Here is a 97644-nt window from a genome sequence, read left to right on the forward strand (position 1 = left end):
GGAATCTGATGGGTTTAGCACCATTTTAAGCGACAATATTTCTTCTGTAGATAATGATTCAGAAATCATTTTTTCAAGTCACAATCCAGCTCTTAAATTGAATCCTCTTGCTGTAAGTGATGAACTTTCACAGAGCGTACTAAAATTCAAGATTGTAGATTCAGGTTCTAATGATGACCTACCAACTATTTTAAATACGCTTAAATTCCATAAGGAAATTACTACGAATGATCTGAATTGGAACAAACACATTGCTGGTGCTATTCTCAAACAGAATAATATTGTCTTTGCTAAAACAAGCGATATAAATTCGAATTATATTCGATTCAATTCATCAAATGGACTTATTGAAATTCCCAATTCTACTGAATTAGAGTATGAATTGGCAATTTATTTCAGAAAAAGCCAATTGCCAGATAATGCAACGGTTCAAATAAGTATTCCAAAAGAGAATTTTGCTTGGAAAACAGGAAATCATAGTTCAGAACTGGTTGATGTATTAGATCAAAACATTATATCAGCTATTCATGAAGTAGATGTACTTGCGGATAGGTTGAGTATTATAAAAGTTCCTTTTTATATTACAGATAGTTTGGAAATTTTTGATCTTCAGGTTGCTACCTGCGATAAACATCAGAATATTGATTTAGATAAAAATATCTCTTTCGAATTGAAAGCGAATAGTAACGATTTGATTTTTGATGATTCAAATACGGAAACGATAAATGGAATTGCGACTATAGGAGGTATAAATTATTCAGGATCTTCAAATTTTTCCATTACAACTAAATCAGATCTAATACCTGATACTTGTAAGATTTTTGTTGGTACTCCAAGTGTTGATATTCAGGATAATTTTGAGGAATCCTCACTTGAAAATTGGCAAAACACAATGGATTGGAAAATTTCTACTTTCGATCCAATTTTCGGTAATTCATCTTTAAAGCACAACCTAATTAATCAGAGTGGAGAGAGTTATATTGGTGGAGAAGTAAGCAATTGGAATCCGCATTCAGGTACATTACAATGGAGTTTTGTTCTAAGAAATGGAGATTGGGACCCATCATCGGGGAATTATTTTGGATTTAATTTGTTGATGGATAATCAGAATCCAGAGCTATCAGAAATTCGTTATGTCGTTGGTATCAATTATAAAGGTTCCGATGATTTAATTGGTTTATGGAAAATTGTAAAGGATGAATCTCCAGAGTTATTATTTTCTTCAGATTTTAATTGGAACGATTCAGAGGCAGTTGCAATAGCTGTTGATTATGATGCTAGTGGGGAATGGACTTTAAAATACAATCGCATAGGAGAGAATTACAATTGGCTACTTGCAGGTTCGGAAAAATCTTTGATTAATTTGAATTCTCAAAGTTGGTTTTATGCTTTGCAATTTAATTTTGAAACAGCTTCAAGAGCAGGAGAACTTTGGTTCGACGATTTAATTATACAATCTGCAAATACGGAGCCATATGTTCGCGACTATGAAATTATTGGTCAGGATTCTATTTTAATTATATTTTCTGAAGATTTAAATACAGAATTGACTTTACTACCTAACAAGTATAAAATCTTTCGTAATGATAAGGAGTTAGATGATTATTCAATTTCAGTTGGAAAAGATGCTTCTGAGATTGTTATAGTGATGGATGATGAATTTCAAACTGGTAATTACCTTGTTGAATTATTTGATATCACTGATCAGAATGGTTTGGAATGCAAATACGATAGTATAGAATTTGAATATTTCGCTCCTGCTAAATCCTATGATATTGTGATCAATGAAATCATGGCAGATGAAACACCAAGCAATGGTTTGCCAGAATATGAGTACATAGAATTATACAATACAAAAGAACATGCAATATCGGTACAAGATTGGGTTTTGACAATTGGTGAGAAAGAGCTAAAATTAAATTCAGATACGATAAAAGCAAATTCATATCTGATTCTTTGTTCGAATTCTGCAAAGGACGATTTTACAGTGTATGGAAATGCTTTGGGCGTTAGCAGTTTTTCAGGTTTAACCAATGCAGGAACTAGTATTAGCCTAAGATCTACTGAAGGCATATTACTCGATTCAATTTCGTATTCAATTGATTGGTACAAATCTGATGAAAAGAATAATGGTGGCTGGTCACTGGAACGAATTGATCCAATGAATACTTGCAGTAGTTTTGGAAACTGGTCAGCCTCCGATTTAGAAATAGGAGGAACGCCAGGTACGCAAAATTCGATATTGTCTGAAAATTTAGATCAGAAACTTCCACAGGTATTATCATTTAATTTGATTTCCAAGAATCAAATTTCAATTGAATTTGATGAGTTCATGGATTCAAAATCATTAATTAAATCAGAAAACTATTCAGTTGCAGACAATGAATTAAAACAATTGGAGAAATTATCTTCAAAAAAAGTAGCATTGAGTTTCGAGAAGGATTTTCAAGATGGAATTGAACAGCAGCTTGTATTAAATAACTTGTTGGATGAATGTGGAAATGTATTGGATACTACTTTAAGCTTTATTAGATATGATGTACATGAGTATGATGTTGTAATAAATGAAATCATGGCAGATGAGAATCCGACGAATGGTTTGCCGGAACATGAGTACATAGAACTATACAATACAAAAGAATATGCAATATCGGTACAAGATTGGTTTTTAACTATTGGTGATAAAGAGCTAAAATTAAATTCAGATACGATAAAAGCTAATTCATATTTGATTCTTTGTTCTAGTTCAGCGACAGAGGATTTTACAGTGTATGGAAATTCTTTGGGCGTTAGTAGTTTTTCAGGCTTAACCAATGCTGGCACAAGCGTAAGTATTTTATCGAGAGAAGGAGTTACAATTGATTCTATTACCTATTCAATTGATTGGTACAAATCTGATGAAAAGAAAGATGGAGGCTGGTCATTGGAGAGAATTGATCCGGTGAACACCTGCAGCAGTTTTGGAAATTGGTCAGCATCTATAGCAGAAAAAGGTGGAACACCAGGAACACAGAATTCGATTTGGTCAGAAAATTTAGATTATAAATCTCCACGAGTAGAATCATTTAATCTGATTTCCAAAAATCAAATCTCAATTGAATTTGATGAGTATATGGATTCAAAATCAGTAGTTACATTAGAAAATTATTTAGTTGCAGATAATGGATTAACTCAAATAGAGAAATTATCTCCACAAAAAGTAGCATTGAGTTTCGAGATGGATATTCAAGATGGAATTGAGCAGCAGCTTGTATTAAGCAACTTGTTGGATGAATGTGGAAATGTATTGGATACTACTTTAAGCTTTATTAGATATGATGTACATGAGTATGATGTTGTGATAAATGAGATCATGGCAGATGAGAATCCGACGAATGGTTTACCAGAATACGAATATTTAGAGCTATACAATACGCAAACTCACGATCTTTCAGTAAAGGATTGGATCGTAAAAATTGGAGAGAAAGAGCTCAACTTGGAAGCAGATACCATAAAGGCAAATTCATATCTCATTCTATGTTCAAACACGGCGATAGAGGATTTTTCCAACTATGGAGATGTACTTGGCGTAAGCAGTTTTTCAGGATTAACCAATGCGGGCACAACTATTAGTCTTAAATCTGCTAATGACATATTGCTTGATGCAATTTCTTATTCAAATGATTGGTATAAAGATGATAATAAAGATGAAGGAGGTTGGTCACTGGAGAGAATTGATCCAATGAATACAACTTGGCAGACCCCAAATTGGGCTGCATCTATTAATATTATTGGAGGAACACCAGGTTCTATCAATTCAATTTTTAAAGAAAATAAAGATGTAAATTCACCAGTTCTTGAAAAATTAATTGTGAGTTCTGCAAATTCGATTCAATTAAATTTTTCGGAACCAATGTTTCTGAATGAAATTAAGAATTTACAAAATTTCACTTTGTCAGAATCTGGGCAGCATCCAATAAGTGTTGTAAATGTTGAGAATTTAGGAATTTTGTTCGAGCTAATATTTCAAGATAATTTTGTTCCAAATTTAAAATATGAACTCAGTATTGATCAAAAAGTGACAGATTTGGCACAGAACCCACTTTCAAAGGATGTTTACGAGTTTTGGATCCCATCAAAAATTCAAGCAGGTGATGTGGTCATCAATGAGGTGCTTTTTAATCCGCTTTCGGGAGGTGCAGATTACGTTGAATTGTACAATACTTCAGATAATATTCTGGATTTATCTAAATCATATCTTGCTAAAAGAGATGAGAATTATTTACTAATCGATAGTGTGAAAATTTCGGATGAGCAATTAATTCTTAGACCTCAAAATTATATTTTATTGACTGCAGATACTCTGAATGTTCGCGAGAACTATTACACAAATGATTGGAATGTATTTAAGAAATGTAATCTTCCAAGTTATGGTGATAAATCGGGTAGAGTGGTTTTATTATCAGAAACTGATCTTATTGATGATTTTGCTTACGATGAAAAAATGCACTTTAGTTTATTGGCATCAGTGGAAGGAGTAGCATTGGAGCGTATTAATCCAAAGAATAAAACAAATAGTACTTCCAATTGGCAGTCGGCTGCACAGAGCATAGGTTACGGAACTCCTGGAGTGGAGAATTCTGTTTTTAGTGATGAAAAAATGCTTGATAATGAAGTTAGTTTGTCCAATAAAATTTTTTCTCCTGATAGTGATGGACAAAACGATCGACTCTATATCAATTTTAATTTGAAGGATGATGGATTTGTAGTTAACGTTAGAATTTATAATTCGATAGGTAAAGAAGTGCGGAAATTGGCTAACAAGTATTATTTGGCAATGGAGGATAAGATTTATTGGGATGGACTAAATTCAAGCAAAGAAAGACTTCCAATAGGTATTTACCTTGTATATATCGAGCTGTTTAATTCAAAAGGAGATGTGAAAACTTTTAAAAAGACATGTGTTTTAGGAGGGAAATTTAACTAGTATATATAGAATTTAAAAAAATGAAAAAACTATTGATCATTCATCTTGAATTTTGTAACTTGATGATGCATAGCGTATTTAAGTAATAAAATTTAAATATTGGCTATAAGCCAAATTGCTTTAGCAATAGCTGTTAATTAATGTAGTGGTTAATTAAATGGTAGAGTAAAAGGGGAATGTGAATTCCCCTTTTTTATATTGAATCAGTTTCTATGTTATGCAAATTACTTGAGCGTTTATTTTTTCGGACATAGTTCAAAATTTGATTGTCGAATAGGGCTTTATCCTCATTTAAGAATTTAATTCGCAGAGGCACGTAAAAAAGATGCTTTTTAAGTGTTTCATGTTTAATATTCATATCAAAAATTCGCGTTGCATCTTTTTCGGTAGTAATAATAATTTTATTTTCCCCTTCTAACTCTTCAAATCGCTTTTCAATTTGAGCAATATCTTTATGGTTGAAATCATGATGATCTGGAAAGTGTATTTCATCAATTACATCTGAAAAATTATCCAAATATTCCTTTAATGGTTTCGGATTGGCAATACCGGTAACCAATAAAATTGAGAAGTTTTCTTTTCCCCAATCCTGGTTGATTATATTTATTGCATTTTTACTAAAAACTGGTTGTAAACTAGAATAGTCCAAGCAAGTGAAATACAATTTTTGATACGGTAGAATATTTAACTCTTTTACAAAAATTCGTCTTTCTATGGGAGTCATATTTGCGGGAGCTTTGCTCACTATAATAATATTGGCTCTCGACCTCTCATCAGAACTTTCCCGTAATCTGCCATAAGGTAAGATATAATCTCGCGTTATTGGACGATTGTAATCGATAAGAAGAATAGACAGACCGGGTTTGATATATCTGTGTTGAAATGCATCATCCAGAAGTATTGCACTTAAATCGTTACCATGTTCAGTTTGTAATAGACTTTTGACACCATTCACTCTATTTTTATCAACGGATACAAAAATATCTGGGAATTTTCGTTTGATTTGCATGGGTTCATCGCCAATTTGCGATGCTGTTGCATTTTCATCAGCCAAAATAAAACCTTTCGATTTTCTTTTGTATCCCCGGCTTAAAGTTGCCAATTTGTAATCATCATTTAAAAGAGTGATCAGATATTCGATATGTGGAGTTTTACCAGTGCCACCAACTGTTATATTTCCTACTGAAATTATAGGAATTTTAAATTCTGTGCTTGATAAAATATTAATATCGAAGAGAAAATTGCGAAAAGCAACAATTAATCCGTAAAGTAAACTAAACGGTAATAGTAAGCCTTTTAAAAAACGGGATAGTGCTTTCATTCGATCCTTAAGTTTAGCCGTAAAATCAATTTTTCAGTTGATTTTAGATGTCTTTGTGGTAATTTATACATTAATAAATGTACAGAAATATTTGTTAGGATTTAAATCGAATTAAATATGACAATAATTTTTTATTAAGGAACTAAGCAATCAGACTTAATTGCATAAAAAAATCCTCAATTGCTTGAGGATTTTTTTATTTGATTTGAAAGATTTTTAGTTTAATTCTATTTCATAAGGGATACGTGCCTGAATACCACCTAAATCGATTAAATTTTGTGCTTTATCATAGAATCTGTAAGAGTCACCTAACTCATTTTTTAGAATTCTAATTTTTGCTTCTCCTGTAAGATCTTTAATCATTTTTTGAACAGGATCTTCTTGCTTAGGAAGGGAAACTAATCTGTATTCTTCCAAACCAGCTTTTTCTTTTGCAATTTCTATAGCAGTTTCCAATCCACCTAAAACATCAACTAGACCTTTTTCTTTTGCATCAATAGCATTCCAAACTCTACCTTGAGCAACTTCATGAATAGCTTCTCTTGTACTATTTCTTCCTTCAACTACTCTTGATAGGAATGTTTCGTAACCATCGTTAATGATTTCCTGTAAAATTGCTTTCTCTGTAGGAGTAAAGTTTCTTGAAGAAACAGGTAACATTAATGGGTATCCACCACCAAAAGCAGAGTGTTTATTAGTTCCATATGCATCCGTAGTAAATCCAATCTTATTTTTAATTAACTCTTCACCAGAAAAGAACAATCCATAAATTCCAATAGATCCCGTAATGGTATTTTTATCAGCTACAATTGTATCGGCAGGACAAGCAATGTAATATCCGCCCGAAGCAGCAACATTACCCATTGATGCAATTACCGGTTTTTCTTGAGAAGCCAATTCTACTTCTCTCCAGATAATATCAGATACCAGTGCACTTCCACCAGGAGAATTTACACGTAATACAATCGCTTTAATTGTTGAGTCTCGGCGTGCTTTACGAATTGTTTTTGCCAGATCAGGACCAATTGAAGTTTCACTTTGTTCCATTCCAATTCCACCAGTAGCATAAACAATGGCAATTTTATTTTTAGAGAATTTTTTCTCAGCATCAGGAGATTTTGAATAATCAGAAACACTAATAAATCTTAGTTTTTTATCCTCTTTGATATCTGTCAGTTGACGCAATTTAGCATTCATCTCATCCTGATAAATTACTCCATCAATTAAATTATTAGCTTTTGCATCAACTGCTTTACGGATTGCGAAATCATCGATAAGCTGATTTAATTTTTTAACAGATATGTTTCTTTCCTCTGAAATACCAGTAAGAATTTGATTCCAAATTGCTCCAACGTAAGCCATGGTTTGTTCACGACTCTCATCGCTCATATCATCTCTAAAAAATTGCTCGGTTGCTGATTTGTATTTTCCAACACGAATAACTTGCGCTTCAACACCTATATTTTTTAGAAATTTCTTGTAAAAAGTTCTTTCTCCTCCCATACCAACAATAAACAAGCTAGCTTCAGGATTTAAGAAAATACTATCGGATACAGAAGTTAGATAATAAGTTTTTTGAGAGTAACCATAGTTGTTATAACTCACAATGAACTTCCCTGTTTCTTTAAAATCCTTTAATTTATTACGTACCTCTTCAATAGAAGCCATTCCGCCAAAATTGGCTGAAATTCCACTGATATTTAGATAAATTCCTTTGATGTTATCATCGGTTTTTGCTTTTTCGATGCTTTCTAGAATGGTATTTAAACCAATGCTTGATTTATCGCTCATGCCAGGAATATCAAATCCATCAAAAGGATTGTCAGTACCTCTATCTGCAAGTTGTTTGTTTAGTTTAATTTCAAGAATACTCTTGTTTTTAACAACAACAGGTTTATCTGCGCTTGAAGCAATACCTACTAACATCATTATTCCTAAAAAAAGAAGGAGAATTCCACCAAGAATAACTCCTAGGATAGAAGCAAATGTAAATTTGAAGAAACTTTTCATGAATCTATGTATTTGAAATGAATATTCGATACCAAGTCATTCTATTTAATAAATGACATAATATTTATGTAAATTTTGTTTAAAACAAATATATCTAATTAAGATGATATTGTTTTTATGGCATCACGATTTTTCGATGTATATTTTGTTTGAACAGATTTCTTTGTTTCTTTTACCGATCAAATGAAAAATAATGGCAAAAGTATATTTCTTAATTGGTGGTAACCTTGGTAATAGAGAACAAATTCTTAAAGATACTGCAGAACACTTGAATGAAAAGGTTGGAGAAATCTATTTAATTTCATCCATTTATGAAACTGAACCATGGGGATTTGAACATGAATTGAGTTTTTTGAATCAGGTTGTTGTATGTGAAACAACTTTATTACCCATTGAGGTTTTAAATAGTACACAGGAAATTGAACTGAATCTGGGACGTGTTCGTAAAAAAAATCGGTACAGTGAACGAACAATAGATATTGACCTGTTATTCTACGATGATTTAATCATGGATACGGAGAGATTAGAATTACCACATCCTAGAATGGGAGAGAGGATGTTTGCTCTGGCACCATTATCGGAAATTATTCCGGAATTCATTCATCCGATTAGCTTCAAAACAGTTCAAACAATGAAAACTGAATGTGAAGATACTTCAGTAGTTACCATATTTAACTCATAAAAAAAGACTGCCATTTGGCAGTCTTTAATATATAATTTGGATTATTTTCTATCCTAATTTTGGTCCGAAAGCTAAATCTCCAGCATCTCCACAACCAGGAACGATATATGATTTAGAATTTAATTCTGCATCAACAACACCATTCCAAATGGTAATATTTTCTTCAGGAAGATTGTTTTTGATGAAATCGACACCTTGTTGGCTTGCAATAACAGATACAATATGTACATGTTTCGGAGTTCCTTTTGTTAGCATCGCTTTATAGGCTAGCTCCATCGAAGAACCAGTTGCTAACATAGGATCAGCTAGGATTACAATTTTTCCATCGATAGAAGGAGATGAGATGTATTCAAAATTAATTGTGAATTTTCCATCTTCGGTATGCTTACGATATGCTGAGATAAAAGCATTTTCCGACTTGTCGAAATAATTTAATAAACCATTGTGCAAAGGAAGACCAGCTCTTAAAATAGAAGCGACTACCACTTCATCTTTAGGAAGAGAAGTTTTTGCAGTTCCCAGTGGAGTTTCTACTGACTGCTCTGCGAAATCTAAAGTTTTACTGATTTCATAGGCATAAATTTCTCCAACTCTTTCAAGATTTCTCCTAAAACGAAGAGGATCATTTTGAACGTTAACGTCTCGGATTTCAGCTATAAATTGGTTAAAAAGGGAGTTGTTTTCTCCTAAAGTATGGATCACCATGTTATTGTATCATTTAAAAATTAGCTGAGCGCAAATATAGCCATATTTCAAGAATATTAAAGCAGTAAATAAGGAAAAAAATAAAAAGCTAATTGATTCTAAATTAGACCTTCATCGGCAAAACTGTAATATTGATTATCGCCAATAATTATGTGATCTAAAATGTCTATATTCATCAGTTTAGCAGCCTCTTTCGCTTTGTTCGTGATATCTTTATCGGCAGCAGAAGGTGATAGATTTCCGGATGGATGGTTGTGGCATAAAATTAGATTTACAGCTTCAAGTTGTAGAGCATCTTTTAAGATTAAACGAATATCGAAAACTGTACCAGTAATTCCGCCTGATGACACGTTTTTAATTTCGACAATTTTGTTGGCTCTATTCATAAACAGAACCCAAAATTCCTCGTGTCCGATATTTTCTACATAAGGAAGGAATAATTCGAAGGCATCCTGACTACAGCTTACTTTTTGTTTTTGTTTGCTTTGAAAAGCTCTCTGTCTTCTTCCTAATTCAAGTGCAGAAATAATAGCAATGGCTTTGGCTTCCCCAATTCCACGAATTTTCATTAAATCGTGAATGGATTTTTTTGCCAAATTATTAAGATCATTATTGCAAGAGGAAAGTATGGATTTGGAAAGTTCTACTGCAGATTGGTTTCGATTACCACTGCCTATAATTATTGCCAGAAGTTCGGCTGAAGATAAACTTTTAACACCATTGTACATTAATTTTTCTCGCGGGCGATCTTCAAGTGCCCAGTCTTTAATGCTTAGTTTATTATACTCTTCCATAGTTATTTGTGCAAATACTTAATTAAAGTTATGAATTTGCTCAAACAATACAAATATGAAATAGGTACATGCCAAAAAAGGGTCCTCAAATGAGAACCCTTTATAACAGAGTTATAGTGTCTTAAAGCTTGTTAACGTGTGAAGCTAATTTAGATTTCAAGTTAGCAGCTTTGTTCTTATGAATCACATTGATTTTTGCAAGCTTATCTAACATTGCAGTAACCTCTGGAAGTAATTCATTAGCAGCTTCCTTATCTGAAGTAGCACGTAACTTTCTTACAGCATTTCTAGCAGTCTTAGCAAAATACTTATTGTGTACTCTTTTCTTTTCAGACTGTCTAATTCTTTTAATTGCAGATTGATGATTTGCCATCTCTTAAAGTTATCTAAATTATTATCTTGGTAGTCCGTACGGGAATCGAACCCGTGTTACCAGAATGAAAATCTGGCGTCCTAACCCCTAGACGAACGGACCATTGGTTTATTAATACACAACAAATATAATTTAACATTTAATTTGCTGCGAAATCTTAGTAGTCCGTACGGGAATCGAACCCGTGTTACCAGAATGAAAATCTGGCGTCCTAACCCCTAGACGAACGGACCATCTAATTTTTCAGAGCTGCAAAGATAATTCTTTTTTTTGTTTCCACAAATACTTTGCAATATTTCTCTTTTGTTTTTGCTAGCGAATGTTTGAGTTTTTAAGGCTCATCTTTTTTTCTTTAGCGATGCAAAGTAAATTATAATTCTTTAAACCCACAATACTTTTTTTGAAAAAAAACAGACATTTTTTTCATTCTTAAACTAAGTGCTTCAATTTAAGCGAGAAAAAAATTAGCGCCATTCTACAATTGTTCCTCTATCACTATTCAAAAGGCTGTTTGGGATTGTTTTTTGTATGTGTTCGCCCAGTAATTCTAACAATTTATTTTTTGAATAATGTCTGGAATAAACCAAACTTACTTCACGAAGAGGGTGTAAGTTTGAAAATTTCTTTACCTGTTTTAATTTTTCTTCAGGTAAATATTGGGTAGCTAGTTCAGGAATTAAAGTAAAACCACCTTCTCGATCTACAATTTTCATTAATGTCTCTAAAGAGTTACTTTCAAATTCAAATGGCAATTCCTGATGTTGCAAGTCATGCATCTCACATAAATTGATCACCTGATTTCTGAAACAGTGTCCATCTCCAAGCATCCATATTTCAGGAGTAGCAATATCTTTTACTTCTATATGTGATTGTTGCAATAAATTGTGATCCTTGTGTGCGTAAATCATCATTTCTTCGAAAAAGAGAGGACGCTCCAGAATTTTTTCATCTTTGGCAGGTGTAACAAATATACCAACATCAATTTGATCCTTTTTTAAGCTCTTCATGATATCTTCCGAAACCATTTCTTCTACTTCAACCTTAATTGCCGGATATTTTCGAATGTAATCACCTATAAACATAGGAAGTAGAAAAGGAGCGAGAGTTGGAATAATACCAATTTTTAAATTACCTTCAACTGTATTTTTGTGATCTTTAATAATCTCATCAACCTTTTTGGTTTCACCCAGGATAATTCTGGCTTGCTCAATAATACGCTCACCAACATCGGTGGGAATAATTGGTTGCTTAGTTCTATCGAATAATGTTACATCAAGAAATTCTTCTAACTTCTTGATTTGCATACTTAAGGTTGGTTGAGTGATAAAACATTTTTCGGCAGCAGTTGCAAAATGGCGAAAGGTGTCAACAGCAACAATGTATTCGAGTTGAGTAATTGTGATCATGAGATATTTCGTTTGTTTGATTTCAAGCCAAATATAAAAAATATCTATAATATTATAAACAATATTGATTTGATTGATACGAATAAGCTTAGTATATTTGATATAGAAAACAAATAGTAAGTTGGTTTTCACAAAATTACTTACAACACAATTAAAAAATTACCTTTTACTAGGGTTAGTAAAAATAATAGTTTGATAGTTTTTGTTATTTAAGTTTTATTAGATGTTTGGGTTTTGCAGCCGGGGTTTGGGTCCCCGGCTTCTTTATTTTATATTTCTTCCTAAGTCATTTCATCATTATTTATCTACTTTTGCCATTCGGCTAAAAAAACTGAGTAGTTAGTATCTTTTTATCTTTCAAATTAATTTAAGTTATTTCTGGGAGTAAATTTGCAAAGTCTTAATTATGAATTGATAATGAAGATATGTTTTGTAGCACTCATGCTGAATAGCAGAAACTGCACCTAAAAAATGTACTACTTTAGTCGGCGATTTAGAATAATATAAACATCAATATAAAAACCGATTAGAGATGCGTAAGGAGATTAAGACAGTTTCTTTTGAAGAAGCAGCGAAGGTGATTAAGTCTGGCGATAGAGTACATTTACACTCTGTTGCATTGACACCTCATAAATTTATTAATGCAATGTGCGATCGCGGTCGTAACGGCGAAATTTACGATGTAACAATTCAGCACATTCACACCGAGGGTCCAGCACCTTATGCTGATCCGGAATTTGAAGGAATTTTTAATCTTGAATCTTTGTTTGTAGGAGCAAACGTTAGAAAGCAAACTCAAGCTGGATACGCAGATTATATTCCTGTTTTCTTGGGAGAAACTCAACAGTTGATTCGCGAAGGTATTTTGAATGTAAATGTTGCGGTTGTACAAGTAAGTACTCCTGATAAGCATGGATATGTATCTTTAGGAACTTCAGTAGAGGCTAGTAAAGCTGCAGTTGAAGAAGCTGATACAGTTGTTGCAATTATCAACCCAAATGTACCTCGTGCTTTTGGTGATGCAATGATGCCATTAAGTATGTTCGATGTTTTCTGTGAAGATAATTCTCCACTAATAGAGCATCACAACGCACCTTTATCTGATCTTGATATTCAAATTGGTAAAAATGTTGCTGGTTTAATTCCTGATGGAGCTTGTCTTCAAATGGGTATTGGTGGTATTCCTAATGCTGTATTGGCACAGTTAGGAAATCACAAAGATCTTGGAGTACATACTGAAATGTTTGCTGACGGTCTTCTTCCTTTGGTAGAAAGCGGTGTTGTAAACGGTAGAAACAAGAAATTAGATCCAGGTAAAATTGTTGCTGGTTTCTTGATGGGAACAAAAGAGCTTTACGATTTCGTTGATGATAACCCAGGAGTATTAATGATGGATGTATCATATACTAATGGTGTTGGTATTATCAAGCAAAATCCTAAGGTTTGTGCAATTAACTCTGCATTATCAATTGATATTACAGGTCAGGTTTGTGCTGATTCTATCGGAACTAAGCATTATTCTGGAGTAGGTGGTCAAATTGACTTTACTCGTGGAGCAGCGGCTTCTGAAGGTGGTGTACCAATTATTGCAATGCCATCGGTAACAGGAAAAGGTGTTTCGAAAATTACTCCAACATTGTTGACTGGTTCGGGTGTTGTAACTACTCGTAACAACATGAGATGGTTTGTAACAGAACACGGAGCTGTAAACTTATTTGGTAAATCTCTTCAACAAAGAGCTAAAGCAATTATTTCTGTTGCTCACCCAGATTTTAGAGAAGAGTTGGATAGAGCTGCATTCGAAAGATTCGGAAGCCACTATCACTTTGTAAAGAAATAGTAAATAAGTTATTTTAGATATATCAAAAAGGCATCCAACAGGATGCCTTTTTTTATGCGTTTGATTTTGGAACTGATTCCATCAGTTTTTCTGATTTTGGAATAGTTATGTAGAAACTACTTCCTTTTCCTTCTTCACTTTCAGCCCAAATTTTACCTCCATTTTTTTCTACGTACTCTTTGCAAAGTAATAATCCAATTCCGGCACCCTTCTCCTGAGCAGTTCCCAAAGCTAGATAATTGCTATCCAAACGGAATATTTTATTCAAATTCCGCTTGCTCATACCTACACCTTCATCCGAAATTTCCAATTCAACTAAATATTTTTTCTCTCTTGCTGATAACGTAATTTTGCCTTCTGGAAAGGAAAATTTAACTGCATTTGAAATTAAATTTTTAAAGACTTCGGTGATTGCTGCCGGATCGGCATAAACCATTGAGGTGTTATCCATATTAAAAATCACCTTAATGTTCTTTTCAATAATAGGACCTGATAATTTTTGCAAAGTATTGTTTAAATACTCCTTAATATTAAAATATCGTGGAACAAAATTTGTTTTTCCAGCCTGCGAAGCCGACCAAAGTAAAATATTTTCAACAAGGTTGTTGGTATGTGTTGAGACATCTCGAATTTCTCTCGCCAGAGTTTTTTGAACTTCAATATCGTTCTCTTCTAAGCTGTCAATTAAATTTGAACTGATGTTTTTTAAATCGATAAAAGGTTCTCTTAGGTCGCTCGATATGATATTGAAAATTTTATCTTTAGTAAGATTCAGATCTCTTAGGATCAATTCCGATTCTTTTAAACGTGAATTGATATCCTCAAGTTCATTGTTTTTTTCACTTAGTGCAGTTGTAGCTTCTTTCCTGATTTTAATGTTCTTTTTAACGAAGTAGCCTATTATACCTGCGGAAATAATCAGAGTAATAAAAAGATAAATAAGAATGGTTTGCATTCTATTGTATTCTTTCAAACTTTTGATCTCATCTTTATTTTTAGAAATTTCATAATTGGCTTCAAATTCCGATATTTTTCCTTTATCTAGCTGATCAACAATGCTATCGTATTGTGTATTGGAATAGTTGCGGTAATATTTTAGAGCCTTCTGATAATCACCTTTATTGGAAAAATATTCGAATAAATTCTCTGAAGTTTTCTTCTGAAGATTTCTGTCGTTGGATAAGTTTGCATTTTCAAAAGCGGTTTTTAAAAATTGCAAAGCTTCATCACTCTTGTAAAAATTCATTAGAATTTCACCAATGCTATTCGAAGAATAGGCTATGCCTTTTACATTCCCTATTTTCTCATGAAGATTCAAAGCAATTTTATGGAATTCCTGACTTTTATCGAAATTATTAAAACTACGATACAGGTTTCCAATCAAAGAAAATACATTGGCTTGTTCTTTTAGATCTCCGATCTCATCGTAAATTTTTAAAGATTCGTTGTAATGTTTTAGTGAAAAATCAAGTTCGTTTAAATCTTTGTATACAGTTCCGATATTTTTAAGAGTGGCAGCGGTAAATCTTTTATTGCCTTGATTTCTTCTTAATTCAAGTGCTCTATTATAGAAAATTAAAGATTCGTTGTAGTTATTTAATCGCCAGTAAATTCCTCCAATATCATTTAAAGTATAGGCAATTAATGATTTGTTACCTGCCTCTTCTCTAAGTACCAATGCTTTTTTGTAATAATCTAGGGCTTTATTGTATTTGTTGAGGTTCTTGTATACATTTCCCAGATTATTTAAGGAAGCAGCAATGTCTGATTTATCACCAAGTTTAGATCGAATTTCCAGAGATTTTAGATAGTATTCCAGAGAGTTGGCGTAATCTTTTTTTAGCCAATAAACACTACCAATATTATTTAAGGTGTAGGCAACTTCTTTTTCGGTTCCTTCTTTTGCTCTAATATCAAGCGATTTATTGAAATACTCAAGAGCTTTTTCGTATTTCTGAAGTATTTTATAAATCTCACCTATATTATTGTATGACGCGGAAATAGATAAATATTCGGTAGTTGTTTTTCTAATTGCGAGAGCTTGTTCATGACAATCCAATGCCCTTCTTAAATTGTTTATTTTTCGGTACAGATTGCCAAGCTCATATAAGGCATCTGATTTTTCGATTGGTTTTTCCGCTAATAAAACAACAATTTCCTTAGAGTAATTTATGCTTTTATTGAGGTTTACTTCCTGGTATAATTTTGAGAGTTCCTCCAGTAAGGCAATTCTTTCGTTACCTTGAGTTTTTAGAAGCATCTCTTCCGCCTTCTGAATTTGATCCTGTGAAATTGCATTCATACCAGGTATGAAAGCAAGAAGAAGAATCAAAGAAAAAATTCTGGAGTAATGAGAAATGGCGTAGCACATTTTAGAATCAGTTTAATTCTAAAAATAGCATTATTTTACTACCGATCAAAACATTACTACCAGAACCTTTAAGGCAAAAAACACTATTTTTTGATAATGTTTTCAGCCAATTCGTTAAGGTTTACTCCTGAGAAATTTCCTGAACTCATCAGTAAGACATTGGTATGCTTAAAATCTTTCGATAAAAGATCAGAAATTACCTTATCTGAATCTGTGTAAACCGTAATGTTCTTACCACCAAAAGCATCAGCAACCTGTTCTTTGCTTATTTGTTCCAGTTTTTTGTGTTCTATGGTTTTTGGATTAAAATAGACGATTGCCTCATCAGCCATTATCATAGAGTTTTTGTATTGTGGCAAAAATTCTTTCTTTAAGCTACTGAATGTATGTAACTCCATGCATGCAATTAATTTTCTAGAATTGAATTGTTTTTTGACAGCTTCAGTTGTAGCTTTTAATTTTGAAGGAGAGTGTGCAAAATCCTGGAAAACAGTACAGGATTCATTCTCTGATAATTTTTGTAAACGCTTTGCGGCACCAGAAAAGCTATTGATTGTTGAGTAGAATTGCTCATCGCTTAATCCGGCTTGCTTGCAAATGTAATAGGCACCCATCAAATTTTGAAGGTTGTGCTCTCCAAAAATCTCCAATTCAACATCACCATTATCCGTCTTTAATATGGTTTTATTGTTCACCACTTCAAATTTTGGTGTATTGTATGGCAAATACTCAACATCAGACCTTTTGTTATCAACAATTTTATTGATGTGTTCATCGCCATCAAAATAAATCAGGCTGCCATTGGGTTGAATTTTATTGGTGAAAATTTTAAATTGCTCAATGTAACCTTCAAAAGTTGGAAATACATTAATGTGATCCCAAGCAATTCCGGTTAGTAGTGCAATATTGGGATGATACAAATGAAATTTTGGTCGTCGATCTATTGGAGAAGATAAATATTCATCACCTTCGAAAATGGCAATTTTGGCTTCTTTACTTAGTTTAACCATGGTTTCGAAACCTTCAATTTGGGCTCCAACCATATAATCAAAATCAAAATTGTTCTCTTTAAAAACATGCATCACCATCGATGTGGTTGTTGTTTTTCCATGACTTCCACCAATTACAATTCTGATTTTGTCTTTAGTCTGTTCATAAATATATTCTGGATAGGAATAAATTTTGACTCCTAATTCTTGAGCTTTTAGCAATTCAGGATTATCAATTCTGGCATGCATTCCCAGAATAACAGCATTTAAATTGGTATTTATTTTCTCAGGAAACCATCCCCATTTTTCTGGTAAGATTCCATATTTTTCTAATCTTGATTTAGAAGGATCAAAAATTTCATCATCCGAACCTGTTATTTCAAATCCTTTTTTGTGTAATGCGATTGCTAAATTGTGCATGGCACTTCCGCCAATTGCTATAAAATGAACCTTCATTGATAATCGTTTATAAAGTTGTATTTTTGATCTCTGTGTAAATACGCAAGACTTCTGATTTTAGGTGTTTGCGAAGTTTAAAGATACTAGAATAAAACAAAATAATCATGGAAATATTCAATATAGAAACCGGAAATTTTATGTGCGATGGGGGAGCAATGTTTAGTGTTGTTCCAAAAGTAATGTGGAGTAGAAAGTATCCGAGTAACGAAGACAACTATTGTAATTGCGCAATGAGATGTATGTTGGTAGTTGATGGCGATAGGAAAATATTGATTGATAATGGAACTGGTGATAAGCAAAGTGAAGAATTTTTTAAACATCAACATTTAAATGGGGATGCACGTTTGCTTGATTCTTTAAGAAATGTTGGATATTCTGCTGATGATATCACAGATGTTGTGTTTTCCCATTTGCATTTTGACCATTGTGGAGGAGCTGTAAAATGGAATAAGGATAGAAGCGCTTATGAATTGGTGTTTAAAAATGCCGAGCATTGGGTAAGCAAACAACAATGGGAAAACTATTTGAATCCTAACATTCGTGAAAAAGATGCTTTTTTCGATGAAAATATTATGCCAGTGAAGGAATCGGGTAAGCTCCATTTTGTTGAGGAAGAAGGCGAGTTGTTCCCAAATATTGAAGTGCGAATTTTCGAAGGACATACTCCTGGATTGATGATTCCAATAATCAATTACAATGGAACTAAAGTAGTATTTGCAGGAGATTTTATTCCAACCGCTGCCAATGTTCCGGTTAAATGGTTGGCGAGTTACGATTTGAATCCAACAGCTTCATTAAACGAAAAAGACAACTTCCTAAAGGAAGCTGTCCTTGAAAATTGTATTCTTTTCTTACAGCATGACATTACCACTGAATGTTGTAGTCTTATTCAAACAGAGCGAGGAGTAAAAGCAAATAAATTTTTCCCGCTATCGGATCTTAAGTAAGACTTAGTTCTTGATTTAATCCATAAGAATCGGTTAGTACAGCTTCGATATTTGCGATGCGTTGGAAAACCGATTTTTTTGTACCAAAATCTTTATAGTTTGAATCAAGATAATTCAGATAATATTCAATAACTCTTATTTGAGTTGTGAGAGTTGAGGTTTCAAATTTCTTGTCAAAATCAATATGATTTATTCCATTTTGATCTAATAACTGTTGCACAATAATTCCTGCCTTCAATATTCTTTTGGAAAGACTATTTTCATTATAAATGTGCATTGCCATTAGACTTGTTAGTAGTGTTAGGCATAAAATTACAAGTACAACTGACATATCGTAAATTTTTGTTTAACAAATATTAATCTACAATCAATTTACGATAAATTTTTTGAAAAGTTCAAATGTGAATTTTATCAATGGGCTGAAAACCAGTAAAAAACCTATTGTCGACAATGTAATGTCGGATAAAATATAGGCTTTAATCAAAGTAAATCTTTCTTTTATCAGGAAAAAGCTACCAATTCTAAAAACGAGCTGTATTAGGAAAAAAATAAATATCTGTAAGCCAATGGGATTGAAGTTTATGGCTGATTTAACATCACAGCGTATCAGTGAGGAAAAACTTCTGGATAACCCTGTAGAAGGACTAATTTCACCTGTTAATTGGGTAAAAACAGATGGAATTGGATGATTTATTTTATTAGGGGAGTAAATTGCAGAGTAACTGAAAATGGCAAACAGAATGCTTGCCAAAATCAGATTTATAATTCTGTAATTTGAAAACAGAAGCGAGTTATTCAATTTTTGTTTCAACTTCAACTTTTACTTTCAGTTCAATACTATCAGCTTTTATTTGAATAGAGTCAATATGGATTTCCTCCAGTTGATCTTCAAGTTCTTCCAAAGCTTCTTGCAAATCAGGATTGTGTATAGATTCTTCAATTACTTCCTCAATTACATCCTCAACAAATCCCTCAATATCTTCATCATCTATACTAGCTAATCCAGCAAGGAAAAATAACCAAACTGAAGCTACGAGTAATCCAACAACTGACACAATAAGAGCACCAATGTTAAGACCACGTGCGCCATTATCTTTATTGGCTTGACTTAACCCTATAATACTAATGATAATTGCAATGATTCCTGGAATGAATGCTATAAAGCCAATACAAGGTATAAATCCAATGAATAGTGTAAGAATACCCAGAATTAATCCTATAATTCCTAAAGTCTGTCCTGCATTTGAGCGTACTTGTTCCATGATTTAATTTATTGATCAGTGCTTAAAGTTAGTAATTTTAGTTTAAGATTTTTAAAAGATCTTTCTCCAAACTTTTATTTGGTGTTTCTATAATACGACCAATTTCTTTTCCATTGCAATAAATAATTGCGGTAGGTACTCTGCTGACATTATTAACTTTTGCATCGTAATCTGGAGAATTCTTTTTTGTATCGAGAGCGTTCATTGTTAGTTTTTGAAAAGGGAAACGAATCTCATCTAGTATTTTTATAAAACGTGGTACTTCACGATGGGAGTCGTGACACCAGGAACCTAAAATGAGAGTAATACTTATATCCTCAAAAGATTTTTTTCTCAATTTCTTAATGATTCCTTTTTTAGGATGATAAGATTTATACTCAGGACCATACCAATCTTTGCAAATATCTCCTTCAAAAGCTTCCAAAGTAACTCGTCCATGCAAGACATTTCTATTGATTCTTTGATCGAATTTGCTTTTGTTTTGAGAAAATCCGGAAATACCGATGGATATAAGTAATACGAGAAAAAGAAATCTTATCATGATATTGATTTTAGTGCATAAAAAAAGACAGGAAGTAAACTCCCTGTCTTTAAATATAATGATAATATCAATATTAGTCTTGATACTGCTCAATTAGGATATCAAGCATTTGCATTGCACATTTTGATACTTTGGTACCAGGACCAAATACACCAACAACACCAGCTTCGTATAAGAAATCGTAATCCTGAGCTGGAATAACACCACCTGCAGTAACCATGATATCTTCACGACCTAATTTCTTTAATTCCTCGATAATTGCAGGAACCAAAGTTTTGTGACCAGCAGCCAATGAAGAAACACCAACGATGTGTACATCATTCTCTACAGCTTGCTTAGCAGACTCTTCCGGAGTTTGGAACAATGGTCCCATATCCACGTCGAATCCTATATCAGCAAAACCAGTAGCAACAACTTTACCACCACGGTCGTGACCATCCTGACCCATTTTTGCAACCATGATACGAGGACGACGTCCTGACATTTCTGCAAATTGATCTGCTTTTGCTTTCGCGTTAGCGAAGTCAGCATCTTGTGCTGATTCTGATGAATATACTCCTGACACGGTTCTAATTACAGCTTTATATCTACCACAAATTTTCTCACATGCATCTGAAATCTCACCAAGAGAAGCACGCAATTGTGCAGCCTTAACAGCAAGATCCAATAAGTTACCTTCACCTCCGTTTGCACAAGCAGTGATGGCTTCAAGAGCAGCTTGAACAGCTTTCTCGTCACGGTTAGCACGTAGTTTGTTCAATCTTTCGATCTGAGCAGTACGTACAGCAGTGTTATCTACCTCCAAGATATCCAAAGGATCTTCTTTCTCCAAACGATATTTGTTAGTACCAACAATAGTTTGAGTGTTCGCGTCAATCTTAGCTTGAGTACGAGCAGCAGCTTCTTCGATACGAAGTTTTGGAATACCAGACTCAATCGCCTTAGCCATACCACCTAATTTCTCAACCTCTTCGATATGAGCCCAAGCTTTGTCTACCAACTCCTGAGTTAATGACTCAACGTAGTATGAACCAGCCCAAGGATCTACCGCCTTACAGATTGTAGTCTCATCCTGAATATAAATCTGAGTATTACGAGCAATACGTGCAGAGAAGTCAGTTGGCAATGCAATCGCCTCATCCAATGCATTTGTATGCAACGACTGAGTGTGACCCAATGCAGCAGCCATAGCCTCTATACAAGTACGTCCAACGTTGTTGAAAGGATCTTGCTCAGTTAATGACCAACCTGAAGTCTGTGAGTGAGTACGCAATGCCATAGACTTAGGGTTCTTAGGATTGAATTGTTTTACAATCTTAGACCATAGTAAACGACCAGCACGCATCTTAGCAATCTCCATGAAGTGATTCATTCCGATAGCCCAGAAGAAAGACAAACGAGGAGCAAAAGCATCAACGTCCATACCTGCAGCAACACCTTTCTTCAAGTACTCCAAACCATCAGCAAGTGTGTAAGCTAACTCGATATCTGCTGTAGCACCTGCTTCTTGCATGTGGTAACCAGAGATAGAAATAGAGTTAAACTTAGGCATCTTCTGCGAAGTAAATTCGAAGATATCAGCAATAATTTTCATAGAAAACTCTGGTGGGTAAATATAAGTGTTACGCACCATGAATTCCTTAAGGATATCATTCTGGATAGTACCTGAAAGTTCATCCAACTTAGCTCCTTGCTCCAAACCTGCAACAATATAGAAAGCCAATACTGGAAGTACAGCACCATTCATAGTCATAGAAACAGACATCTTATTCAGTGGAATCTGATCGAAAAGGATCTCCATATCAAGAATAGAGTCGATAGCAACCCCAGCCTTACCTACATCACCAATTACACGAGGATGATCTGAATCATATCCACGGTGAGTAGCCAAGTCAAATGCTACAGAAAGACCTTTCTGACCAGCAGCTAGGTTACGACGGTAGAATGCATTTGATTCTTCAGCAGTAGAGAAACCTGCGTACTGACGAACTGTCCAAGGACGCAAAGGATACATTGCTGAATAAGGTCCACGTAGGAATGGTGGTAAACCTGAAACATAGTTCAAGTGCTCCATACCTTCTAAATCTTCCTTGTTAAAAGCTGTTTTAACCGGAATTTGCTCTGGTGTCATCCAAGATTTTTCAATGCCGTTTTCCTTTTCCCATTCCTGAGAAGTAGCAGCAGCTCTTTGTGATGACTTGATATTTATATCTTTAAAATTTGGTTTCATTTTTTCTGTTTTTATCCTGTAGAGACGTAGCATGCTACGTCTTTACCGTGCAACATCTCTAATTAAATTCCAAGATTAGCTTGGTAAGCTTTTAAAGTTTCAAGAACGTTAGATTTCACGTTAACGAAGTTCTCGATACCCTTAGCTTTTAACTCGTCAGCACATGCAGGAGCACCTGCTACAACAAGAGTTGCGCTTCCTTTAAGTGCTTCGAAAAGCTCAGGAGCGATAGTTGCGTACTCATCATCTGATGAACAAAGTACAACGATCTTAGCATTTTTCTCTGTTACGAATTTCACACCTTCTTCAACTGAAGTAAAACCATTGTGGTCTTCAACATCGAATCCGGCACAAGCGAAGAAGTTACATGCAAACTGTGCACGAGCCTTACGCATATTCAAGTTACCGATAGGGAACATCATCACTTTAGGGCGACCATTTTCCTTAGCATAAATATCAGTCTTATTACGAAGAGCTTCGAAAGCTTGAGCACCACGGTATGGCTTCAATGTTTCGCAAACTGCATTGTCAGCAGTTTTATCTTCTGGAGAAAGTACTGACTCAGGAATGGTTTCAAGAACCTCACCGAAGTTAGGGAATTGATTTGTTCCTAAGAAGTTCTCTTTACGAGTCGCAATAGCTAAATCTCTCTTCTGAGCAGTAGCCTTAATTGTTTCCTGAATGAATCCAGCTTTGAAAGCAGCAAGGTATCCACCTTTTTCTTCAACAGCTAAGAATAATTTCCAAGCCTCATCAGCGATTGATTCAGTTAATGACTCAATATAGTATGAACCAGCAGCAGGGTCAGCAATCTTACCCAAGTGCGATTCTTCTTTTAATAATAATTGTTGGTTACGAGCAATTCTTTCGGAGAATACTGAAGATTCAGCATAAACAGAATCGAAAGGTTTCACTGTGAATGAATCCAAACCACCTAAAACAGCAGACATAGATTCAGTTTGAGTACGCAACATGTTCACATAAGGATCATAAACAGATTTGTTCCACTCTGAAGTCTCACCGTGTACAAACATTTTACAAACAGTTTCGTTTGAAGCACCAAATGCTTTAACGATGTTCGCCCATAGCATACGACCAGCTCTTAACTTAGCAATCTCCATGAAATACTTAGAGCTTGTTGCAAAGTTGAAACGCATTTTAGGAGCAACTTCGTCAACTGAAAGTCCAGCTTCGATCATTTTTCCTAAATACTCAGCACCTGATGCTAAAGAGAAACCTAATTCTTCAACAATTGAAGATCCAGAGTTGTTGAATAAGCTTCCACCTACTGCAATAACTTTGTAGTTAGGAAGAACTTTTGCAGCTTCAATAGCACCTTTCACGTATGCGAAAGCGCTCTCTTCAGATTGACAATAGTTACCTACTGTACTGAATCCCTTAATAACATCGATAGAAACACCACCACGAACTTTATCTAAAGCAATGCCTTTTTCAGTAGCTAATGCTTGTAGGTTTTGAAGAAGTTCAACAGAAGAATGTGCTTTCTCGAAGTTAATCTCAACACAATCCATATAGATACCATCTAATAAGGTAGCTAATTCTTCTTTGCTGATTGATTTCCAATCTAATACAAATCCAATTGAGTCAACACCTTTGTTCATGATGTCAAGAGCAGTTGCATTAGCTTCTTTTACATCCTTTACAATGATATCCTGACGAACTAACCAATTATTGTTATCCTTCTTGTTTCCACGAACATATGGGAAATCTCCAGGATAAGTGTTCATGAAGGCTTTGTCATCCATGTTCTCCAGTCTGTAGAAAGGCTGTACATTGAATCCTTCATTTGTTCTCCAAACTAACTTTCTATCAAAGTCAGCCCCTTTAAGATCTTTAGCGATTTTGTCAATCCACTCTTGAGTCGATTGAGGAGCAAAGTCACTAAAAAGTTTATTATCTGCCATAACTGTAACTGTTAATGTAACTGTTTAAAAATTAGAGCCTAAAAATAAGCTCTTTTTATCATTTACGGAAAGTTTAAATAATGTTCTAAATCATACTTTTAGAACATGAAAAACTTTATTGTTTTGTGTTGTATTCTACTATAATTGGAGCATGATCAGATACTTGCATCCAATCTTGCATCGTTTTTCCACTTTCGTTAATAAAACTTCCATTGGTAAAAATGAAATCTACTTTACGATTCCAAAAGCCATTCTTGTCGGTTGTGTGAGTAAAATGGTTTTTGTTATTCGTTTTATAGTTTTCTAATGGAATAGCTGCCATATAATTTTCATAAAATGGCATCATCCATTGTTTTTCGACACTGTAATCATCTGCTTCAAAATCACCATCGGTACAAACCGAATCGTCAAACTTACTGGTTTGTTTGGAATAAGGTGGTAAAGAATTAAAATCACCAGCAAGGATCAATTGCTGCCCTGCGTTTGAGATTGAATCAGCATAAGCTTTAATAATTTCCAATTGTTTTTTCTTGGTATCATCTTGTGCATAGGCTGATGCGTGAGTATTTAACAGATGTATAGATTTTCCACTATGTTCCAATTTGGCTTCCAAAATATTTCTCTTGAGATAAAAATATTTTACAATGAAATTTTGTGATTTAATAAGAGGCAATGCAATTCGGTTGGCATCGGTAAATTTCCATTTTGATAGAATTGCATTTCCTGAATCCATTTTTCCAATCCCATCGCTTGGAATATGACTTGCTTTCCACTGCGAAGCATAAACGGCATAATTAAAATCGGTGCTGTCAAGCAGATATTGAACCTGATCGACAAAAGCACTTCTTTTGGCATTTACATCTGCTTCCTGAATCATTAAAATATCAGGATTAAGCTGTTTGATTTTTTCAGCAAGAACTTTCATATTATCAAGTACTTCCGATTTTCCCATAATGACTCTATCACCATGGCAATCGAAAAAGAAATCGATTCTTCCACCTCCAAATTTAATGTTCCAAGTCATCACTTTCAAAGAGTCTGGAAAGGGAACATCGTTCATTTCATCGCTTACATATAGCGAAACTTCACTACCGATTTTCGTTTGAAAAGGATCGCAAGCAGCCGCTAAAATCGATAACATGATCAAAGATATCTTCCTTAATTTGTTCATAAACAGATTCTGTTAGAATTCTCGATTGTGCATTATCATATTGGTACAAATCAATGAAATGTACCTTGAGCCGTGTAAATATTTATAAATAAGAAGTTGAGGATTTATAAAATCTCGTCAACATTTTCAGTAGGGTGAGCAAAAATTGCCTTGTGATCTTTTACAACAATTGGGCGTTGAATTAAATTAGGGTATTCAATTAAAATCTTGATCCACTCATCACGATTAAAATTCTTTCCTTTAAAATCGGTTTTGTAGATTTTTTCGTGAGTACGAACAATATCCTGAGGCTCTTTGTTCATTCTCATTAAAACGTCAGCAAGCTCAGCTTCGGTAAATTCTTCTTTTAAATAAAGTCTGATTTCCGGTTCTAAACCTTTGTCTTGTAAATATTTTAATCCTGCTCTACTTTTACTACAACGAGGATTGTGATATATCTTTAACATCTTGTTGGTCTGAGTTTTTGGTTTTGTGTGTACAAATATACGCCTTTCCATAAGATTTGAAGAACAGCTTTAGGATAAATTTCACTTGAAATTTAAAAGCTAAATGTCAAGTTTTCGACACTATATTTAAAATATCTTTGTTAGGTTTAAGTAGTGAAAAATTGAAAGGGGATGATGAAGAACTTTATAAAGAATAGAAAATTTGAAATAATAGGAGGTTTGGTAGGACTGCTGGGAGGATTTCTTTACTGGAAATATGTTGGTTGTATTAGTGGCACTTGCCCGATACAAGCAAATTGGTACAGCATGGTTCCTTATGGAGGATTATTTGGTGTATTGTTGGGTGGCATGTTTAAGCCTAAAACAAAAAAGAAAGATGAAGTAGAGGTTTAATCTGTAATGCCTCTGGATATTTCGCAAGCATTAGCCATGTTGTGCAATATCCTGTAAGCGTGCAAAATTTATTATTGAGAATAGTTTTCCATTGCTTTCTATGATTCCTTCTTTACGAAAATCAGCAAGATTTTTTAAGACACTTTCTTTCGAAAAACCTATGATTCTTGCTATATCTTGCCTAGTTAAAGGAATGTTGAATGTGCTTTTACCTGTGTTTTTTTCGAATTCGCATATTAAAAAAGCAAGTGCTCCAGCTGAATTTTTTTCCTTCAGATTCATATGCCAGTTAAGAAAATTCTCATTCACCATGGAGATATATTTAATAAATGCCATTGCAAATTCTTTATTTGTCTGCAGTAGTTTAGAGAATAAATCCTTACTAAAAATTTCAATGGTACAATTGGTTAATGCTTTAGCTGAGAATCGGTAACTAGTTCCTGAGTAAACACAATTAATTCCGATAAATTCTCCCTGAAATAGCAAGTTGAGAGCTTGATTTTTAGAATCTTGTTTCAATGAAAGTTCGACTAATCCCGATTTTAAAAAGTAGAGATTGTGTACTGGTGTTCCCTTTTTTACAACAAGCTCTCCTTCTTCAAATCTTAAACTACTACTAGAATTGAATAGTTCATTTTTTTCCTCTTGACTAAGAGTCGATAAACAGTTTTTTCCTGAGAGATGTGTTAATTCCATAATTCCTAATTTGATGCTGGGGTGTAAAATTACACTCTGATAGCTTTCTAACTACATCTTGCATTACAATAATACAATCAAACAAGGGGTTAGTTTTGCAAATGTACAATTTTAAAGATATATACTATGGAACAAATGGAAATACAAAAGATTGGATTTACAGTTCAATCAGAAAGTAAATCAAGCTCAAAATCAGAAATTAGAGTAAGAGATTTTAAAGTTATTGTGGATGAACCGGAACAATTAGGAGGAACAGATCATGCACCGAATCCTGTTGAGTATATTCTTTGTGGTTTAACTGGTTGTGTTCATATCCTTGCATATAAAGTGGCAAAGGAATTAAACTTTGAGCTTCAAGATTTAAAGATTAAGGTAAGTGGTGATTTAAATCCTGAAAAATTATTTGGAATGTCAACAGATGAACGTGCAGGATATCAAAATATCAAGGTTAAACTGAATCCAATAAGTAATGCAAGTGAAGATTTGCTTAAAAAATGGCAAGAAGTAATGGCGGAAAGAAGTCCGGTTTTGGATAATTTATTGAATACGACACCCGTTTCAATAACTATTGAATAATAGCAAAGCCGTAGCAACTAATAATAGTATGCTACGGCTCTTAAATTTTATTTTTCTTCTCCTGAGAATTCCATCAGGTATGCTTTAATGAATCCATCTAAATCTCCATCCATTACGGCTTGAACATTCGATGATTCATGACTGGTTCTTACATCTTTTACCAGTTTGTACGGTTGCATAACGTATGATCTGATTTGAGATCCCCATTCAATTTTCATTTTGGAGCCTTCAATTTTGTCAATCTCTTCCTGACGTTTTCTTAATTCCAGTTCGTACAACTGAGATTTTAGCAAACGAAGTGCATTTTCACGATTACCTAATTGTGAACGACTTTCGGTATTTTCAATAATGATTCCGGTAGGAGCATGTCGCAATCGAACTCCTGTTTCTACTTTATTTACATTCTGTCCACCTGCACCACCAGATCGGAATGTATCCCAAGAGATATCTGCATTGTTGATTTCAATTTCTATTGAATCATCAATAGCAGGATAAACATAGACCGATGCAAAGGAAGTCATGCGTTTATTAGCGGCATTGAAAGGAGAGAGACGTACCAAACGGTGAACGCCATTTTCTGATTTCAAGTATCCGTAAGCAAAATCGCCTTCAAATTCTAAAGTTGCCGACTTAATTCCTGCTTCATCACCTTCCTGATATTCCAGTTGCTTTACCTTATATCCATGAGATTCACCATATCGCAGATACATACGGTGTAACATGTCTGCCCAGTCGCAACTTTCGGTTCCACCAGCACCTGCATTAATTTTAAGAATAGCACCTAATTTATCTTCGTCTTTGCGAAGCATGTTTTTTAGCTCTAACTCTTCAATTAAGGTTTCGGTAACGGCAAATTGTTCATCAACTTCTTCAGGTGAGGCTTCACCTTCTTTTGCAAAATCGTATAAAACAGCTAAATCTTCAACCGATTCTTTAACTTTTTCGTAGGATTCAACCCAGGACTTTAGTCCTTTTACCAATTTCATTTGAACTTCGGCTTCTTTAGGATTGTCCCAAAATCCTGGAGCTTGAGTTCTCATTTCTTCTTCTTGTATCTGAATTAATTTGGCATCAATGTCAAAGATACCTCCTTAGCGCTTCCGTGCGCTCCGCTAAACTCTTTAGCTGGTCTGTTGTAATCATTCTAGAAATTTATAATTGAGATGTAAAGGTAATAAACAAAGAGTAATGAACAATCTGAAATGAATAGGTAATAGTATTGTACGAAGAAAAATGATTAGACGACGATCGTGTAAAGATTTAGAAATTGATTAAGAAAAACTGAATTAATTTGGCATCAATGTCAAAGATACCTCCGATTACAACTTAGGGCTTCCGTACGATCAGCTATACTCTTTAGCTGGTCTGTTGTAATCATTCTAGAAATTTAATAATTGAGATGTAAAGGTAATGAAAAGTACTGGAAGTGTATTGTTACAACTTTTAAGTCATGATGAAATAGTTAATTAATCATAAAATTCAACAAGCGTTCTCGTTTATGCGCTTCAATAATTAAACAAAGCACTTAGAAAGTTAGCCTATTTATGTTTGTTATTGTCTGATTGATATTTGTTTAATTTATAATCCGGGCAGAAAAATAAAATTGGATTTTGAAAGTATAAAGAACTTAAAATCGAACATTTAATATTCTTTATTTACTAAATATTTTAAAAATAATTGTTCCATAAAATTAAAATGTTGGAACATCTTATTATTGTCCATGTTACTAATTATTAAAAAGAAAAAAATGAAAAAACTATCTGTACTCTTAACACTAATGATGATGGTGAGCATTTTATTTGCTCAGGAAAAAAAAGAAGTTGTGTTGATTGGTGATATTAAGTGTTCTTATAAGAATTCTGAACAGTTTAAAAAAAATGTTCATGATGTAATTGTTCAAGCTTTTGTAGAAAAAGGATTACATGATGTGATTGATATTAACACTTTGTCAGCAGTTGGTCAGGAAATTTATCGTCAATCAGGTGAAACAGCATTGAACGAAGACAATATGAGACGTTTAAGCGAAGCTGGAGTAAAAGGTGCAGATTGGATTGTGACAGGTACACTATCTAATTATGATGCTGTTCCTGTTAAAAATGACAAAGGACAATTGACTGGTTACAATGGGAAATTAAATTTCGTATTCAAGGTAACCAATTTAAAAGATGGCACTCAAAAAGGTGTAGCTGATATTGCTTGTTCTACTTTTTTATCTGAGAAAACAAAGGATGCAGCAATTATGAAAGCTGTGAAGAATGCGAAAGATAAAGTGATAAAGAAAATCAAAGGAATTTTTCCAGTTGTTGCTGAAATCGTTGAAATTACAGCAGAGAAAAAAGGTGCTGCTAAAACTTTATTGATTGAAGCTGGAACTGCTTTAGGTGTTCAAAAAGGTGATCAGTTTAAGATTTGTGAAGAGAAAATGTTTAGAGGGAAAAAACGCATTGTTGAAATTGGTAGAATTAAGGTTGTGGATGTGCAAGGTGATGATTTTGCAGAGTGCAAGGTTGTAAAAGGTGGTGATAAAATTTTAAAAGATTTTAATGCTGAACTAAAGATTTTTGCAGAAATGATTGAAAGAACAGGCGGATTACCAGGTGGTCTAAAGTTATAATACAGAACCAACAATATGAAAAGAAAATTAGTTTCAAAATTAATTCTTGTTCTGTTCTCTTTATTTATTTCCATTCCTAATGGAAAAGCTCAAAGCTCAAATATAGAGGAAGTTCAATTGCCAACTATCATGGTTATTCCTTACAAAAAGGATGGAGATTCTTACAAGAATATTCTTCAGAATGATTTTGACAAGAGAATAGCTGTGGCATCGGTGCAGGAAGGATTCAATCAAAAAGGAATTACAACCATCGATTTTGAAGCCAAATTGAATGCGGCTATTCGTTCGGCTAATTTTGAGATGAATGATGCCCAGACTGTAGATAAGCAATTGATTCGAAATTCAGGTGCTGATGTTTACGTGTCGGTAGATATAAAGAAGGATTTTGCAGCAAATGGCAACAGAGTTGCACTGGTTTTAAAGGCTTACGAAACCGCTTCAGGAAATGTGTTAGCCAGTAAGCAAACCTGGTCGCCACGTTTTCGAACTTCGGCAATAGATAAATTGACTTCTCTGGCAATTAAAATCATGATGGATGATTTTTTGGCACAGATCAACACCAACTTTCAGAAGAAGGTGAGCAATGGAAATACCGTTGTATTGAATGTTTCTATTGCCAGCGATTCTATGACAGATATGGATAGTGAGTTGGGTAACGATCAGCTTCCACTTTCGGACGTGTTGCGTCTTTGGGTTAAAAAGAATGCACATAAAGGTCGTTATCATGTTCAGGGCTCTGTAGCCGAAGCGGTTATTTTCGATCAGATTCAAGTGCCTAGCAAAGATGAAAATGGAAATACATACAGTGTAAGCGACTTTGCTTTTAATCTGTGGGATTATTTGAGAAGTGATATTGGCATTGCTTGCAAAAAGCGAGTGGATGGAAATACCATTTACATTACCATTCTGGAATAAGCGTAAACACATAAAACAAATAACAATGTTGAGTTTTCAAGTGTTGAATATAAAAGGTGCTTTGCCGGGGAAAATTATTTCCCTGGCTTTGTGCCTGATATTATTGGGATCTGTTAAGGCAAAAGCACAAAACCGACCACAATGGATTACAAGTAGACCAATAAATACAATGTATTATATTGGAATTGGATCTGCTTCAAAATCGGAAACCGATTACATGAAAATTGCCAAACAAAAGGCTTTAAGTGATTTGATTTCGGAAATTGAAGTGAAAGTAGCTAGTAATTCTCTTTTAAATTCTTTGGATGATAATGGGAATATATCCTCTTATTTTCAGGAGAATATTAAAATTGAAGCTAAGCGTACAATTGAAGATTACCAATTGGTAGAATCCTGGGAAGGAGATTCTGAATATTGGGTTTACTATCAGTTGAATAAATATAGTTATCAGGAGAAAGAGCGTATCCGAATTGAGAATATGCAGGATAAGGCATACGACTACCTTCAGAAAGGAAATGCCGGAAAAAATTCAGGAGAAGTTTCCGCTTCTATTTATAATTATTTGGAAGGTTTGAAGCTGATACAGGCTGATTTAAATAAGAATTTGCCATATCAGAAAAATGGTCAAACCATTTATTTAGGTAATGAATTGTATGCTGGTTTAAACAATGTATTTACAGGAGTTCAGATAAAAGCTGATCCTTCATCGGTAAAAGGACAAGCTTTTCAGGCGGTAAAAGATCAAATTCAGATTAGAGTTAGCAGAGGAATGCAAGTTCTTGCTAATTTGCCATTACATGTCGAATTCATTTCCGGATCAGGTGAATTGAATCATGGGTTGATAACCAATGAATCAGGAATTGCTCATTTGCAAGTTTTGAATATTAGTAGCAAGCAAAAGCAACAATTGGTCTTGATAAAACCAGATTTGAAGAAACTTTGCTCCGATAGAAAAAATAAGTTGTTGCATGGTATTTTAAACCAGTTGAAATCTTTACCTGAAACGCAGGTAAGTATTAGTCTCGAAAGTGCAACCATTAAAGCTTTTTTAAAACAAAGTCAGGATGGTAATTCTGCTTTAGTGAAATCCGTTAAGAGAATTTTGAGTAACAACTATTTCAATTTTGTGCCTAGCGAATCGCTTGCTGATGTTGTGGTGGAATTGGATGAGGAATTCAAAAAAGGAGGAAAAGTGAATGGTGAAATGTATAACATGCAGGAGTATTTCTCATCGCTTAGTTTGCAGATTACCAATCGTTATAGCAAAGAAACGGTGTTTAGTTATGGCGTGAACGATTTACGCACCTTAGCACCTGAAAGTACTTCGCCAAAAACAGCTCGAATGTCGGCAAGTAGAAGTATCATGAAAAAAATGCAGCGTAAATTAATTCAAGAATTAAAGAAGCTGCAAATGATCATTGATAAGTCGATAGTGGTTCCTGAAGTTGTGCCAAATGTGCAAAGAACAGAACCGAGCAGAAGTCAGACCACAAGTACTCAAAGTCCAAAAACGATTGTTACTTCGGGCTTGTTGGCTTACTATACCTTTAATGATGGAACGGGGAGAAACAGTACAGGAATAAACAATTACAATGCATTGGTTGAAGGTGAAAATGCACCTTTATGCGTTACAAGCACTTTGACTGGAGAAGGTAAGGCAGCTCAGTTTAGTGGCAATTCATACTTAAGTATTCCTGAACATCCTATTCAACAATGGACTGCCTATTCCATTAGTACATGGGTGAAAACAACTTCGGGAGGAGCGGTATTGGGTCGAAAAGGATCCGGACCTACCATTTTAGGAACAACCATTCAAAATCAGTTATTCTATCAGAAAAATCATTACGGTCGTTACGACACGTTTAGTTTCGATACGGATAAAATGCTGCTGGATTCTCAATGGCACATGCTCACCTTAACTGTTGAGGTTTTACAAAACGGATCACGTTCCAGATTGTTTGTTGATGGGCAAATGGTTTTGGTCGAAAATACTCAATTGAATGATAAGATAAAAGGTGGCGAAGGAGCTTATATCGGTTACGATCCCGGATCGAAAAGATATTTCACTGGTGAAATTGACAATTTGAGGATTTACAATCGAAAATTAAGAGATGAAGAAATTCAGCAGCTTTATCGCAGTCAGCAGTAAGAATATCAATAAGTAATACAATTAAATCTTTAAAATTTACTAATAATGAAAAAACGTTTTTATCAATTTGCAGCAGTAGTAATGATGGGTGCCATGTTCGCATGTTCGGCACCACAACAAGTAGCACAAGTACAGCAACCAGATGAGGTTGATTTTGATGTGCCTTGTACAGGTCCTGATTTTAGAACCAACGCGGAATATTTTAGAGCATCGGCAGATGGTTTAAGTATGAATATGGATATCGCTAAGAAAATGGCATATACCAATGCACGTGCCGAGTTGGCAACAGCTATTCAGGCTAAGGTTGAGCGAGTAACTGATAACTATTCTTCATCGCATAATTTCAATGGTAACGAAGAAGCTAAACAACGTTTCCAGGATCTTCCAAGAATAGTAGTAAAGCAAGTAGTAAGCGGGACACGTATCATTTGCGAGAAAATGAAAAAAACCAAAGAAGGTAAATTTCATTGCTATGTTGCTATGGAATTGGCAGGTGATGAGATCGTGAATTCTATGAAAGACAGAATCAGTGGAGATGACAAATTGAAAATTGATTTTGAATACGAGAAATTTAAAAAAGAACTAAAAGAGGAGATGGCTAAAGGAAATTCATAATCCTTTTTATTCCATTAAAAATATGCATATCAAATTATTGTTGATATCGATTCTAATTATTTTAACAGTTTTTTCTACCAAAGGACAGGAGATAGACTCTTGTCTTTTGGAGAAAGACTCTATTGCTGATGTTCTGTTAACAAAGCATCAGAGTTTTCCAAATTGGTTGGTAGAACAGGCATTGGAAAATGAATGTTGCATAGGAATTTCAGATCCTTATTTGGATACCGATTTGGCTCTCGAACAAGCCAAAATTAGAGCGGTTGCCATTGCCAGCTTGAAAGAGGAATTGGCTTACCGATCTATAGTTGATAATTACGTATCGGATAAAGGAGGAAAATACGCAAATACCAAATTTGTGAGCTTAACCAATATGGTTTCGATAGCACATATTGATTTAAAATCTATTGAAGTTTTAAAAACTTATACATCACCATTCGATGAGGTCTTTGTATTGATAAAAAAACCAAAATTCAACACTTCAGATTCTTTAAAAGATACTACCAATACAATAAAAATAACTGCTGATTTACTTCTAAGTGAAACCAAAGGAAGAGGTGAGGACAGTTATAATTTTATAAAGTTTCACATTCAGAATCCGGATCAATATCCTATTAAAAAGCTCAATTACTATTCTTACAATACCAAGTCGGGAAAGAATATTGTTTCAAAAATCAACCAGTTCGAAATAAAATTCCCAAGTGGAATGTTTCGTTATCAGCCTTATCAGGCTCAGGATACCATTCATTATCAAAATGGATTTATCGAGGCATCCTTAAACTACTCATTTTGGAATGCTTATTTGGATGTGATTTTAAACAATCTATTACTGATGACTAAAGATGGAGGAGAAGTAAAATCTTTAGGAGATAAATACAATCAGATTTTTAAAAACATGTTTCGGGTGGTTGATTACCAGAAAATGCATTTTCGAATTTCGAACTTAAAAGTGAAAGGCAACAGGTTGTATATGAAAACCACATTGTAAGCCATAAAATCCTTAATATCATGAAGAAATTTACTTTAATAACAGGTTTTTTACTAGTAATTCTTGGCTTTTGTACCATATCAATTAAGGCGCAAGAGGTTGAATCATTCGAAGAATTTAAGAAGAAAGAAAAAGCAAAATTTCAACAGTTTAAAGAAGAATACAAACGACAATTCGAAGCTTTTAAAAAGAACGAACAGGATTGGAATAAGGAAATATTGGGTGTGGATGTTGAAACACCAGTATCGGAACGTGTAGAGGAAAAAGATAAGGATTTTATTACCAAACCTTCGGTACCAAAATATGTGAATTTAAGTGCAAGTTTGGATGATGAAATTGAGCAAATAAAACGTAAGGTTGAAAAGATTACAGTTCAGGATTTAACAGAGGCTGAACCGATGAAATCTCCTGAAATAAAACCAGAGCCAATAGCAGATGCAAAATCTAATAAACAGGCAGATCAGTTCGCAGAGAAAGCACGAAAAATGTCTAATCCGGTAAGCAGCGCTTCCAGAGAGGAATTGAAAGTTGTCAATGTAGATTTGAATCCCACTAAAATGGGAAATCCTGTCGCAAGTGCATCCACAAATACAAGTACGATTGCGAATCCAGGTGCAAAAACTGCCACGAATATAGAAAATCACAAAGTTAGTTTAATAGAGATTGAAAAGCGCAGTATTCCTTCAACCAAGCCAATTTTAGCCAAGTTCCGATTGAGTTCAAAATTTGGGAATAGATTTCACCCAACTTTGTACCGTTGGCGCTTTCATGGTGGCGTAGATATGGCATGTCCAAAGGGAACAGAAATACACATACCAGCCGATGGCGTAGTTGTAAAATCGGGCTGGAATGGAGGCTATGGCAATTACATTAAGGTGAAGCATGGCAATGGTTACGAAACAGTTTACGGTCATCTCTCAAAAGTAAGTGTAAAAAAAGGACAAAAAGTTAAAAAAGGTGATGTAATAGGCAAAGTGGGAAGTACTGGTCGATCGACAGGAGCACATTTGCATTACGAAATCATAAAAAATAAAAAACGAGTGAATCCAGAACGATTTTTTGGATAGGAAAACGAAATCTCAACTCAACATTCTTACATCATGATTACGAAACTATTTAAGCTACTTATACCACTCTTACTTTATGCCTTTGGACGTGAATTCATTGCTACTGTGCAGATGATTTCATTCGCTGATTTGTATCAGAAAATCTTCCTGATAGCCTTAGGAGGTGGATTCTTATTTACAACTCTTTTTGTGAAAGCACACGGATATTTGGCGATACTATCTCATGAATTAACACACAATACACTTGGCGTTTTAACCTTTAATAAACCAGTAGGCTTAAATGTTGAAGCCAATATGGGTGGTGTTTTTATGTTTCAGGGTAAACACAATATAATGTCGGTGTTATCGCCTTATTTTTTTCCGCTAATCACGGTATTCATTTTTCCAATTTATTTCATTTTGGCAAGTTCGGGAGCCGAAGTTTATTTTGGTTTATTAGGCGCATCCTTGGGTTTTTCATTTTCAATTGGAATACGTCAGGCACATCGTCATCAACCCGATTTTCAGGTTTATGGAGTCACTTGGTCCTACCTGATTATATTGTTTTTTCAGATTGTAATATTTGGTCTGATGATATCATTTGTAATTGGTCGAATGCCAATGCTTATCAGTTTTGTAAAAATGAGTGCAGATCACATTATAGAACTGTATGATATTTTAAAGGCTTTGGTGATGATGGGAATAGATATAATATCAAGTAATTCATAATTAGACTACTTAATTAAATCAGAATATGATCTAAAATTAAAATGGAGTTCAGACACCATATAAAAAAACGAGGCGCTACCGAAAAGCCTTACGAGTAGGATGTAAACATTTAAGCTATGAGATTTTTAGGAAACATTATTTGGCATTTTCCATTCTTTGGATTTGTATCGGCATTTTTCACCTTTTTGTTGGGAGGATTGCTTGTAATCACTGTAATTGGCGCACCTATTGGATTGGGTTTAATTCAGTTGTCAAAATTTCTTCTGTCGCCTTTTTCGAGTTCAATGATAGACAATAAAGAGTTAAACGCAGAACCCAATAAAGCATGGGAAGCATTTGGCTTAATTGTAAGAATATTGTATTTCCCATTCGGCTTATTCCTTACGGTTATCACCTTATTCCAAATTGTTGGATTGTTTGTTTCCATAGTTGGAATTCCAGTAGCCTTGGTATTAGCTAAATCTCTAGGAACTTATTTAAATCCGGTAAATAAAACATGTGTTTCTACATCGGTAGCAAAAGAATTGGAAAGCCGTAAAGCAAAAGCTCAGGTTGATGCTATGGTAGGATAATATCTTTAGTAAGTAACTCTGGTTGTATGCTGGAGCTATTAATACGATTTAGACCCCAAAACTCTTATTCTTTTTTTAGAATTAATGCGACTTAAAAATGATGTGATAATAAGAAATTTACTTTAACTAAACCAAAACCCAAACCATGAAAAAATTAATCCTATTTGCTCTGTTTGCAGTTCTTTGCGAGACTTATTCAGTTCAGGCAAATACTTTCATTCAAACTGAAGAGCAAACCGAAATTACAAATATTGAACAGGCACAACCAATTGATAAAGCTGTTCCTGAAAAAGGATTTGATTGGATGCAATTTATTTTTGCAGGCAGTTATTTGTTAGGTGTATTTGTCTTGTTTCCACTGGTAGTTTATACCAATTACCAGGAAAAAATGCTAGGCGATGTAAATCCGGATAAGGTGAAAATTCTTGAAAATTTATCGGAAGAAGAAAGAAACAACAGAGCCGAACATATTCTGGTTACCATTGAAGAAAAGTTAACTGCGTTTACCGATGATGATGGTTACGAAATGATTACCATAACAAAAGGATCACAGGCAAGATTCATGAGACATGGATTGAATTATATCAATAAAAGATTATGCCCTACTGATCCTATTATACAGGAGCGGGTTGAAGAATTCACGAATGTTTATTTCGACAGAACAAAAAGACAATACACCGGCTCGAATTGGATATTGGGTTGTGCCATTGGAATATTGGTGTTTATGGGTTTTATGGATATTGGAATGTTACTTTCAAGCTTTACCTTAATTCATATTATTGGAATTACTTTTTATTACCTGTCGAGCAGAACAGCAAAATATGCTTTGGAAAAAAGATTGGAGACTTTTAAAACGAAAAAGCTGGGATTTATTGGAGGTGTAATGGCTGCCCTATTTGCAGGTTTCTCTATTAAAGAGTACGTAAGTGTAAATGGAGGTCCTTGGAAAAGAGATCACGAATCGGAAGGAACATCAGCCTTGGTTTTAATTTTAGTGATTGTAATGGTTGCCTTTTTTGTTGGATTCCTGGTGGCATTTTTTGGAATTATCAACTTCGTGATTAATTACTCAGTATCCTTTATCAGTCCATTAAATACACCGGAAAAATGGTATGCTACTAAATTTGAGAAACAAGCAGAAGTTGTTGTTGCTCAACATTGATTTAAGCAGAAATTTGCATGTATATCATACTTTGATAAAATATTACTTACAACTTTAATGCTTAACATGGAAAGGAGTCGACCAATTTGGTGATTTGATTTAGTAGATAGAGATTTGGTTGTTGCCATCTTGGTTGATTCTTACCAGATAAATTGCAGTATTAATGGAAGAAGACGGTGAATTTTCACTACTACTACATTCTTCATTATGGTTTTGGGATTGGATTTTCTATTCACAAATAAAATTGCAGATGTACCAAAACCAAGCGCCACTTCCTGTTAGGGAGTGGTGCTCTGATTTAAGAATATTAAAATCGCTTAAACAAATTAGCTTTATCAAGCATTTGTAGTGAATACAAAATTTAAACAATAAATTATATGACAAATAAAATTAACCTGATGAAAAAAATTGATCAGATATTAAAATTTAGAAAGCAAATTATTATTGCAGCAAGCGTACTAGTTGTGATTTATATTTTGATTACTATCCCATGGACTAATGAGCAAAGGGCAAAACAAGAATGTTTAGACTATGTAAAATCACGCTATGACAATATTTCTGTAAATCACTTTAATTTGCTTTATGAAGCAAGTCCAAAAAATGATTTAGATTATACCGAATTTGATTATAATAGAAAGCTAATTAAAATTAATTATTCTCTTGCTGGCATAGAAGAAAAAAAAAGGACGGGCAAGTTGCCGTTTATGAATAATATGGCTGTGCGAGAAAGTGATTTAATTAAAGGTAAAAAAGAATTAGAAAATCGTTTGAATTTAATTGATGAAATAAGAACAAAAAAAACTGAATTATCAGAAGAAGTATATGCTTATTATGCGGAACTTGAAGTATGTAAAAAATCCTCAAGAGGAAGTAAAAGTAAAAAGTATTTTAATTTTGTATTTGATAAATCCTGGAAAATAAAACAAGTAAGAAAATATGAAATTACCCCTGATTACAGCAATTATCCTAATGGTGATAAATTAAGAGAAAGAATGCCTTATATAGAAACGTTTTCTTTTCAGGAAAATATTATTGATAGTATTGTATCTAGTGCATTAAATTGTGAAGTAAGACGTATTGTTCACCACCCATGGTATTGGGAGAAATAATTTATAGGAATTAGAAGAAGTATAATATTTTTCGTTGTAAAATACAAATTAAGCGCCACTTCCGTAATGGGAGTGGCGCTTTTATTCTTGTGTTTTAGAAGCAAATTCGATATGCCTTTATTTAATAAGTTTGATTGTATTTCTTGGCTTGTTCGTAATAATTCCATCAACTTTTAAATCAATCATTCTATTAATTACCGCTTCTGAATCGCATGTCCAGGCATTTACTTTTTTATTCGATTGATGAATGGATTCAATAATGCCCGAAGAAAGGAAGAAACAGTTCACATTGTAGGCTTTAATATAAGGATTTTCATTAGGTCGAAAAGCATGCGGCAAGCCATCAAAGGCAAAGTTTAAAGAGGGCAGTACAAATATCTCCAGTTTATGCAATTCCAATGAAGAGTCCAGCCTGTGAATTTTCTCAATCACATCCATATTAAAACTTTGCACGGCACACCATTGCTGAGCATTGTGTTTTTGAATGATTCTGACTACTTTTTCTTCGATATCAGGATAATAGGGATCGCCTTTTTTGATTTCTATTAGTAGTTTGCATTTGCCATTTATAGCTTGTATAACCTGCTCCAACAAAGGAACTTTTTCGTTTTTAAACTTTGGTGAAAGCCACGATCCTGCATCTAATTTTTGAATCTCTTCCCAGGTCAGATTCTTTATTTTTCCTTTTCCATCGGTGGTTCTGTTCACGGTTCTGTCGTGCATCACGCAAATTGCTCCATCCTTGCTTTCGTGCACATCTATTTCAATGTAATCCGATTTATCGTTAATAGCTTGTTTAACAGCGGCAATAGTATTCTCAGGCATTTCGCCACCAGCTCCTCTATGCGCAATAATAGTTCTTTCGGGATGATTATCTGTACCTGAAAAAGTTATTAGTTTGATGTAATGAAATCCGCTGTAAAATAAAGGAATACAGATTAGGATTAAAATGATTTTTTTGATTGTAAATTTCCTTTTATTACTCATTTTATTCTTTTTTAAAATTCGATACCAAAAAGTTGATCAAATACATGAGTCGATAGTTTTTTAAACCATCCTTTGTAATTGTCCGCTTCGGTTCCGTATTGCATAATTTGTTTTAAAGATGCACTAACTTTTGGGTCGTTTTGGAAAGACCAAATTATAAAATTGCCAAATTTATGGGTCAGTAAGTCTCCAATGTTTTCGTAAGATTGATTGTATTTGATCAATTCCTCTCGGAATTTGTCGATCTCTGGAAAAGTAGAATTTCTTAAGTTGTTGTAGATAAAGAAATCGACTTCCTTGTGATGATAGCTTTTAATGGTACCCAGCGTTTTACACAAAAAGGTTCTAAGATCGTCCTGGTAATTGTCTCGTTCTACCTGTATGGAATCCAATTCGATAATTGTGGATTCGTACTGAATCTTATTTACAACATATTCGAAAAGTTGCAGTGCACTTTTGTAGTAACCAAAATCGGTTACCAAAACAGCAATGTTTTCTATGCAGCAGTACAATAAATCCTTATCCATTTTCTGCATTGCTTCATCAATAAGCTGATAGAAAATTGGCATTGGATACTCATCTCCTTCACGCTTGTTTCCATCGCCGTAATGCGTACAGTAAGCCGCACCATACCAGTTTAGAGTATATTGCTTGTAGGGTTTGTTGTTGTTGGCTGCAAAATTGTTGTGTGCATAATACGAACCCTTGCATCTTGTGGTCCAATTGTAAACAAGCACCGAAAACAAATGCATGGCTTCCTTGTCAGGATTTTTAGTTTTGATCATATACCTGAACAAAACATACATAATAGACATCTGCATGTAATCGGTACAAGGATTCGAAACATCGGCATTGTTAACCTGCTGAACGATATTTTCTATCCGTTTCCAGTCTTTAAAAGCTTGCATGATTAGAACTCTCTCCAGCATAAAAAAACTGTAAGAATCGCCTGAATACATCGCTTTCATTGCAAGAGGGTGCAGCTTGATAAAATCTTCCTTATCGTTGGTTAAATAATCCAGCACTTGGTTGTAACCTTCGTGAGACCATTCTCCATTTTGGCTGTGAATGGGAATTTTATCCCAGAAATGTTGGTATTCGATTCCATTGTTCACATACTCAGACTGCACGGTAGCCAACTTTCGCAGGGTGAATTTCTTTAAAACAGGAAAAACAATGCTAAATTCGGTTAAAATCTTAATCCATCTATTGATAATGGAAAAGGTAAAATCATAATCTTTGCTGAGATCTACATTCTTTTTGCTCGACAAATCTTCCACAATCAAAAGCGTACTGATACGAATAGCTGGCTCGAATACATGCTTTTTTAATGAATCGTTCCAAAAATTCAGAATTACATTCGATTTGGTCATTTTACCTGCAAGCTGATCTAAAATTTCGGACCACAGGTTTTTATCCAATTTGGTGATGTAGTACACATACAAACTAACAATATCCCTAACTCTTGAAATCGGGTTAGCCATGGCATGCAAAAGTGACGAAACAGGATGTTTTTCTTTAGGATATAAATGGTTTTGATAGATATCCGATTTAAAGATTTCGTAAATGGCATAGATAGCAATCTTTTTAACCTGAATGGTATGCGATAAATCGTTCAAAATTAGGTTGCGTTCCTGCCATCGTTGTTCATATCTTGTGGATGGATTATTGGTTTTTTTTTTGCTGTAGTCTTCCAGCAACTTCTCCAATTTATCAAGGCGTTTCCCTTTTTCGTTTGAATGCTCACAATTATAGGATAACATTTGCTCCAATAAACTCCATAGTTGATTGTAATCTTCCTGTAAAATCACCGAAAGGGCATCTATTACCAATTGCTGAACTTCATAATTGTTATCGCAAGCCAGGCTTAAAATGGTTTTTGGATCGTTGTTTTTGTCCAGATAATCCTGTAAAAGGGCAGAACGTAGTGCATTACGCACCACAGCATAATTTTTACCAGTTAGCAACTCCCTTTTATAGGCTTCTGCTGGGATAGTAAGAGCCGGATGACTTAGTTTTAGATTTTCCTGATCCTTAAAAATGCGAGCGAATAAATATTCCTGATATCGTTCGTAAACAAATCGAATTTCATCGCGACCATACTTCTTCTCAATTTTTAAAATTCCCTTTTCAATCAAAGCATCGAATACTAAACTGAATTCAAATTCATCGTTGTCAAAAATGCTTTTGCTTAGCTTGTGTAAAGGGTAATCATCATCGTCGAAAGCCAGAATAAGTTGTTCCATCGAAATGGAATCCTGACCCGATTTCCAAAGGTATTTGGCAATTTTATTGAGCAGAATGTGTTCGCGCTTGTTTTTAGCTGTTTGTGTAATTCCCTTCTCCTTTAGCAGATTTTCAAACAGTTGGTTGGAATGGAAGAGGCGAATGTCTTTGGGTAAAACCTGATTTTGAAATACCAGAGAAGCCATTTTTAGGATCAAGGGATCGCTTAAACGATTTCGAATCAGATTGAAATCGGAATGAAAAAGCTCCTCGCTACTGGTTTTGAGCTGATATTTGTTCTGATATTTTTTGTAAGTGCACTTTAATTCCGATTCACTCAAATGCTGAATGGTGGTGTGCTCCTCTTTTCTTTGATTGGAATAGTACAAATCGTGTTTGATAGCCGATGCTTCCAGTTCAATCAGCTCTTTCCAGGTGTAGGAACGACAACTGATCACAATTTTAAGATTGGGCAAATTGTGTTTGATAAAATACTTGTCGATTATTTTTAACAGCTCAATAGGACCTTTCTGATTCTTCTGAGAAGATTTATCGAAATAGTCTACACATTCGTTAATGGCATCGAAAAAAAGGTAGACTCTCTTTCTGTTTTGATTGGCTAGAATCTGCAAATTGGTCAAAAGCGTTTCCAGTTTGAGTTCTCCGAAAGCAGTCTGAAAATACTCTTCAAGGCTAATGTTCGAGAAAATTTTGCTGTTGATACAGATAACACACTCGTTCTTTTCTAACAATTGGGATGCCCAATGGCAAATTTGATTGGTTTTTCCGCTTCCTGCACTTCCCAAAAGAATAAAGGCTGTTGATGTTGATTTCGCAAATTCCTGAAACGATTGGCTAATCTGATTCCGGTCGGTGAATACCTCGGCATCGTATTTTTCTTTCGACATTTCAGCCAGGAAACCATAGGTTTGATTGTTAGCTTCTTTCAGATAATCATCCCATTGTTTCTTGCTTTGCAAAAGGCTAATGCCTTCCTTTTTACGTGCCTCGATAACTGAATATTCTTCCTGTAAATCGAGCATTAAAAGTCCAATTGCAAAGTTGATGGTGTAGTCGCGGAATTCGGTGGTGCAATTTCCAGTGATTAGGCTTTGAGACTGTTTAAAATCGCCGGCATTCAAATCAAAACTTTTTAGAATTTCCTTATCTGATAGATCTTTAATCTCAGCTAAAAATGGATCGGTGATCATTCTGCATCCCTTCAGGGTATTTATGGCATCGAGCAGGATTTTTTGCTCTACAAAATCGGTAAATTCTACTTGCAGGCGCAGTAGTTCTTCATACTTGCCCTTCTCTTTCCAAACCCTTGTATTTTCCTCAATTATTGATTGTAGCTCCTTATTTTGAGCGATCAAAAATTGATTGTTTTGCACGTAATCATTCAGACTTGAGTAGTCGCTTAACATGGCAAGACAGCGCTTGGCACAAAAATTGGTTTGAGTTTTTTCATTGGCAAAAAGCTCTTCCATATTTTCTTGCCAAGCCTTCATAGATTTATTCCAGATGGCATGAATGTATTTTAGGAGCCCATTGTTTACATGATTTTTTATTCTGGAGGCTGTACTTAACAGCTCCATGTTTTCATGTTGCTGAAATTCTTTACGGATTAGGGTTCTTATTTCGCAGCCATTGGCTTTCACCTCCGCTTCGGCAAAGTATCTGATTGGGGATATTTCTGTTATCAGCATATCTTTTTTTTTACAATGACAGATGAAAGTTGTTGTCCATTAAAAGCCTGAATTTACAGAGAATATCTCCAGCTTTTGATCTTATTTTTTTCACTATCATTTTTTGGAAATGGAGGTTTCCAATCATTTCCAAAATTAAAATTTGGCTTCTCTATAGATTTGTTCATAGAAATTTCAACTGAATGTTTGTTCCGTACGAACTTGGTTAGCTACCAAAGATAATAAACATTCTCAAAGAGTGAACATAAGCAATTCGATAATTGCTTTGAAAGGACGACTTGTCGTTTTGCTTACTGTTCATTCATCCTTTCACAAACTTTTTACCAGAAGGTTTTCTGGTTTTCAATTTAAACGCTCACCAAGCTTACTGGGCGAGCTATGTCAAATTTTTAAATCCAAAAAAAATGAAAAAATATACATTTATTTCGACCGTATTAATCGCTTTATTCTCTTTAATTTTTGTTAGTTGTGATAATAATGATGAGGATTTTGTGCCAGAAAAGCAGACTGTATCTATCAAATGGGATAAGTGGAAAACTCAGGTTAAGAGTGGTGATAATGATGATGATCTGTTACCTGATATTCCTATACTAACAGGAAAGGCAAGTAATTCTGATGGTTCGGCAGCAATTGAAGTGAGTGTTGAATTACAGTCTTTGCCTAATTTTACATTGAAAGATCAATCTGTAACAGATCTAGAAGGAAATTTTATCTTTTATGATGTTGCAAAAGGGGCTTATCAGATTGTAGTAAAACAGCACGGAGAGGTAGTAGGAACTTCAGAACTTCTAATAGAGTAAGTTAAAGTGATGATTATCCCATTTCTATTTAAATTGATCAACTTTTATTGAGTTATAATAGAGGATAATAATAGAAATGTTAAATTTACGAAAGTCATCTTAAAGGATGACTTTCCTTTTTCAAATGTATTTGTCAGTTTTTAAACTATCTATATTTTAAATGTAATATCAAATGCTAAAAATTATATTCCTTTCTTTAATACTAGTTATAGAAGTTGTATATTCTGTAAAAGCTGAATCAGAAAATAAAACTCTTTCTCGAGAGAAAGTGGTTAAATTGATTAAAGTTGGAGTTGTACATTGGTCAAAACAAGAATATGATAGTGCTGCATATTATTTGTCTAAAGCAGAAAAGAAGTCAATTGAGATAAAGGACACACAGTTAATGATTTCTTGCACGAATAATATGGGAATGCTTCAAACATCAATTGGGGAGTATGACAAAGGAATTGAATATTATAAGAAGACTTTAAATCAATTACCTCCTAATAAATCATCAAAATCAAAATTATTGGCTTTACTGAATATAGGAATTACCTATAAGAGGAAAGGTGACTACGAAACAGCATTGCATTATTTATTACAAGCACAGATATCTGCCTTAGATTTTCCTAATGGAAAAGAGTTAGGATCTTGTTATAATGAGATAGGTATTGTGAAATTTTCACAAAAACAATATGAATCTGCAATAGAATATTATCAGAAATCATTAAAAATAAGAAGGGAAATAGGTTATAAAAAGGGAATTGTTGGATCACTTAATAATATTGGGAATGCATATAAGGAATTAAAGCAATATGATAAGGCATTGAAATTTTTTCATGAATCTTTAGAACTTAAAAAGCAGTTAGGAAATATTAAATATTTGTCCACAACTTATACCAATATCGGGGAAATGAAATTTCGATTGGGAAATTATGTCCAAGCTGAAGAAAATTTACAAAAATCACTTTGTTTAAAAGAATTGGGAAAGGATCGTGCTGGTTGTGTTACAAGTCTTTGTTTATTGGGTGAGCTCTATATTATACAAAACAAATATACAAATGCTGAAAGTTATCTGTTAAGAGCAATGGCAACTGCAGAAGAAATCAAAGCTTTGGATTTACAAAGAGAAGTTTATCTACAATTAAAAAACTTATATGCCGCCCAAAACCAAGGAAAACAAGCCTTGGCTTATTACGACAAATACATTGCAGTAAAAGACAGCATTTTCAATACTGAAAATATGCAGCACATGCAGGAGATGGAAACCCGTTACCAAACTCGTGAAAAAGAGCAGCAAATAGAGGTGTTGAACATTGAAAAGGAAGCCAAGGAAAAGGAAAGTTTGTATATGAAGATTGTGCTAGGCGTGTTTTTATTTTCTATGCTACCACTTGCTTTTTTTATGAAACAACGCCATAAAACCAGGTTGTTACAAGAGAGAATTACCGGAGAAAATAGGGAGTGCAATCGCATTAGTCGCGATTTACACGATGGCGTAGCAAGTAGCTTGAGTCATTTGTGCCGAAGTATAGAAAAGGAAGATACAGAGCAGGAATTTGCAGTACAGTTACGAAAAATTAGCGATGAGGTGCGAAGCATTTCTCATCAGTTAAATATGACTGCCATTGGCAATCAAAAGTTTCGAGAGGCTTTGTCCGATTCATTGCCATTGGATCATTTCCCTAAGGATATTGATTTAAAAATTCATTTGTCGGAAGATTTTGAAATTGACGATTACAAGAAGAAAGTTTATATCATTCGCATTGTTCAGGAATTGATAAACAACAGTCTAAAACATGCTCAGGCATCTACCATTATCATTAAATTTAAAAAGGAAAACAGCAAATTGCAATTGGAATATGCCGACGATGGAATTGGTGTAGATTTGGAAAAAATCCGCAAAGGAAATGGCTGGCACAACATTCACGAGCGAGCGGAATTTTTATCGGGCAAGCTAAAGATTGATAGCTCTGAAGGCAATGGGTTTTATTTGAAGTTGGTGGTTTGATTGTTACAATTGAGTTTTTGTATCATGAATAAGGCAATTATTTTTTCACTCTGAAAAATAAATAAATGAGTCTGTTACTTTGATTGCAATGCTGGGTAAATAGCCTATTATCTTAAACAATTGTAAGGTATTTCATTTTATTTTTGATTTGGTAAGTTTAGATCAAACAGCTAATAAAATGAATATTCCGATGAAACAAATCCTGCTATTTTTCTCTGTTTTTTTAACATCCTTAACTCTTCTTGGTCAAATAAAAAAAGTTGCCATGCTCGAACCTATTGCTCAAACCGAAGGGGTAACGGTAATGGTTAAAGGAATGGTTCGAGGAGAACTTACTAAATCGATTAGTAAAGAACCTGGTTTTAATGCCTTTACTCGCACCGATATCGATAAAATGATGAAAGAGCTGAAGTTTCAAGATTCAGGTATGGTTAATGACGAACAGAGAATTAAATTGGGTCAACTTTCAGGAGCTGATTATGTGTGTGTATCGAAAGTGACAAAAGATGGAAATGCCTATTATTTGGAAGCATTTTTAGTGCATTTGGAAAGTGGAAGAATAGACAATCCTGCCTCAGCTTTTGTTGAAGGTGGTTATGCATCTGTAAATAAAGCCTGTCAGAAAATTGCCGGTGAAATGGTAGGGAAAAAGGTGGATGTGCAAATACCAATTGTTGAAAAGAAAATAGATGCGAAATATCAAAAAGAAGCTAGCTCTAAAATGACAGTCTCTACCAAACAACCATTTGAAATCTATAATGTGTCGGTGAACTTTAAAAACCATAAAATAATGGTAATTGATAAAGATTTTACCAAAGGAATGACAAAAGGTGAGGCTGTAAAAGCATGTAAGAATTTAAATTATGGTGGATATAACGATTGGCGATTACCTACCCAACAGGAGATAATTGTGCTTCATCAGCACAGGCTTGAATTAACAGGATTAAATCATAAACAATACTGGTATACTGAAAGAGGTAGAATTGGGAGTTTAAATTTTAAAAGTTTTGCTTCTAGATATGAATCATCCCGAAAGAATGCCTGGTGGAAAGGTTATGATGATACAAGATTGGGAGTTAGATGTGTAAGAACTGTAAATTAAGTTTATGATGAAGTGTGTTAAGTTGTTAATATTGATTTTTATGGGACAATTAACTTATGCTCAATCGACAGATTGGATGACAGAAGATTACCGTAGGTTAAATTTCCCGAATAATAATTACCTAACAGCATTTGTTAGTGGTGAAAAGAATCAGGATGAAGAATTATCTGATGCGATTGCTCGAATTAAAGAATTAGCCAAAGAAGAAATCTCTTCTAATATCTTAACTACGATAAAAAGCAGTTCTGAATTAAATTTAGTAAGTAGAGTAGATGAAGGAGCAGAAAAGATTAACCAATCGTATTCTACAAGTATTAAATCATCAAGCTTTACAAAAATTAATGGAATTCATGTAGATACTCATGTACAAAAAGGGAAAAAGAGAAAACAGCTGATTTATGCTTTTGCGTATGTTAGAAAAGAAGATTTGATAAGCTATTATAAAAAGGATATTAAGAAAAAAATGAGTGAGCTTGAATCTTTTATTAATACAGCGGATCAACACATTAAAAATCTTGAAAATAGTAAAGCAAAGGAAAAATTTTTAGCTGCAAGAAGAATGTATAATGAAATTGATTTTGATTACGAAATTTTGATGGCACTTGATGGTGAACTACTAAGTTTAGGGATTAGTGTAGATGATATTATTAAAGTGAAAGAAGAAGTTGAAAAGGGTTTACACGCTATTAAATCTGGACCGAGCTTTTATTTACAAATACAATCTGAAATTTTTAATACGAAAACTTCCGTTCTTGCGAACAAATTAAAGGCAGAGTTGGCAGAAAGTAAATATTCTTATACTAGACTAATTGCTAATGCAGATTGGTTAATAAGAATTAATGCCAAGGCTCGAAAGCACAACAATAATTATGGTACATACATTAGCTATGTGGATGCTACGGTTTGTTTTGAGAAAACATTTAATAAAGAAGAAGTATATCAGAATACAATAAAACAAAAGGGCGTTAGTATGAATAATTTTAAAGATGCATCGGAATTGGCTTACGAAGATCTTGCTAAAAAAATCAAGGACTTAATGATTGAATTTTGTACAGATTAAAAGTACCATTAGTCATTCATTGTCCTATTCCAAAAATGCTTTAAACCATCCTTACTTTTCACATTTAACTTACGGTAAATATTGGAGAGGTGCTTTTTCATGGTGTTTAGTCGAATACCTAATTTGTTTGCCAATAAATCGTTACTACTGGTATTTTCTTCGGAGATTAACTGAAGCGCTTTTTTCTCTGTTTTGGTTAGCGACTTTAGTTTTTCGTAATCGGTACTGTAGTATTTGCTTTCCTGTTCTTCAATTGCTTTTTTGAACTTTAGATAAGAGCTGGATTCATAAAAAACATCATCAGGCTGATCTAGCACTGCATCAACAGTCTCAAGCATTTCCTTTTCGCTGGCATCTTTGTTTAGATACGAATTAAAACCTGCTTCGCGAATGTCTTTAAGAACCTGGTTAATTTTATGGCTGGTGTAAGCAATGCATTTTATATTGCTCTTTTTCTGTTTCACTTCTTTTACAAAGGAGATCCCATCTTCCTGATTGTTGTATTCCAAATCAACAATCATAAATTCCACATCTCGATTTTGAATAAAAGGCATTGCTTTCGACGGAGAACTGAATCCTTCCACACGAGCTTCGGGAAACATTTCTTTTAAAAGTTTCTCACTGGCTGTTCTCAATAAAGTGTGATCTTCTACGACTAATATATTCATTTTAGAAAATAATGGTATTAAGCTAGTGGGGTAATCGAAAATAGAAATTAATAGTGGAATATTCATTTACTAGTTAATTTATTTTATGAATAGCATGATTCTGGGTTTTAATCATTGAATTGCTTGTTTGGAGAGTTCAAAATTGGCTTTTGATAATTTGCTAGCCAGGATTTGTACTACTTCGGGTTATTTTAAAGATCATCAGGAATGGTGAATTTCGCAGGTATAAACCTTTAAAACTATCTGCTATGTCAAACTATTTAATCGTCGACACCGACAAAAAAGCCAGTAATGACCTTAAATTAAAATTAAGAGAGGTGGAATCTAAGTGTGGTATATATCAGGCTTATACTATAGAGGAGGCACTTTTGCTTTATGTCTTACACAAGCCTCAAGTAATTTTTTTAGAAGTGAAATTAAAGAATGATAATGGCTTTGAATTGATACATCAATTGCTGGAATTAGGGGAACATCCGAAGTTTGCTTTTGTAACTAAGAGTAAAGACTTTACGATTAAAGCCATTCGATCATCAGCTGTAGATTATTTACTGAAACCTGTAAACAAGGAAGATCTGCAATTTTGTTTGAACAGAGTTCAGTGTTTAGAAGATGAGGAGTTGGAGAAGCAAAAAATGTCGGAATTATTCTTGAAATTGAGAATTAACAAAAGAGTAAGAATAAATACCCGAGTGGGTTTTGAAGTAATTAAACCTGAAGAAATTTTATATTGTAAGGCGGATCGAAACTATACCGATATCAAGTTGGTGAGTGGATCTTGTTTAACCACTTCGAACACACTAAGCAGTGTGATTCAACAATTGCCAACAGAATTGTTCTTTAGAATCGGTCGATCGGCTACGATTAATCTGGATTATTTAAAATCGGTAAATCGCAAAGAAAAGCAGTGTTTGTTGTGTTGTGATAATGAAATTTACAAATTGCCAATGTCACCGAATCGTGTTCATCAATTATCAGAAGTATTGCGGTAAGTTATGAAGATATTGAAGGATTTATTTGACTTGCTAAACGATAGGGGATTTTCCATTTATTGTAATAGTTGTCGAGAGGCAATAGATAAAGTGGAAATTATTCCGTATCAAAAAGAATTGGTTTGCAAATATGGCGGGCATCGGAATAGTATAGCGATTGATCGGGATGGGAATATTATTCGGATATAAAAAAACAGCGCATGAAGAATTTCTCCATGCGCCGTTTATAGATGTGTATAATTTCTTAAAAACCTCTTTGCTGAGTCTGTAATTTTTGCATTTCCTCTTCAAAAGTCTTCTTGAATTTTTCGTAATCGTAATCAACTTTTAATTTATCATCTTGCGATAATTTTTGGTTGATAGCTTCTTCCAAATCTTTAGCGCTCATTTCAATAGCGATATAAGTTTTGTATTTGTTTTGAGCAGTTCTGGTTTGCTTTTCGCAAATTACCTTAATGTTGTTTAACTGCTGGTTGATTACCTCGCGTGTTAGGCCTTCAAAACGCTCTTCAACCTGCTCAACATTGTTCAATTCAGTTGAATTTACATAGTTGTCGATAGTTCCCTGAACAGTTGATTGAATTAAAGTAGCCAACTCAGCACGAGCGTTGGTTCCAGCTTTTTTCTTCGAAACCATTTGGTCTAAACTCTCGCCAATAGCTGAAGCTCTAAAGTTGTTTTTGTCACTCTGGTAATCAGAACCAGTGCAATACACTTCGATTAATTCTTCGCCTTGTGCTTTTGTCGATACCGCTTTTTCTGCTGAACCGCATGAGCTTAATCCTGCAGCTAATAATACTCCTAATCCTAGGAATAACGATTGTAGTTTTCTTGTTTTCATGTGTGTTGAATTTTTGTTGTAATGGCAAATTAACAAATGCTCATTACTAATTATTCATTTTTATAAGTCTAACTGATTTAATTTTGGAATAATGGTATTGTGAATTTCGTCAACCGCCTCCTCGTAAGCTTCTTTTACCGCATAGTCGTAGCTGATTGGTTTCATTCCCTTTACTTCATATATCGCATCATTAAATATTTCCATACCAGTTTTCACATCGGTAAGAGAGAAGAAGCAATCCAGGTAAACAATGAATACCTTGTAATTTCTCCCTTCCTTCACTTCACCTTTGGTCACATTGGTATTGATATCCAAAATTACCTTGGCTTTCTCTTTATCATTGGTAAAAGAGAAGAAATTTTCTGATAATTCCTTTTTCAGATTGTTCTTTAAAATCTCACGTTGAGAATCTTTCCCAAAAATTTTCTCTTTAAAATTCATGTAAGCTTTTAATCGCTCAACATTAATAATGATTTTGCTTTTTGGTGCCAATTCAGGAGTAAAGAATAGTTTATGTAGCTTGTAATTATCTTCATTTTCATTTAGAATGGAACTCATATCCAGGCTCACCTCAATTTCCTGCAGTTTCATTCTAGAGGTAACTTTCGAAAGTTTAGAAGCTGCATAACCAAACTGATCGGTGGTAACCTTGTTATTTAAAACGCCATCACCTTTCGTGAAAGCAAGCTGAATAGGTAAGCTAGGAATCAATTTTTCCTCGCTATCACCCAGCCATTCCGCTTTAATTAAGATTGGCTCTTTTTGCGAAGTAGATATTTCCAGTTTAATCTGCTTTCTGTCCGGAGTCAGTTGAGTGCGCTTAAAAATATTCTGAATGGAATTGTAAATGCCTGTTCCCAGGTTGATTCTACCATCAAATGTCATTACCGATAAATCTTCATCTAAATGTTTCTCAATAGCATCAAGTGCCTTAGCATAGTAGCTTAACGCCTGAAATAAATCCAGATTTTTTTCACTTTGTTTTGCTTGTTCAAAATAGTTTTGGGCAACTTTCTTCGCCTTATTTAATTTCAAGCGTTTCTGTAATTCGTATTGAGCTTTCGATAATCGATAATACACCCAATATTCATTTCCTCTTTTGTTATCCCATGAACCAACAATTTCGTATCCCTCAATTTCCTGCGCAAGATTGGTTTGTATGTTCGATTGAAACTCCTCTTTAAATTGAGTCTCATCTTCGAATTGCTGTAAAACTGAATTGGCTGAAATGGATATGGAAATTTCAGAGCACAAATCGTGCAATGCCTGACTTTTTGCTAGCTGAATGTAATTGGTTTGTGAAACATCTTTTTTAACAACAGCAATTCCAACAAAATAATCCGGAGTAATTGGTCTTTCCTTCACCCATTTTGGAGGTCTTCTTTTTGCCATACTGCTTTGAGCCGAACAGCTCACAAGAAGTAAAATTATAAGAGAATAATTAAATAGTGTGCGTAGAGTTTTTATCATTAGAATAGGTTTTGTGAGATCTAAAATCAATTTTAAAGATAATGATTCGTTAACAATAAGCTTGCCAAAGTTGAATTAATATTTTATTTCAAATCTGAAAGGAGTTGATCGATAAGCTTAAGTGAGATTTGTGATTCGAAACCCCGACCTTGTGCAAATCGGAACAGCTTTGATTTTAACTGGTAGGGATCATCATCCTTTAATCCCTTTAATTTCGCATGTAAGAGCTCTTGTAAATTTTCACGATAATCATTCTCATTTATCTGTTTCAATGCTTCATCAATCAGCCGTTCAGGTATTTGTTTCTGCTTTAAATGATAGGATATTTTTACTTTTCCCCATTTGTTAAAACGGAATTTATCGCGAACGTAAAATGTAGTAAATCGTTCTTCGTTTATAAATTTATCTTCGATCAACGATTGAATGATTTCATCCTGTTCATCGCGGGGCAAGTTCCAATCTTTTAATTTTTTTCGAATATCACTACAGCATTTTTCCATTCGGCTGCAAATAAACTGAACCTTCGATAAAGCTTCACTGGCACTAACAGTTTTCGGTGTGTTCTTCTTGTACATTTAGGCTGTTTTTATAGCAGACATCATACGATTTTTGCCGTTAATATCTTTATGAAGCGATATGTTGGTAAAGCCTTTTTCTTTGAGAAGCTCTTTCATCTCATTGCCTAAACTTTCGTTGATTTCGAAATACAATTTGCCTCCCTTTTTCAGATGAGAAATTGCTAATTCTGAAATGGTTCTGTAGAAAATTAAGGGATCATGATCACTCACAAAAAGTGCCGTGTGAGGTTCGTATTTTAATACATTTTTCTCCATTTTCTCCTTTTCAGCTTCGGTAACATAGGGTGGATTGCTTACGATTATATCATACTTTTCCCAATTAAAATCCATCCACTTTAAAATGTCCCGATTGTAAAATGAAATTTCAACATCATTTAATTTTGCGTTCTCTTTAGCTGTTTCAATTGCTTTTTCGGAAATATCAGCGGTACTAATTTTGGCTTGATTTAAATTTTTCGCCAAACAAATAGGAATGCATCCACTACCTGTTCCAATATCTAAAATAGTAAGGTTTGTTGATTTATTTTCATTGATAATGGCATGCACTAACTCCTCAGTTTCAGGTCTGGGAATTAGAGTGTGTTCATTTACTTTAAACTTTAATTCATAAAAATCGGCTTCACCTAATACATATTGAATGGGTTTGTTGGTTTTTAATTCTTCAACAAAATTTTTGACCTGTTCTAGTGTATTTTGTTCAAGTGTTTCAGTTTTACTAAACTGAATCTGCATTCGAGAATAATCCAAAACATGTTCCAGTAATATGTACGAAATACTCTCCGTTTCGCGTGAACTATAAATCGTATTAAGTTCGTTTTTTATGTAATTTATTGTAGATTGTATGCTGTATAGTTGACTCATGTTATTCTATATTTAATGCAAAGATACAAATCTTCTATTCTCATAAAATGACAATGTTATTATCGTTTGATTGGTCACAATTTTGGGTGCACTTTTTTGAGGTGTTGGGTGTCCTGTATATTATATCGATTATTGCCACAGTAATTATTGTAATCCTTGAGAATCGAAGTCCTTTAAAAACGATTTCCTGGACTTTGGTTTTAATATTTCTTCCTGTATTCGGTTTTATTTTTTATTTGGTTTTCGGGCAAAGTTTTCGGAAAAGAAAGATGTTCGGCTTAAAAGAATATGGCGATATTAAATGGCTTCAGGTTATGAGTCATGATCAGAAACTGCGCTTGGAGAAGAGTCGATTCTTAAAAGATGAGCGGATACATGAGAAGAAGAATATCATGACTCTGCTTTTGAACAATTCAAAAGCACTGCTAACCGGATATAATAAGGTAAAAATTCTAAATGATGGTAAGGAAACATTTTCGTCAATTTTTAAAGCACTAAAACGAGCAAAAGACCACATCCACTTGGAATATTACATTATAGAAGATGGTGAATTGGCTTCGGAATTACTCGATATTCTGGTTGCAAAAGCAAGAGAAGGGGTGGAGGTTCGTGTTATTTACGATGATGTAGGCAGTTGGAAATTGAGTAAAGAATACGTTAGAGCGTTGGAAGATGCAGGAATTAAAGTACAGGCTTTTTTACCCGTTCGATTTCCCATTTTAACAAGTCGGGTGAACTATCGAAATCATCGTAAGATAATTGTGATTGATGGGAAAACTGCTTTTGTTGGTGGTCTGAATTTTGCGGATAGGTATTTGAATGGATTACCTGAAATTGGCATTTGGCGCGATACTCACCTAAAAGTTCGAGGCGAAGCAGCATCAAGTCTTCAAATTGTCTTTTTAATCGATTGGTATTTTGTTCGTCAGGAAGTTTTAATGAATGAGAAGTATTTGCCTTATAAAAAAGCCAAAGAGAAATGTTTGTTGCAAATTACTGCTTCGGGTGCAGATTCCGACTGGGCAAGCATTATGCAGGCTTATTTTTCGGCCATTACATCTGCCAAGCAAAATGTATATATTTCTTCACCTTATTTTATGCCGAATGGTAGCATTTTAATGGCTCTAAAAACTTCTGCTATGAGTGGAGTAGATGTGCGAGTCTTGATTCCTAAAAAGTCGGATTCTTTTATGACCTATTGGGGCACGCTATCTTATATTGAAGAGTTGTTAGAAGCTGGAGTTCGAATTTATTTTTATAATGCCGGATTCAATCATAGTAAGATCATGACGGTTGATGGTATCATGTCTACTGTTGGAACAGCAAATATGGATGTGCGCAGTTTCGAGCAAAATTTTGAAGTAAACGCTTTGGTTTACGATGAAAAAGTAACGCTTGAATTGCGAGATCGTTTTTTACAGGATTTGGAGCAGAGTACAGAAATTAACCTGGAACAGTGGACAAGTAGAAATAAAATTCAAAAGTTAAAAGAATCTATAGCACGATTGTTTACTCCTCTTTTGTAGTGTATTCTTTATACAAATCAAGAATTTGTTTCATTACATCGTAATCTGTCGAATTTTCAGTAACATGAATCTTTTTACCACAAAAGCCCATAAAATCTAACAATTCATCTCCTTCTAATCCTGTAGCATCAGCTACAATTTGGGCATTGTATTTTTTGCTGATTTTATTGTTTTTCCCTTCCTCTTTAATTCGTTTTGAGAGTTTTCTTTTATTTTTTTCGGACTTACTCAGTTTTCCAAATAGGAAATCGGTAGGTGCAAAAATCGCTTGAACGACTCCTAATTTTTCATTTTTAGGTCGATATTGAGCAGGTACAGGATTGGGTTTTCTTGTGTTGTATGGTTTCAGTTGTTTTTTTATGTCTGTATTAATTGGATTTTTTTCTTTCACTTCAGCATTCAAAAAATCATCTTTAAATTCATCCCAGCTTCCTAGAGCATATATATCTACATCATCAAGTAAATAGGAAATATCTTCCATTTTAATAGAAAAAAATGGGGGGAATTCAGGATTGAAAATGAAGGGAACAGCCCATTCTTTAGTTTGATAGCCAAGAGCACTTATTACCAATGTATCTGCTTGTTGAATTTGCAGATGAAAAACACCTAAACTGTCGCATATAGTTCCCATTCGTGTTCGTTTAATACTAATGGTCGCTCTTGATATGACTTCCAGATTCTTAGCTTGAAGAACCTGTCCTGAAATACTAATATTTTTATTCTCTTGTGATTTGGCAGTGAAACAAAAGAAGAAAAACAAAAATAAGCAGGAGGTAAATACACTAATTTTTCGATATTTTTTAATTGTTAATTTCAAGGTCGTATGTGATTGGTTAAGGTTTTAGCAGATTCTAAATTTACACTTTGTTGTTCTAATATTTCTGGATTTGATTTAAATTCTTTGTAAAGTTCCAATATCCTGGATTGAATTTTAAACTCGCTATCTTTAAAAGTAAAATTAGTTTTGCTATTGATAAAAATGCAGAGTTGATTTAAACGATCACCATTTTCCTGAGTCAATTCCTGAATTATATTATTGTTGAATTTTTCATTTAAAATTTGCCGATGCAATTCCTTTTCATGATCTGTATAGATGATTTCAGGTTCTTTTTTTCTTTCAAAAAGCTTGGCTCCATAGTATATTAAACCTCCAATAATATTACCAGCCTTCTCTGATTCTAATTTATCGTTTATATCTTTTAATTCTTCCTCAGAGAGAAAACAAGCTTTGCCCATATTGACCTCCACGGGAACTTCTGCTTTTATAAACTCTTCTTTAAATTCACTCCAATTTCTCCAGTTAAGAATTGCTACTTCATCTAACATGTAAGAAACCGTTTCTAGTTTTAATGTAAAAAATGACTGTTCAGGAGTGTAATGATCTGATATTGCCCATTTTTTTGGTTTGTAGCCCAAAGCGCTAATGTTTAATGTATCCGATTGTTGAACCTGAAGGTGAAATATTCCCAGGCTATCACAGATATTTCCTCTTCTGGATCTTTGAATTGTTACAGTAGCTAAGGAAATGGGTTGGTTGTTTTTGATATTTATTACTCGTCCTGAAATGGTAAATGTTGAATCTTGTTTTTGTTTGTTAGCAAAAGAGCTTGTGGTAACAATACATAATGTGAATATAGATATAAGTTTTTGGGCAAAGTTCATTTAGTTTTTGGGTAGAGTGGGTTGTGTGGTTTAAGGTCTCAGGTGATTCGGAATATTGCCTAAAGAATCGGTATAGGTAAAATCGTAATCCCAGCTTGGGTTTTCTTGCTGAAATTTATTATACAGTTGCTCTATTCGATTCACAATATATATGTCGCGAGTTTGGTAAGTGAAATTGGTTTGCGAATTAATGAATTTCATTAACAAATCCAGTCTTTCTCCAGACTCACGGGTTATTTCAGCTACAATTTGTTTATTGTATTTATTGGCTAAGAGTTGTTCGTGAAGATCATCTAAAGGATTTGGTAATTTCCCTTTGGCTCTTTTTTTTCCTGATCCAAACATTCCGAAACTAAGACCAAAACCACCATGGTTAAGTGTTTTTGCTTTGGCTTGTTCAAGATTTAATTTTCCAAAATCAAAGGATTCAGCAATATTCTTTTCCTGAGGAATTTCCTGTTTTGTAAATTGTTCTTTAAAATCATTCCAGGAACCTAAAGAATATACATCTACCTCGCGAAGCATATAGGTCTCTCTCTCCAAAAATATTTCCTGAAATACTTCATTTTCGGCACTTGGTTCGGCAACGGCAACAATTTGTTCTTTGTAACCTATTGCTGAAATTTTTAATTTTTGTTCCGGATTTATGCGCAATCTAAAATAGCCTAAACTATCGCAAATAATTCCCCAATAGGTATCATCCAGGTTAATATTGGCAAAAGAAATCCCTTCTAAAGTTTCAGGGTTAATTACTTTTCCGGAGACGATAAAACTCTTGTCAGATTCATCTTGTGAAAATCCAATAGAATGAAATGTAACAAGTAGTATGAGAGTTATTATTGCTGCTTTCAAATCGTTTATGTTTCAAGTGAAACCTAAAGATAGTAAGGCAATATCTCTAACAGATAGATTTTTACATTGTTTAACACTCTTTAACCGAAATTAAGCGGATACAGCGATTATTGTTGAATACCTAGCCAATTAACAAGTTGCATTGTTTCGAAGAAAGGATTTGTTTTGCCAAATAGGATATCATTTTCTCTTTGGTAGCACATCATTGGGTGAGCCGTCTCTATTTTATGGTTAACCTTAATATTCTCAACAATTTTCTGAGCATTATTGCCCCATAAAAACCAAATTGCATTCGGGTTGTTATCTGCTAAAAAGTTTAACACTCGCTGTGTGAATGGAGCCCATAGTTTAGTGTGTGAGTTTGGCTTTCCAATTTCGCAAGTTAAGGCAGTATTTAGCAACAGAACATTCTCTTTTTCCCACCAATATTTAAAAAGTTGATTGGGAGGTAATATAGAAAAATCGTTATCCATTGGCAATCGATCACCTTCATTCAATCTCCCTTGGATCTCTGAATATTTCAAAGTTTCACCAGTTTGAGCTTTGTAAATGCTTCGTAAAATGTTTTTCAACGATACATTTCTAAATTTATCGTGCCACGAATTTAAACCATTAACCTCAAATGAACGCCCGGTTGCAACTCCTTCTTGTGGATAAGGATCTTGTCCTAAAATAACAACTGGAATTTTATCTACATCCATTTCTAAAAAACGAAGAACTAATGCGATATTAGGAGTTGAAGCTTTTATATCAATAGCTTCTTCAATTTTTTTAATCAATGCTACTACTTCATCAGTAAGAAAAGAATTCCAGGACTCATGAATATTGATGTTGGAAAGGAATCTTGAGTTTTGCATTTTGAGGTGATTTATTGTTTGTTCAAAAGTAATACGGATTCATTATTGTTGCAACCATTTCTTTAGTATCGTATGATTAATAAGAAATATACTTGCAACTTTTTGACTATTCGACTTTTCTACTTTTTGACTTTCCTACATTTTAACTAGTTTTGTTGTCATTAACCAAAATACCATAAGGAATACAACTATGTACGAGAATCTTAAGCAAAGTATCGAAGCTGCATGGGAAGATAGATCATTATTGACATCTTCTGATGTGCAGAAAAATATAGAAGAAGTTATTGAACTTCTTGATAAAGGAATTTTAAGAACAGCAGAGCCTGTAGAAGGTGGCTGGCAAGTGAACGAGTGGGTAAAAAAGGCTGTAATTCTTTATTTCCCGATTCGTAAAATGGAAACCATTGAGGTGGGTCCATTCGAATTCCACGATAAAATAGCATTGAAAACCAACTATGCCGAGTTAGGAGTTCGTGTTGTTCCTCATGCAGTATCCCGTTATGGTGCTTTTATAGCTAAAGATGTTGTAATGATGCCATCTTACGTTAATATTGGAGCCTATGTCGATCAGGGAACCATGGTTGATACCTGGGCTACAGTTGGATCTTGTGCGCAAATTGGTAAACATGTTCACTTGAGTGGAGGTGTTGGTATTGGTGGCGTTTTAGAGCCAATTCAGGCAGCTCCGGTAATTATCGAAGACAATTGTTTCATCGGTTCTCGTTGTATTGTTGTGGAAGGTGTTCATTTGGAAAAAGAAGTTGTTTTGGGGGCAAATGTTGTCTTAACAGGATCTACAAAAATTATAGATGTAACAGGTGAAGAACCTGTTGAATATTCAGGTTTTGTTCCAGCACGTTCAGTTGTGATTCCTGGTACTAGAGCCAAGAAATTTCCAGCAGGAGAGTATCAAGTTCCTTGTGCGTTAATTATTGGTAAACGTAAACCATCAACCGACTTAAAAACTTCATTGAACGATGCACTGCGCGAATACAATGTAGCTGTTTAGATCAATTTATAACTATTAATTAACAATGAGTAATTAAAAAATGTTGATTACTCATTGATTTTTATTGAGAGTTAAATAGAATCGTGTAGATGAATGGTAATATCCTCATTTGCACATTCACTCATTCATTAAAGCTATGCACAACGACATAAACAAAGCACTAGAGGTTTTAAAAGCAGGAGGTGTTATCCTTTATCCAACCGATACCATTTGGGGAATTGGTTGCGATGCAACGAATGCCGAAGCTGTTAAAAGAGTGTATGAAATAAAGAACCGCGAAGATTCAAAAGCCATGTTGGTTTTAATGGAGAATCCGAACCGATTAAATTCCTATGTTGATGAGGTTCCCGAAATTGCCTGGGATTTAATTGATGCCAACGACAAACCAATGACTCTGATTTATCCTGGAGCAAAGAATCTGGCGCCAAATTTGATTAATTCAGATGGAACCATTGGCATTCGTATCTCGAATGAAGAGTTTACTCAGAATCTGATCCAAAGATTTAAAAGACCAATTGTATCAACTTCAGCTAATATAAGCGGAGATCCATCGCCAGCTAATTTTCTTGAAATTAACGAAAAATTAAAAGAATTGGTTGATTATGTGGTGGAATACCGTCAGGATGATATGGAGAAGGCGAGTGCTTCAAGTATCATTAAAATTGGGGTAGGAGGAGAAATTCAAATCCTTCGAAAGTAATCAGCTTGTTTAACGCATAATTTTCCTATCCTGAGAGGGATTTATGCTTTTTTTTAGGGAAACGTCCTTGTTCAAATAGAACTGATTCTTGATGCGAAGGGAATCTTGCCTGTTTTAGAGGGGATCTTCCCTATTTTTATTACAATTATCCTTATTTAATATACAACCTTCCTCTGGAAAGAGAGAATGTTCTTGTACAAAGAAGGACGTATCCATGTTTTTATTGAATCATTCTTACTCAAAAAAGCAAGGTTCTAATTCGGGAAGGAAAGCTTGATAATAAAACTGGCAATCTTGTCTATCCAAGAAGGAATCTTCTTTTAGTGGAAAGGAATTTTCCATCATGAAGAGTAAGAATTGATTACTGCAGTAGCATGAGTGTATAGTGAGGTGGAAAGCTAGAAGTTCTTGTTAGGAGTTATTGCTACGAAAAAGGAAAGATGTTACCGGAATAGGCGGATATTGCTTCCGGTAACATTATAAGTTATTATTTATTCACCAATCGATTTAATAGATCCCGATCCTGCAGATTTTGAATTTACATGATCTGGTTTTCCTCTGTAATAAATGTCACCACTACCGGCTACGCGAGCATCAATACTTTCCGAAGCATATACTTTGCAATCGCCTGATCCGGAAACACGAATGCTAACGTCTTTAGCTTCGAAATAAGCAGCTTCAACATCACCAGAACCACTAATGTGAATATCTAAATCATTATTGCATTCACCTTTAAGTCGGATATCACCTGACCCGGAAATATGGCACTCCACATTTTCAGCCATTAATTTTTCGATAATTATATTGCCACTTCCACTAATAGAATAATCAACACTACCGGATTTGATAGGAGTTTTAGCAATAATATTTCCAGAACCCGAAATTCTTAAATCTTCAACATTTGGTGTAGAAATGTAAACTTCTACTTTTTTAAAGGAATCTTTCCATCCCCAGGACTTGTTCTTTTTGCGTTTAATCTTTAGTGTCGATCCTTCAACTTCGGTGATTATTTTCTCTAAATCACCGGTATATCCTTTAATTACAACTGAGGTTTTGTCATTTTGTTTCACATATACTTTAGCTGCAATCGATAGGCTGATAGATTCAAAAGAATCTACTTTTCGGTCTTCAGTTTCCTGAGCAAAAGCGAGAGTACTGCTCAATACAAGAGCAAATACTGCAATAATAGACGTTAATCGTTTTGTGTTCATATTGAAAGGTTTTTAGGTTAAAATTCAACGTACTATAAAAGGACGAATAAGTCTTCCAAAAGTTGCACCTCTATGTTAGTTTTTTAATGAGTTATTGATAAAATTGTTTTTTCAAATTCGAAACTCAAAATTTGTACATACATTCGCATAAAATTTTTGCAATGGAATTCAATCACAAAAAGAAGATACAGATACGATTTGGGGATATCGATTTAATGGGACACGCCAATAATGGAGTTCAATTGAGTTACCTGGATTTGGCAAGAATGGATTATTTCCAGCAAGTTTACGGACAAGTTATTGATTGGAATGATTCCGCCTTAATTGTTGCACATCTGGAAATCGATTATATCTCATCCATCACCTTAAGCGATAAAATTGAAGTGCATACTAAAATCCATCGAATTGGAACCAAAAGTGTTGGGCTATACCAAAATATTGTTGATACAGTAAGTGGAGAAATTAAAACCAAAACAAGCCAGGTAATGGTTGGTTACAGTCAGAAATTAGGCGAAAGTATTCCTGTGCCTGAGACTTTAAAAATTAGAATTCGGGAATTTGAGAATGAAGTAGTGGGAGAGTAATGAAAAGTAAACAGTTATTAGTGAACTGATTTAATCATTAAACCTTAAGTGTTAAAAACGATTAAAGGTATAAATCAAGTAAGCCATCAGGAGTATCCATGGTGATGGTTTTATTTTCTTCATCAAGGTCGATGAAGTTTTCGTCCGCAAAAGGGATCAGTACTTCTTCATTTTTAATTGAAATGACAAGAATAATATTACCGGCATAATCCTGAATATCTTCGATTTCTCCCAGTTCACCTTTCTCTTCATCTACATAGGTAAAACCGATTAGAACGTTAGGATCAAGATCTTCTGCTTCTTCAATATAATCTGGAACACTCTTAGTGGGAATGTAAATGTCGCAACCAATAAATCGTTTGGCTTTGGCTTCGGTGTCCATATCCTCCAATAAAATTTTTACACTGGAGTGATTTCGGGAGGTAATCCCTTTTTTAGGAATGAAAAAAGGAACCAATCCTCCGTCGATATCGACCAGGATTGATTCCAATTTATTTCTTTCAAGAAGATCGCCATTTTTCTTAGCAACCAATTCACCTTTTACTCCGTGAGTTTTTGTAAACGATCCGGCTAAGTAACAATCTTCTATTCTAAGCATGCAATCTAAATTAAGCTTCAGTTTCTTCAGATCCTTCTTCGCTTGCAGCACCAGCTTCTTCAGCTTTAGCAGCAGCTTCAGCGTCAGCAGCTTTCTTAGCGATAGCTTCTGCTCTGTCTGAGCTAATCTTAGTTTCTGCTTCTAAACGAGCTTTAGCTTCATCAGCCGCAGCTTGAGAAAGACCTTCTTTCTTAGCGTTGATTTTAGCCTCTTTTTCTTGTTTCCAAGCTTGGTATTTTTCTTCAGCAGCAGCTTCGTCAAAAGCACCTTTTTTAACACCATCTAACAAGTGTTTTTTCATCATAACACCTTCGTATGATAAAATAGCTCTTGCAGTGTCGGTAGGCTGAGCACCATTACCAAGCCATGTTAAGGCTTTGTCAAAATTTAGGTCAATTGTAGCAGGATTGGTGTTTGGATTGTAAGATCCAATACGCTCAATGTACTTACCATCACGTGGTGCTCTGCTATCTGCTACCACGATGTGGTAGAATGCACGTCTTTTACGACCGTGTCTTGCTAGTCTAATTTTTACTGGCATAACTCTTTTAAAATAAGATTAATAAATTTGCCTACTTTATAGTTGTGGCATACATACCACGATTTATAAGCGCGACAAAGATACAATTTTATTTTTGATTAAAAATGCCTTGCGAAAGAATATTTTATTCGCTAGAAATCACATATCTAGAGTGGTTGAATGCAGGGATTTAACGATATTAAAAAGATGTTGATAACTTTAAAAAATTGCACTCTCTTATTTGTTATTTACTCTGATTGAATCTTTTTTTAATTCCTTATCTTCGCAGACCGCCTTTTATTGTAAGGCGTAAATTACAAAAAATCTGATACTGAGATGTTTTTAATATTTGATACCGAAACTACAGGATTACCTAAGAAATGGAAAGCACCGCTAAGCGATTTTAACAATTGGCCGCGCATGGTTCAATTGGCTTGGCAATGTCATGATATGAAAGGTAATTTTCTTTTTGCAAAAAATCATGTGATTACACCTGATGGCTATACCATTCCTGATGATGTAGTGGCGGTGCATGGTATCTCAACAGAAATAGCGCAGGAGAAGGGAATTCCGCTTAAGGATGCCTTACTTGATTTTATGGAGGATGTTAGGAAATCAAAATTCATCATCGGACATAATGTTTCCTTCGACATAAATATAGTTGGCTGTGAGCTTTTGCGAAACGAGATGAATGAACAGGAACTCGTGAATGCAGCTTCTCTTGATACCATGATTGGTAGTAAAGAGTTTTGTGATTTAAAGCGCAGAGGGCAACTTAAAAACCCAACACTTACCGAATTGCACACAAAACTGTTTGGTGTTCCTTTTGCTGAAGCTCATAATGCTGCAGCTGACGTAGAGGCAACCACACGCTGTTTTTTAGAATTGATTAGGGTTGATGGATTAAGATCGGAACATCTAATAATGATGCCTGATCAGTTGAAAGCGTTTAAACTCAATAATCCGGATGTTATTGATCTGGTAGGTATCGAGTATGAATCGTTTAAAGTAAATACCACTTTTGATGATATTTCTATTGAAAAGGAGGAGCGAAAAAGGAAAGAAGCGGCGAAAAATGCCATAGTTCAAGATTTTGTTCATCTGCATGTTCATTCGCAATACTCCATACTTGATGGAGCTGCAAAAACAGCTCATATAGCCGCCAAAGCTAAAGAAGATGGAATGACTGCTGTTGCAATTACCGATCATGGTAGCATGTTTGGGGTAAAAGAATTTCATGTTGCTTGTGGAAAAGCAGGCGTAAAACCAATTATTGGTGTGGAAGCCTATGTTGCAAGACGTGGACATTTAACCAAAGAAAATAAAGGCGACGGATCGGGTTATCACATTATATTACTGGCTAAAAACTATAAAGGATACCAGAACCTCTTAAGGTTAACTTCTGTTGCCCACACCGATGGTATGTATTACAAGCCTCGTATAGATAAAGATTTGCTTGAAGAATACAATGAAGGTCTTATTGTAAGTAGTGCTTGTCTTGGTGGTGAAGTATCACAGCACATCATGGGCGGTAATATTGCTAAAGCAAGAGAAACCATTCTTTGGTTCAAGGAAGTGTTTGGGGAAGATTATTACCTTGAAATTATGCGCCACCCGAATAATGATCCTCGTTTAAAGGCTGATGTTTGGGAAAAACAGGTTAGAGTGAATAAAATTATTCGTGAATTGGCCGCAGAATTGGGAGTAAAGGTTATTGCTACAAACGATTCACACTTTATAAACCCAGAAGATGCCGAAGCACACGATGTTCTTGTTTGCTTAAATACAGGACGTGATTACGATGATCCTACTCGTATGCGTTATACCAAGCAGGAATGGTTTAAAACCAAGCAGGAGATGAGTGAGCTCTTTGCTGATGTGCCAGATGCCTTAGCCAATACAGTAGAAATTGCTGATAAGGTGGAAGCTTTTGAACTGGATGCCAATCCTATTATGCCTCCATTTGATATACCGGAAGAGTTCGGTACCGTGGAAGGTTACAGAGAGAAATTCGATGAAGCAGCACTTATTGAAGAATTTGAAGAAGAGCGTTATGAAAAAATTGGTGGATATGATAAAGTATTGCCCATTAAACTTGAGGCTGATTATCTGAAACACCTTGCTTTTGAAGGTGCAAAAAAGCGCTATGGCGAGAATCTTGAGGAACATGTTGTTGAGCGTTTAAATTTTGAGCTCGACACAATTAAAACAATGGGTTTCCCCGGATATTTCTTGATTACGCAGGATTTTATTAACTGGGCAAAAGATCATGGTGTAATTGTAGGTCCAGGTCGTGGTTCGGCTGCCGGTTCAGTGGTGGCATATAGTATTTCTATTACCGATGTAGACCCAATTAGATACGATTTGCTGTTCGAGCGTTTTCTGAATCCTGATCGTATCTCGATGCCCGATGTGGATATTGACTTTGATGATGATGGACGACAGCAGGTACTGGATTATGTGACAAGAAAATATGGACAAGATAAAGTAGCTCATATTTGCACCTTTGGTACAATGGCTACAAAAAGTTCCATTAAGGATGTTGCACGTGTATTGCGTTTGGATCTTTCGGAAGCCATTCGCTTAACCAAATTGGTGCCTGAAGCGCCAAAGATGAGTTTCAAGAAGGCTTACGAAGAAGAGCCAGCTCTACTTGAAGAAAAGGACTCTCCAAATCCGTTAATTGCACAAACCATTAAATTTGCTGAATCTCTGGAAGGATCGGTAAGACAAACAGGTGTGCATGCTTGTGGAGTTCTAATTGGGAAAAATCCATTAGTCGAGCATTTACCGGTTATGCCTACAAAAGGAGAGGAACTGTTAACTACCCAATATGATGGTCGTTTTGTGGAAGATATCGGCCTGTTGAAGATGGATTTCCTTGGGTTAAAAACATTATCCATCATTAAAGAGGTATTAGCAAATGTAAAGCTTTCAAGAGATATCGATATTGATATTAACAATGTTGATCTTGAAAATGAAAAAACTTTTCAATTGTTTAGTCGCGGAGAAACAACTGCTATTTTCCAGTTTGAGTCGCCAGGAATGAAAAAACATCTTAGAGCATTGAAACCAAACCGTTTTGAAGATTTGGTAGCCATGAATGCTCTGTACCGTCCAGGACCAATGGAATACATTCCTTCCTTTATCCGACGGAAGAATGGAGAAGAGGAGATTGCTTACGATCACCCAATAATGGAGGATTATCTTAAGGATACCTACGGAATTACAGTGTATCAGGAGCAGGTGATGCTCCAGTCGAGAGCATTGGGACAATTTACTCGTGGTATGTCCGATTCTTTGCGTAAGGCAATGGGTAAAAAGATTATTGCCATGATGGATAAACTTAAGGTGGAGTTTATCAATGGCTGTCACGATAACCCAAAATTTATGGAGGGTGTTAGTGGCGATAATGCTAAAGCAGATAAGCTGATTGAAAAAATTTGGTCGGACTGGGAGGCATTTGCCAAGTACGCCTTTAATAAATCTCATTCGGTATGTTACGCTTATATTGCTTATCAAACAGGTTTTCTTAAAGCTCATTATCCAGCTGAATTTATGGCGGCTGTTCTAAGTCGTAATTTATCGGATATCACGAAAGTGACTATTTTTATGGATGAGTGCAAGCGAATGGGCTTGCCGGTACTTGGACCGGATGTAAATGAATCCTATTCAACATTTACCGTAAATAAGGAAGGAGCAATTCGTTTTGGAATGGCTGGTGTTAAGGGAGTTGGAGAGCAGGCTGTTAATGATATTATTGAAGAACGAAAGAATGGTCCTTTTACAAGTATTTTTGATTTTATTGAGCGTGTAAACTTAAGATCGGTTAACAAGAGAACTCTTGAAAACCTTGCTATGTCGGGTGGATTTGATAGTTTTGGATTGAAGCGTAGCCAATATTTTCAACCCGATGAACTGGACGTTACCTTTATGGAATATCTGGTTAAATATGGTAACAAACTTCAAGCTGAGAAAAACAATTCGCAGCAAACCTTGTTTGGAGGTGTGGAAGATTATGTAGTTACGCCACCAAAAATTCCAGAGTGTGCAGAATGGAATAAGCTGGAACGCTTGAATAAGGAGAAAGAGTTAATTGGAATTTACCTCTCAGCTCATCCACTTGATGATTACAAATTGGAAATTGATTCCTTCTGTAATGCTACCTTATCGGAATTGTCGGCAGATATGGCTAACTTTAAGGATAAGGATGTAAATATTGCAGGAATGGTAACTGCCATTCGTAGGGGAACAACAAAAAATGGGAATCCTTTTGCAATTGTTAATATTGAAGATTTTACAGATTCGTATGAATTGGCTTTCTTTGCTAAAGATTTCGTAGAATATAGTAATTATTTCATAGAAGGATTATCCGTTTTTATAAATGGTAGAGTTCAAACTCGATCTTGGCCCAGAGATTCCACCGAATTGGAATTTAAGGTGAAAGGTTTTACCTTGTTAACAGAGATAATTGAGAAAAGAGTGAAGGAAGTTACGATTGAGATTTCCTTACAAAATCTGACTCAAGAATTGGTTACCGAAATGGTTGCCTGCATGGAAGAAAGTAAAGGGAATTTAAAGGTGAATTTTGTAATTTCTGATGACAAAAACATGAAAGTTAAAATGTTCTCGCGAACTTGTAAAGTTGAGTTGAGGAGTGAATTGATCGAATATTTTAAAAATAATTCGGAAATTAATTTCAAAATTAACTAAATTGCACTAGTTAAAAATAACATACATATAAAACGCTAAAAATAGATTACCATGACAATTGAAGTAAACGATTCTAATTTCGAAGAAGTTGTATTGAAATCAGATAAGCCAGTATTGGTTGACTTCTGGGCAGAATGGTGTGGTCCTTGTAGAATGGTTGGCCCAATTGTGGACGAACTTTCACAAGATTACGACGGTAAAGTTGTAGTAACCAAATTGGATGTGGATAGCAGTCCTGCAACTTCCGCTAAATTTGGAATCCGAAACATTCCTACTGTTCTTTTCTTTAAGGGCGGAGAAGTTGTTGATAAACAAGTTGGAGCAGTTCCAAAATCAAGCTTAGCTGAAAAAATTGACGCTCTATTGTAAGAGAGTATTCAAAATATTCAGGGCATAGAACGTTGTTTCTATGCCCTTTTTTTATCTTTAAAAAATAAAACTTCAAGTGTGAAACAACTATCTGATTTTATACAATTCGAAGAGTTTGATAATTTGGAAATTCTTGCCAAGCAGATTGTCGAGGGGTTTTTAATTGGGTTGCATCGTAGTCCTTATCATGGTTTTTCAGTTGAATTTGCTGAACATCGTTTGTACAATAAAGGAGAATCGACCAAGCACATCGATTGGAAGCTGTATGCTCGAAGCGATAAAATGTTTGTGAAGCAATTCGAGGAAGAAACCAATCTTAGAGCTCATATCGTATTGGACACTTCTTCATCAATGTTATTTCCTTACAATAAGAAAAGCCAATCGAAATTGAGCTATTCGGTGCTTTGTAGTGCTGCTCTTGTTCATTTACTTCGAAAGCAAAGAGATGCAGTTGGTTTGTGCACTTTTTCAGATCAAATAAATATTATGACTCCTGCAAAATTGTCCATGACTCATGCTCAATCTTTGTATGCTCATTTGAATAAAATTTATCATGCCGAGGGAATCGATACCAATCGTGAAACCAGAATTTCGGATACTTTGCATCAGTTGGCAGAGAGCTTGCACAAAAGATCATTGGTGATTGTTTTTTCAGATTTTACAGGAACAGAAACTCCCAAAGAATTGTTGGAAGCCCTACAGCATCTTAGATTTAATAAACATGAAGTGCTTTTGTTTTCGGTTAGAGATGCTGAATTGGAGTCAGATTTCAATTTTGAGAATCGTCCAACTCATTTTATTGATTTGGAAACAGGTGAAAATCTGAAATTAAATCCACATGAAATTCGTGATTTATATCAGAAAGAGCAGAAGCATTTCTTTGACGAGTTGAAATTACTTTGCGGGCAATTTTCTATAGATTTTATTGAGGCTGATATCCGAAGAGAATTTAATACAGTTCTGCAAGCCTATCTTTTAAAGAGAAAGAAATTGATGTAGAATTAATAGGGTAATAATTTTTAAGTTCCCAATGTTTCATTTATTTTTATTGAGAACTAGTGCTATCCATTTAAATGTAGGATCTCTCAATGAAGAATATCGTATTCGTTTTATGTTTTTTTCTTTTCATCGCGTGTGAGCAGCGATCGGATCGCAACTCGCAACAGGATGAAAATTTTATTGAGAATGGCGTACTGAAAAAATATGATGCTCAGAACCGACTTTCTGCAGAGGTTACCTATAAAAATGGCGTTCGACATGGAATAACTCGTATTTATTATTCATCTGGTGCATTAAGTGATGAGATAATGTATGTTGGCGATGAAAAACATGGTTTGGCGAAAAAGTATCACAAAAACGGGAAGATCTACAGTTTAACTCCTTATTTGAAAGGTGAGAAGGATGGAATCCAGAAAAAATACTACGCCAATGGCAAACTTTGGGCTGAAACTCCTTACATGAGAGGTCAGGCAGGTATTGGATTAAAAGAATACAAGCGTGATGGTAGTTTGCGAGATAAATTTCCTTCTATTGAGGTTCAAAAGCTGGTAAAATCGGATAAGGTAATTTTAAAGTTTTTTCTTACCAATTACTCGAAAAATGTTGTGTTTTACGTTACCGATTTAATGCACGATAAATACATTCCTATGGCGGCAAATCCCTTGTATGCAAAAGAGGGATCGGTTAGATACGAATTGCCATTAAAGCAAGGATTATCTATGGATATGACAGTGAGTATCGTTGCCAAATATCAAACTCAGGATTACAATATTTACGTTTCGAAACGAGATTATCGTATTCTGGTTAATTAAGCTCTTCTTCAGTAAGAATTCCCAATTCTACATAAACAGGAAAATGATCGGAGTATTTCTTTTTGATTCGTTTGTAATGATTGCAAACGGTTTTGTTATCGTGCAATATAAAATCAATTCGGAAAGAAGGAAAATCTCCAGAATAGGTGGTTCCAATCCCAAAACCTTTTTCCCTGAAACAATCGGTTAAATTATTTTTAATGGTACTATAGGAATAGGAGTGAGATGTATCGTTAAAATCGCCACATACAATTGTAGGATAGGGTGATTCTGAAATGTGTTTTTGAATTATTTTTGCCTGATTAGCTCTGCGCATGAACGCATGTCGTAATCTAAACGAGATATCTTTAATTTCTTCCAGTTCTTGCTCATCGCCCTTAAATTCCTTTTTGTTGATAAAGGCGTAGTTTTTTCCTCCCAATCGGTTCGATTCCAAATGGAGGTTGTAAACTCTAAACATCTTGCCTTCAATTTTAAGGTCAACAAAAATAGCATTACACCAGTTGCCTTTTGCAAAATTGATTTCACCTTTTTTTACGATAGGGTATTTGGTGAAAATAGCGACTCTATTTTGTTTATTACCCAAATAGGAATACTTGCAATCCGTAGTTTTCTTAAGGTTGTAAATAGATAGTTTGCCAGTTCGGGTATGTCTAAATTCCTGAAAACAAAATATCCCAGCCTTGCTTTCCTTTAATAATTGAATGATATTTTCAGGAGTTTTAGGATCTTTTGTCCATTCGTATTTATCGAAAGCTCTTACATTATAAGTTAGAATATTAATTCCTGATTTATCTTCCGTATTAGGTTTCGATTGATTGAATTGAATAAAATCGGAAAACTGTTGATGACCGATTAGAATTACAATTAAAGGAATTAAAAAACTCCACCTTCGTCTGAAAACCCAATAGATTACAAATAGAATATTTGCTGCTAAAAGGTAAGGATAAGCCAATCCCCAAAATGCTGGCAGCCAAAATTTTTCAGGATTAATTATTGAAGCTGAATAGGATATCAGCAAGGAGCCTGAGAAAATCAGACTAAAAATAACCAATGCTTTGTGAAGAAAACTTTTCAATTCCTTGGGCTTACTTTTGATTACTCGATTTAAATAGAATCTCCTTCTCCTCTTTCGTTAAACTATCGTAACCCGATTTGGCTATTTTCTCCAAAATTCGGTTCAGTTCTTCCTGATTTACTTTTTTTGATTTGTTGTATTCTTCATCAGTCATTTTCTGAGTATTCTTATAGCTTACCTTCATTTTTTTTCTTTTGAAAAGCTTAAAGAAAGATTCTGCAAGAGAATTGAAAGCAGAAGAAATGTCTTTTCCTTTTCTCAACTGAGAAATAAATAGCCAACCATAAAAAGCACCTCCTAAGTGCGCAATATGACCACCTGCATTTCCATTAGGAATGCTTATAATATCAGTAATTAAAAAGAATATGGCAATGTGTTTAATTTTTACCGGACCTAAAAACATGAGGTGAATTATATGATTTGGTGCATAAACTACAGTTGCAATTACGATAGCCATAACCGAAGCTGAAGCACCCAATGCATAAGATCCAAATCGAACATCCTGAAAAACTGGAAATAAATTGTAGGCAAAAATATAGGATGCAGCACCTGTAAGACCACCCAATATATATATACTAAGTAATTTTTTTTGATCAAGATAACTTAGGAAAATTCTACCGAACCAGAACAACCAAAGCATATTGAATAGGATGTGCAAAAAATCCTGATGCAAAAACATGTAAGTGAATATTGTCCATGGTCTACCTAGCAAAGCTCCTGTTTCTGCTGGTACCGATAACCAGTAAACTACAAATGGAATTTGTGCAGGAGAATATTGGAAAAAGAATGTGAATACACCTAGAATTTTAACCAGTAGAAAAACTGCCAGATTGATGTAAATCAATTTGGTAAGATGGCTGCCTTCCTTAAAAGAATTCTTAATTCCTTCCCAAATATTTTGGTTGGAATAGCTTTGGTATGGATTGTTGAAATTCATGCTCATGATTACACATTCATTATCGATATAAACTTGTTTTGTATCATATTATTGCCTGATTCTTTATGGCAATTTAATAAAAACGATTCGAATTTTTCTGCCAGTACTTTATCAGAATAAAACCGAATATCATTCCTCCTAAATGTGCAAAATGGGCGACGTTATCAGTCGCTTGATTTTGGAAACCCAGAAACAATTCAATTACACCATAACCAATTACAAAATATTTAGCTTTTATAGGAATTGGAGGAAAAAGCAACATGAGTTCTGTATTTGGGAATAGCATACCAAATGCTAATAATATCCCGAAAACAGCTCCGGATGCACCAACAGTATTAATATTTGTATACAAATTTATAATTTGATGTACATATACATTGGCATTAGCAAAATATGCGGATCCATTTTGAGAATCCATCCATGAGGAAGCAAACTGCATAAAGTCACTGTTAGCACTGGATGGATATTTTTCAATAAACGAAACAAATAATTCTGGAGTTGGAGTATTTGCAAAAGCATTTGCTGTTGATATCATTGAAGAGTATTCAATCCAATTTACACCAGTATGAATGACAGCTGCACCTATTCCAGTTATCAAGTAATACAACAAAAACCTCTTTGGACCCCATACACTTTCTAAAACCCGACCAAACATGAATAAGGCAAACATATTAAAGAACAAGTGTGTAATCCCACCGTGCATAAACATGTGAGTAAAGATCTGATGAGGTTGAAAAAAATCAGATTTTGGAAAGTATAAGCCTAAATAGTGTTTTAGGTCAATACCGAATTTTGATTTTACCACAAAGGTGGCCAAGAGTAATAAAACATTAACAATTAGTAAGTTTTTTACTACCGGAGGCAGATTAAATAAAGGAGGTCTATATTGTGTCATTCGATATGCGTTTAATATTCGTGTATGGTCTTAACAATAGTTAGACCATTTTAAAATTACAGGCTTGAAATTAAAATTCCAAGACAGTTTGTCAGCTCAAAAGCCTTGTTTGTAGAAAAAACAGGATTATTTAAAGCGACTTTCTAACTCTTGAGTTTCTAAAACAGAAATAATTGGTTTTCCATCGGGTGTGAAATTGGGAACATTACATGCAAACAATTGATCGATTATAGAGCTCATCTCTTCGTTGGAGAGCGATTTTCCGTAATTCACCGCCGAAGCTTTTGCCAGTGATTTTGCCAGGTTCTCACGCACTTGCAATTTCACATCTAACTGATTGGTTTTATAATTTGCCAATAAGTTTTCAAGCAACTCTTTTGGTTCACAGTTTTGAATATCAGCTGGAGTTCCGTTGATTACAAAAGTTTTCTTTCCAAACTCTCTAATGTCAAACCCTAATGCTTTCACATCTTCCAATATCACCTGTAGCAAGGTATAATCGGAAGCATTTAGTTCAATAGTTTGTGGGAAAAGTGTTTGTTGCGCAATTCCCTGATGATTTTCAAGTGAACTGATAAACTTCTCGAACAATATACGTTCGTGCGCTTTTCGCTGATCTATAATCATTAAACCAGATCGAATAGGCGTAAGGATGTACTTGTTTTTAAGCTGAAAAAAGTTTTTTGCTTTTTTCGGCTGTTCCGAAGATTGCAGTCGTGCTTGTTGAACTGGATTTTGAACCGGCTGTTGAACTTGTGGCTTTGCAATTTCAGGAGCTTGAAAATAATCTGGAATATTTTCCGGGTCAATAGCGGGCTGTTCTATCTCTTTTTGTGCAGTAGAATCAGTTGTTTTGTATAAATTCTCCCAATTATCAGGCACTTCTTTTTTAGTAGGCTTGCTACTGGTTTCAGGAGTTTTAGCTTTAAATTCCTGAAAAAATGGGTTCGACTCTATCGATCTTCCCGGACTATCAAAAGGATTGTAGCTTTTTTCGGAATCAAAAGGATTGTAGTTCGACTCAGCATCGAAAGGGTTAAATTCAGGATTCACCTTAATCATTGGTGCTTCAATCTCCTGTTCTTGTCCCGCAACCGGAATTTCCAGACTTGTATCTTCATCAAAATCGATGGAAGGTACAATATTGAATTTACCCAATGCCTCACGTATTGATGCTTGAATGATCTGATAAATGGCACGTTCATCCTCAAACTTGATCTCAGTTTTTGTAGGATGAATATTAATATCTATAATTTGAGGATCAACCTCAAAGAAAATGAAATATGGAGGTACCGTTTCTGGCGGAAGTATCTTATCGTAAGCTTGAATCACCGCTTTGTTAAAATACGGATGTCTCATGAAACGATTGTTCACAAAAAAGAATTGTTCACCTAAGTTCTTTTTAGCATTCTTTGGCTTTCCAATAAATCCGGTCAGTTTTACAATGCTGGTATTTGTGCTAATTGTAATTAATCTGGAATTCATTGTTTTTCCGAAAACATTCATGATTCGTTGACGAATGTTACAAGCCGGAAGGTTATGAATTTCAGTATTATTGTGTATGAGTTGAAAAGATATTTCAGGATTTGAAAGTACAATTCGATGAAATTCGGTAATTATATTTCGAAGTTCAGTGGAGTTGGCTTTCAGGAATTTACGTCGGGCAGGTACATTGTAAAATAAATTTTTAACGATGAAATTACTCCCATCGCTACATGCTAGTGCTTCTTGAGAAACAAGTTCTGATCCATCAATAACGATATGGGTTCCCAGTTCATCTTCGGTGCGTTTGGTCTTAAGTTCAACATTTGCAATGGCAGCAATCGAAGCTAAGGCTTCACCTCTAAAACCCATGGTTCTAATGGCAAATAGATCCTTGGCTTTTCGAATTTTCGAAGTTGCATGTCTTTCAAACGCCAATCTTGCGTCAGTAACAGACATACCACACCCATTATCAATTACTTGAATCAGGGTTTTCCCAGCATCTATTAAATTTATTTTAATTGAATTACAACCAGCATCTATCGCATTCTCAACAAGCTCTTTAACTACCGATGCAGGTCTTTGTACTACCTCTCCCGCAGCAATCTGATTGGCAACGTTGTCTGGCAGTATTTGTATCAAATCTGACATAAAATTGTTTGATATTTGATGTTAGCGATTAGACTTTAAACTTTCCATACCGCTTATGATATTTTGAAGTGCTTCGTCCCAGCCATTAATATAAATATATGCTGCAGCAGAAAGAAGAATAAAAATCACAATCAATCTGATATTTGATTTTTTTCTTGCTCCACTTGCATCCACACGCTTGTGACGGAGTTCGCTCTTCATTCGACCCTTAATATTTGGAATGTACTGTCCGTTTTCATCCTTAATACCCAATTCCGATTTAATTCTTCTTTCTCTGTCTTCGCGTTCCTCTTTTGCAGGATCCCAATAACGAGGCTGTATATTAAATCTTTTGTGCTGAGGCTTTTTGAAAAAACCACTACTAAATCCCATAATGTTTTGTTTTATACCTATTTGTAAATTTAGGGTATAGGCTAAATTCAATTTATTTTTCTAATATTTTGAATTTACAATCCGTAATTCGTCTAAAAAAGACCTACAAATATACCTATAAATTCTTAATTAGGATAGCTTCTTTAAGTGGTTAGAATCGTTAAAATTTTATAAAAATTAGGGATTGAGTTTGCTACCACAACTACTGCAAAAAGTGGCGTCATGATCATGTCCTTCCGACAAACATTCAGGACAAACCTGTGTTGATATTTCTTTTGTAGTGTGTTTGGTTAATTCGGCTGTTACAATACCAGTAGGAACCGCTATTATTGCATAACCAATAATCATTACCATGCTGGCAAGAAATTGTCCCAATGATGTTGCCGGAGAAATGTCACCATAGCCAACAGTTGTTAATGTTACCACAGCCCAATAAATTCCTCGGGGAATACTTGTAAAACCATTCTCGGCACCTTCAACCAAATACATTATAGTTCCAATAATGATGACTAGCATAAGAACAGCAAAAAGGAAAACAGATATTTTTATGCGGCTTTCTCGCAGTGCCCGAATAATAATGGCACTTTCTTTCAAATATCTATTCAGTTTTAAAATTCGGAAAACACGAAGCAATCGCAAGGCTCTAATTACCATTAATCCTTGAGTTCCAGCAAATATTAATGCCAAATAACTTGGAAGTACTGATAAGAGATCGATCACTCCATAGAAACTAAAAATATAGGATTTGGGGTTTTTAACAATCCAGATTCTCAGCATGTATTCAATGCTAAAGATGATTGTGACAATCCATTCGGCAATTTTTAATTGGTCATGATATTGATTTTCTATTGAAGGAACACTTTCCAGCATTACAAAAAGAATACTTAAGAGAATTACAATTAGCAAAGAAACATCAAATACTTTTCCTGTCTTTGTATCTGCCTCAAATATAATTTCGTATAGCTTTATTTTGGTAGGTATCATAGGTGTAGAAATAGGGTTTACACAGTAAACTTAATGAAAAAAGTCAAATTGAAAGGAGAACTAAGAAGATTGATTTCGTTAAAATTTTGAATTGATAATTCTTAATTCGTAATTGTATTTTTCATTTCTTACTTTTGAATAAAATTTGAACAACATGATTATAAACGATATAAAAAGCAGCTTTCTGGATGCACAAAATGTGTTGAATGAATTTATTGCGAACGAAGATAATTTTAAAGCCATCGAAAAAGCTGGTTATGCCATGGTGGAATCACTTAAAAATGGAGGAAAAGTACTTTCATGTGGCAATGGAGGTTCCATGTGCGACGCTATGCATTTTGCTGAAGAATTGACGGGTAGATTCAGAGAAGATAGAAAAGCCATGCCTGCAATTGCTATTGCCGATCCTAGCCACATTACCTGTGTGGGTAACGATTATGGTTTTGACTATATTTTTTCCAGATATGTTGAAGGAGTAGGGCAAAAAGGTGATGTTTTGTTGGGAATAAGTACTTCTGGAAATTCAGCAAATATTATTAATGCCATAAAATCAGCTAAAGAAAAAGGGATGATTGTAGTTGGATTAACAGGTAAAACAGGTGGAGAAATGGCAGAACTTTGCGATGTTGAAATTAGAGTTCCCTGGAGATTATTTTCAGACAGAGTACAAGAAATACATATTAAAGTAATTCATTGCCTGATTCAATACATCGAAGCAAAAATGAAATAAGTAAAGCTTTCTAAATATTTAAGGATGTCTAATGGGCATCCTTTTTTTTTATGTGTAAATATATGGTTTTGAATCAATAAGATGAATTATGTATTGGTTGGCTTCGAATTTATGATTATATTCAAAGAACGTTTTGTAAAAAAGAAAATCCAAACTCATGCTTGTAAAAACTTATGGAAGCGCAGTTTATGGTATCCACGCCACAACCATTACCATTGAAGTGAATGTATTTCCCGGAGTTCGTTTCTCACTTGTTGGTTTACCCGATAATGCTGTAAAGGAGAGTCAGCAACGAATTGATTCTGCCTTACGAGAAGTAGGCTACAAAATTCCCGGCAAGAAAATTATTATTAATATGGCTCCTGCTGATATTCGAAAGGAAGGATCCGCTTACGATTTACCTCTTGCTATTGGAATTATTGCAGCAACAGAGCAAATTCATTGCGATCAGCTCGATCAGTACATGATTATGGGAGAGCTTTCGCTAGATGGCAGTTTGGTTCCTGTAAAAGGAGTTTTGCCAATGGCGATTCAGGCACGCGAAGAGGGATTTAAAGGATTGATATTGCCTAAACAAAATGCCAGAGAAGCTGCTGTGGTAAATAAATTAGAAGTTTATGGAGCCGATTCTATTAAAGAGGTCATTGATTTCTTAAAGGGAGATTTGGAAATACCACCAACAATTGTGGATACACGAGCCGAGTTTTACGCCCATTTAAATAAATTTTGTCAAATGACAAAGTAAATGAGAATATGCCAAAGAAGAAAAGAATATGCCAAAGTAGATAAGAATATTGCCAAAGAAGATTGGAGTATCGTAATGTATATTAAAGCTCTTTAGATATCAAATTAATTATTCGTTTCACAATATTATATATTTAAAAGTTTTGCGATTAAAAGGCATTAGAGAGATTCAGGATACAGTAGAAGTTTCTTATGATTATTGGTTATTAATATCATTTGGGAGAGTGAGATATAATAAGTTTGATTTTTACCGAGAAATATATGTTGCAAATATCTCATCTTCTGAAGCTTCTATAAAGAGTGTAGAAGAAAAAGATATTTTTATCATTGAAGTTCAAGAATGTAGGGCAATCTTATTGAAGGCCGGAATGGTTTTTAATAAAGAAGGGTGGTTGATGGCAAAAATTTATAATAAAAAGAGAGCGACTTTTCCTGTTACGACAGTGAACATCTTTTATGGAAAAAGTTATAATAGTATAGGGATTAATGTGTTTTTAAAGCAAACATCATATCCAGATATGATAGTCAGTAGAGATGACTCTTTGGGATATAATCCACCTTTTTATTTGGGTTATTCCAATGATGGAATGAATGTGTATATACCTAATTTTATTATCCTTAGTCAGTTATATTACAGTTTAAATGCCATATATAAATTAATGGATTTAAATATCAATTTTAACAATATGCTACGTGTTAATAATGATTATGTAATTGTTAATAATGAAGTTTACCTGTCATTAATATTAGATTTAATAATATTAATCTATAGCAATAGTAAGGTTTCTGGATTAGAAAAACTATTAAAAGGGCTTAATGGTTTTTACTGTGGGCTAATGAATAGTAAAAAAAATAATGGAAAACTACCTTTAGATATAATTGTTGAAATTCCATTTGATATAGATTTGACAATTGAAGTTCAAGGCGAGATGATAAAGAAAAATGTAATGCTAGTTAATGAAGTTATAAACATTAAGCCATTACATAAAACTGATCATCTTTTTACGAAATCAAATATATATGCAGTGTATATGAATTTTATAAAAGAGTCATTCGGGGCAGAAATGCCATTGAAATTAGATGGAGTTGCTTTGGCTCACATGAAAAATTGTGGAATATTTAGTGAATATCCTTTTATACATTATATAGATAAAAAAAGCATTGATTCATATTATCACCGTCTTCGATTATGCAATGAAATTAATTTTGATGATCCGAGTAAAAAATTAATAGTTAATAAAGATGATTTGCAGTTTCAAAGAACTCTCTATGAGTTAAAATCATTGAATGTGAAATTTGGGTTTGCAACAATAAATAATTCAAAAGACTATCCATACTCTAAGTTATTATTTAAGGAAGAAGAACATTATATATTCAATGGTGTAATAGAGTTGAAAATTCTTATCATTCTCATGAAATTGAATTCTTATATAGTTATTGATTTGGGGTTTGAATTTGGTATTGTAATATTGAAAAATTGTGGAAATGATCTAAATGATAGGAACGATGATCGAATTACAGGTTTTCTTAATTTTATGATGCAGAATAACAGGTTTAAATGGAGTGAATTTATTAAGCCAAATATTAAAAAAAATAGAAGTCTTTTTAAGCATCATAATACAAAATTAATTCGAAGTAAATTTTCATTTAGGATTGTTGAGCATTGTAATTCATTAGCAGACAATACCCTTTTGCAGGATTGTTTTGATATATAATTGGTGTTTAGATGATATACTTCATCTAATAATGATTCTATAAATACGGAATATTTTTATTCGAGGGTAGCAAATCGATAAGTGGTAATTACTTTAAAAAAGAGGTAAAAGCATTTACCTCTTTTCTTTTTGTTTCAAGCGAACATCAATTACTACTCCAAATTAAATTCACATATTCAGGATGATCTATAAAGGGATTTCGATTTTTTTGATATTTGTAAATGATGTTGTTTCTATTTTTTTCGAATTCATCGACAGGATCCATTTTATGCCATTCCAATAAAATTGATAGTCTACCATATTGAGGTGAATTGTTAGGGTAAGTGGAGGATGGAATGGTGTTAACTAATTTAAGATCTGGAAAATTATCGTCACCTTCATATCTAACGGCCATATAAAATAATATTCTTGCAATATCTCCTTTTACAGCATCTCTTGGTTCAAAAGCATCTTTATTTAAATAGCAATCATAACCATTACCATTATATAAAACTAACTCATCACAGTAATCAAAATCACGTGCCCATTTTCCAGAGGATCTATTAAAGTACGAATGAACTGGTTTTAAATGATGTACATCTGTTCCTGGGATATCTTCTCTTTCAAATGGTCCATGCGATGCAGACCAAACATGTTCTCTTTCCCAGCCTTTACCATTGTTGTATTCTTGCTTTGCATCTGTTGAAATACCAGAATATACTAATACCACATTATTAGGATTGTTAGGATCTCTATCAGTTTCTTTTAATATATCCCAAACATCTATTTTCTTTGAATGTGTATAATTATAGTCTACGTGATCATCAATAATTTCATGAAGACATTTTTTTAATTGTTCACCACTTTTTTCTTCACAGTTTTTGTAATAACCAGCTGGGATTTGTGCTGTAGAATGAACACCCATAAATAACAATAATAGAAAAATGACTCTTTTTTTCATAGCAATTTGTTTAAGTAATTATTTAAAATAATTAATAAACAATTTACAATATTTTTAAATAAATTGTTAAATTTGATTATCATTTAAAATTACTTAAATACTTAAGATGGAAGGATTTTTAGTGTATTCAGGGTGGATGTTCACATTGATAAGCACCATAGTAGCCGTGATTCAATTCGTGAAAAAGAAAGAGGCAAAGGAAGAGGTTCAAGTATTGAGAGTTGAAAACTTAAACCTTAAAAAGGAGGTTAATGTTCTTCATAATAATATCGAGAGATTGGAAATTAAGGCAGATAATGGTAGTGTCGCCGCTCAAAATATAAGTGGAGATATTAATATTAAAAATTGATGGGAGTAATAAAGATAGAAGCCGGTAAAATTGTTGGTGATGTAAAAATTAAGAATTCACTACGTACTAATCCAACATGTTTAGGTGAAGTCGTAAACAAGTTAGCTAAGATTCCTATCACTGAAGAAGAAGAAAACTTTAATGTAGATTTACCTTTTGAAATTGCAGATAAGATAACTCACAATGACTTGGGATCATATAAATGTCTAATTGAAGATTATCCTGTTTATTCTAAAATTTTGGAAGATGTTTATTCCGTTGTAATTCAGCATAATCCTCGAGCGAAAAGCATATTGTGGAAAAGAATAAGAAATAAATACCGTCAAATTAAAGGTGAACTGCTAAAAGGTTGTGCTATTGCAGAGCAGATGGATTTAATTAAAGAAAATAGTGATAAGATCATAGATATAATAAAGGAGTATTTGCTTGAATTGCTGGAAAGTTCTAAGAATCTTAATGGCGATGTTCCACTAGAAGCAATTGAGGAATCGGTTGAAATCATTATTGGTGACGCTTTTGTAAATTGTAAAATTCTTGAGAATCCAAATAATTAGGGAATATGATTGTTGATGTTAATACACCACCAGAAAAAAATCTGTACTATTTGGGTGCAATGCTTCTTAAGTGTTTGTTGGAAACAGAAGATAAGAAGTTCGATATTAATCAGCTGTATAAAGTTTTTTCCGAGAATGAAAAAATCAGCTTTGTATTATTTTCATACACCCTTGATTGGTTGTTTATGCTTTCACTAGTAAGGGTTAATGATAAAGGGGAAATCGTAAAATGTTTTTAGATAGATTAGTAATATATAAAGATGATAAGGTACTTCGCAGAATTAATTTCCATAAAGGTCTTAATTTAATCGTAGATAACACACCTTTTACTGGAGGAAATGAATCAGGAAATAATGTTGGTAAGACGACCGTATTACGTCTTATAGATTATTGTTTAGGTTCTGAAGGAAAAGATATTTACACAGATAGAGAGTTTAAGAAAGATAAACAAAGTGTAATAAAAAAATTTCTTGTAAATCACAATGTGTATGTCGAGCTTACACTTGTTGACAATCTAGATTCTCCAAGAAATAACTACACACTTGAGCGAAATTTTCTTGCGAGGAATTTAAAATTTAATGTCATTGACAATCATAAGATGTCAGCGGATTTGTACAAGAAAACTTTAAATCAAATAATCTTTAATAATAATTCTCCAAGGCTATCATTTAGAAACTTAATAGCAAAGTTTATTAGAAATGATTCATTTCGTATGTCCAATACATTGCGATACCTTCAATATATGTCAAATTCTGAATATGAAGCTTATCACCTATTTTTACTAGGATTGAAGTTGGAAGATGGGATGTTCGAAGAGAAAATTATATTGGAAAAAGAAGTTACTCGTGAAGAGAATTTGATTGAGAGATTGGAGGAGAGTTTTACAGAGGAAGATTTAGAACAAAAATACAGTATAATACAAAGAGATATTAAAGAGTTAGAGGGGCATAAAGAAAGATTCAATTTAAATCCTGATGAAAAATATGATTTAGAAAGACTAAATGAATTAAAGGTTCAGGTTGCGAATAAATCTCAGGTGTTGGGTAATGCAAAACTTGATCTAAGTTTAATTTATGACTCAATTGAAGAATTAAAAGATGGAGCTGTAGATTTCGATATTAGTGATTTGGAAGCTATTTATAAAAATGCCGTTAATTTAAATATTGGTGTAAGTAAAAAGTTTAAGGAGGTTGTAGAATTTCATAATCAAATGTTAGGTAATAAAATTGCCTTCGCAGAAAAAAGGATACAACCACTCAAAGTTAAGATAAATAATCTGTCTCATTCACTTACTGATTTGGTTGAAGAAGAGGAGGTCTTGTCGGATAAATTGAATATTGTACTTAGTCTTGAAGAATATGAAGAGATATTATCAATACTGAATAATAAGTATGAGCAAAAAGGAGAGTTAGAGGGTAGACTTGAACAGATCAAAGAGCTAAAAGCATCCAAGGAACACAAGGAAGGAAGAATTGAGGAAATACGTGGATTCATTGAAAAACTCGAAGATGATTTGAAAAATAGTATTAAACAGTTTAATGAATATTTTTCTAGCTATTCTAGAAGTCTATACGATGAAGATTTCTTTTTGTCCTACGATAGAGATAAAGCAGAAAATATAAAGTTGGAAATTAGGCATATGGATATGCAAGTTGGTGGAGGTATGAAGAAAGGTCAGATTGCAGCATTTGATCTTGCCTATATTAAATACTGTGATAAAAAAGGGATCAAAGCTCCGAGGTTTGTATTACATGATAGTACGGAAGATGTGCATATAAATCAGTTGATGAGTATTGCAAACCTAGCAGAGCAAGTAAATGGTCAATATATTCTTTCGGTACTAAATGATAAGTTTTCCAAATACTCAGTAGGTGAAAAGTTAATTAAAGATAAAAAGGTAATAGAGTTATCTCAACAAGATAAATTATTAAGGTTTTAGGCTTTATGGTACTAGGTAATAATGCAAAACGAAAAGAAGTTCTGGATCTTATTGCAGAATCATCTTCTTTCGGTAATTTAGGACTTTTCGTGGGTGCAGGATTTACTAAAGCAGTAATGAATGATGGATGGGATGATATTGCTTTATCATGGGGAGAATTGTTAATTGAAGTTTGTAACAAACTAAAAATTGATTTTAACGATGTTAGTGGTGAAGGTATTTCTTACCCAGATATAGCAACTAATATTTGTCGAAAATATGCTGTCGAAAATGAAATAAAATACGAAAAGGCACAAGATAATCTAAAATCCATCGTAAGTGAATTGACTAGTTGGTATCCAAATGAAGATCAAAGAAGAATCTATGGATATTATTTAAACAATCTTGAACCCAATTGGATTATCACTACAAACTACGATTTTGTAATCGAGAGTTTACTACCTGAAAACAGTTTTACTTTAGGTCCAGATGAACAGTTAATCATGCCTAGAAACTTAATTCCTGTATATCATTTACATGGAATCCGAACGAATTCTAAATCAATAATAATAACACAAGAGGATTATGTTTCTTTATTTAGGCCAAACGAGTACAGACAAGTAAAATTACCATTAACCATTAAAGAATCAACAACATTGATATTGGGTTATGGACTTGGTGATATTAATGTAATGACAGCTGTTGATTGGTCAGCAAATGTGTTTTCTAATGGAACAAATAATTACCCAAGAGATATAGTTCAAGTCGTTAGAGTTGAAAATCCCCAAAAGAAACCATATAGAGATATAAATGGAGTGATGGTTATAGAAACCAGTGATTTGAGTGATTTCTTTGATGAGTTATCTGCAGTTGTAAGAGATAATAGAGAAGGGGAAAGGATTTTTAGAGAAGAATTGGAAAAACAAAATGCTACTTTATTGAATCCATCAGATGAATACGTAAGAGTGTTTGTTGATGAATCAGAAGTGAGAAAGGGTGTATTGGAATTGTTGAAAAAGTTCGAGAAATTCTTCATTGCTGGATTTATGGAAATTCTGGCAAAAGGAATTGAATTGACATGGGTAAGAGCAAGACCCAAAGGAGCTTTTTATGCATATAATGAGAATTTAATAATTGTATTAGATATCTTAACTATATTGGATATAAAGAAAATGCCTCCAGCGTTAATTGAAATGGTTACCTCGAATTTTAATAAAGTAGCAGCATATGTTTCGGATAGAATAGGATATAGTCATGCAGCCTATCGTACATGGATAGCAAGAAAATCTGAATTAGATGTAGATACAATTAAGGAATTAAGAAGTATCGCAAGAGCACAAGGATATACCAGGTTAAAGTTTTTACTTAGAGATTTATAATGGTATTTACATTTGTTGATCTTGGCAAGAATATGTAGAATGCTAGAGCTTAATGATTTTGTTTCCTCATTATAACTATTATGAGTGATATTAAAAAACTTTATGGGTCAAGAAGAATAAATAATATTCTTGTACATCAAAAGGAAATAATAAGAGGAGAGCTTAGAGTATTTCAATCTTACCTTTCTGATTTTAGACTCACGTTATGTGAATATCAAAGCGATTTTTTTAATGAAACTGCGAATGTCATTTTTGATAATAAGGATGATGAAGATAGATTTGATGCATATTATCATGAAGAATCAGAAAAATTCTTTAAAACCTATCCGCAGCTTTTTTATAATTCACTTCTAATTACTTATTATTCTTATTTTGAAGGACGATTGTTGAGGCTTAATGAGCTTTTGAAAAAGTACGATAAGAGCCGCGAGGGTCATAAAATATTTGATAATAAAGGTAAAATTATATACAATTTCAGGAAAATTCTAGAAGTTAACTACTCTTTAGATATAGATGCAGTAAATGAGTCATGGAATAGAATTGAGGAATATGGTAAAGTTCGAAATATGATTATTCATAACAATTCAAACTTTAAAGAAGGTTATAGTATTGCTCGAGTTGAAAAAAATATAAATCTACTAGAGAGGTTTGCTCATATTAAGATGGATAATTTTTCAGGAGGGTTTTATATCTCAAGTGATGAATTTCTATCTATATTACTATATAATATTGAAAGTTGTTTGATTTATATTTACAATGAAGTTGAAAAGAGTATAAGCAAACTGTGTAGTGATGATTTAAATTGAAATCAAGCTATATAGTTGTTGGAATATTTAATAATTATTTTTTGACAATTTGATACCCTTCTTTCTCGATGTTTTCATAAATGCTTTTAATAATTTTATCGCACTCTTCGGGGGTTAAAACAGCTGTCAAAGATGTTTTATCTTTATTCCATCTCATAATATATATTGCTTCAAGTAGTGCTAATTCTAATTTAGTATCTTTAATAATATTGAGGTCCATATGAAATTATCTTAGTTAATTAGATTAATCTTTTCAGGTTAATTTTATTCACGTAAAATAAAGATAAGTAATATTGACTTCATTTTGTAAGTAAGAAATAATTTAGTTTTTATCGGTGTATTTAAGGTATGCCTATAAAGCATTACTGATTTGCTGGTGCATTAATAAATAAAATCTATGTATATTGCACTAGTTTTATGAAACTACTTAAAATGCACTTGTAAAATGAGAATCTATGGTTACTTAAGAGCTTCAACGGAAGATCAAGATGCAAATAGGGCAAAAGATACATTAATTGAATTTGCGAAAAGTTTAAAAATAAAAGTTTCTGCTTGGTTTGTTGAAAATGAATCTGCGGCAGAGTTAAATCTATTAGAATTATTTAGGTTGTTAGAGTATGCCGAACCTGGAGATGCTATGTTAATTGAACAAGTAGATAGGATTACGAGACTTTCTGAAGCGGACTGGAAAAAGTTGAAGCATATAATTTTCAGCAATAATATTAGGATTATATCAATGGACTTGCCAACAAGCCATAAAATGACAAAATCAGACGATGAGTTTCAAAATAGAATTTTAGAGGCTGTTAATGAGATGATGTTAGATGTATTAGCTGCAACAGCAAGAAAAAATTATACTGACAGAAGAAGAAGACAAAAAGAGGGAATTTTAAAAGCAAAATTAAAGGGAAAATACAAAGGAAGACCTGAAAATATTGAGCTTCAGCAGAAAATAGAAAGTTTTCTTTTGGATGGAAAAAGTTATAGTTATATAGTAAATATGTTAGGATGTTCACGACATACTATATCGAAAGTTAATAAGCGTATCAATTCATCGAATGATACTTAAATAATACTACTTTAGGCATCCTAATATTTAAAACACTTATCCATCCAATAAGGAATATAGTTTTTATCTTTAAAAACTCTAGCGCGAATAACCTTACCTTTCTTAAATAATTTAGAGATTAAATATGGGTGATCCTTAAGTAGTTTATACACAATTGGAAGAGTTGTAATTCTTTCACTTATTGACCAAAACCTGATTTCCTTTGAAATTATTGGTAATGAAATGCCAAACTCTTTTTCAACTATTTTTCTTAAACGATTGTCTTTAGACGCTGAACAAATTCTTACAGCAAGAGTCAATAAAATTCGTATGTAAGTAAATGAATATTGAGTGAGAAAGTTATAGCCTAAATCAATCGTATCATCAACAAATTTTTGATATTCAATCTCAAAAGGTGATGGCAATTGCTCTGAATGATAATTTCGAAGATCAGATTTACAATTATAGCAAAGACAAAAGGACTTGAATTCCGTTACTGAAAGGTTAATGTCCATATTAACTCTAAAATAAACTATAGGTGAATCACAAACAAAGCAGCGGTCTAATAGGTAAACGTTACATTTAACACAAATGATTGAAGACACAAACCGCCAGCTTTTTCTATAAAAAGAAGGAGATTTTGATAGGCAACCTGGACAGCATTGCATTCCAAATCGTTTTCTAGTACGATGATTAATTCCTAAAGGTAAAATGTTTTGAACGGAGCCTGAATTTCTGAATACATCAGTTATATATGTATCATATGATTCTAGAAATAATAGTTTTATTTTGTCTTCATTTAAAGGAGTTCTGTTCGAAAATAGGTCAATTAGTTTATTATTATACATTAGATCTATATCTCTATTCCAAATAGGAAAATCTCTTCCAAGATAATTTGCAATGAAGCTATTTGTTTTGATTTCATGACTATAAGATAATCTGCATAACCAAGATGAAAAAAGCTCATTTTCTTCTGGTTTTATGTAATAAGGAAATATATTTTTATTTAAAGATTTTATGTAGACCATTTTTTAGTTATAAAATGCTTTTTTTCTTTCTGCCGGAGATATATAATCAATTTTATTGATGATTGATTCTGTAATTTTTTCTGTACCTGTTTCAATAGCCATTATTGTACTCAATTTTAGTATTTTAGCAATTTCACCTATTAATCCATCACTTTTAGCAAGAACTTTTCTACTGATGGATGCTTTAATTAGGTTAGATTCTTTTAGTAGTGGTAAATTCTGTTCAAATCCTAACATTAGACGTTTATATTCTAAATCATCTGTCCATCTTGGTAAGATTCTAGGTTCGAATCTATTAGCGAGTTGATGGTCAGATTGTATTGCATTAAATGCTAATCTTGTTCCAGCACAGACTAAAGGTATTTTTAAATCATTGGAGAGGTGTTTTATTACGTTTAAAAAAAGTCTTTGTTTGGCAGGTGTCCCGGCTAGAACATGATGAATTTCATCTATCAATAGAATTTTTACTTCTGACTGAATTAATAGATTCTTAACTCTTGAATATCTGCTTTCAATTCTCTCAGAGGTTTTAACAGGGGCGTGTAAAGTTTCAAGAATTACATTATAAAACCTTCTTTCATCTGGTTCAGGTGGAGCCTGAATTAATAAAGCATGACAAATTGGTTTTTCTGTTCCTTTTTCAAGGTAAGCTGGGAGTTTTTCAACAAAATGAGATAATATTTCGGTTTTACCATTATTTGAATCTCCCACAACTAATATATTTGGCATTCTATTTTTTTTGGGGAGATTGTAGCAAGATTTGATATTGTTTAGAATATTTGTTGCTGCAGAGTATCCGAGAAATATGTGTTTATCAATATATTCGATTCTTTCCTTTTTGGATGCATTTTTAATGTAGCTTTTTGCACAATCATTCAAATGGTTCATTCGATAGGTTTTTAAATGGTTCAATTGTAAGATATTCTTGATCTGTATCTATTTCTTCATTTGTAGTTTTTACTGGAATGTTATTTTTTTTAATGATTGGATTTTTTTTTCGTTCTCTTCTAGTGTTCCGAATAGCACGTTCTTCAATTTCATTTAATTCTCTATAGGCTTGAAATAATACTCTTTCATCAATCTGAATATTTTTATCGGTTAGAGCTTTTCGAATTTTACGATGTTCCCAAAGAGAAATTGGAGGATTACTTGGGTTACGATAAGGAATTTCATAATATTCTTGTTGTTTGGGATCTAAAAAGTATATAAGACTTATATCTCTTGGATCTCGTTTAAAGATATGTTTGACCTTATTTTTGCCTTCTGTATCATGAATATAATTGCGTAGAATATCACTAAAGTAGTATATGTGATCAATGAGAACACCGTATTCTTGGATCGACCTTTCTATCAAAGGAAGAAAATCTAATCGTACTTTTCGTTCATCTTTAATGCGAGGAGGAATCTTTAATTTTATTTTGCCATTATTTGTTAAGTACCCACTTTTGTACTTTTCTAATGGAGATGTATTTATTGCTGAATGTGTGCGGATATGATAAATTTTAGTGATATAGATAGCTAGCCATTTTTCAAATTCTTTTAGCGTAAAAGATGAATTCTTTTCAGATTGATACCTTTTTCTTTCTTGCACATTTGAAAAAGTTGTACCTGGTAAATTATGGATTTCTTTTGAAAACGTGCCTAATAATCGTTCAATATGTCCACCGTAATGAGGTGATCCAACAGGTCTATAAACAATATTAATACCATAGTTTTTACAAATTTTACGTAAGGATTTACTTTTAAATTCTTTGGCATTATCTAAATGTATTGTATCCATTACTCCCCAACATGGCCATTCGGCTTTAATATTTCTCTTTTCAAGCCAAATCTCTTTTGGTAAAATTGAATTACTTAGACAAATCCCTGTAGCAAGAACTCCTGGACTATCAAAAGATAGATAAAATCCAACTACCACTCTACTATAAACATCTATGGCACAAGTAAGGTATGGTTTTTTGTAAGGTTTTCGATTTTGTTCATCTACTAAAATGATATCAACTGGCGTGTGGTCAATTTGGACAATAGCTAAAGGATGGGTTGCTCCAGGAAAACATCCTTTTATTGGAGCAAATTTATATTTAGCTTCTTGAGAACCTAATCTTTTTTTTACCTTAGTTTCTTCTGAAATATTTTGAATTCTCCTTCTAATAGTTCTTTCGCTTGGAGGATTAATGCCAAAATCATCACATGCAAGTTTAATTTCAATGATTGTCTTCTGTATTGATTTTCTTGAACTTGTTAAATAAACAGAATGAATTTTGTCTTGAATTATATCTTCTTGAACTTTTAATAATCTACTTTTTCCTGCACCTCCCTTTTTTTTATATCCAGCAAGGGAACTAACTAGTCCAGTTTCTCTAATAATTTTTAACCATCGATAAATTGAACTGGAGGAAACATTGTGTTTATTAGCTATACAAGCTATTGATTCAGATGTGTTTTTTTTATCAATTAATGGTTCAATAATTTCATAAATCTTATTTGCTCTTTCTGTACTCTGATCACTCATTAATAATATCTCAGGGGCTTTTCTCTGGGTGTTTTCCTCTGGCTTTTCCAGTTCTTTAATAGAAACTGTATGGATAATATTAGAAAAGTTTTCCTGTATCATTACTTTATCAATTGATATGATTTTTACGATAGTACAGTCTTTAGATTTATAAACCACCTTCTCGTCTTTTGTGATGTATAATTGTTCCATTTCGTTTTATGTATGTTGTTATGGAAAAAAAAGCCAAATTAAAATAGAATTTATGAATTATTTTGGTATTTGCAAATAATATAATTTGCGTGTTTATCTTAAAAATCAAGTGTTTAGTGGTGTAGATACACTATAGGGAGTGGTGAGAGATACTTTAAATAAAAAGGAATTTCAATATTAATTGTGTGATCATAATATTTAAAAGTAGATAGGCGTTCTTATTTATTTCGGCAATTGACAAAAAATATAAATCTGCCAAAATTTTGAAAAGTTCAGGATTAAAAACGTAGTGAGATAGAATTTTAAAAAACTCTTTCAGGGAAGAAAATCTCAATAATGACATAAAAAAAGGATATAAAAGTTATATCCATTAATATGATTAACGGTCCTATTAAAGTTACAAAAACAAAATTCCACTGGGAAGCAAAGTTTTTCCTGAATCCGTTACCAAAACAGCATTTCCAGAGTATAATATAAATAAGTGAAAAAAACTTTCCCGAAAACGTAAACAAAAACACTGTTCCAGTATATAATAAATAACCCACCTAAAGAGGTGAGGGGTTAATTTTAAAATTATTGTAATGAATATAAAAAAGGTGAAGTTTACAGCAAAGCTTATAACAATCGCAATTTTACTAATTGAATTAGCTGAAGTGGTAATAGATTTCTATTTTGGATACATCGCACCATTTCTATAATAATACACCCCACTTTTTAAAGTGGGGTGTATTGTTTTATTTGGTATAATATTTTGTGAGTTTTTGGTTTCTCCAATATCTTACAGGACTTTCCACTCCCTTAACAGCCAAATTGTAATGATCTTCAAATCCATGATTATTATAAGGAAATAAATCCTCTTCAACATAGGTTTTAAAAAGCTTTTCAATTTTCAATGTATGAACAAGTCCGAACTGTCGGCACAAAAACTGAAAAATCTTGTGAAAATAAAAGTCAGGATTTTTCCCTTTTAGAGCGTTTTTTAATTCTTCCATAGTATTATTTAATTTTTAAACTTTCTTGGCAATCCTAAGTGTTTCCCCCTGGGGACGGAAGGGGTAAGTTTAAGAGCGAAGCACGATAAAAAGTTATTTCTCATTTACCTGGTCTTTACAGTTAAAGAAAATTGGTCTTTACCTTAGTGTCGATTAGCATTGTATGAAAGTCAACTTTCTCGTATAATCGCTAAGCGACGCGATAGAAAAGAGTAATTTTTAACTGTCAAGACTGAGAAATCAGTTTTTAGGATTTATTCATTTTTCAAAAAACAACAATAAAAAAAAGGAGGTAAAAGCCTCCTTTTCAGTTACATCTTTAAACATTTTAATTTGGTTAACTAGACAACTCATAATCTGAGATTAATAAACCAATTGGAATAGATAAGAAATCACTTAGTTTTCTGATCATTTCTATGGTTAACTTTCTCTTTTTAGTCATTATCCTAGAAACTATTGTCTTGTCACCAATAACATCAATTAGATCTTTTCTTTGGTAACTTCTCTCTTCTAAGAAATATTCAATTACTTCAATTGGATTCAATTGAGGAATTTCAAATGTTTCTTCTTCATATTTGTTAATCAAAACAGCAAGAAGTTCAAGCTCATCACCTATGGGTGTGTTAGGTTGTGGGTTTTGCCCCATCAAATATTTAACTCTATCAATTGCTTGACGATATTCTTCTTTGGTTTTGATCAATTTAAAGTTGTTCATCTTTGGATCTAAAACTTAAAATTTATCAATTGGCTATTTCAGTTTTTTCATATACTTGTCATACTCAGCATGAGTATTGACAAATTCTATAATGCCAATATTAAACTGGAAGGTAAATTTTATTACCATCCTATAATCATTCCCTTTGAATCGAAAAACGATTAGATCTTTAGTGCCTTTCACAAGGCTTGATCTTGGAAATAAAGCCGTTATTTCTTTTACGCTTTTAAAATTTCGGCTTTTAAGTGTGTTGTAAATCGCTAGCACCTGCGATTTACCTTGATTGTGCTTTTTAAAAAAGTCTTCTACTGTTTGGTAATCGATAATGTTCATTCCTGCCCAAGTTTATGGATGCAACCTTCTGTTTATACTCCTGTGATCTGTTCATAACCTTTCATACTTTCATTAACTGTTTCATTCTCTATCTATGCGACAAAGATAAACAACATTTTTAAGGTTGACAAGCTGACAACTAAAAAAGTTGACAAAAAAGCAACATTAAAAAATGCACAAAAAAAAGGTGGAACAAATCACCTTTACTTTCCATCCTTTTTATGGAGTCATTTTTTCAGCTCGAGCTGTTACCGGTAAATGAGTTTTAAAAAATTATGACTCCAATAACAAACCTGGTTCTTCTCTCGAGATCTTTCGGCCAAAACTTAAAATATATATTCATATAATCGGAGTGTTTTAAAATAAATAGGCATTCTTATTTACTTTGACAAAACAATATTTCTCGATTAAAAATTTAGATATAATTTTTAAAATAAATTTTAACCCATTCTTATTTTATTTGGCAAAAACAACATTTTTAAATTACAATACGTTTCATCATTCCAATTAACTTTGGCAAAAAGCATCGAAAATCCCTGTTTATTCTTATTTACTTTGGCAATTGACAGTTGGTGGAGGTACTTTTCCACAACCAGGGGAAATTTCTCTTTCGCACAATGGCGTACTGTTTTTGGATGAGCTACCAGAGTTCAAGCGTACTGTGTTGGAAGTGATGCGCCAACCTTTAGAGGACAGAACCATTACCATTTCACGTGCGAAATTTACGGTTGAATATCCAGCGAGCACCATGCTGATTTCTTCAATGAATCCTTGTCCTTGTGGATACTACAATCATCCTGATAAGGATTGCTTGTGCGGACCAGGAATGGTTCAAAAATATTTGAGTAAGATTAGTGGACCTTTGTTGGATAGAATAGACATTCACATTGAAGTAGTTCCAGTTTCTTTCGATAAAATATCGGATACAAGATTATCTGAAAAGAGCGAGGTGATTCGCCAAAGAGTAGAGACTGCTAGAGAAGCACAGATTGAGCGATTCAAAGAGGAAGAAGGCATGCATTGCAATGCGCAAATGAGTTCGAAACTTTTAAGAAAACATTGCCAACCCGATGAGGCAGGAAATCAATTGCTAAAAACTGCCATGGAAAAAGTTGGTTTATCGGCAAGGGCCTATGATAGAATCTTGAAAGTATCACGCACGATAGCCGATTTGGCAGGTTCTGAAAATATAGAAAGCGATCATTTAGCGGAAGCCATTCAATATCGAAGTTTAGATCGTGATGGTTGGGGAGGATGAGAACTAATTAGTAATGATGAAATCTAAATGAATAATGATTTGCTGAGATTCTCACTCCAAGTGAGGCTGGCAGTTGAAAATTCACTAAGCATTTCAAGCAGTTAAGCGAGTAATTGCAATATTGTTTGGACATCCTAATGTAAAAGATTTCTTAAAGGAGAAAAATTTAAAAAAGTTTAATGACGTACCATTTTTTATTTTTCACGGAAAAAAAATCGCAATTGTCCTTATGAATTGACGCAAAAGATAGTTGAATAACTAAAATCAAATGGAAGTAAAGGAAAATTTAATATAGAGTAATCCGAATACAATGGGATGAATAAAAAAAGCGTGCTAGAATATTTTGAGTGATTAAGAGTTCAGATTAAAAGTAGACAGGATTCATTAAACTAAAAATCCCGGACCTCCAAATAATTAGGAAGCCCGGAATCAATGTGATCTCTTAGTATTCTATACTTTAAGAATTCGGATGCTTTTTCCTCCTATCACTTTTAAAATGTAAACGCCAGGCTTACAGTTTGAAAGATCAAGTACTTCTTTTTCGTTTTGTACTTCTTTTAAGAGAATTATTTTCCCCAACTGGTTGCATAGTGCGATTTTACTTCCTCTTTGTAAACCGCTGATGCTTACCTGGTGTTTAACAGGATTAGGGTAAGCACTTAACTTAACTGAAGTAGTGATTCCATCATCAATCCCTGTAACAACTTCAATGGTAATGCTTCTGCTTAGGTCAACAGGATTATAGTTCTCGTTTCCTTCTTGTATAGCTGTAAGTGTAAGTTCTCCAGCTTCCAGAATTGTTAGCAAATCACCTTCGATAAGTGCAATATCTTCGTCTGAAATACTATAGCTTACAGGTAAACCTGTTTCAGCAAGAGCAGTTAATTGTACCTGATCATCAACTTTTAACATACTTAAATCCTGATCCCACACAATTGTTTGGTCAGCCTTGTTAATCTTAATGTTGATGTTTTCAGAAATTGAATTGTAGTTATCTGCATCAGTCGGTGTGAAAATCACCTCAACAGATTGCATTCCCGCATCAGGAGTTGCCGATGGGTTTGCAAAAGCAAAGTTACCATCTACATTTGCAGTTCCACCAGTCAGATTTGATTCACTCAAGGCTTGACCGTAGATGATTGCATCTGCCGTTGACCAAATGCTCACACTTGGCGTTGCTTTCTCAACACTGATGTTGATATTTCCGCTTACTGAATTGTAGTTATCTGCATCGTTTGGCGTGAAAATCACCTCAACAGATTGCATTCCCGCACCAGGAGTTGCCGATGGATTCGCAAAAGCAAAGCTTCCATCCACATTGGCAGTTCCACCTGTTAGATTTGATTCACTCAAGGCTTGACCGTAGATGATTGCATCTGCTGTTGACCAAAGGCTCACTGTTGAATTTGCCTTACTCACACTGATCGTGATGTTTTCAGAAACAGAATTGTAGTTATCCGCATTGTTTGGCGTAAAAATCACCTCAACAGACTGTGTTCCTGCATCAGGAGTTGCTGATGGGTTTGTAAAAGCAAAGTTACCATCTACATTTGCAGTTCCACCAGTCAGATTTGATTCACTCAAGGCTTGACCGTAGATGATTGCATCTGCCGTTGACCAAATGCTCACACTTGGCGTTGCTTTCTCAACACTGATGTTGATATTTCCACTTACTGAATTGTAGTTATCTGCATCGTTTGGCGTGAAAATCACCTCAACAGACTGTGTTCCCGCATCAGGAGTTGCAGATGGATTTGCAAAGGTAAAGCTTCCAGCTACATTTGCAGTACCACCAGTCAGGTTTGATTCACTTAAAGTTTGTCCGTAAGTGATTGCATCTGCCGTTGACCAAATGCTCACACTTGGCGTTGCTTTCTCAATACTGATGTTAATATTTCCGCTTACTGAATTGTAGTTATCCACATCAGAAGGCGTGAAAATCACTTCTACGGATTGCATTCCTGCATCAGGAGTTGCCGAAGGATTCGCAAAAGCAAAGCTTCCATCGACATTTGCAGCACCACCAGTCAGATTGGATTCACTTAAAGTTTGTCCGTAGGTGATGGCATCAGCCGTAGACCATACGCTCACACTTGGCCTTGCTTTTACAATAGTGATGTTAATATTTCCGTTTACTGAATTGTAGTTATCCGCATCGTTTGGCGTGAAAATCACCTCAACAGATTGTATTCCTGCATCAGGAGTTGCAGATGGATTTGCAAAGGCAAAGCTTCCATCCACATTTGCAGTTCCACCAGTCAGATTGGATTCACTTAAGGTTTGACCATAAGTGATGGCATTTGCCGTTGACCAAACGCCCACACTTGGAGTAGC

General features: G+C 33.9%; 87 protein-coding genes and 2 tRNA genes (1 of these 89 cut by a window edge). 40 read left to right on the top strand and 49 right to left on the bottom strand.

Annotated features, from left to right (window positions below; genetic code table 11):
- Positions 1-4966, top strand: the 3' portion of a protein-coding gene (locus GCQ56_RS00470) for a lamin tail domain-containing protein (protein WP_152732432.1). It extends 2123 nt beyond the left edge of the window; the window shows 4966 of its 7089 coding nt (coding positions 2124-7089); the start codon falls outside the window, past its left edge; the stop codon is at positions 4964-4966.
- 193 nt (positions 4967-5159) lie between these two features.
- On the opposite strand, the gene lpxK is transcribed toward GCQ56_RS00470, so the two are convergent.
- Positions 5160-6287 (bottom strand): tetraacyldisaccharide 4'-kinase, encoded by a 1128-nt coding sequence (gene lpxK, locus GCQ56_RS00475; protein WP_152732433.1) that lies wholly within the window; start codon positions 6285-6287, stop codon positions 5160-5162.
- Between the two features lie 216 nt (positions 6288-6503).
- Positions 6504-8297, bottom strand: a complete 1794-nt coding sequence (sppA, locus tag GCQ56_RS00480; protein ID WP_152732434.1) for a signal peptide peptidase SppA — start codon at positions 8295-8297, stop codon at positions 6504-6506.
- Positions 8298-8490: 193 nt separating this feature from the next.
- Between sppA and folK the strand changes: the two genes are divergently transcribed.
- Positions 8491-8979: a 2-amino-4-hydroxy-6-hydroxymethyldihydropteridine diphosphokinase gene (gene folK / locus GCQ56_RS00485; protein WP_152732435.1), complete on the top strand. Its 489-nt coding sequence runs from the start codon at positions 8491-8493 to the stop codon at positions 8977-8979.
- A 48-nt stretch (positions 8980-9027) separates the two neighbouring features.
- Here the strand turns inward: folK and upp are convergent, their stop codons facing one another.
- The 6 genes from upp to GCQ56_RS00515 form a co-directional block, all read right to left on the bottom strand.
- Positions 9028-9684, bottom strand: a complete 657-nt coding sequence (gene upp, locus GCQ56_RS00490; RefSeq protein WP_152732436.1) for a uracil phosphoribosyltransferase — start codon at positions 9682-9684, stop codon at positions 9028-9030.
- A gap of 98 nt (positions 9685-9782) precedes the next feature.
- Positions 9783-10478: a DNA repair protein RadC gene (radC, locus tag GCQ56_RS00495; RefSeq protein ID WP_152732437.1), complete on the bottom strand. Its 696-nt coding sequence runs from the start codon at positions 10476-10478 to the stop codon at positions 9783-9785.
- A gap of 121 nt (positions 10479-10599) precedes the next feature.
- Positions 10600-10851: a 30S ribosomal protein S20 gene (gene rpsT / locus GCQ56_RS00500; protein WP_152732438.1), complete on the bottom strand. Its 252-nt coding sequence runs from the start codon at positions 10849-10851 to the stop codon at positions 10600-10602.
- Positions 10852-10878: 27 nt separating this feature from the next.
- Positions 10879-10953, bottom strand: a tRNA-Glu gene (locus tag GCQ56_RS00505).
- Positions 10954-11012: 59 nt separating this feature from the next.
- A tRNA-Glu gene (locus tag GCQ56_RS00510) sits at positions 11013-11084 on the bottom strand.
- A 231-nt stretch (positions 11085-11315) separates the two neighbouring features.
- Positions 11316-12257, bottom strand: coding sequence for a hydrogen peroxide-inducible genes activator (locus GCQ56_RS00515; protein ID WP_152732439.1), 942 nt, complete (start codon positions 12255-12257; stop codon positions 11316-11318).
- A gap of 532 nt (positions 12258-12789) precedes the next feature.
- Between GCQ56_RS00515 and GCQ56_RS00520 the strand changes: the two genes are divergently transcribed.
- The gene (locus GCQ56_RS00520) at positions 12790-14097 is read left to right on the top strand and encodes an acetyl-CoA hydrolase/transferase family protein (RefSeq protein ID WP_152732440.1); all 1308 of its coding nucleotides are present in this window, start codon (positions 12790-12792) and stop codon (positions 14095-14097) included.
- A 52-nt stretch (positions 14098-14149) separates the two neighbouring features.
- Here GCQ56_RS00520 and GCQ56_RS00525 read toward each other — a convergent pair whose 3' ends face one another.
- Positions 14150-16468, bottom strand: coding sequence for a tetratricopeptide repeat-containing sensor histidine kinase (locus GCQ56_RS00525; protein ID WP_152732441.1), 2319 nt, complete (start codon positions 16466-16468; stop codon positions 14150-14152).
- An 83-nt stretch (positions 16469-16551) separates the two neighbouring features.
- Positions 16552-17913, bottom strand: coding sequence for a UDP-N-acetylmuramate--L-alanine ligase (gene murC / locus GCQ56_RS00530; protein ID WP_152732442.1), 1362 nt, complete (start codon positions 17911-17913; stop codon positions 16552-16554).
- A 107-nt stretch (positions 17914-18020) separates the two neighbouring features.
- Here murC and GCQ56_RS00535 point away from each other — a divergent pair, with 107 nt between their 5' ends.
- The gene (locus GCQ56_RS00535; RefSeq protein ID WP_152732443.1) at positions 18021-18863 is read left to right on the top strand and encodes an MBL fold metallo-hydrolase; all 843 of its coding nucleotides are present in this window, start codon (positions 18021-18023) and stop codon (positions 18861-18863) included.
- Here the strand turns inward: GCQ56_RS00535 and GCQ56_RS00540 are convergent.
- The 8 genes from GCQ56_RS00540 to arsC form a co-directional block, all read right to left on the bottom strand.
- Positions 18856-19194: a hypothetical protein gene (locus GCQ56_RS00540; RefSeq protein ID WP_152732444.1), complete on the bottom strand. Its 339-nt coding sequence runs from the start codon at positions 19192-19194 to the stop codon at positions 18856-18858. The genes GCQ56_RS00535 and GCQ56_RS00540 overlap by 8 nt on opposite strands.
- A gap of 36 nt (positions 19195-19230) precedes the next feature.
- Positions 19231-19680 carry a DUF2752 domain-containing protein gene (locus GCQ56_RS20830; RefSeq protein ID WP_152732445.1) on the bottom strand — a complete coding sequence of 150 codons (450 nt, stop codon included), beginning with the start codon at positions 19678-19680 and terminating at the stop codon, positions 19231-19233.
- Complete coding sequence (locus tag GCQ56_RS00550) at positions 19655-20125, bottom strand: DUF4199 family protein (protein WP_152732446.1); 471 nt, start codon at positions 20123-20125, stop codon at positions 19655-19657. Before GCQ56_RS00550 ends, GCQ56_RS20830 begins: the two co-directional genes overlap by 26 nt.
- Positions 20126-20162: 37 nt before the next feature.
- Complete coding sequence (locus tag GCQ56_RS00555) at positions 20163-20666, bottom strand: thioredoxin family protein (protein WP_152732447.1); 504 nt, start codon at positions 20664-20666, stop codon at positions 20163-20165.
- A gap of 73 nt (positions 20667-20739) precedes the next feature.
- Positions 20740-22896, bottom strand: a complete 2157-nt coding sequence (scpA, locus tag GCQ56_RS00560; protein ID WP_152732448.1) for a methylmalonyl-CoA mutase — start codon at positions 22894-22896, stop codon at positions 20740-20742.
- Positions 22897-22958: 62 nt separating this feature from the next.
- Positions 22959-24821 carry a methylmalonyl-CoA mutase family protein gene (locus GCQ56_RS00565; protein ID WP_152732449.1) on the bottom strand — a complete coding sequence of 621 codons (1863 nt, stop codon included), beginning with the start codon at positions 24819-24821 and terminating at the stop codon, positions 22959-22961.
- A 115-nt stretch (positions 24822-24936) separates the two neighbouring features.
- Positions 24937-25992 (bottom strand): endonuclease/exonuclease/phosphatase family protein, encoded by a 1056-nt coding sequence (locus GCQ56_RS00570; RefSeq protein ID WP_152732450.1) that lies wholly within the window; start codon positions 25990-25992, stop codon positions 24937-24939.
- Between the two features lie 104 nt (positions 25993-26096).
- Positions 26097-26438: an arsenate reductase (glutaredoxin) gene (gene arsC / locus GCQ56_RS00575; protein WP_152732451.1), complete on the bottom strand. Its 342-nt coding sequence runs from the start codon at positions 26436-26438 to the stop codon at positions 26097-26099.
- 171 nt (positions 26439-26609) lie between these two features.
- Here arsC and GCQ56_RS00580 point away from each other — a divergent pair, with 171 nt between their 5' ends.
- On the top strand, positions 26610-26831 hold the full coding sequence (locus GCQ56_RS00580; RefSeq protein WP_227005955.1) for a hypothetical protein: 222 nt from the start codon (positions 26610-26612) through the stop codon (positions 26829-26831).
- Between the two features lie 30 nt (positions 26832-26861).
- Here GCQ56_RS00580 and GCQ56_RS00585 read toward each other — a convergent pair whose 3' ends face one another.
- The gene (locus tag GCQ56_RS00585) at positions 26862-27527 is read right to left on the bottom strand and encodes a Crp/Fnr family transcriptional regulator (protein WP_152732452.1); all 666 of its coding nucleotides are present in this window, start codon (positions 27525-27527) and stop codon (positions 26862-26864) included.
- Between the two features lie 126 nt (positions 27528-27653).
- On the opposite strand from GCQ56_RS00585, the gene GCQ56_RS00590 reads away from it, so the two are divergent.
- Positions 27654-28103: an OsmC family protein gene (locus GCQ56_RS00590; RefSeq protein ID WP_227005956.1), complete on the top strand. Its 450-nt coding sequence runs from the start codon at positions 27654-27656 to the stop codon at positions 28101-28103.
- Between the two features lie 47 nt (positions 28104-28150).
- Here the strand turns inward: GCQ56_RS00590 and prfB are convergent.
- Positions 28151-29246 (bottom strand): peptide chain release factor 2 gene (gene prfB, locus GCQ56_RS00595; RefSeq protein WP_152732453.1). Its coding sequence is split into 2 segments (ribosomal slippage): positions 28151-29182 and positions 29184-29246, totalling 1095 coding nucleotides; the frame shifts between segments, so codons are not numbered across the junction.
- Positions 29247-29850: 604 nt separating this feature from the next.
- Here prfB and GCQ56_RS00600 point away from each other — a divergent pair.
- The 10 genes from GCQ56_RS00600 to GCQ56_RS00645 all read left to right on the top strand — a co-directional run bounded on the left by GCQ56_RS00600 (position 29851) and on the right by GCQ56_RS00645 (position 40002).
- A complete protein-coding gene (locus GCQ56_RS00600; RefSeq protein WP_152732454.1) occupies positions 29851-30717 on the top strand; it encodes a hypothetical protein in 867 nt (288 codons plus the stop codon).
- A 15-nt stretch (positions 30718-30732) separates the two neighbouring features.
- Positions 30733-31632 (top strand): DUF6175 family protein, encoded by a 900-nt coding sequence (locus tag GCQ56_RS00605; RefSeq protein WP_152732455.1) that lies wholly within the window; start codon positions 30733-30735, stop codon positions 31630-31632.
- A gap of 25 nt (positions 31633-31657) precedes the next feature.
- Complete coding sequence (locus GCQ56_RS00610) at positions 31658-33781, top strand: LamG-like jellyroll fold domain-containing protein (protein ID WP_193323680.1); 2124 nt, start codon at positions 31658-31660, stop codon at positions 33779-33781.
- Between the two features lie 45 nt (positions 33782-33826).
- On the top strand, positions 33827-34396 hold the full coding sequence (locus GCQ56_RS00615; RefSeq protein ID WP_227005957.1) for a hypothetical protein: 570 nt from the start codon (positions 33827-33829) through the stop codon (positions 34394-34396).
- Positions 34397-34418: 22 nt separating this feature from the next.
- Positions 34419-35384 (top strand): hypothetical protein, encoded by a 966-nt coding sequence (locus GCQ56_RS00620; RefSeq protein ID WP_152732457.1) that lies wholly within the window; start codon positions 34419-34421, stop codon positions 35382-35384.
- A gap of 20 nt (positions 35385-35404) precedes the next feature.
- Positions 35405-36451 (top strand): M23 family metallopeptidase, encoded by a 1047-nt coding sequence (locus tag GCQ56_RS00625; RefSeq protein WP_152732458.1) that lies wholly within the window; start codon positions 35405-35407, stop codon positions 36449-36451.
- 33 nt (positions 36452-36484) lie between these two features.
- A complete protein-coding gene (locus tag GCQ56_RS00630; protein ID WP_152732459.1) occupies positions 36485-37159 on the top strand; it encodes a hypothetical protein in 675 nt (224 codons plus the stop codon).
- Between the two features lie 116 nt (positions 37160-37275).
- Positions 37276-37731 (top strand): YccF domain-containing protein, encoded by a 456-nt coding sequence (locus GCQ56_RS00635; protein ID WP_152732460.1) that lies wholly within the window; start codon positions 37276-37278, stop codon positions 37729-37731.
- 145 nt (positions 37732-37876) lie between these two features.
- Positions 37877-38893, top strand: coding sequence for a hypothetical protein (locus GCQ56_RS00640; protein ID WP_152732461.1), 1017 nt, complete (start codon positions 37877-37879; stop codon positions 38891-38893).
- 377 nt (positions 38894-39270) lie between these two features.
- Positions 39271-40002 carry a hypothetical protein gene (locus GCQ56_RS00645; RefSeq protein ID WP_152732462.1) on the top strand — a complete coding sequence of 244 codons (732 nt, stop codon included), beginning with the start codon at positions 39271-39273 and terminating at the stop codon, positions 40000-40002.
- A 117-nt stretch (positions 40003-40119) separates the two neighbouring features.
- Here GCQ56_RS00645 and GCQ56_RS00650 read toward each other — a convergent pair whose 3' ends face one another.
- Positions 40120-40989 carry a glycerophosphodiester phosphodiesterase family protein gene (locus tag GCQ56_RS00650; RefSeq protein WP_152732463.1) on the bottom strand — a complete coding sequence of 290 codons (870 nt, stop codon included), beginning with the start codon at positions 40987-40989 and terminating at the stop codon, positions 40120-40122.
- Between the two features lie 11 nt (positions 40990-41000).
- Positions 41001-44924: an NACHT domain-containing NTPase gene (locus GCQ56_RS00655; RefSeq protein ID WP_152732464.1), complete on the bottom strand. Its 3924-nt coding sequence runs from the start codon at positions 44922-44924 to the stop codon at positions 41001-41003.
- 404 nt (positions 44925-45328) lie between these two features.
- On the opposite strand from GCQ56_RS00655, the gene GCQ56_RS00660 reads away from it, so the two are divergent.
- The 4 genes from GCQ56_RS00660 to GCQ56_RS00675 all read left to right on the top strand — a co-directional run bounded on the left by GCQ56_RS00660 (position 45329) and on the right by GCQ56_RS00675 (position 49879).
- Positions 45329-45724 carry a hypothetical protein gene (locus GCQ56_RS00660; RefSeq protein ID WP_152732465.1) on the top strand — a complete coding sequence of 132 codons (396 nt, stop codon included), beginning with the start codon at positions 45329-45331 and terminating at the stop codon, positions 45722-45724.
- Between the two features lie 172 nt (positions 45725-45896).
- Positions 45897-47717 (top strand): tetratricopeptide repeat-containing sensor histidine kinase, encoded by a 1821-nt coding sequence (locus tag GCQ56_RS00665; RefSeq protein WP_152732466.1) that lies wholly within the window; start codon positions 45897-45899, stop codon positions 47715-47717.
- A 190-nt stretch (positions 47718-47907) separates the two neighbouring features.
- Complete coding sequence (locus tag GCQ56_RS00670; protein WP_193323681.1) at positions 47908-48819, top strand: hypothetical protein; 912 nt, start codon at positions 47908-47910, stop codon at positions 48817-48819.
- Positions 48820-48859: 40 nt separating this feature from the next.
- A complete protein-coding gene (locus tag GCQ56_RS00675; RefSeq protein ID WP_152732468.1) occupies positions 48860-49879 on the top strand; it encodes a hypothetical protein in 1020 nt (339 codons plus the stop codon).
- Positions 49880-49887: 8 nt separating this feature from the next.
- On the opposite strand, the gene GCQ56_RS00680 is transcribed toward GCQ56_RS00675, so the two are convergent.
- A complete protein-coding gene (locus GCQ56_RS00680) occupies positions 49888-50547 on the bottom strand; it encodes a DNA-binding response regulator (RefSeq protein WP_193323682.1) in 660 nt (219 codons plus the stop codon).
- A gap of 248 nt (positions 50548-50795) precedes the next feature.
- On the opposite strand from GCQ56_RS00680, the gene GCQ56_RS00685 reads away from it, so the two are divergent.
- The gene (locus GCQ56_RS00685; protein ID WP_152732470.1) at positions 50796-51536 is read left to right on the top strand and encodes a LytTR family DNA-binding domain-containing protein; all 741 of its coding nucleotides are present in this window, start codon (positions 50796-50798) and stop codon (positions 51534-51536) included.
- Positions 51537-51780: 244 nt separating this feature from the next.
- On the opposite strand, the gene GCQ56_RS00690 is transcribed toward GCQ56_RS00685, so the two are convergent.
- The 4 genes from GCQ56_RS00690 to prmC form a co-directional block, all read right to left on the bottom strand.
- Positions 51781-52377, bottom strand: a complete 597-nt coding sequence (locus GCQ56_RS00690; protein ID WP_152732471.1) for a hypothetical protein — start codon at positions 52375-52377, stop codon at positions 51781-51783.
- Between the two features lie 60 nt (positions 52378-52437).
- Positions 52438-53847, bottom strand: coding sequence for an LPP20 family lipoprotein (locus GCQ56_RS00695; RefSeq protein ID WP_152732472.1), 1410 nt, complete (start codon positions 53845-53847; stop codon positions 52438-52440).
- Positions 53848-53930: 83 nt separating this feature from the next.
- Complete coding sequence (locus GCQ56_RS00700; RefSeq protein ID WP_152732473.1) at positions 53931-54422, bottom strand: regulatory protein RecX; 492 nt, start codon at positions 54420-54422, stop codon at positions 53931-53933.
- A complete protein-coding gene (gene prmC, locus GCQ56_RS00705; protein ID WP_152732474.1) occupies positions 54423-55286 on the bottom strand; it encodes a peptide chain release factor N(5)-glutamine methyltransferase in 864 nt (287 codons plus the stop codon). It abuts the gene before it with no gap.
- Between the two features lie 47 nt (positions 55287-55333).
- On the opposite strand from prmC, the gene cls reads away from it, so the two are divergent.
- Positions 55334-56812, top strand: a complete 1479-nt coding sequence (gene cls, locus GCQ56_RS00710; RefSeq protein WP_227005958.1) for a cardiolipin synthase — start codon at positions 55334-55336, stop codon at positions 56810-56812.
- Here cls and GCQ56_RS00715 read toward each other — a convergent pair.
- The 4 genes from GCQ56_RS00715 to GCQ56_RS00730 all read right to left on the bottom strand — a co-directional run bounded on the left by GCQ56_RS00715 (position 56796) and on the right by GCQ56_RS00730 (position 60183).
- Complete coding sequence (locus GCQ56_RS00715; protein WP_152732475.1) at positions 56796-57629, bottom strand: carboxypeptidase-like regulatory domain-containing protein; 834 nt, start codon at positions 57627-57629, stop codon at positions 56796-56798. The genes cls and GCQ56_RS00715 overlap by 17 nt on opposite strands.
- Entirely contained in the window at positions 57626-58474 is an 849-nt protein-coding gene (locus GCQ56_RS00720; protein WP_152732476.1) for a carboxypeptidase-like regulatory domain-containing protein, read from the bottom strand. The genes GCQ56_RS00715 and GCQ56_RS00720 overlap by 4 nt, the downstream gene beginning before the upstream one ends.
- A 30-nt stretch (positions 58475-58504) precedes the next feature.
- Positions 58505-59326, bottom strand: coding sequence for a carboxypeptidase-like regulatory domain-containing protein (locus GCQ56_RS00725; RefSeq protein WP_152732477.1), 822 nt, complete (start codon positions 59324-59326; stop codon positions 58505-58507).
- Positions 59327-59433: 107 nt separating this feature from the next.
- The gene (locus GCQ56_RS00730) at positions 59434-60183 is read right to left on the bottom strand and encodes a uracil-DNA glycosylase (RefSeq protein ID WP_152732478.1); all 750 of its coding nucleotides are present in this window, start codon (positions 60181-60183) and stop codon (positions 59434-59436) included.
- Positions 60184-60373: 190 nt separating this feature from the next.
- Between GCQ56_RS00730 and GCQ56_RS00735 the strand changes: the two genes are divergently transcribed.
- Together GCQ56_RS00735 and GCQ56_RS00740 are read left to right on the top strand one after the other, a co-directional pair.
- A complete protein-coding gene (locus tag GCQ56_RS00735) occupies positions 60374-61192 on the top strand; it encodes a 2,3,4,5-tetrahydropyridine-2,6-dicarboxylate N-succinyltransferase (protein WP_152732479.1) in 819 nt (272 codons plus the stop codon).
- Positions 61193-61328: 136 nt separating this feature from the next.
- Entirely contained in the window at positions 61329-61892 is a 564-nt protein-coding gene (locus GCQ56_RS00740) for an L-threonylcarbamoyladenylate synthase (protein ID WP_152732480.1), read from the top strand.
- A gap of 491 nt (positions 61893-62383) precedes the next feature.
- On the opposite strand, the gene GCQ56_RS00745 is transcribed toward GCQ56_RS00740, so the two are convergent.
- Positions 62384-63103: a head GIN domain-containing protein gene (locus GCQ56_RS00745; RefSeq protein WP_152732481.1), complete on the bottom strand. Its 720-nt coding sequence runs from the start codon at positions 63101-63103 to the stop codon at positions 62384-62386.
- A gap of 161 nt (positions 63104-63264) precedes the next feature.
- Here GCQ56_RS00745 and GCQ56_RS00750 point away from each other — a divergent pair, with 161 nt between their 5' ends.
- Positions 63265-63687: a thioesterase family protein gene (locus GCQ56_RS00750; protein WP_152732482.1), complete on the top strand. Its 423-nt coding sequence runs from the start codon at positions 63265-63267 to the stop codon at positions 63685-63687.
- A gap of 61 nt (positions 63688-63748) precedes the next feature.
- Here GCQ56_RS00750 and rimM read toward each other — a convergent pair whose 3' ends face one another.
- The gene (rimM, locus tag GCQ56_RS00755; protein ID WP_152732483.1) at positions 63749-64285 is read right to left on the bottom strand and encodes a ribosome maturation factor RimM; all 537 of its coding nucleotides are present in this window, start codon (positions 64283-64285) and stop codon (positions 63749-63751) included.
- Positions 64286-64295: 10 nt separating this feature from the next.
- The gene (locus tag GCQ56_RS00760; protein WP_152732484.1) at positions 64296-64826 is read right to left on the bottom strand and encodes a 30S ribosomal protein S16; all 531 of its coding nucleotides are present in this window, start codon (positions 64824-64826) and stop codon (positions 64296-64298) included.
- A 315-nt stretch (positions 64827-65141) separates the two neighbouring features.
- Here GCQ56_RS00760 and dnaE point away from each other — a divergent pair, with 315 nt between their 5' ends.
- The 4 genes from dnaE (at position 65142) to GCQ56_RS00780 (ending at position 71698) form a co-directional block, all read left to right on the top strand.
- Positions 65142-69518, top strand: coding sequence for a DNA polymerase III subunit alpha (gene dnaE / locus GCQ56_RS00765; protein WP_152732485.1), 4377 nt, complete (start codon positions 65142-65144; stop codon positions 69516-69518).
- Between the two features lie 51 nt (positions 69519-69569).
- On the top strand, positions 69570-69887 hold the full coding sequence (trxA, locus tag GCQ56_RS00770) for a thioredoxin (RefSeq protein ID WP_152732486.1): 318 nt from the start codon (positions 69570-69572) through the stop codon (positions 69885-69887).
- Positions 69888-69965: 78 nt separating this feature from the next.
- Positions 69966-70886 (top strand): DUF58 domain-containing protein, encoded by a 921-nt coding sequence (locus tag GCQ56_RS00775; RefSeq protein ID WP_299993082.1) that lies wholly within the window; start codon positions 69966-69968, stop codon positions 70884-70886.
- An 89-nt stretch (positions 70887-70975) separates the two neighbouring features.
- A complete protein-coding gene (locus tag GCQ56_RS00780) occupies positions 70976-71698 on the top strand; it encodes a toxin-antitoxin system YwqK family antitoxin (protein WP_152732487.1) in 723 nt (240 codons plus the stop codon).
- Here GCQ56_RS00780 and GCQ56_RS00785 read toward each other — a convergent pair.
- The 6 genes from GCQ56_RS00785 to GCQ56_RS00810 all read right to left on the bottom strand — a co-directional run bounded on the left by GCQ56_RS00785 (position 71691) and on the right by GCQ56_RS00810 (position 78097).
- Positions 71691-72776 (bottom strand): endonuclease/exonuclease/phosphatase family protein, encoded by a 1086-nt coding sequence (locus GCQ56_RS00785; protein WP_152732488.1) that lies wholly within the window; start codon positions 72774-72776, stop codon positions 71691-71693. The genes GCQ56_RS00780 and GCQ56_RS00785 overlap by 8 nt on opposite strands.
- A 10-nt stretch (positions 72777-72786) precedes the next feature.
- Positions 72787-73719, bottom strand: a complete 933-nt coding sequence (locus GCQ56_RS00790) for a rhomboid family intramembrane serine protease (RefSeq protein WP_227005959.1) — start codon at positions 73717-73719, stop codon at positions 72787-72789.
- Between the two features lie 67 nt (positions 73720-73786).
- Positions 73787-74608 (bottom strand): rhomboid family intramembrane serine protease, encoded by an 822-nt coding sequence (locus GCQ56_RS00795; protein ID WP_152732489.1) that lies wholly within the window; start codon positions 74606-74608, stop codon positions 73787-73789.
- Positions 74609-74734: 126 nt separating this feature from the next.
- On the bottom strand, positions 74735-76741 hold the full coding sequence (gene mutL / locus GCQ56_RS00800) for a DNA mismatch repair endonuclease MutL (protein WP_152732490.1): 2007 nt from the start codon (positions 76739-76741) through the stop codon (positions 74735-74737).
- A gap of 21 nt (positions 76742-76762) precedes the next feature.
- Positions 76763-77113, bottom strand: a complete 351-nt coding sequence (locus GCQ56_RS00805; RefSeq protein WP_193323683.1) for a hypothetical protein — start codon at positions 77111-77113, stop codon at positions 76763-76765.
- A 177-nt stretch (positions 77114-77290) separates the two neighbouring features.
- Entirely contained in the window at positions 77291-78097 is an 807-nt protein-coding gene (locus tag GCQ56_RS00810) for an ion transporter (protein WP_152732491.1), read from the bottom strand.
- A gap of 154 nt (positions 78098-78251) precedes the next feature.
- Here GCQ56_RS00810 and lpcA point away from each other — a divergent pair, with 154 nt between their 5' ends.
- The 3 genes from lpcA to GCQ56_RS00825 all read left to right on the top strand — a co-directional run bounded on the left by lpcA (position 78252) and on the right by GCQ56_RS00825 (position 81286).
- A complete protein-coding gene (gene lpcA, locus GCQ56_RS00815) occupies positions 78252-78827 on the top strand; it encodes a D-sedoheptulose 7-phosphate isomerase (protein WP_152732492.1) in 576 nt (191 codons plus the stop codon).
- 157 nt (positions 78828-78984) lie between these two features.
- Positions 78985-79572 carry a magnesium chelatase domain-containing protein gene (locus tag GCQ56_RS00820; protein ID WP_152732493.1) on the top strand — a complete coding sequence of 196 codons (588 nt, stop codon included), beginning with the start codon at positions 78985-78987 and terminating at the stop codon, positions 79570-79572.
- A gap of 142 nt (positions 79573-79714) precedes the next feature.
- Positions 79715-81286 (top strand): hypothetical protein, encoded by a 1572-nt coding sequence (locus GCQ56_RS00825; protein WP_152732494.1) that lies wholly within the window; start codon positions 79715-79717, stop codon positions 81284-81286.
- Between the two features lie 145 nt (positions 81287-81431).
- On the opposite strand, the gene GCQ56_RS00830 is transcribed toward GCQ56_RS00825, so the two are convergent.
- Entirely contained in the window at positions 81432-82226 is a 795-nt protein-coding gene (locus GCQ56_RS00830) for an endonuclease I family protein (RefSeq protein WP_152732495.1), read from the bottom strand.
- A gap of 106 nt (positions 82227-82332) precedes the next feature.
- On the opposite strand from GCQ56_RS00830, the gene GCQ56_RS00835 reads away from it, so the two are divergent.
- The 6 genes from GCQ56_RS00835 (at position 82333) to GCQ56_RS00855 (ending at position 87232) form a co-directional block, all read left to right on the top strand.
- Positions 82333-82575 (top strand): hypothetical protein, encoded by a 243-nt coding sequence (locus GCQ56_RS00835; RefSeq protein ID WP_152732496.1) that lies wholly within the window; start codon positions 82333-82335, stop codon positions 82573-82575.
- Complete coding sequence (locus GCQ56_RS00840; protein WP_152732497.1) at positions 82575-83129, top strand: ABC-three component system protein; 555 nt, start codon at positions 82575-82577, stop codon at positions 83127-83129. The genes GCQ56_RS00835 and GCQ56_RS00840 overlap by 1 nt, the downstream gene beginning before the upstream one ends.
- Positions 83130-83188: 59 nt before the next feature.
- A complete protein-coding gene (locus GCQ56_RS20725) occupies positions 83189-83368 on the top strand; it encodes an ABC-three component system middle component 6 (RefSeq protein ID WP_370452659.1) in 180 nt (59 codons plus the stop codon).
- Positions 83359-85068 carry a DUF2326 domain-containing protein gene (locus GCQ56_RS00845; protein ID WP_152732498.1) on the top strand — a complete coding sequence of 570 codons (1710 nt, stop codon included), beginning with the start codon at positions 83359-83361 and terminating at the stop codon, positions 85066-85068. The genes GCQ56_RS20725 and GCQ56_RS00845 overlap by 10 nt, the downstream gene beginning before the upstream one ends.
- A 5-nt stretch (positions 85069-85073) precedes the next feature.
- Positions 85074-86426: an SIR2 family protein gene (locus tag GCQ56_RS00850; protein WP_152732499.1), complete on the top strand. Its 1353-nt coding sequence runs from the start codon at positions 85074-85076 to the stop codon at positions 86424-86426.
- 80 nt (positions 86427-86506) lie between these two features.
- Complete coding sequence (locus GCQ56_RS00855; RefSeq protein WP_152732500.1) at positions 86507-87232, top strand: hypothetical protein; 726 nt, start codon at positions 86507-86509, stop codon at positions 87230-87232.
- A gap of 34 nt (positions 87233-87266) precedes the next feature.
- Here GCQ56_RS00855 and GCQ56_RS00860 read toward each other — a convergent pair whose 3' ends face one another.
- Positions 87267-87452 (bottom strand): hypothetical protein, encoded by a 186-nt coding sequence (locus GCQ56_RS00860; RefSeq protein WP_152732501.1) that lies wholly within the window; start codon positions 87450-87452, stop codon positions 87267-87269.
- A gap of 225 nt (positions 87453-87677) precedes the next feature.
- Between GCQ56_RS00860 and GCQ56_RS00865 the strand changes: the two genes are divergently transcribed.
- The gene (locus tag GCQ56_RS00865) at positions 87678-88301 is read left to right on the top strand and encodes a recombinase family protein (RefSeq protein WP_152732502.1); all 624 of its coding nucleotides are present in this window, start codon (positions 87678-87680) and stop codon (positions 88299-88301) included.
- 20 nt (positions 88302-88321) lie between these two features.
- Here the strand turns inward: GCQ56_RS00865 and GCQ56_RS00870 are convergent, their stop codons facing one another.
- The 6 genes from GCQ56_RS00870 to GCQ56_RS00895 form a co-directional block, all read right to left on the bottom strand.
- On the bottom strand, positions 88322-89308 hold the full coding sequence (locus GCQ56_RS00870) for a TniQ family protein (RefSeq protein ID WP_152732503.1): 987 nt from the start codon (positions 89306-89308) through the stop codon (positions 88322-88324).
- 3 nt (positions 89309-89311) lie between these two features.
- Complete coding sequence (locus tag GCQ56_RS00875) at positions 89312-90196, bottom strand: TniB family NTP-binding protein (RefSeq protein WP_152732504.1); 885 nt, start codon at positions 90194-90196, stop codon at positions 89312-89314.
- On the bottom strand, positions 90180-92012 hold the full coding sequence (locus GCQ56_RS00880) for a DDE-type integrase/transposase/recombinase (protein WP_152732505.1): 1833 nt from the start codon (positions 92010-92012) through the stop codon (positions 90180-90182). The genes GCQ56_RS00875 and GCQ56_RS00880 overlap by 17 nt, the downstream gene beginning before the upstream one ends.
- A gap of 734 nt (positions 92013-92746) precedes the next feature.
- Positions 92747-93004: a hypothetical protein gene (locus GCQ56_RS00885; RefSeq protein ID WP_152732506.1), complete on the bottom strand. Its 258-nt coding sequence runs from the start codon at positions 93002-93004 to the stop codon at positions 92747-92749.
- A gap of 337 nt (positions 93005-93341) precedes the next feature.
- A complete protein-coding gene (locus GCQ56_RS00890; RefSeq protein WP_152732507.1) occupies positions 93342-93719 on the bottom strand; it encodes a type II toxin-antitoxin system HigA family antitoxin in 378 nt (125 codons plus the stop codon).
- Positions 93720-93752: 33 nt separating this feature from the next.
- On the bottom strand, positions 93753-94052 hold the full coding sequence (locus GCQ56_RS00895; RefSeq protein ID WP_152732508.1) for a type II toxin-antitoxin system HigB family toxin: 300 nt from the start codon (positions 94050-94052) through the stop codon (positions 93753-93755).
- Between the two features lie 562 nt (positions 94053-94614).
- Here GCQ56_RS00895 and GCQ56_RS00900 point away from each other — a divergent pair.
- Entirely contained in the window at positions 94615-95310 is a 696-nt protein-coding gene (locus tag GCQ56_RS00900) for a YifB family Mg chelatase-like AAA ATPase (RefSeq protein WP_152732509.1), read from the top strand.
- A gap of 450 nt (positions 95311-95760) precedes the next feature.
- Here the strand turns inward: GCQ56_RS00900 and GCQ56_RS00905 are convergent.
- Positions 95761-97644: T9SS type A sorting domain-containing protein (locus GCQ56_RS00905; RefSeq protein WP_193323684.1), on the bottom strand; the 1884-nt coding region annotated here is incomplete at its 5' end.

It is taken from the genome of Marinifilum sp. N1E240, from assembly GCF_009295825.1.
Classification (GTDB): Bacteria; Bacteroidota; Bacteroidia; order Bacteroidales; family Marinifilaceae; genus Marinifilum_A; species Marinifilum_A sediminis.

What these genes read in the sequence shown, in the direction of transcription:
- lpxK (WP_152732433.1), bottom strand. Translation starts at nt 6,287, where the DNA reads ATGAAAGCACTATCCCGTTTTTTAAAAGGCTTACTATTACCGTTTAGT.
- sppA (WP_152732434.1), bottom strand. Translation starts at nt 8,297, where the DNA reads ATGAAAAGTTTCTTCAAATTTACATTTGCTTCTATCCTAGGAGTTATT.
- folK (WP_152732435.1), top strand. Translation starts at nt 8,491, where the DNA reads ATGGCAAAAGTATATTTCTTAATTGGTGGTAACCTTGGTAATAGAGAA.
- upp (WP_152732436.1), bottom strand. Translation starts at nt 9,684, where the DNA reads ATGGTGATCCATACTTTAGGAGAAAACAACTCCCTTTTTAACCAATTT.
- radC (WP_152732437.1), bottom strand. Translation starts at nt 10,478, where the DNA reads ATGGAAGAGTATAATAAACTAAGCATTAAAGACTGGGCACTTGAAGAT.
- rpsT (WP_152732438.1), bottom strand. Translation starts at nt 10,851, where the DNA reads ATGGCAAATCATCAATCTGCAATTAAAAGAATTAGACAGTCTGAAAAG.
- GCQ56_RS00515 (WP_152732439.1), bottom strand. Translation starts at nt 12,257, where the DNA reads ATGATCACAATTACTCAACTCGAATACATTGTTGCTGTTGACACCTTT.
- GCQ56_RS00520 (WP_152732440.1), top strand. Translation starts at nt 12,790, where the DNA reads ATGCGTAAGGAGATTAAGACAGTTTCTTTTGAAGAAGCAGCGAAGGTG.
- GCQ56_RS00525 (WP_152732441.1), bottom strand. Translation starts at nt 16,468, where the DNA reads ATGTGCTACGCCATTTCTCATTACTCCAGAATTTTTTCTTTGATTCTT.
- murC (WP_152732442.1), bottom strand. Translation starts at nt 17,913, where the DNA reads ATGAAGGTTCATTTTATAGCAATTGGCGGAAGTGCCATGCACAATTTA.
- GCQ56_RS00535 (WP_152732443.1), top strand. Translation starts at nt 18,021, where the DNA reads ATGGAAATATTCAATATAGAAACCGGAAATTTTATGTGCGATGGGGGA.
- GCQ56_RS00540 (WP_152732444.1), bottom strand. Translation starts at nt 19,194, where the DNA reads ATGTCAGTTGTACTTGTAATTTTATGCCTAACACTACTAACAAGTCTA.
- GCQ56_RS00550 (WP_152732446.1), bottom strand. Translation starts at nt 20,125, where the DNA reads ATGGAACAAGTACGCTCAAATGCAGGACAGACTTTAGGAATTATAGGA.
- GCQ56_RS00555 (WP_152732447.1), bottom strand. Translation starts at nt 20,666, where the DNA reads ATGATAAGATTTCTTTTTCTCGTATTACTTATATCCATCGGTATTTCC.
- scpA (WP_152732448.1), bottom strand. Translation starts at nt 22,896, where the DNA reads ATGAAACCAAATTTTAAAGATATAAATATCAAGTCATCACAAAGAGCT.
- GCQ56_RS00565 (WP_152732449.1), bottom strand. Translation starts at nt 24,821, where the DNA reads ATGGCAGATAATAAACTTTTTAGTGACTTTGCTCCTCAATCGACTCAA.
- GCQ56_RS00570 (WP_152732450.1), bottom strand. Translation starts at nt 25,992, where the DNA reads ATGAACAAATTAAGGAAGATATCTTTGATCATGTTATCGATTTTAGCG.
- arsC (WP_152732451.1), bottom strand. Translation starts at nt 26,438, where the DNA reads ATGTTAAAGATATATCACAATCCTCGTTGTAGTAAAAGTAGAGCAGGA.
- GCQ56_RS00580 (WP_227005955.1), top strand. Translation starts at nt 26,610, where the DNA reads ATGATGAAGAACTTTATAAAGAATAGAAAATTTGAAATAATAGGAGGT.
- GCQ56_RS00585 (WP_152732452.1), bottom strand. Translation starts at nt 27,527, where the DNA reads ATGGAATTAACACATCTCTCAGGAAAAAACTGTTTATCGACTCTTAGT.
- GCQ56_RS00590 (WP_227005956.1), top strand. Translation starts at nt 27,654, where the DNA reads ATGGAACAAATGGAAATACAAAAGATTGGATTTACAGTTCAATCAGAA.
- GCQ56_RS00600 (WP_152732454.1), top strand. Translation starts at nt 29,851, where the DNA reads ATGAAAAAACTATCTGTACTCTTAACACTAATGATGATGGTGAGCATT.
- GCQ56_RS00605 (WP_152732455.1), top strand. Translation starts at nt 30,733, where the DNA reads ATGAAAAGAAAATTAGTTTCAAAATTAATTCTTGTTCTGTTCTCTTTA.
- GCQ56_RS00610 (WP_193323680.1), top strand. Translation starts at nt 31,658, where the DNA reads ATGTTGAGTTTTCAAGTGTTGAATATAAAAGGTGCTTTGCCGGGGAAA.
- GCQ56_RS00615 (WP_227005957.1), top strand. Translation starts at nt 33,827, where the DNA reads ATGAAAAAACGTTTTTATCAATTTGCAGCAGTAGTAATGATGGGTGCC.
- GCQ56_RS00620 (WP_152732457.1), top strand. Translation starts at nt 34,419, where the DNA reads ATGCATATCAAATTATTGTTGATATCGATTCTAATTATTTTAACAGTT.
- GCQ56_RS00625 (WP_152732458.1), top strand. Translation starts at nt 35,405, where the DNA reads ATGAAGAAATTTACTTTAATAACAGGTTTTTTACTAGTAATTCTTGGC.
- GCQ56_RS00630 (WP_152732459.1), top strand. Translation starts at nt 36,485, where the DNA reads ATGATTACGAAACTATTTAAGCTACTTATACCACTCTTACTTTATGCC.
- GCQ56_RS00635 (WP_152732460.1), top strand. Translation starts at nt 37,276, where the DNA reads ATGAGATTTTTAGGAAACATTATTTGGCATTTTCCATTCTTTGGATTT.
- GCQ56_RS00640 (WP_152732461.1), top strand. Translation starts at nt 37,877, where the DNA reads ATGAAAAAATTAATCCTATTTGCTCTGTTTGCAGTTCTTTGCGAGACT.
- GCQ56_RS00645 (WP_152732462.1), top strand. Translation starts at nt 39,271, where the DNA reads ATGACAAATAAAATTAACCTGATGAAAAAAATTGATCAGATATTAAAA.
- GCQ56_RS00650 (WP_152732463.1), bottom strand. Translation starts at nt 40,989, where the DNA reads ATGAGTAATAAAAGGAAATTTACAATCAAAAAAATCATTTTAATCCTA.
- GCQ56_RS00655 (WP_152732464.1), bottom strand. Translation starts at nt 44,924, where the DNA reads ATGCTGATAACAGAAATATCCCCAATCAGATACTTTGCCGAAGCGGAG.
- GCQ56_RS00660 (WP_152732465.1), top strand. Translation starts at nt 45,329, where the DNA reads ATGAAAAAATATACATTTATTTCGACCGTATTAATCGCTTTATTCTCT.
- GCQ56_RS00665 (WP_152732466.1), top strand. Translation starts at nt 45,897, where the DNA reads ATGCTAAAAATTATATTCCTTTCTTTAATACTAGTTATAGAAGTTGTA.
- GCQ56_RS00670 (WP_193323681.1), top strand. Translation starts at nt 47,908, where the DNA reads ATGAAACAAATCCTGCTATTTTTCTCTGTTTTTTTAACATCCTTAACT.
- GCQ56_RS00675 (WP_152732468.1), top strand. Translation starts at nt 48,860, where the DNA reads ATGGGACAATTAACTTATGCTCAATCGACAGATTGGATGACAGAAGAT.
- GCQ56_RS00680 (WP_193323682.1), bottom strand. Translation starts at nt 50,547, where the DNA reads ATGAATATATTAGTCGTAGAAGATCACACTTTATTGAGAACAGCCAGT.
- GCQ56_RS00685 (WP_152732470.1), top strand. Translation starts at nt 50,796, where the DNA reads ATGTCAAACTATTTAATCGTCGACACCGACAAAAAAGCCAGTAATGAC.
- GCQ56_RS00690 (WP_152732471.1), bottom strand. Translation starts at nt 52,377, where the DNA reads ATGAAAACAAGAAAACTACAATCGTTATTCCTAGGATTAGGAGTATTA.
- GCQ56_RS00695 (WP_152732472.1), bottom strand. Translation starts at nt 53,847, where the DNA reads ATGATAAAAACTCTACGCACACTATTTAATTATTCTCTTATAATTTTA.
- GCQ56_RS00700 (WP_152732473.1), bottom strand. Translation starts at nt 54,422, where the DNA reads ATGTACAAGAAGAACACACCGAAAACTGTTAGTGCCAGTGAAGCTTTA.
- prmC (WP_152732474.1), bottom strand. Translation starts at nt 55,286, where the DNA reads ATGAGTCAACTATACAGCATACAATCTACAATAAATTACATAAAAAAC.
- cls (WP_227005958.1), top strand. Translation starts at nt 55,334, where the DNA reads ATGACAATGTTATTATCGTTTGATTGGTCACAATTTTGGGTGCACTTT.
- GCQ56_RS00720 (WP_152732476.1), bottom strand. Translation starts at nt 58,474, where the DNA reads ATGAACTTTGCCCAAAAACTTATATCTATATTCACATTATGTATTGTT.
- GCQ56_RS00730 (WP_152732478.1), bottom strand. Translation starts at nt 60,183, where the DNA reads ATGCAAAACTCAAGATTCCTTTCCAACATCAATATTCATGAGTCCTGG.
- GCQ56_RS00735 (WP_152732479.1), top strand. Translation starts at nt 60,374, where the DNA reads ATGTACGAGAATCTTAAGCAAAGTATCGAAGCTGCATGGGAAGATAGA.
- GCQ56_RS00740 (WP_152732480.1), top strand. Translation starts at nt 61,329, where the DNA reads ATGCACAACGACATAAACAAAGCACTAGAGGTTTTAAAAGCAGGAGGT.
- GCQ56_RS00745 (WP_152732481.1), bottom strand. Translation starts at nt 63,103, where the DNA reads ATGAACACAAAACGATTAACGTCTATTATTGCAGTATTTGCTCTTGTA.
- GCQ56_RS00750 (WP_152732482.1), top strand. Translation starts at nt 63,265, where the DNA reads ATGGAATTCAATCACAAAAAGAAGATACAGATACGATTTGGGGATATC.
- rimM (WP_152732483.1), bottom strand. Translation starts at nt 64,285, where the DNA reads ATGCTTAGAATAGAAGATTGTTACTTAGCCGGATCGTTTACAAAAACT.
- GCQ56_RS00760 (WP_152732484.1), bottom strand. Translation starts at nt 64,826, where the DNA reads ATGCCAGTAAAAATTAGACTAGCAAGACACGGTCGTAAAAGACGTGCA.
- dnaE (WP_152732485.1), top strand. Translation starts at nt 65,142, where the DNA reads ATGTTTTTAATATTTGATACCGAAACTACAGGATTACCTAAGAAATGG.
- trxA (WP_152732486.1), top strand. Translation starts at nt 69,570, where the DNA reads ATGACAATTGAAGTAAACGATTCTAATTTCGAAGAAGTTGTATTGAAA.
- GCQ56_RS00780 (WP_152732487.1), top strand. Translation starts at nt 70,976, where the DNA reads ATGAAGAATATCGTATTCGTTTTATGTTTTTTTCTTTTCATCGCGTGT.
- GCQ56_RS00790 (WP_227005959.1), bottom strand. Translation starts at nt 73,719, where the DNA reads ATGAGCATGAATTTCAACAATCCATACCAAAGCTATTCCAACCAAAAT.
- GCQ56_RS00795 (WP_152732489.1), bottom strand. Translation starts at nt 74,608, where the DNA reads ATGACACAATATAGACCTCCTTTATTTAATCTGCCTCCGGTAGTAAAA.
- mutL (WP_152732490.1), bottom strand. Translation starts at nt 76,741, where the DNA reads ATGTCAGATTTGATACAAATACTGCCAGACAACGTTGCCAATCAGATT.
- GCQ56_RS00805 (WP_193323683.1), bottom strand. Translation starts at nt 77,113, where the DNA reads ATGGGATTTAGTAGTGGTTTTTTCAAAAAGCCTCAGCACAAAAGATTT.
- GCQ56_RS00810 (WP_152732491.1), bottom strand. Translation starts at nt 78,097, where the DNA reads ATGATACCTACCAAAATAAAGCTATACGAAATTATATTTGAGGCAGAT.
- lpcA (WP_152732492.1), top strand. Translation starts at nt 78,252, where the DNA reads ATGATTATAAACGATATAAAAAGCAGCTTTCTGGATGCACAAAATGTG.
- GCQ56_RS00820 (WP_152732493.1), top strand. Translation starts at nt 78,985, where the DNA reads ATGCTTGTAAAAACTTATGGAAGCGCAGTTTATGGTATCCACGCCACA.
- GCQ56_RS00830 (WP_152732495.1), bottom strand. Translation starts at nt 82,226, where the DNA reads ATGAAAAAAAGAGTCATTTTTCTATTATTGTTATTTATGGGTGTTCAT.
- GCQ56_RS00835 (WP_152732496.1), top strand. Translation starts at nt 82,333, where the DNA reads ATGGAAGGATTTTTAGTGTATTCAGGGTGGATGTTCACATTGATAAGC.
- GCQ56_RS00840 (WP_152732497.1), top strand. Translation starts at nt 82,575, where the DNA reads ATGGGAGTAATAAAGATAGAAGCCGGTAAAATTGTTGGTGATGTAAAA.
- GCQ56_RS20725 (WP_370452659.1), top strand. Translation starts at nt 83,189, where the DNA reads ATGCTTCTTAAGTGTTTGTTGGAAACAGAAGATAAGAAGTTCGATATT.
- GCQ56_RS00845 (WP_152732498.1), top strand. Translation starts at nt 83,359, where the DNA reads ATGTTTTTAGATAGATTAGTAATATATAAAGATGATAAGGTACTTCGC.
- GCQ56_RS00850 (WP_152732499.1), top strand. Translation starts at nt 85,074, where the DNA reads ATGGTACTAGGTAATAATGCAAAACGAAAAGAAGTTCTGGATCTTATT.
- GCQ56_RS00855 (WP_152732500.1), top strand. Translation starts at nt 86,507, where the DNA reads ATGAGTGATATTAAAAAACTTTATGGGTCAAGAAGAATAAATAATATT.
- GCQ56_RS00860 (WP_152732501.1), bottom strand. Translation starts at nt 87,452, where the DNA reads ATGGACCTCAATATTATTAAAGATACTAAATTAGAATTAGCACTACTT.
- GCQ56_RS00865 (WP_152732502.1), top strand. Translation starts at nt 87,678, where the DNA reads ATGAGAATCTATGGTTACTTAAGAGCTTCAACGGAAGATCAAGATGCA.
- GCQ56_RS00870 (WP_152732503.1), bottom strand. Translation starts at nt 89,308, where the DNA reads ATGGTCTACATAAAATCTTTAAATAAAAATATATTTCCTTATTACATA.
- GCQ56_RS00875 (WP_152732504.1), bottom strand. Translation starts at nt 90,196, where the DNA reads ATGAACCATTTGAATGATTGTGCAAAAAGCTACATTAAAAATGCATCC.
- GCQ56_RS00880 (WP_152732505.1), bottom strand. Translation starts at nt 92,012, where the DNA reads ATGGAACAATTATACATCACAAAAGACGAGAAGGTGGTTTATAAATCT.
- GCQ56_RS00885 (WP_152732506.1), bottom strand. Translation starts at nt 93,004, where the DNA reads ATGGAAGAATTAAAAAACGCTCTAAAAGGGAAAAATCCTGACTTTTAT.
- GCQ56_RS00890 (WP_152732507.1), bottom strand. Translation starts at nt 93,719, where the DNA reads ATGAACAACTTTAAATTGATCAAAACCAAAGAAGAATATCGTCAAGCA.
- GCQ56_RS00895 (WP_152732508.1), bottom strand. Translation starts at nt 94,052, where the DNA reads ATGAACATTATCGATTACCAAACAGTAGAAGACTTTTTTAAAAAGCAC.